Genomic DNA, 115,343 nt, shown 5'->3' with positions numbered 1-115,343 from the left:
GGCCATGCCAATGATCGCCAGGGGCTCGTCGTCGCCGACCGGCACGGCGGTCGTCGTGGGTCGCACGGGGACCGGGGTGCCGGCGATCTCCGTACCCAGGAAGCCCGCCAGGTCGTGCGGGGTCGGGTAGTCGAAGACGAGCGTGGCCGGCAGCCGCATCCCGAAGGCGTTGTTGAGCCGGTTGCGCATCTCGACGGCGGTGAGCGAGTCGAAGCCGAACTCGCTGAACGCCCGGCGCGGCTCGATGGCCGCCGGGTCGGGGTAGCCGAGCACGGCGGCGGCCTGGCCCCGGACGATCTCGACCAGCGCGGCGGCCCGCTCGGCGTCGCCGAGCCCGGCGAGCTGCTGCACGAGCGAAGCGCCGGTGGTGGCCGCGGCGGCGCGGGCGGGCATGCGGATCAGCGCCCGGTACAGCGGCGGGATGCTCCCGCCGGCGAACTGCACCTTCATCGCGGCGAGGTCCAGCCGGGCCGGGACGAGCGCGGCGTCGGTGGTGCGGCAGGCCGCGTCGAAGAGGGCGAGCCCCTCCTCGGCCTCCATGGCGGCGACGCCGGAGCGGGAGATCCGGTTGAGGTGGACGTCGTCCAGCTCGGTGGTCATGCCGCTGCGGTCGGCCCAGAGGCCCCAGGCGAGGGTGAGGGCGGCGAGGCCGCGCGCCTTGCGGTGCTGGGCCAGCCCGTCGAGGAACGCGTTGGCGGCGGCGTAGTTGCCCTGGCCCGGGCCGCCGGCGGTGGCGGCGAGCGAGGAGTACGAGACGAACGCCTTCAGGTCGAGGTCAGCGGTCAGCTCGTGCAGGTGCCAGGCGGCGTCGACCTTGGGCCGCAGCACGCCGTCCATCCGCTCCGGGGTGAGCGAGGAGATGACGCCGTCGTCGCGGACGCCGGCGGCGTGGATGACGGCGGTGAGCGGGTGCTCCGCCGGGATGCCGGCCAGCAGTTCGGCCACGGCGCTACGGTCGGCGACGTCGCAGGCGGCAACGGTGACGCTCACGCCGAGCGCCTCCAACTCGGCGCAGAGCTCCGCGACGCCCCCGGCGGCGCGGCCGCGCCGGCTGGTGAGGATCAGGTGCCGGACGCCGTATGTGCCCACCAGGTGCCGGCTCATCAGCTGGCCGAGGGTGCCGGTGGCGCCGGTGATCAGGACGGTGCCGTCCCCGTCGAACGGGGCGGCCGGCGGCTCGGTCGGGGCGGGGACCCGGGTGAGCCGGGCGCCGGCGGCGACGCCCGCGCGGATCACGACCTGCGGCTCGTCGGTGGCGACGGCCGGGACGAGCGCGGCGGCGCAGCCGGCGATGTCGTCGACGTCGACCAGCACGAACCGGTCGGGGTTCTCCGACTGGGCGGAGCGGAGCAGGCCGATCACGGCGGCGCCGGCCAGGTCGGTCAGGTCGGTGTCCCATTCGGTGGCGACCGCGCCCGAGGTCAGCACCACCAGCCGGGAGTCCGCGTAGCGCTCCTCGGCGAGGAACTGCTGGAGCACGGCGAGCGCCCGGTGGGTCACCTCGGCGACGGCCCCGGGCACGTCCGCCGACGCGGGCGGGTCGAGGAACGGCACGAGCAGCACGCCGGGTGCGCCCGTCCCGTCGTCCATCGCCGTGGCCAGGGCGGACAGGTCGGCGTACGCCGCCACGGTCGTGCCGGTGGCGGCGACCGCGTCGGTGAGCGCCGCCGCGTCGCCGATGACCGCCCAGTCGACGGTGGACGGGCCGGCGGGCAGCGCGAGCGGGGCCCACTCCACCCGGAACAGCGACTCGGCGCCACCGCCCCCGGCGGTGCGGAGCTGGTCGGCGGAGACCGGCCGCAGGACCAGGGAGCCGACGGAGATGACGGGCGCCCCGGTGACGTCGGTGAGCAGCAGCGAGATGCTGTCGGGGCCGGTGTGCGAGACCCGGACGCGGGCCGCCGCGGCCCCGGCGCCGTGCAGGGCGACGTCGTTCCAGGAGAACGGCAGCCGGCCGTACCCCGGCGGCATGTCCGCCCCGGACGGCTCCCCGGCCGGCGTGGTCAGGCCGAGGGTGTGCAGCGCCGCGTCGAGCAGGGCCGGGTGCAGGCCGTACCCGCCGGCCTCCGCCGCGGGGGCCTCGGGCAGCGCCAGCTCGGCGAAGAGCTCGTCGCCGCGCCGCCAGGCGGAGCGCAGGGCGATGAACGACGGGCCGTAGTCGTAGCCCTGGGCGGCGAGGTTCAGGTAGAGGTCGTCGGTGCCGACCTCGGTCGCGCCCGGCGGGGGCCAGGTGGTCAGGTCGGACCAGCCGGCGGGGCCGCTCGGCACGGCCGGGCCGCTGGCCAGCACGCCGCTGGCGTTGCGGGTCCAGGCCCGCTCGCCCTCGTCCGGCTCGCCGTCCTGGGCGGAGTGCAGCGACACGGACCGGCAGCCGGTCTCGTCCGCCGGGCCGATCCAGAGCTGGATGTCGACGCCCCCGGTCTCCGGCAGGATCAGCGGCGACTCCAGGGTGAGCTCGCGGACGTGGTCGGCGCCGACGTGCGCGCCGGCCTGGAGGGCGAGTTCGACGAAGCCGGTGCCGGGCAGCAGCACGGTGTCGAAGACGACGTGGTCGGAGATCCACGGGTGGGTACGCCGGGCCAGCCGCCCGGTGAACAGGAAGCCCTCGGCGTGCGCGACGCCGACGGCGGCCCCGAGCAGGGGGTGTTGCGCGGGCCGCAGGCCGAACGCGGTGACGTCGCCGGTCCACCCGGCACCCGCCTCAGGCCAGTAGCGCTGGTGCTGGAACGCGTACGTGGGCAGGTCCACCCGCCGGGCGCCGGTGTCGGCGAACCACGGCTGCCAGTCGACGGCCACCCCGTGCGCGTGCAGCTCGGCCAGCCCGGCCAGCAGCCCGTGCACGGCGGGCCGGTCCTTGCGCTGCACGGCGACGGCCAGCACGCCGTCGTCGCCGGGCAGGATGTCCGCCGCCATCGCGGTCAGTACGCTCTGCGGCCCGACCTCCAGGAACGTGTCCGCCCCGGCGGCGCGCAGCGCGGTGACCCCGTCGGCGAAGCGGACGGCCTGCCGGACGTGGCGCACCCAGTAGTCGGCGGTGCGGATCTCGTCGGCGTCGGCGAGCGCGCCGGTCACGTTCGACACGATCGGCAACGCCGGCGCGGAGAACTCCAGCCCGTCGAGGACGGCCCGGAACCCGTCGAGCATCGGCTCCATCAGCGGACTGTGGAACGCGTGGCTGACCGTGAGCCGGCGCGTGCGCGCCCCCCGGTCCTTCCAGAGCCGCTCCACCTCGTCGAGAGCCTCGACGGCGCCGGAGACGACCACCGACGTCGGCCCGTTCACGGCCGCGATCCCCACGTCGGCGAGCCCGTCGAGCGTGGCGAGCACATCGGCCTCGGCCGCCGCGACGGCCAGCATCCCGCCGCCGGCCGGCAGCGCCTGCATCAACCGGCCCCGCGCCGCCACCAGCGCCGCCGCGTCCGCCAGGGACAGCACCCCGGCCACGTGCGCGGCCGCGACCTCGCCGATCGAGTGGCCGCCCACGAAGTCCGGTGTGATCCCGAACGAGCCGACGAGCCGGAACAGCGCCACCTCGACCGCGAACAGGCCGGCCTGGGTGAACACGGTCTGGTCCAGCAGCTCCGCCTCGGCGGAACCCTCCGGAGCGAACAGCACGTCCTTCAGCGGGCGCGGCAGCAGCGGGTCGAGCTGCACGCACACCTCGTCCAGCGCGGTCGCGAAGACCGGGAACTCGGCGTACAACTCCCGACCCATGCCGGCGCGCTGCGCGCCCTGGCCGGAGAAGAGCACCGCCAACGTTCCCCGGCCGCCGGCCTGGCCCGTGACGACGGCGCCCGACGGCTCCCCGGCGGCGAGGGCGCGCAGCCCGGCCAGCAGGTCGTCGCGGCCGGTCGCGGAGACCACGGCCCGGTGGTCCAGGGTGGAGCGGGAGGTGACCGACGAGAACGCCACGTCCAGGGGCCGCAGGATCTCGTCGGCGGCGATCCGGGCCGCCCAGCGGCCCGCCTGCGCGGCGAGGCCGGCCGCGTCCCGGGCCGACACCGGCACCGGCACGACCGGCCGCTCGACCACAGGCGCGGCGGCGGCCGACGGGGACTGCTGGGGCGCCGGGGCCTGCTCCAGGATGGTGTGCGCGTTGGTGCCGGACACCCCGAACGAGGAGACCGCCGAGCGGCGCGGGCGGCCCACCGCCGGCCACGGCGTCGCCTCGGTCACCAGCGACACCTCGCCGGCCGACCAGTCGACCTCGGGCGTCGGCTCGTCCACGTGCAGGGTGGGCGGCACGACGCCGTGCCGCATCGCCATGACCATCTTGATCACACCGGCGACCCCGGCGGCGGCCTGGGCGTGACCGATGTTCGACTTGACCGACCCGAGCAGCAGCGGCGCCGAGTCCCCCCGGTCCTGCCCGTACGTGGCGAGCAGCGCCTGCGCCTCGATGGGGTCGCCGAGCCGGGTGCCGGTGCCGTGCGCCTCCACCACGTCCACGCCGCCGGCGGCGAGACCGGCGTTGGCCAGGGCCTGCTGGATCACCCGCTGCTGCGACGGCCCGTTCGGGGCACTCAGGCCGTTGGAGGCGCCGTCCTGGTTCACCGCGCTGCCCCGCACCACGGCGAGGATCGGGTGGCCGTTGCGCTGCGCGTCCGACAGCCGCTCCAGCACCAGGACGCCGACGCCCTCGGACCAGCCGGTCCCGTCGGCGGCGGCGGCGAACGCCTTGCACCGGCCGTCGGCGGCGAGACCGCGCTGCCGGGAGAACTCGACGAAGGCGGCCGGGGTGCACATGGCGGTGACCCCGGCGACGATGGCCAGGGTGCACTCCCGCTGCCGCAGCGCCTGCCCCGCCAGGTGCAGGGCGACCAGGGACGACGAGCAGGCGGTGTCGATGGTGACCGCCGGCCCCTCCAGCCCGAAGGTGTAGGCGATCCGGCCGGAGACCACGCTGCCGGCGTTGCCGGTCATCAGGTGCCCTTCGAGGCCCTGCGCGGCACCCATCAGCACGGTGCCGTAGTCCTGGCCGGTGCTGCCGGCGAAGACACCGGTGCGGCTGCCGCGCAGCGAGTGCGGGTCGATGCCGGCCCGCTCCAGGGCCTCCCACGAGGTCTCCAGCAGCCAGCGCTGCTGCGGGTCCATCGCCAGCGCCTCCCGGGGGGAGATCGCGAAGAAGCCCGGGTCGAAGTCGGCCAGGTCGTGGACGAAGCCGCCCTGCCGCGTGTACGAGGTGCCGCTCTGCTCGGGGTCGCTGTCGTAGAGCGACCCGAGGTCCCAGCCGCGGTCCTCCGGGAAGTCGGAGACCACGTCCCGGCCGGACGCGACGACCTCCCACAGGTCCTCGGGCGACCGCACCCCGCCGGGGAAGCGGCAGCTCATGGAGACGATGGCGACCGGTTCCTGTTCACCGGCCTCCACCTCGCGCAGGCGCTGGCGCACCTGGTGCAGGTCAGCGGTGACCCGCTTGAGGTAGTCGAGAAGCTTCGCCTCGTCAGCCATGGACCGCGCACTCCTTGTGTTGACCCGTCGTCGCAGCAGCGATCACGTCAGGACATCCCCAGCTCGCGGTCGATGAAGTCGAAGACCTCGTCCGGCGTCGCGTCCTGGAGCTTCTCGGCGACGGTGTCGCCGTCCGCCGGCGCGTCGGCCTCGTTGAGGGAGGCCAGCAGCGCCCGCAGCCGCTCGGTGATCCGAATTCTGGCGCTGCGGTCCGGCGCCGAGCCGGAGAGCGCCGCTTCCAACCTGTCCAGCTCACCGAAGACCGGTGCGACCCCGACCACGCCGCCGTCGACGATCGCGGCCCGCACGTACTCGGCCAGCCCGGCGGCGGTCGGGTAGTCGAAGACGACCGTGGCGGGCAGCCGGACGCCGGTCGCCGCGGTGAGCCGGTTGCGCAGCTCCACGGCGGTCAGCGAGTCGAAGCCGAGTTCCCGGAACGCCCGGTCCGGCTCGACGGCGTCCATCGAGGCGTGGCCGAGCACCGCGGCGGCCTGCCCGCGTACCAGCTCCAGCAGGGTCTTGCGTCGTTCGGCGTCGGTCTGCCCGGCGAGCAGGGCGGCCAGGGACTCCGCGGAGACGCCGGTGTCCTCGGCCCGCTCGGCGACGGCCCGGCGCGCCTCGGCCACGCCCGCGATGAGCGGGCTGGGCCGCACGGCCACGAACCCGGGCACGTAGCGGGCCCAGTCGATGCCGGCCACCATCGTCGCCGGCTCGCCCCGCGCGACGCACTGCGCGAGCGCCGTGAGCGCGGCTTCCGTGTCGAGGCGGGCCACGCCGGTGCGGCGGCGGCGCTCCTCCACGGCCTGATCGGTGGCGGCCATCCCGCCGGCCGCCCAGGGGCCCCAGGCGACCGACGTGGCCGGCAGGCCCTGCCGGTGCCGCTGCTCGGCGAGGGCGTCGAGGTAGGCGTTGGCCGCGGCGTAGCTGCCCTGACCGGCGGCGCCGAGCTGACCGGCCAGCGCGGAGAACAGCACGAACGCGCGCAGTTCCCGCCCGACGGTCAGCTCGTGCAGGTGCAGGGCGCCGAGCACCTTGGGCCGCAGGACGGTGGCGAGGCGGTCGGCGGTGAGCCCGTCGAGCACCCCGTCCTCCAGGACGCCGGCCGCGTGCACCACGCTGGTCAGCGGCGCGTCGGCGGGTACCTCGTCGAGCAGCTTCGCCAGCGCCGCCCGGTCGGCCACGTCGCAGGCCGCGACGGTCACCCGGGTGCCCGCCCCGGTCAGCTCGCGGACGAGTTCGGCGACGCCGGGGGCGTCCGCGCCGCGGCGGCTCACCAGCATCAGGTGCTCGGCGCCCCGGGCGGCCAGCCAGCGGGCCACCTCCGCGCCGAGCGCGCCGGTGCCGCCGGTGACCAGGGTCGTGCCCGGGTAGCCGGCCTCGTCGGTGGCCGCCTCACCGCCGGGCGCCCGCACCAGCCGGCGGACGAGGATGGTGGCGCCGTCGACCGCGAGCTGGTCCTCGCCGTCGAGGCCGGCGAGCGCGGCGCAGAGCAGGTCCCAGCCGTGGTCGTCCAGGGTGGCCGGCACGTCGACCAGGCCGCCCCACCGCTCGGGGTGTTCGAGGGCCACGACCCGGCCGAGGCCCCAGAGCAGCGACTGCTCCGGCCGGCCGGGCGCGCCGCTGCGGGTGGTGCCGGCGGCGCCCCGGGTGACGCACCACAGCGGCGCGGCGACGTCGAGGTCCCCGAGCGTCTGGATCAGCGCCAGCGAGCGGGCGAGGAAGGGCGGCACCGGCTGGGTGTCGTCGACCGCGCCGTCGGCGAGGGCGAGCAGCGACAGCACCCCGTCCACCGGAGCCGGTACGCCGTCGGGGGTGCGGACGGCACCGCTCAGGTGCGCGGTGAGGGCGGCCCGGTCGGTCAGGTTCTCCGGCACCAGCACCAGTCGGACGTCGGCGCCCCGGCGGGTCAGCTCGACCACCGCGGCCTCGCCCTCCTCCGGGTGCCGCTCGTCGGCGACGACCCACCAGGCGCCGGGCAGGAAGCTGACCGGCGTCCCGGTGTACGGCTGCCAGACGCTGCGGTACCGCAGGTCGTCGAGGCTGGACCGGTTGCGCTGCTGCCGCCGCCAGGAGGCGAGCACCGGCAGGGCGGCGCCCAGCCGTTCCAGGGACTCCGCCGCCTCCTGCTCGGTGAGTTCCGCGAGCGCGGCCAGGTCCTCGCGTTCCACGGCCGCCCAGAACGCGGAGTCGACGCCGCTCGGGGTCTCCTCGGTGTCGCCCTGCCCGGTCACCGCGGTCGGCCAGAAGCGGCTGCGGTCGAAGGCGTACGTGGGCAGCGCCACGACGTCGGTCCCGGCGAGGACCGTGCCCAGGTCGACCGGCAGGCCGATCGTGTGGGCGGTGGCGAGGTTCGTCAGCAGCCGCGTCGCGTCGTCGTCACCGCGACGCAGGCTGCCCAGCGTGTGCCCGCTCGCGCCAGCGTCGTCGAGAATGGCCGTGACCGGCATCGTCAGCACCGGATGCGGGCTGATCTCCACGAACGTCGTGTGACCCGCCTCGACGGCCACCCGCACGGCGGCCTCGAACTGGACGGTCTGCCGCAGGTTGTCGTACCAGTAGTCCGCGGTCATCGACGCCGGGTCCACCCAGTCCCCCGTCAGCGTCGACACCAGCCGGGTGTGGCCGGCCTGCGGGGTCACGTCGGCGAGGTCTGCGCGCAGTTGCTCGGCGACCGCCTGCACCGCCGCCGAATGCGACGCGTAGTCCACCGGGATCAACCGGGCCCGCACACCTTCGGCCTGGCAGGACTCGACCAGGTCGGCAACCGGCTGCGGCGGACCCGACACCACGACCGTGGACGGACCGTTCACCGCCGCCACACCCACACCCGGGAACGCCGGCAGCCGCTCGGCCACCGCCTCGGCGGAGAGGTCGACCGAGGCCATGGTGCCGGTGCCCCGCAGGACCGTCAGCGCCCGGGAGCGCAGCGCCACGGCCTTCGCCGCGTCCTCCAGGGAGAGAATCCCGGCCACGCACGCGGCACCGATCTCGCCCTGCGAGTGACCGACCACCGCAGCCGGAACCACACCGGCGTGCTGCCACACGGCGGCGAGGGCCATACCCACGGCCCACAGCACCGGCTGCACGACCTCGACCCGCGCCAGCCACGACTCGTCGTCACCGGTGAGCACCGACACGAGATCGACATCGAGATACGGGGCGAGGGCCCGCTGGCACTCGGCCAACTTCGCGTCGAACACCGGCGTACGACCCACCAGACCGGCCGCCATCCGCGCCGACTGCGCACCCTGACCCGGGAACACGAACACCGCACCGGTTCCGGAGGCCGTACCCGTGACGAGGTTCCCCGCCGGCGCGCCGGTGGACAGGGCGTCGAGCCCCGCCAGCAGCTCGGCCACGGTGGCCCCGACGACGGCGGCCCGCTGGTCGAACGTAGACCGGGTGGCGGCGAGGGACCAGCCCACCGCCGCCGCGTCGAGGTCGGCGTGCGCGCGGACGTGCTGGGCCAGGCGGGCGGCCTGACCGGCCAGCGCGCCCTTCGACCGCCCCGACACCGTCCAGACGACGACGTCGGAGGCCACGAGCCCCGGGCTGCGACCCTCGGCGGCCTCGCCGTCGGGCTCCGCGCTCTCGGCGGGGAGGTCCTCCGGCAGTTCGATGATGACGTGGGCGTTCGTGCCGGAGATGCCGAACGAGGACACCGCCGACCGACGAGGCCGGTCCACGGCCGGCCACGGCCGCGACTCGATCGCCAACTCGACGGCGCCGGAGTTCCAGTCGATGTGCGGGGACGGCTCGTCCACGTGCAGCGTTGCGGGGACCACGCCCTCGCGCATCGCCAGCACCATCTTGATCACGCCGGCGACGCCGGCGGCGGCCTGGGTGTGGCCGATGTTCGACTTGACCGACCCCAGCAGCAGCGGCGCGTCGCGCTCCTGCCCGTACGTCGCCAACAACGCCTGCGCCTCGATCGGGTCGCCCAGCGTCGTGCCCGTGCCGTGCGCCTCGACCACGTCCACGTCGGCCGTGGAGAGCCGCGCCGACGCGAGGGCCTGCCGGATCACCCGCTGCTGGGAGGGGCCGTTCGGGGCGGTCAGACCGTTGGAGGCACCGTCCTGGTTGACGGCACTGCCCCGCACGATCGCCAGCACCTCGTGGCCGTTGCGCCGGGCGTCCGACAGCCGCTCCACGAGCAGCATGCCCACGCCCTCGCCCCAGCCGGTGCCGTCGGCGCCCGCGGCGAACGCCTTGCACCGGCCGTCGGCGGCCAGGCCACGCTGCCGGGAGAACTCCACGAACAGCCCGGGGGTCGACATCACGGTCACGCCGCCGGCGAGGGCGAGGTCGCACTCGCCGCGCCGCAGCGACTGCACCGCCAGGTGCAACGCCACCAACGACGACGAACACGCCGTGTCCACCGACACCGCCGGCCCCTCCAACCCCAACGCGTACGCCACCCGACCCGACACCACACTCGCGGCGTTGCCCGTGCCCGCGAAGCCCTCCACCTCGTCCCCCGCCACCATCAGCAGGGCCCCATAGTCCTGACCATTCGTGCCCACGAACACCCCTGTTCGCGAACCCCGAAGGACCCCAGGCTCAACCCCTGCCCGCTCGACCGCCTCCCACGAAACCTCCAGCAGCAACCGCTGCTGCGGATCCATCGCCAACGCCTCGCGGGGGGAAATCCCGAAGAAACCGGCATCAAACTCCGCCGCCTCGTAGAGGAAGGCGCCGCTGCGGACGTAGGAGGTGCCGGTGGAATAGGGGTCGGGGTCGTAGAGCCGCTCGACGTCCCAACCCCGATCGCCGGGTAGGTCGGACACGGCGTCACGGCCGGCGTGCAGCATCTGCCAGAACCGCTCCGGGTCGTGCGCCCCGCCGGGGAAGCGGCAGGACATGGCGACGATGGCCACCGGCTCGTCGTCGCCGAGCGTCACCGGGGCGGCCTCGACGGCCACGGCGGCCTCGCCGCCCAACTCCTCGTGCAGGTGCCGGGCGAGCGCGGTCGGCGACGGGTAGTCGAAGACCAGGGTCACCGGCAGCCGCAGCGAGGTGGCGGTGGCGAGCCGGTTCCGCAGCTCCACCGCCGTCACCGAGTCGAAGCCGAGGTCCCGGAACGCGTGGTGCGGGTCGACGGCCTGGCCGTCGGCGTACTTGAGGACCATGGCCGCCTGGTCGCGGACCAGGTCGAGCAGCGCCTGCTGGCGCTCGGCGGCGCTCATCCGGGTGAACGCGCCGGCGGGGCCGGCCTCGTCGGTCTCCTTCGCCTCGGCGAGGCCCTTGGTGGCCTGCAACCGCTGCGCCTCGGGGATCTCCGAGATCAGCGGACCGGGCCGGGTGGCGGTGAACGCGACGAAGAACCGGTCCCAGGCGATGTTCGAGATGGTCAGGAAGGTCTCGTCGTGCTCCACGGCCTGGTGCAGGGCCGCGACGGCGAGGCGCGGGGGCATCTCGGGTGCGCCGTGGCGGTGCAGCATCTGGCCGAACTCGCCGTCGGCCATGCCGCCGCCGCCCCAGGCGCCCCAGCCGATGGAGGTGGCGGGCAGGCCGAGGGCCCGCCGGTGCTCGGCGAGGGCGTTGAGGAACGCGTTGCCGGGGGCGTAGTTGCCCACGCCGGAGCTGCCGACGGTGCCGGCCATCGAGGAGAACAGGATGAACGCGTCGAGGTCCAGCTCGCGGGTCAGCTCGTGCAGGTTCAGCGCGGTGGTGACCTTCGCGCTGAGCGCGTAGTCGACCTGCTCCAGGGTCAGCGAGTTGATCACCGAGTCGTCGAGCACGGCGGCGGTGTGCACGACGGTGGTCAGCGGGTGCTCGGGCGGCAGGTCGGCGAGGACGGCGGCGAGCGCCGACCGGTCGGCGGCGTCGCAGGCGGCGACGGTGACCCGGGCGCCCAGTCCGACCAGCTCGGCCTCGAGGTCGGCGATGCCCTCGGCCTGCCGGCCGCGCCGGCTGACCAGCACCAGGTGCGCCGCGCCGTTGGCGGCGAGCCAGCGGGCCATGTGTCCGCCGAGCGCGCCGGTGCCGCCGGTGACCAGGGCGGTGCCGGAGGGCCGCCAGGTGCGCGGGGCGGGGGCGTCGCCGAGCGGGGCGTGCAGCAGTCGCCGGCCGAAGGCGCCGGCCCACCGCAGCGCGACCTGGTCCTCCCCGTCGGTGCCGGCGAGGACGCGGACCAGCCGGCGGCCGGCCGCGTCGTCGAGCTCGTCGGGAAGGTCGACGAGGCCGCCCCAGCGGTCCGGGTGCTCGAGTGCGGCGACCCGGCCGAAGCCCCAGGTGAGCTGCTGGAGCGGGTGCGGCAGCGGGTCGGCCGGGCCGGTGGCGACGGCACCCCGGGTGAGGCACCACAGCGGCGCGCGGACGCCGGCGTCGCCGAGCGCCTGCACCAGGGTCACGGTGCCGGCGAAGCCGACCGGCACCGACGGGTGCGCCGGGGCGGGTGTCTCGTCGAGCGGCAGCAGCGACAGGATCCCGGCGGGCGTGCCGCCGTCGGCGAGGTCGCGCAGCCGGGCGGCGAGCGCCGCGCGGTCCGTGCGGTCGGCGTCCAGCGCCAGCGGTACGACGGTGCCGCCGTGCCGCCGCAACGCCTCGGCGCAGAAGGCGGCCTCGGCAGCGCCGGTGTCGTCGGGGCCGGTGAGCAGCCACCAGGTGCCGGTGACGGCGGGCGCGCCGGCGGCGTCGCCGGCGACGGGTGTCCAGCTGTCCCGGTACCGCCAGGAGTCCACGGTGGCCTGGTCGCGGTGCCGGCGACGCCAGGCGGCGAGGACCGGCAGCACGTCCGCGAACGCGGCGTCCGGCACGGGCTCCGACTCGGTCGCGGCGGCGAGTTCGGCGGTGAGCGCGGTCAGGTCCTCCGCCTCGACGGCCGCCCAGAACCGGGCGTCGACCTCGTCGTCCTGCACCGGGCCGGCGACGCCGGCGGCCGGGGCGGGCGCGGCGGACGGCTGCGGCCAGTAGAGCTGCCGCTGGAACGGGTACGTGGGCAGGTCGAGGCGGCGGCCGGCGAGGCCGGTGAAGGCGGGCCGCCAGTCCACCGCCGTACCCCCGGCCCAGACCTCGGCCAGGGCGCGCAGGAAGCGGCCGAGGCCGCCCTCGCCCCGGCGCAGGCTGCCGGTGACGGTGACCGCGTCCGGGTCGGCGGCGGCCAGCTCGACGCTCTCCTGCACGGCCATGGTCAGCACCGGGTGGGCGCTGACCTCGACGAAGGTCTGGTAGCCGGCGGCGACGAGGCTGCGCACCGCGTCGTCGAAGCGGACGGTCTGCCGCAGGTTGCGGTACCAGTAGTCGGCGTCGAGGGCGGCGGTGTCGAGCCAGTCCCCCTCGACGGTGGAGCGGAACCGGACCTCGCCGGTGCGGGGCCGCAGCCCGGCGAGCAGTTCCAGGAGCTGCTCGCGCAGCTGCTCGACGTGGGCGGAGTGGGAGGCGTAGTCCACGGGGACGCGGCGCACCCGCACCTCGCGGGACTCGTAGTGGGCGACCAGCTCGTCGAGGGCGGCGCTGTCGCCGGAGACCACGACGGAGGTGGGTCCGTTGACGGCGGCCAGGGCGACCCGGCCGGCCCAGCGGGTGATCGTCGCGGTGGCCTCGTCGGCGGTGGTGGCGACCGAGACCATGCCGCCGTCCCCGGCGATGCCGGCGATGATCCGGCTGCGCAGGGCCACCACGGCCGCCGCGTCGTCCAGGGTGAGGCCGCCGGCGACGTGCGCGGCGGCGATCTCGCCCTGCGAGTGGCCGACGACGGCGGAGGGGCGCACCCCGTACGACTCCCAGAGCGCGGCGAGCGAGACGCTGACCGCGAACAGGGTGGGCTGCACGACGTCGACGCGCTCCAGCGACGGGGCGTCGGGCGCGCCACGCACCACGTCGGTCGGCGACCAGTCGACGTACGGGCGCAGCGCCTCGGCGCAGGCGGCGAACTTCTCCGCGAAGACCGGGGCGGTGTCGAGCAGTTCGGCGGCCATGCCGACCCACTGGGAGCCCTGGCCCGGGAAGACGAAGGCGACCTCGCCCGGCGTGCCGGGGGCGCGGGTGACGGTCTGCGGGGTGGGCCGGCCGGCGGCGAGCGCGTCGAGGGACGCGGCCAGTTCGTCGCGGTCGGCGGCGAAGACGACGGCCCGGTGGTCGTGGGACGCGCGGGTGGCGGCCAGCGACCAGCCGACGTCGGCGAGCACGTCGTCGTCGACGGTGTCGAGGTGGTCGAGCAGGTCCCGGGTGCGGGCGGTGAGGGCGTCGACGGTGCGCCCGGAGAGCACCCAGGGCAGCTCCCCGGTCGGCGCGTCGGCCGCCGGCTCGGGCTCCGGCTCGTCGGCGGGGGCCTGTTCGAGGATGGTGTGCACGTTGGTGCCGCTGATGCCGAACGAGGAGACGGCGGCGCGGCGTACGCCGTCGGCCGGCTCCCACGGGCGGGCGGAGGTGAGCAGCTCGACGCTGCCGGCGCTCCAGTCGACGTGCGGGGTGGGCTCGTCCACGTGCAGGGTGGGCGGCAGCACCCCGTGCCGCATCGCCAGGACCATCTTCATCACCCCGGCCACACCGGCGGCGGCCTGGGTGTGCCCGATGTTCGACTTGATCGAGCCGAGCCAGAGCGGCCGGTCGGCGGGACGGTCCTGCCCGTAGGTGGCGATGAGCGCCTGCGCCTCGATCGGGTCGCCGAGGGTGGTGCCGGTGCCGTGCGCCTCGACGGCGTCCACCTGGTCGGCGGTGAGTCCGGCGTTGGCGAGGGCCTGGCGGATCACCCGCTGCTGGGCGGGGCCGTTGGGGGCGGTGAGGCCGTTGGAGGCACCGTCCTGGTTGACGGCGCTGCCGCGCAGCACGGCGAGGACCGGGTTGCCGTCGCGGCGGGCGTCGGAGAGGCGCTGGAGCACCAGCAGGCCGACGCCCTCGCCCCAGCCGGTGCCGTCGGCGGCCCCGGCGAACGGCTTGCACCGGCCGTCGGCGGCGAGGCCGCGCTGGCGGGAGAAGCCGACGAAGATGCCGGGGGTGGCCATCACGGTGGCGCCGCCGGCCAGGGCGAGGTCGCACTCGCCCGTGCGGAGGGCCTGCGCGGCCAGGTGCATCGCGACCAGCGACGACGAGCAGGCGGTGTCGACGGTGACCGCCGGGCCGTGCAGCCCGAAGGTGTACGCCAGCCGGCCGGAGATGACGCTGGCGGAGGTGCCGGTGGCGAGGTAGTTCTCGTCGACGTCCCCGGCGGCCATCAGCAGCGAGCCGTAGTCCTGGCCGTTGGTGCCGACGTACACGCCGGTGCGGCTGCCGCGCAGGGCGGTCGGGTCGATCCGGGCCCGCTCGAACGCCTCCCAGGTGGCCTCCAGCAGCAGCCGCTGCTGCGGGTCCATGGCGAGGGCCTCGCGGGGGCTGATGCCGAAGAACGCCGGGTCGAACTCGCCGGCCCCGGCGACGAAGCCGCCCTCGCGGACGTAGCTGGTGCCGAGGTGCTCGGGGTCGGGGTGGTACAGCTCGGCGAGGTTCCAGCCGCGTTCGCCGGGCATCAGGCTCAGCGCGTCGGTGCCGGTGGCCAGCAGGTCCCAGAGCTGCTCGGGCGAGGTGACGCCGCCGGGGAAGCGGCAGCTCATCGCGACGATGGCGATCGGCTCGCGGTCGCGGCCGGTGCCGTCGGCGACCACCTCGCCGGTGGTGTGCCCGGCGGTGAGGCCGTGCAGGTGCGCGGCGAGTTCGGCGACCGTGGGGTGGTCGAAGACCAGCGTGGCGGGCAGGGTCATGCCGGTCTCGGCGGTGAGCCGGTTGCGCAGCTCGACGGCGGTGAGCGAGTCGAAGCCGAGGTCGCGGAAGGTGCGCTCGGGCAGCGGCTGGCCGGCCGGGTAGCCGAGCACGACGGCGGCCTGGGTGCGCACGAGGTCGGCGAGCTGCGGCAGGGACCGGCCGACCACCACGGCGCGGGCGGGGCCGGTGGGCACGGCGGGCACGCCGGGCAGGGCGGCGATCAGTGGCGTCGGCCGGCCCCAGGAGGCGGCGAGGCGTCCCCAGTCGACGTCGGCGACGGTGACGGCCGGCTCGGCGGTGTTGACCAGCCGGCCGAGGGCGGTGACGGCCTCGGCGGCGGGGAGCGCGTCGACGCCGCCCCGGGCGAGCCGGGCGGTCAGCGCCGCGGCCATGCCGTCCTCGGCCCAGGCGCCCCAGGCGATGGCGGTGGCGGGCAGGCCCTGGTCGCGGCGCCAGGCCGCGAACGCGTCGAGGTAGGCGTTGGCCGCCGCGTAGTTGCCCTGTCCGGCGCTGCCGATGACCCCGGCGAGGGAGGAGAAGAGCACGAACGCGTCGAGGTTCCGGTCGGCGGTGGCCTCGTGCAGCACGCGGGCGGCGCGGACCTTGCCGTCGAGGACGGCCTGCATCCGGCCCAGGTCGAGCCCGTCGAGGACGCCGTCGTCGACCACGCCGGCGGTGTGCACGACGGCGGTCAGCCCGGGCAGGTCCGCCACGAGGGCGTCGACCGCCGCCCGGTCGGTGACGTCGCACGCCACCACCCGCACCGCACCCAACTCGGCCACCAGCTCGGCCGCGCCCGGCGCCGCCGGACCCCGCCGCGAGGCCAGCACCACCTCGGCGGCCCCGTTGGCCAGCAACCAGCGCGCCACGTGCCGACCCAGGGCACCCGTACCACCGGTCACCAGCACCGTCCCGGCGGGCCGCCAACCCGCACCGGCGGGCGGCGCGGCCGGCACCAGCCGCCGGCCGAGGATGCCCTGCGGGCGGATCGCCACCTGGTCGTGCCCGGCGTCGGCGAGGACGGCGAGCAGCGCGTCGGCGGCGGTCCGGTCGACACGGGCGGGCAGGTCGACCAGGCCGCCCCAGCGGTCCGGCTGTTCGAGGGCGACGACCCGGCCCAGGCCCCAGGCCAGGGCGGGCCACGGGTCGGCGACGGTCTCGCCGCCGACGCGGACGGCGCCCCGGGTGAGGCACCAGAGCCGGCCGGGCAGGCCGGCGTCGGCGAGCGCCTGGGTGAGGGTGAGCAGCAGCGCGGCGCCGACGGAGACGGCCGGGGCGTCCGGCAGCGCCCGGTCGGTCGCGGGCAGCACGCAGAGCACCCCGGCCCAGCCCTGGTCGCCGTGGCCGCGCAGCAGCCCGGTCAGCTCGGCGCGGTCGGCGCCCGGGGCGACGGTGAGGGTGTCGACGTGGGCGCCGGCGCCGGTCAACGTGCCGGCCACCCCGGCGTCGTCGGCGTCGGCGGTGACGACCAGCCAGCGGCCGGTCAGCGCCGGCGCGGCGGCGGGGCGGACGGGCTCCCACTCGACCCGGTACGCCCAGCCGTCCACCACGGCGTCGCGCTGCCGGGCCCGTCGCCACGACGAGAGCACCGGTACGGCCGGGGCGAGGGCCTCGACCGCCGCGGGGTCGTCCTGCACGGCCAGGTGGGCGGCGACCCCGGTCAGGTCGCCGCGCTCCACGGCCGCCCAGAAGTCCCCCTCGGCCGTGTCGGTCGGCGCGGTCGCTCCGGCGGTGCCGCCGATCTCGGGCCAGTAGCGCTGGTGCTGGAACGCGTACGTGGGCAGGTCCACCCGCCGCGCGCCGGTGTCGGCGAACCACGGCTGCCAGTCCACGGCCACCCCGCGCACGTGCAGCTCGGCCAGCCCGGCCAGCAGCCCGTGGGCCTCGGGCCGGTCCCCGCGCTGCGCCGGCACGGCGAGCACGCCGTCCCCGTCCGGCAGGGCGTCGCCGACCATCGCGGTCAGTACGCTGCGCGGCCCGACCTCCAGGAACGTGTCCGCCCCGGCGGCGCGCAGCGCGGTGATTCCGTCGGCGAAGCGGACGGCCTCCCGCACGTGGCGCACCCAGTAGTCGGCGGTGCGGATCTCGTCGGCGTCGGCGAGCGCCCCGGTCACGTTCGACACCACCGGCAGCGCCGGCGCGGCGAAGGTGAGCTTGTCGAGCACCGCGCGGAACCTGGCGAGCATCGGCTCCATCAGCGGGCTGTGGAACGCGTGGCTGACCGTGAGCCGGCGCGTGCGTACGCCCCGGTCCTTCCAGAGCCGCTCCACCTCGTCCAGGGCCTCGACGGCACCGGAGACCACGACCGACGTCGGCCCGTTGACCGCCGCGATCCCCACGTCGGCCAGGCCGTCGAGCGTGGCGAGGACGTCGGCCTCGGTGGCCGCGACGGCGAGCATCCCGCCGCCGGTGGGCAGCGCCTGCATCAGTCGGCCCCGCGCCGCCACCAGCGCGCAGGCGTGCTCCAGCGACAGCACCCCGGCCACGTGCGCGGCCGTGACCTCGCCGATCGAGTGGCCGGCGACCAGGTCGGGGGCGATGCCGAACGACTCGACGAGGCGGAACAGCGCCACCTCGACGGCGAACAGGCCGGCCTGCGTGAACACGGTCCGGTCCAGCAGCTCGGCGTCGGCCGAGCCCTCGGCGGCGAAGAGCACCTCGCGCAGCGGGCGCGGCAGGGCCCGGTCCAGGTACCCGCACACCTCGTCGAGGGCGGCGGCGAAGACGGGGAACTCGGCGTACAGCTCCCGGCCCATGCCGGCGCGCTGCGCGCCCTGGCCGGAGAAGAGCACCGCGAGCTGGCCGCGCGGCGACCCGGCGCCGAGCACGACGGTGCCGGCCGGTTCCCCGGCGGCGAGGGCGCGCAGCCCGGCCAGGAGGTCGTCGCGGTCGGTCGCCGACAGCACGGCGCGCCGGTCCAGGGTGGAGCGGGAGGTGACCGACGAGAAGGCCACGTCGAGCGGGCGCAGGGTGTCGTCGGCGGCGAAGCGGGCGGCCCAGCGGCCGGCCTGCGCGGCGAGCGCGGCGTCGGAGCGGGCGGAGAGCAGCACGGGGGCCACCGCGCGGGCCTGCGGCGCGGTCGGCTCGGCCTCGACCTCGACCTCGGCCTCGACCGGGGCCTGCTCGATGATGGTGTGCGCGTTGGTGCCGGAGACGCCGAACGACGACACGGCGGCCCGGCGCGGCCGGTCCACGGCCGGCCACGGCGTGGCGGCGGTGGTGAGGGTGACCGCCCCGGCGGTCCAGTCGATGTGCGGGGACGGCTCGTCGACGTGCAGGGTCGGCGGCACGACGCCGTGCCGCATCGCCATCACCATCTTGATCACGCCGGCGACACCGGCGGCGGCCTGGGTGTGCCCGATGTTCGACTTGACCGACCCGAGCAGCAGCGGCGCGGCCTCGTCCCGGTCCTGCCCGTACGTGCTGAGCAGGGCCTGCGCCTCGATCGGGTCGCCGAGCCGGGTGCCGGTGCCGTGCGCCTCGACCACGTCCACCTGCTCGGGCGTGAGCCGGGCGTTGGCGAGGGCCTGGCGGATCACGCGGACCTGGGACGGGCCGTGCGGGGCGCTGAGCCCGTTGGACGCGCCGTCCTGGTTGACGGCGCTGCCCCGCACCACGGCGAGCACCGGGTAGCCGTGCCGCTGCGCGTCGGAGAGCCGGGTGAGCAGCAGCATGCCGATGCCCTCGGACCAGGAGGTGCCGTCCGCGCCGGCGGCGAACGCCTTGCACCGGCCGTCGGCGGCGAGGCCGCGCTGCCGGCTGAAGCCGACGAAGACCGCCGGCGTGGGCATCACCGTCACGCCGCCGGCCAGGGCCAGCTCGCAGTCGCCGTTGCGCAGTGCCTGGGCGGCCAGGTGGACGGCGACCAGCGAGGACGAGCAGGCGGTGTCGACGGTGACCGCCGGCCCCTCCAGCCCGAGGGTGTACGCGACGCGGCCGGAGATGACGCTTGTGGCGTTGCCGGTGAGCAGGTGCCCCTCGCCGTTCTCGGCCTGCGCCATCATGCCGTCGTAGCCGTGCGAGGACGCCCCGACGAAGACGCCGGTACGGCTGCCCCGTACGGCCGGCAGCGGCAGCCCGGCCCGCTCGAACGCCTCCCAGGAGGTCTCCAGCAGCAGCCGCTGCTGCGGGTCCATGGCGACTGCCTCGCGGGGCGAGATGCCGAACAGGTCGGCGTCGAAGTCGGCGGCGGCGTAGACGAAGCCGCCCTCGCGCACGTAGCTGGTGCCCGGGTGGTCGGGGTCGGGGTGGAAGAGGTTCTCCAGGTCCCAGCCCCGGTCGGCGGGGAACGGCCCGATCCCGTCGCCGCCGTCGTGCACGAGCTGCCACAGCGCCTCGGGACTGTCGACCCCGCCCGGGTAGCGGCAGCTCATCGCGACGATGGCGATGGGCTCGGAGTCCCGGGTCTCCAGCTCGCGCAGCCGCCGCCGGGTACGCCGCAGCTCCGAGGTCGTACGCTTCAGGTACTCGACGTACTTCTCGTCCTCGTTGCTCACCGTGGACCTACCTCACTCGGCATGCCGATGTCGTTGCGGCTGATGTCGTTGCGGCTGGTGGTCACGACGTCTCCAGCTCGCGGTCGATCAGGTCGAAGATGTTCTCGGCGGTGGCCGACTCCAGGTCGTCGTCGCCGTCCGCGTCCGCCTGTCGCTCGGTCAGCCGGCCCAGCAGGCCGTGCAGCCGGTCGGTGATCCGGCGGAACTCGTCGTCGGTCGGGTCGAGCCCGACGAGCGTCGCCTCCAGCCGGTCCAGTTCCCGGCCGGCCGTCGACGCCTCGCCCGCCGGGGCGAACTGACCGGCCAGGTGGGTGGCGAGCGCCTCGGGCGTCGGGTTGTCGAAGACCAGCGTCGCCGGCAGCCGCAGCCCGGTGGCCGCGCCGAGCCGGTTGCGCAGCTCGACGGCGGTGAGCGAGTCGAAGCCGAGTTCCCGGAACGCCCGGGTCGGCTCGATGCCGGCCGGGTCGCCGTGGCCGAGGACGACCGCCACGTGCGCCAGCACCAGGTCGCGCAGGGCGCGTACGCGCTTGTCGGCGGGCAGGGCGCGCAGCGTCTCGGCGTACGCCTGTCCGTCGGCGGCCTCACCGGCCGCAGCCCGGCGGCCGGCGGCGCGGACCAGGTTCGCCAGCAGCGGGTGCACGGGCGCACCGGGCGCGGCCACCCCAGTGATGATCTTCGCGGGCATCAGCGTCGCCCGCTCGGAGCGCCAGGCCGCGTCGAACAGGGCGAGGCCCTCCTCGTTGGACAGCGCCGCCATGCCGCCCCGGTCGAGCCGGCGGATGTCGGCCGAGTCGAGGTGCCCGGTCATGCCGCTGGCCTGCGCCCAGCGGCCCCAGGCCAGCGCGACCGCCGGCAGGCCGAGGGCCCGCCGGTGCTCGGCGAGGGCGTCGAGGAACGCGTTGCCGGCGGCGTAGTTGCCCTGGCCGGGGCCGCCGAACACGCCGGCGGCGGCGGAGAAGAGCACGAACGCGCTCAGCTCGTGGCCGAGGGTCGCCCGGTGCAGGTTCCAGGCCACGTCGACCTTGGGCCGCAGCACCGCGTCGAGGCGGTCCGGGGTGAGCGACTCGACGGTGGCGTCGTCGAGGACGCCGGCGGCGTGCACGACGGCGCGCAGCGGGTGCCGCCGGTCCACCATGGAGAGCACGTCCGCCACGGCGTCCGGGTCGGCCAGGTCGGCGGCGACGATCGACACGTCCGCGCCGAGCGCCTTGAGGTCGGCGAGCAGCTCGTCGGCGCCCTCGGCGTCCGGGCCGCGCCGGCTGACCAGGAGCAGTTGCCGGGCGTCGTGCGCGGTGACCAGGTGCCGGCAGAGCAGCGCCCCGAGGGTGCCGGTCGCCCCGGAGACCAGGACCGTGCCGTCGAGCCGGGGCGCCTGCGGGACGCTCAGGGCGAGCTTGCCGACGTGCCGGGCCTGGCTGAGGAAGCGGAACGCCTCGGGGGCACGCCGGACGTCCCAGGTGCGCCGGGGCAGGGGCCGCAGCGCACCGGCGGCGAAGAGCGCCATCAGCTCGGCCAGCATCGCGCCGATCTTCGCCGGGCCGGCCTCGATGAGGTCGAAGACCTGGTAGCTGACCCCCGGGTGGTCGGCGGCGACCCGCTGCGGGTCCCGCTTGTCGGTCTTGCCCATCTCGACGAACCGGCCGCCGTCGGCGAGCAGCCGCAGTGACGCGTCGACGTACTCGCCGCTGAGCGCGTTGAGCACCACGTCGACGCCCCGCCCGCCGGTGCGGTCGCGGAACTCCCCGGCGAAGTCGAGGCTGCGGGAGGAGGCGAGGTGCGCGTCGTCGAAGCCGGTGGCGCGCAGCGCCGGCCACTTGCCGGGGCTGGCCGTGCCGTAGACCTCCGCGCCGAGGTGGCGGGCGATCTGCACGGCGGCCATGCCGACGCCGCCGGCCGCCGCGTGGACGAGCACGGACTCCCCGGCGCGCAGCCGGGCCAGCTCCACCAGGCCGTACCAGGCGGTCAGGAAGACCACGGGCACGGCGGCGGCGTCGGTGTAGGACCAGCCGTCGGGGATGCGGGTGAGCAGCCGGCGGTCGGTGACCGCCGCCGAGGAGAACGAGCCGGAGAAGATGCCCATCACCCGGTCGCCAGGGGCGAGGTCGGTGACGCCCGGTCCGACGCCGAGCACCACGCCGGCGCCCTCGTTGCCCAGCACCTCCTGGTCGGGGACCATGCCGAGGGCCAGCACCACGTCGCGGAAGTTCAGCCCGGAGGCGCGCATCCCCACCAGGACGTGGCCCGCCGGCAGTTCCCCGGAAACCTCGGGGCCGGGCAGCAGGGCCAGGTTCTCCAGCGTGCCCTTCTCGGTGACGTCGAGGCGCCACGGCACCTCGTCGGCGGGCAGCGGCAGCACCCCGGCGTCGCGGGCCCGGGCCAGCCGGGGCACCAGCGGCACGCCGTCGCGCAGCGCGAGCTGCGGCTCGCCGGAGGCGACGGCCGCCGGGACGGCCGCCAGGGAGGCGGCGGCATCGTCGGTGTCGAGCAGCGTGAACCGGCCGGGGTGCTCGGACTGCGCGGAGCGCACCAACCCCCACAGGCTCGCCCGGGCCAGGTCGCGGGGGGCCTCGCCCGGGGCCGCGCCGACCGCGCCCCGGGTGTGCAGCACCAGCCGGGACCGCTCCAGCCGGGGCTCGCCCAACCACTGCTGCACCAGCGCGAGCGCGTCGCGGGCCGCGTCGTGCGCGGCCGCGCCGGCCCGCTGCGGGTCCGTCTCCGCGCCGGAGCGCAGATCCAGCACCACATCGGGTACGTCCCCGGACTCCTCGACCGCCGCGACCAGCGTTGCCAGGTCGGCGTGGGTCCGCACCGGGTGCCCGGCGGTGGCGAGCGCCCCGGCGAGGCCGAGGGTGTCGTCGCCGAGCAGCGCCCAACGGGCCTCCCCGGCCGCCGCGTCGGTGCCCGTCAGCGGCGTCCAGTCCAGGTGGAACACCGAGGTGCGGCGCAGGGCGGCGGCCTCGTCGGACCGGCCCGCGGCGACCGGGCGGAACGTCAGCGACTCGACGGTGGCGACCGGCTGGCCGGCGGTGTCGGCGAGGGTGACCGCGACGGTGTCCGGGCCGAGCGACCGCAGCCGCGCCCGCAGCCGGGTGGCGCCGTGGGCGTGCAGGGCGACCGAGCGGAAGGCGAACGGCATCCAGCCCGCCCCGGAGGTGTCCGCCGCGTCGCCGAGCAGGGCGGTGACCCCGCTGGCCTGGAGGGCCGCGTCGAACAGGGCCGGGTGCAGGCCGAAGCGGGACGCGTCGGCGGTCGCCTCCTCGGGCAGGGCCACCTCGGCGTAGACCTCGCCGTCGCCGCGCCACACCCGGCGCAGGCCACGGAAGGCGGGGCCGTAGCCGAGGCCGCCCTCGGCCATCTGCGCGTACCAGGCGTCCAGGTCGGCGTCGACCTCGACGGCGTCGGCCGGCGGCCACTGCCCCGGTACGGCGATCGGGGCGGGCAGGTGCGGCAGCAGCAGGCCCTCGGCGTGCCGGGTCCACTCGGCGTCGGCGTCCTCCCCGGGGCGGGAGTGCACGGTGACGCTCCGCTCGCCGGCGTCGCCGGGCGGGCCCACGCGTACCTGCACCTGCACCGCGCCGGCCGGCGGGAGCACCAGCGGGTTGATCAGCGTCAGGTCGCCCACCTGGCCGGCGTCGACCTCGTCGCCGGCCCGGACCACCATGTCGACCACGCCGGTGCCGGGGACGATGACCGCCCCGCCGACGGCGTGGTCGGCGAGCCACGGGTGGGTACGCACCGACAGCCGCCCGGTCAGCACCACCGTCTGGTCGTCGGCGACGGGTACGGCCGCGCTGAGCAGCGGGTGGTCGGTGTCCTGGAGGCCGGCGGAGCCGACGTCGCGTACCCGGTGCGCGGGGGCGTCCAGCCAGAAGCGTCCGTGCGCGAAGGCGTACGTGGGCAGCGCGACGGCGTCGGTGCGGGCCAGCACGGCCGTCAGGTCGACGGGCAGGCCAATCGTGTGCGCGGTGGCGAGGTTCGTCAGCAGCCGCGTCGCGTCGTCGTCACCCCGACGCAGGCTGCCCAGCGTGTGCCCGCTCGCGCCAGCGTCATCGAGGATCGCCGTGACCGGCATCGTCAGCACCGGATGCGGGGAGATCTCGACGAACGTGGTGTGCCCGGCGGCGACGGCCACCCGCACGGCGGCGTCGAACTGGACGGTCTGCCGCAGGTTGTCGTACCAGTAGTCCGCGGTCATCGACGTCGGGTCGACCCAGTCCCCCGTCAGCGTCGACACCAGCCGGGTGTGGCCCGGCTGCGGGGTCACGTCGGCCAGGTCGGCGCGCAACCGCTCGGCCACCTCCTGCACGGCGGCCGAGTGCGACGCGTAGTCCACGGGGATCAACCGGGCGCGCACACCTTCGGCCTGGCAGGACTCGACCAGGTCGGCAACCGGCTGCGGCGGACCCGACACCACGACCGTGGACGGGCCGTTCACCGCCGCGACACCCACGCCGGGGAACTCCCCGAGCCGCTCGGCGACCGCCTCGGCGGAGAGGTCGACCGAGGCCATGGTGCCGGTGCCCCGCAGCACGGTCAGCGCCCGCGACCGCAGCGCCACGGCCTTCGCCGCGTCCTCCAGGGACAGGATCCCGGCCACGCAGGCCGCGCCGATCTCGCCCTGCGAGTGACCGACCACCGCCGCCGGGGTGACCCCGGCGTGCTGCCACACGGCGGCGAGCGCCATGCCGACAGCCCACAGCACCGGCTGCACGACCTCGACCCGCGCCAACCACGACTCGTCCTCATCGGTGAGCACCGACACGAGGTCCACGTCCAGGTACGGCGCAAGGGCCCGCTGACACTCCGCCAGCCGCGCATCGAACACCGGCGTACGACCCACCAGACCGGCCGCCATCCGCGCCGACTGCGCACCCTGACCCGGGAACACGAACACCGGACCCGCCCCGTGGGGCGTGGCGGCGCCAGCGACGACGTTGCCAGCCGGCGCCCCCGACACCAGCGCGTCCAGCCCCGCCAGCAGCTCCTCCAGGCTCGACCCGACGACGGCGGCCCGCTGGTCGAACACCGACCGGGTGGCGGCGAGGGACCAGCCCACCGCCGCCGCATCGACCTCGCCGCGCTCACGCACGTACTGCGCCAGGCGGGCCGCCTGGCCCGCCAGTGCGGCCTTCGACCGCGCCGACACCGGCCACGCCACGACGCCCGACGCCACCAGTCCGGGGCCGGCCACGGCGGGGGCGACGGCCTGCGGCTCGTCGGCCTGCTCGATGATCACGTGGGCGTTCGTGCCGGACATGCCGAACGACGACACCGCCGCCCGGCGCGGCCGCTCCACCGCCGGCCACGGCCGCGACTCGATCGCCAACTCGACGGCGCCGGAGTTCCAGTCGATGTGCGGGGACGGCTCGTCCACGTGCAGCGTCGCGGGGACCACGCCCTCGCGCATCGCCAGCACCATCTTGATCACACCCGCCACGCCCGAGGCGGCCTGGGTGTGGCCGAGGTTCGACTTGATCGAGCCGAGCAGCAGCGGCTCGTGCCCCTCGCGGCCCTGCCCGTACGTGGCCAGCAGCGCCTGCGCCTCGATCGGGTCGCCGAGCGTCGTGCCCGTGCCGTGCGCCTCGACCACGTCCACGTCGGCGGTGCCCAGCCGGGCACCCGCGAGGGCCTGCCGGATCACCCGCTGCTGCGACGGGCCGTTCGGCGCCGTCAACCCGTTGGAGGCACCGTCCTGGTTGACGGCACTGCCCCGCACGATCGCCAGGACGCGGTGGCCGTTGCGCCGGGCGTCCGACAGCCGCTCGACCAGCAGCATGCCGACGCCCTCGCCCCAGCCGGTGCCGTCCGCAGCCGCCGCGAACGCCTTGCACCGGCCGTCGGCGGCCAGCCCACGCTGCCGGGAGAACTCGAAGAAGGTGCCGGGGGTGGCCATGACCGTGACGCCGCCGGCGAGGGCCATGTCGCACTCGCCGCGCCGCAGCGACTGCACCGCCAGGTGCAACGCCACCAACGACGACGAACACGCCGTGTCCACCGACACCGCCGGCCCCTCCAACCCCAACGCGTACGCCACCCGACCCGACACCACACTGGCGGCGTTGCCCGTGGCCCCGAACCCTTCGGCCTGCTCCCCCGCAGCCATGAGCAGGGCCCCATAGTCCTGACCATTCGTGCCCACGAACACCCCTGTTCGCGAACCCCGTAGGACCCCAGGCTCAACCCCTGCCCGCTCGACCGCCTCCCACGAGACCTCCAGCAGCAACCGCTGCTGCGGGTCCATCGCCGCCGCCTCGCGCGGCGAGATCCCGAAGAAGCCCGGGTCGAACTCCGCCGCCCCGTCGAGGAAGCCGCCCTTGTCGGTGTAGGTGGTGCCGGGGTTGGCCGGGTCGGGGTCGTAGAGCCGGTCGAGGTCCCAGCCCCGGTTGGTCGGGAAGTCGCCGATGGCGTCCACGCCGTCCGCGACGAGGCGCCACAGCCGCTCGGGGTCGTCGACGCCCCCGGGGTAGCGGCAGGCCATGGCGACGATGGCCACCGGTTCGTCGTCGTCGACGGCGGCCGGGGCGGCGACGGGGGCCGGCCCGGCGTCGGCGTCGGCGCCGAAGAGGCCGGTGAGCAGGAGCCGGGCCAGCACGACCGGGGTGGGGTGGTCGAAGACCAGGGTGGTGGGCAGCGCCTGCCCGGTGGCGGCGACGAGCCGGTTGCGCAGCTCCACCGCGGTCAGCGAGTCGAAGCCGAGGTCCCGGAACGCGGTGGTCGCCGGGATGGCCGCCGCCCCGCCGTCGTGGCCGAGCACGTCGGCGGCGAGTTCCCGGACCAGGTCGGCGACGGCCTCCTCGCGGCGGGCCGGGGCCAGCCCGGCGAGCCGCCGGCGCAGGGTCGCCGCCGGGCCCTCGTCGCCGTCGTCGACCGCGACGCCGCCGTCGAGGGCGGCCCGCGCCTCCGGTACGCCCTCCAGCAGTGGCCGGCGGCGGGCGGAGGCGTACGCGGGGGCGAACCGGGCCCAGTCCACGTCGGCCACCGTCACGGTGACGTCGTCGTGGTCGAGGGCCTGTTGCAACGCGCCCATGGCGACGGTCGGGTCCATGGCGGGCAGGCCCCGGCGGCGCAGGTTGCGCTCGGCGTCCGCCGCGTGCATGCCGCCGTCGGACCACGGTCCCCAGGCGATGGCGGTGCCGGCCCGGCCCTCGGCCCGCCGCCGCTGCACCAGCGCGTCGAGGTAGGCGTTGCCTGCCGCGTACCCGGCCTGCCCGCCGCTGCCCCAGGTGGCGGCGATGGACGAGTAGACGACGAAGGCGTCCAGTTCCCGGTCGGCGAGGAGGTCGGCGAGGTGGGCGGCGCCGGCGGTCTTGCCGACGGTCACCTCGGCCAGCTCGGCGGGGGTGACCTCCGCCAGCGGGGTGGCCTGCGCGATGCCGGCGGTGTGCAGGACGGTGCGCACGGGCGGGCCCTCGGCCTCGACCCGGTCGAGCAGGTCGGCAAGGGCGGCCCGGTCGGCGATGTCGCAGGCGGCGACGGTGACCCGGGCCCCGAGGCCGGTCAGCTCGGCCTCCAGCTCGGCGGCGCCGGGGGCGTCGGGTCCGCGCCGGCTGACCAGCACGACGCGCTCGGCTCCGGCGGCGGCGAGCCAGCGGGCGGCGCGGGCGCCGAGTCCGCCGGTGCCGCCGGTGATCAGGGCGGTGCCGGTGGGCGTGAACCGGCGCGCCGGCGGGCGGTCGCCGAGGGCGGCGCGCACGAGGCGGCGGGCGAAGACGCCGGGGCCGCGTACCGCGAGCTGGTCCTCGCCGGTCGATCCCGTGAGGATCGCGGCGAGCCGGGTGGCGGCCCGGTCGTCGGGCTCCGGCGGCAGGTCGACCAGGCCGCCCCAGCGGTGCGGGGCCTCGACGCCGACCACCCGGCCGAGGCCCCAGACGGCGGCCTGCGCCGGGTCGGTGAGCCGGTCGTACGAGGCGGCGGCGACCGCGCCCCGGGTGACCAGCCACAGCGGCGCGGCCAGGTCGGCGTCGCCGAGCGCCTGCACGAGCGCGAGGGTGGCCGCCAGGCCGGGCAGGGCGGTGCTGTCGGCGGCGGGCGGCTCGGCGGCGAGCAGGGAGACGACGCCGGCGGGGTCGGTGCCGGCGAGGGACGCCGCGAGGCCGGCCCGGTCGGCGTCCGGCTCCACGGTCAGCGGCAGCACGTCGGCGCCGGCGCCGGTCAGCGCGGCCCGGACGGTCTGCACCGCCGGGTCGTCGGCGCCGCCGGCGGGCAGCGCCAGCAGCCAGGTGCCGGCCAGCCGGGCGGGGGCGGGTTCTCCGGTCACCTGCCAGTCGGCCCGGTACCGCCAGCCGTCGAGCACCGAGTGTTCCTGCCGCTGCCGCCGCCAGTCGGCGAGGACGGGCAGCAGGGTACGCAGCGACTCGGCGGCGGCGGTGTCGGTGACGGCGAGGGTGTCGCGCAGCGCGTCGAGGTCGGCGCGTTCGACGGCTGCCCAGAACCGCCGGTCGAGCGCGCCGGCTCCGCCGGCGGTGGCCTCGTCGGCGGGCGCCTCGGCCGGCACCCAGTAGTGCTGCCGCTCGAACGGGTAGGTGGGCAGGCCGACGAGCCGGCCGGGCCGGTCGGCGAGCAGATCCGCCCAGCGCACCGGGGTGCCGGCGACGTGGAGCTGGGCGAGGGCGGCGAGCAGGGCGCGACGGTCCGGGCGGTCCCGGCGCAGCACCGGCACCACCACGGCGGGGGCGGCGTCGCCGGCTTCGGCCTCGGCGAGGGTCTCCTGGATGCCGGCGGTGAGGACGGCGTCGGGGCCGACCTCCACGAAGGTGCCGACGCCGTGGGCGCGCAGGGTGCGTACGCCGTCGGCGAAGCGGACCGCCTCCCGGACGTGGCGCACCCAGTAGTTCGGGTCGGTGAGCTGCGCCGGGTCGGCCAGCTCGCCGGTCAGGTTGGACACCACCGGCAGGGTGGGGGCGCGCAGGTCGAGGCCGGCGGCGACGGCGGCGAACTCGGCGAGCATCGGCTCCATCAGCGGGCTGTGGAAGGCGTGGCTGACCCGCAGCCGCCGCACCTTCACCCCCCGGCCGGTCCAGAGGTCGGCCAGCTCGTCGATGGCCGCGCCGTCGCCGGAGACGACGACGGCGCCGGGGGCGTTGACGGCCGCGACGGCGACCCGGTCGGTCAGCGCGGCGATCGACTCGGCGACCCGGGCCTCGTCGGCGGCGACGGCGAGCATCGCGCCGCCGGCGGGCAGGGCCTGCATGAGCCGGCCCCGGGCGGCGACGAGGGCGCAGGCGTCGTCGAGGGTGAGCACGCCGGCGACGTGGGCGGCGGTCAGCTCGCCGACGGAGTGCCCGGCGACCATGTCCGGGGCCAGCCCCCAGGAGCCGAGCAGCCGGTGCAGCGCCACCTCGACGGCGAAGAGCGCGGCCTGGGTGAAGACGGTCTGGTCGAGCAGCGCCGCCTCGTCGGTGCCGGGCTCGGCGTGCAGCAGCGGCTTCAGCGGCCGGGGCAGCCGGTGGTCGAGGTGGGCGCAGACCTCGTCGAGCGCCTCCGCGAAGACGGGGTACGTCTCGTACAGCTCCCGGCCGGCGCCGGCGCGCTGGGCGCCCTGGCCGGAGAAGAGGAACGCGACCCCGCCGCGTTCGGCGGCGGCACCGGTGACCAGGCCGGGGGCGGGCCGGTCGTCGGCGAGGGCGTGCAGGGCGGCGAGCAGGCCGTCGCGGTCGTCGGCGAGGACGACCGCCCGGTGTTCCAGGGGCGAGCGGGAGACCACCGAGGTCCAGGCGACGTCGGCCGGGCGCGCGTCCGGGTCGTCGGCGACGTACCGCGACCAGCGCTCGGCCTGGTGGCGCAGCGCGGCGCGGGTGCGGCCGGTGAGCAGCACCGGCGCGGGCGCGGGCGGCTCCGGCCGGTCGGCCTCGGCGCGGGCCGGCTCGGGCTGTTCGAGGATGAGGTGGGTGTTGGTGCCGCTCATGCCGAAGGAGGAGACGGCGGCGCGGCGCGGCCGGTCCACGGCGGGCCACGGCGTGGCCTCGGTGACCAGGGTGACCGCGCCGGTGGCCCAGTCCACGTGCGGGGTGGGCTCGTCGACGTGCAGGGTGGCCGGCACGATGCCGTGCCGCATCGCCTCCACCATCTTGATCACCCCGGCGATGCCGGCGGCGGCCTGGGTGTGGCCGATGTTGGACTTGATGGAGCCGAGCAGCAGCGGCGCGGCGTCGCCGCGCTCCCGGCCGTACGTGGCGAGCAGGGCCTGGGCCTCGATCGGGTCGCCGAGGGTGGTGCCGGTGCCGTGCGCCTCGACCACGTCGACCAGGTCGGGGGTGAGCTTCGCGCCGGCCAGGGCCTGCCGGATGACCCGCTGCTGGGACGGGCCGTTGGGGGCGGTCAGGCCGTTGGACGCGCCGTCGGAGTTGACCGCCGAGCTGCGGATGATGCCGAGCACCGGGTGGCCGTTGCGGCGGGCGTCGCTGAGCCGTTCCAGCAGCAGCATGCCGACGCCCTCGGACCAGCCGGTGCCGTCGGCGGACGCGGCGAAGGACTTGCACCGGCCGTCGGCGGCGAGGCCGCGCTGCCGGGAGAACTCGACGAACGGGCCGGGGGTGGCCAGCACGGTCGCGCCGCCGGCCAGGGCGAGGCCGCACTCCCGCTGACGCAGCGCCTGGCAGGCGAGGTGGATGGCGACCGACGCCGACGAGCAGGCGGTGTCCACGGTGACCGACGGGCCTTCGAGCCCGAACGTGTACGCCAGCCGGCCGGAGACCACGCTGGCGGCGGTGCCGGTCAGTACGTACCCCTCGACGCCGGGGGCCCGGTGCAGCACGGCGGCGTAGTCCTGCCCGGAGGTGCCGACGAAGACGCCGGAGCGGCTGCCGCGCAGCGACAGCGGGGCGATGCCGGCCCGCTCGAACAGCTCCCAGGTGGTCTCCAGCAGCAGCCGCTGCTGCGGGTCCATGGCGACCGCCTCGCGCGGCGAGATGCCGAACAGGGCGGCGTCGAAGCGCCCCGCGTCGTGCAGGAACCCGCCGGAGGTGGTGTACGAGGTGCCGGCGTTGTCCGGGTCGGCGTGGTAGAGCCGCTCCAGGTCCCAGCCCCGGTCGGTGGGGAAGTCGCCGATGGCGTCCCCGCCGGACGAGACGAACTCCCACAGCTGTTCGGGCGAGCTGATGCCGCCCGGGTAGCGGCAGCTCATCGCCACGATCGCCACCGGCTCGGACTCCTCGGCGGTGACCTCGCGCAGCCGTTGGCGGGTCTGCTGAAGTTCGGCGACGACCCGCGTCAGGTATTCGCGCAGCCGCTCTTCGTCCGCCATGACATCTCGCTTTCTCGTGACACCACAGGTCCCCGGGCGGCTCAGGAGAGCCCGAGGTCCTGGTCGATGAGGTCGAACAGCTCCTGGTTGCTGGCCACCCGCAGCCGGTCGGCGACCTCGGCGGTCTCCTCCCGGCGTTCCTCGGCGGTGCCGAGCCGTTCGAGCAGGCTGTGCAGCCGCATCGTGATCCGCACCCGGCCGATGTCGTCCGGGTCGCGCAGCGCGAGGGCGCTCTCCAACTGGTCCAGCTCCGCCAGCGTCGGCAGGGCCTCCACCGAGGCCTCGCTGAGCAGTTCGGCCCGCAGGTGCTCGGCCAGCGCCTGCGGCGTCGGGTAGTCGAACACCACCGAGCTGGGCAGGCTCAGCCCCGTCGAGCGGGCCAGCCGGCCCCGCAGCTCCACGGCGGTGAGCGAGTCGAAGCCGAGGTCCCGGAAGGGCCGGCCGGCCTCGACGGCGTACGGGCTGTCGTGGCCGATGACCTCGCCGGCGGCGGTGCGGATGAGGTCCACCAGCAGCCGTGCCTGTTCGGCCTGCGACAGCTCGCCGAGCCGCTTGCGCAGTTCGCCGGCGACCTGGTCGCCGTCCTCGGCGTCGGCCCGCGCCGCCGCGGCCTGGGCGGCCACCTCGGCGATCTCGCTGATCAGCGGCCGGGGCCGGGCGGAGGCGAACACCGGCGCGAAGCGGTCCCAGTCGATGTCGGCGACGGTGAGGGCGGTGTCGTCGCCGTCGAGGCCGGCGCGCAGGGCGGCCATCGCCGGTTCCCGGTCCAGCAGGGACACCCCGCGCCGGCTCATGGCCGCCGCGTGCGCGTCGGTCACCATGCCGCCGCCGGCCCACGGCCCCCAGTTCACCGAGAGGTGCCGGGGACCCCCGGCCGGCCGGGACTGCGCCCAGGCGTCCAGGAAGGCGTTGCCGGCGGCGTACGCGCCGTGGTCGCCGACGCCCCAGACGGCCGCGATGGAGGAGAAGTGCACGACCAGGTCGAGCGGCTCCGGGTCGAGGAACTCGTCGAGGTGCCGGGCGCCGGCGATCTTGCCGGAGACGACGTCGGCGAGTTCCGCCCCGGTCACCGCGGCGACCGGGTTGAGCCGGCCCACCCCGGCGGCGTGCACCACCGCGTGCACGGTCTCGCCGTCGGTGCGCAGGCCACGGACCAGCTCGGCGACCGCGTCCCGGTCGGCCAGGTCGCAGGCCAGCACCCGGGCCTCGGCGCCGAGGGCGGCCAGTTCCGCCACCGCCTCGTCCGCGCCGGGGGCCGCCGCGCCGCGCCGGCTGACCAGCAGCAGTCGCCGCGCGCCGTGCCGGGCGAACCAGGCGGCGGCGTACCGGCCGACGGCGCCCGTGCCGCCGGTGACCAGGACGGTGCCCGGCGCCTGCCAGTCGGCCGCCGCCTCGGCGCGGGGCGCGCGGGTCAGCCGGCGCAGGTACGTCCCGGAGTCGCGCACCGCGAGCTGGTCCTCGTGCCCGGCGGCGGTGAGCGCCGCCAGGACGTGCTCGGCGGCGGCCGGGGTCAGGGTCTCGGGCAGGTCCAGCAGGCCACCCCAGTGCCGGGGGTGTTCCAGCGCGGTCACCAGGCCGAGGCCCCACGTGGTGGCCTGGGCGGGGCGGACGACGGGGTCGCCGTCGGCGGTGGCGACGGCCTGCCGGGTGAGCAGCCAGAGTGGCACCGGGGGCAGGGCGTCCGTGACCGCCTGCACCAGGGCGAGGTTCGCGGTCAGGCCCAGCGGCACGGCGGGCCGGTCGGGCTGCGGTCGCTCGTCGAGGGCGAGCAGCGACACGATCCGGGTCGGCGCGGCGCCGGCCAGCTGCGCGGCGAGCGCCGTGCGGTCGGTCGTGGCCGGGTCGACGGCGAGCTGCCGCACGGTGCCGCCCCGGGCGGTGACGAGCTCGGCGAGCCGGTCGACGACCGGCTGGTCCGTGCCGCTGTGGACCAGGGTCCACGTGCCGTCGACGGCACCCGGGGCGAGGGCCTGCGGGCGCCAGGTGACCCGGTAGCGCCAGCCGCCGGCGAGGGTGTCCTCCTGCTGCTGGCGCCGCCACCGGTCCAGGTCCGGCAGCAGTTCGCGCAGCGGCCGGTCCGCGTCGAGGCCGAGCCGGCCGGCGAGCGCGTCGCCGTCGCCCGACGCCACGGCCCGCCAGAACGCCGAGTCGACGTCGTCGGGCGCGGCGGCGGGGGTGTGCGCCGGCGCCGCGTCGAGGGTCGGCCAGAACCGCTGGTGGTCGAACGCGTACGTGGGCAGGTCCACGGGACCGGCGCCGGGCAGCAGCCGCGACCAGCGGACGGCCACGCCGTGGCAGTGCAGTCGGGCCACCGCGCCGAGCAGGGTGGCCACCTCGTCCTGGCCGGGCCGCTGCACGCCGGTCACCATGACCGGAGCGTCCGCCGGCAGCGCGTCGGCGGTCAGGGCGGTCAGCACGGTGTCCGGCCCGATCTCCAGGAACCGGGTCACCCCGTGGGCGTGCAGGTGGGTGACGGTGTCGGCGAAGCGGACCGCCTCGCGGACGTGCCGGACCCAGTAGTCGGGGGTGCAGAGCTGCTCGGCGTCGATGACCGCGCCGGTCAGGTTCGACACCAGCGGCACCGTCGGCGGGGCGTACGACAGGCTCGCCGCCACGGCCGCGAAGTCGGCGAGCATCGGCTCCATCAGCGGGCTGTGGAAGGCGTGGCTGACCCGCAGCCGCTTCGTACGCACGCCGAGGCCGGCGAAGTGGTCCGCCAGCTCGGTCAACGCGTCCTGCGCCCCGGCGACGACGACGGCGGCCGGCCCGTTCACGGCGGCGACGGCGACCTGTCCCGACGTGCCGTCCAGCGCCCGCAGCACGTCGACCTCGGGCGCGGCGACGGCGAGCATCCCGCCGCCGGCGGGCAGGGCCTGCATCAGCCGGCCCCGGTTGCCGACGAGCGCGCAGGCGTCGGGCAGGTCGAGCACCCCGGCCACGTGGGCCGCGCTGATCTCCCCGACGGAGTGCCCGGCCACGAAGTCGGGCCGGATCCCCCAGTGTTCGAGCAGCCGGAACAGCGCCACCTCGACGGCGAAGAGCCCGGCCTGGGTGAAGGCCGTCTGGTCGAGCAGGTCGGCCTCGGCGGTGCCGGGCTCGGCGAAGAGCACCGTGCGCAGCGGCTGCGGCAGGTACGCGTCCAGGTGCTGGCACGCCTCGTCGACCGTCGCGGCGAAGACCGGGAACGTCTCGTACAGGCGACGGCCCATCCCGGCGTGCTGGGCGCCCTGGCCGGAGAAGAGCGCCGCCAGCGCGCCGCCGGGCTCGGCGACGCCCCGGGTGAGTCCGGGGTGCTCCTCGCCGGCGGCGAGTGCCCGCAGGCCGGCGAGGGCGGCGTCGGCGTCCGCGGCGAGCAGCACCGCGCGGTGCCGCAGCGGGGAGCGTCCGGTGGCCAGTCCCCGGGCCACGTCGGCGGCGGGCGTCGCGGTGCCCGGCAGCCAGTCGGCCAGCCGGGCCGCCTGGGCCCGCAGGCTGCCGGCGGCGTCGGCCGAGACGACCCAGGGCAGCACCGGCGGTCCGTCGGCCCGCCGGGGCGTCCCGGTGTCGGCCGGCGCGGCGGCGGGCGCCTGTTCGAGGATGACGTGCACGTTGGTGCCGCTGACCCCGAACGACGACACGCCGGCCCGGCGCGGCCGGTCCGCCTCCGGCCACGGCTGCGCCTCGGTCAGCAGCGCGACCGCGCCCGCCGACCAGTCCACGTGCGGCGAGGGCTCGTCCACGTGCAGGGTGGGCGGCAGCAGGTCGTGCTGGAGCGCCATCACCATCTTGATCACGCCGGAGACGCCGGCGGCGGCCTGGGTGTGACCGATGTTCGACTTGACCGAGCCGAGCAGCAGCGGCCGGTCGGCGGGCCGGTCCCGCCCGTACGTGGCCAGCAGCGCCTGCGCCTCGATGGGGTCGCCGAGGCGGGTGCCGGTGCCGTGCCCGTCGACGGCGTCCACGTCGGCGGCGGTCAGCCGCGCGTTGGCCAGCGCCTGGCTGATCACCCGCTCCTGCGCCGGCCCGTTGGGGGCGGTCAGCCCGTTGCTGGCGCCGTCCTGGTTCATCGCCGAGCCGCGCACGACGGCCAGGATCCGGCGGCCGTCGCGCTGGGCGTCGGAGAGCCGCTGCAACATCACCAGGCCGACGCCCTCGCCCCAGCCGGTGCCGTCGGCGGCCCCGGCGAACGACTTGCACCGGCCGTCGAGGGCCAGCCCCCGCTGCCGGGCGAACTCCAGGAACGGGCCGGGGGTGGCCATCACCGTCACGCCGCCGGCGACGGCGACGTCGCACTCGCCCTGCCGCAGGGACTGGCAGGCCAGGTGCAGCGCCACCAGCGACGACGAGCAGGCGGTGTCGACGCTGACGGCGGGGCCCTGCAACCCGAAGTGGTACGCCAGCCGACCGCTGATGACGGCGGCGACGTTGCCGGTGGCCTGGTAGCCCTCGGTCTCGACCCGGGCGGCCATCAGCAGCGTCGCGTAGTCCTGGCCGTTGGTGCCGACGAAGACGCCGGTGTTGGTCTCCCGCATGTCGGCCGGCGCGGTGCCGGACCGCTCGAACAGCTCCCAGGCGCTCTCCAGCAGCACCCGCTGCTGCGGGTCCATCACCATCGCCTCGCGCGGAGAGATGCCGAACAGGGCGGCGTCGAAGCCGGCGGCGTCGGTGAGGAAGCCGCCCTCCCGCACGTACGAGGTGCCGGGCCGGTCGGGATCGGGGTCGTAGATGGCCGCCAGGTCCCAGCCCCGGTCGGTCGGGAACTCCGCGATGCCGTCGCGCCCCTCGGCGACGAGTCGCCACAGGTCCTCGGGGCCGGCGACGCCGCCGGGGTAGCGGCAGCTCATCGAGACGATGGCGATCGGCTCGTCCAGCGCGGTGGCGGCCCGCACGGGCTCGGCCGCCGGGGTGTCGTCGCCGGTGAGCCGGGTCGCCAGGTGCTCGGCGAGGGCGTCGGGCGTCGGGCGGTCGAAGACCAGGGTCGCCGGCAGGTTCAGCCCCACCGCCTCGGCGAGCCGGTTGCGCATCTCGACGGCGCTGAGCGAGTCGAAGCCGATCTCCCGGAACGACCGGTCCGCCGCGAGCGCCTGCGGCGAGGACAGGCGCAGCACCGCCGCCGCGTGGACCCGGACGAGGTCGAGCAGGACGCGGCGCCGTTCCGGTGCGGCGAGTCCGGCCAGCCGGCCGCGCAGCGGCGAGGCCGCGTCGGGCCCGTCGCCGTCGCGCTGCCCGGCGGCGAGCAGCCGCGCCACCTCCGGGACGTCGGCGATCAGCGGCCGGGGGCGGGCCAGCGTGTAGGTCTGGAGGAACCGGTCCCAGGCGATGTCCGCCACGGTGAGCGTGGTGTCGCCGTGGTCCAGCGCCTCGGCCAGTACGGAGACCGCGAGGTCGGGGCGCATGGCCCGCACGCCCGAGCGGAACATCTGGTCGGCGGCGCCCTCGGCGTCGACCATGCCGCCGCCGTCCCAGGCGCCCCAGGCGATGGCGGTGGCGGCCCGGCCGCGCCGTCGCCGGTCCTCGGCGAGCGCGTCGAGGAAGGCGTTGGCCGCAGCGTAGCCGCCCTGGTGCCCGCCGCCCCAGACGCCCGCGCCGGAGGAGAAGAGCACGAACGCCGACAGCTCGTCGCCGCACACCTCGTCGAGGTTGACCGCGCCGGCCACCTTGGCCCGCAGGGCGTCGGCGAGGTCGGCCACGTCAGTGGCCGCGACCGGTGCGGCGTGGGCGACGCCGGCGGTGTGGAACACGGCCCCGATGCGGGTGCCCTGCCCGGCGAGCCGCTCGACGAGGGCCCGCACGGCGGCGGGGTCGGCGACGTCGCAGGCTGCCACGGTGACGGTGGCGCCGGCGGCGCGCAGTTCGTCCGCCAGCTCGTCGGCGCCGGGCGTGGCGGGGCCCTGGCGGCCGGTCAGCACCAGCTCGCCCACACCCTCGCGGGCCAGCCAGCGCGCCACCTGGGCCCCGATCGACCCGAGGCCGCCGGTGACCAGGACGGCGCCGCTCGCGGGACGCCAGTCCCCCGTCGCGGTGCGCTCGGCGCGGGCCCGGACCAGTCGCCGGGCGAACACCCCGGAGGGTCGCAGCGCCAGCTGGTCCTCGGCGTCGACGCCGGCCAGCACCGCCACGAGGCGGCCCCGGTCCCGGGTGTCCAGCTCGGTGGGCAGGTCGACGAGGCCGCCCCAGCGGTCCGGGTGTTCGAGGGCGACCACCCGGCCGAGGCCCCAGAGCATCGCCTGGCGGGGGCGGTCGAGCGGGTCGGCCCGGCCGGTGGAGACCGCGCCTGTGGTGGCGCACCACAGGGGGGCGGTGATCCCGGCGTCGCCGAGGGCCTGGACCAGGGCGTACGTGCCGGCGAGGCCCGCCGGCACCACCGGGTGGGTCGGGTGCGCGACGTCGTCCAGGCCGAGCAGGGAGAGCACGCCGGCGACGGCGCCGGTGCGCGCCAGCGGCTCGGCCAGCGCCTGCCGGTCCGTCTCCGGCACGTCGATTCGGACGACCTCGGCCCCGCCCTCGGTGAGGGCCCGGGCGACGCCGTCGACCAGGGGGCGCGCGGCGCCGTCCGCCGGCACCAGCAGCAGCCAGGCGCCGGACAGGGTGGCCTCCGGCGCGACGGTCACCGGCTTCCAGGTCACCCGGTAGCGCCACGAGTCCACCGTGGACTCGTCGCGGCGGCGTCGGCGCCACGAGGAGAGCAGCGGCAGCGCGGGGTCGAGGGACCGGGCCGCCGTCTCGTCGATCCGCATGGCGGCGGCCAAGGCCTGCGGGTCGGCGCGTTCCACGGCCTCCCAGAAGTGCCGGTCCGCCTCGTCCTGGCCGGCGAGGGCGGGGCCGGTCGTGACCTGCGCCTGCGGCCAGTACCGCTGGCGCTGGAAGGCGTACGTGGGCAGCTCCACCGGCGGGCCGGTGCGGGCGCCGAGGACGGCCGTCCAGTCCACGGGCACGCCGTGCACGTGCAGCCCGGCGAGGACGGTCAGCATCCGGGGCCAACCGCCGGCGTCGGTGTCGTCGGCGGCCACCACGACGGCGTCGGCGGCCTGCGTGGTCTCCCGCATCCGGGCGGCGAGCACAGGCCCGGTGGCGGCCTCGACGAGGACCTGGTGGCCCTCGTCGAGCAGGGCGCGTACGACCGGGTCGACGTCGACGCCGTCGGCCAGTCCCCGGTACCAGCGGGCGACGTCGAGGCCGTCGGTGTCGACCCGCCCGCCGGTCGCCGCCGAGTACAGCGGCAGCTCGGCCGCCCGGAGGGTGACCCCGGTCAGCGCGTCGGGGTCGGCCTCGGCCCGGCTGCCGAGGGCGATCGTCCTCGCCGCGTCCGCCAGCGACAGCGCGCCGGCCACGCAGGCGGCCGCGACCTCGCCGTGGGCGTGCCCGAGCACGGCGGCGGGCCGGACGCCGAGCGAGCGCCACCAGCGGGCCAGCGAGACCGCCACGGCCCACCGGACGGGGTGCGTCACCCGGGGGTCCGTCGCGGGCGGGACGCCGTCCGCGCCGCGCAGCACGGCGGTGAGCGACCAGTCCACGTGGGGTGCGAGGGCCGCCTCGCAGGCGGCGATCGAGGCGGCGAACTCCGGCGACCGGTCCAGCAGCTCGACCGCCGTGGCGGGCCGCGGGTCGCCGTGGCCGGGGAAGACGAGGACCGGGTCGCCGCCGCGCAGCGCGGTGCCGGTGACCGTGGCGGGGGTGGCCTCGCCGAGGCGGAGCGACTCCAGGGCCCGCGTCAGGCCGACGGTGTCGCGGCCGAGGACGACGGCGCGGTGCCCGAACACTGCCCGGGTGGTCGCCAGGGCGTGCGCGACGTCGGCCGGTTCCAGCTCCGGGTGCGCCGCGAGGTGCGCGCCCAGCCGGGCCGCCTGGTCGCGCAGCGCCGGGGCGTCCACGGCGGAGAGCACCAGGGGTACGACGCCGGCGCGCGGGCGGTCGGCGGCGCGTGCGTCGACCGCCTCGGCGGGCGGCTGCTCGATGATCACGTGCGCGTTCGTGCCGGAGATCCCGAACGACGACACCGCCGCCCGACGCGGCCGACCCACCTGCGGCCACGGAGTGGGCTCCGTCGCGAGGGCCACCGCCCCGGCCGTCCAGTCCACGTGCGGCGACGCCTCGTCCACGTGCAGGGTCGCCGGCACCAGGCCGTGGCGCATCGCCATGACCATCTTGATCACACCAGCCACACCGGCAGCCGCCTGCGTGTGCCCGATGTTCGACTTCACCGACCCCAACAACAGCGGCCGGTCCTGCGGACGCTCCTGCCCGTACGTCGCCAGCAACGCCTGCGCCTCGATCGGGTCACCCAGCGTCGTGCCCGTACCGTGCGCCTCCACGGCGTCCACGTCGGCCGGGGTGAGGCGGGCGTTCGCGAGGGCCTGGTGGATCACGCGCTGCTGCGAGGGACCGTTCGGGGCGGTCAGCCCGTTCGAGGCGCCGTCCTGGTTCACGGCCGTGCCGCGCAGGACGGCGTGGATGCGCCGGCCTTCCCGCTGGGCGTCGGAGAGCCGCTGCACAAGCAGGACACCCACGCCCTCGGACCAGCCGGTGCCGTCGGCCGAAGCGGCGAACGACTTGCAGCGGCCGTCCTGCGACAGGCCCCGCTGCCGGGAGAACTCGATGAACGTCCCGGGCGTCGCCATCACCGTCACGCCGCCGGCCAACGCCAGATCACACTCACCGGAGCGCAACGCCTGCGCCGCGAGGTGCAGCGCCACGAGGCTGGAGGAACAGGCGGTGTCGACCGTGACGGCCGGGCCTTCCAGGCCGAACGTGTACGCCACCCGGCCGGACAGCACGCTGCCCGAGTTGCCGGTGCCGACGTAGCCCTCCACCTCGTCGGCCAGCTCCATGAGCTGGGAGGCGTAGTCGTGGTACATCACGCCGGCGAAGACGCCCGTCCGGCTGCCCCGCAGCCGCTGCGGATCGAGACCGGCGGACTCGAACGACTCCCACGACGCCTCCAGCAGCAGCCGCTGCTGCGGATCCATCGCCAGGGCCTCGCGCGGCGAGATGCCGAAGAAGCCGGGATCGAACTCGCCGGCGCCGTAGAGGAAACCGCCGTGGCGCGTGTACGACGTGCCGGGGTGGTCGGGGTCGGGGTCGAACAGGCTCTCCAGGTCCCAGCCGCGATCGGTGGGGAACTCCCCGATGCCCTCGCCGCCGCCGGCCAGCAGCGCCCACAGCTGATCGGGCGTCTCGACGCCTCCCGGATAGCGGCAGGCCATGCCCACGATGGCGATCGGCTCGTCGAATGCGGCCGTGGCCCGCGCCCCGGACGCGGCGGGACCGGCGGCGGCGCCGGCCAGTTCGGCGTGCACGTGGGCGGCGAGCGCCTGGGGCGTCGGGTAGTCGAACACCAGCGTCGAGGGCAGCCGGAGGCCGGTGGCCGCGTTGACGCGGTTACGCAGGTCGACGGCGGTCAGCGAGTCGAAGCCCAGCTCCCGGAACGCCCGGTCGGCCGGCACGGCCTCCGCGCCGCCGTGTCCGAGCACCTGCGCGACGAGGCCGCGTACCAGCACGTCGATCTGGGCCCGCGCCTCGTCGGCGGCGAGGCCGCTGACGCGGGTCGCCCAGGTGGTGCCCTGTCCCGCCTGGCGGCGCGTCGTGGTCGTACCGACCAGGTTGCGGAGCATCGGCGGCACCAGGCCGGCGCCAGCCGCGGCCCGGAGGGCGGCCAGGTCGATCACGGCCGGTACCAGGGCCGGCCGGTCGGCGGTCAGGGCGGCGTCGAACAGCCGCAGCCCGGTCTCGGCGCTCATCGCGGTGACGCCGCCCCGGGTCGATCGCGCCCGGTCCGCCTCGTCGAGGGACGCGCCCATGCCGGGGGTGTCCCACATGCCCCACGCGAGGCTGACGGCCGGCAACCCGAGCTGCCGCCGGTGGACCGCCAACCCGTCGAGGAACGCGTTGCCCGCCGCGTACGCCGACTGGCCCGGCGAGCCGAGCACACCCGCCACCGACGAGAACACCACGAACAAGTCGAGATCCAGCGACGCCGTCGCCTCGTGCAGGAACCAACCCGCCGACACCTTCGGCGCCAACACTCCGGCGAGGCGCTCCGCCGTCAGCCCCTCCACGATCCCGTCGTCGAGGACACCAGCGGTGTGCACCACGCCCGCCAGCCGACCCCCGGCGGTGACCTCGGCGACCAGCGCACCGACCTGGTCCCGGTCCGTCACGTCGCAGGCGGCGATCCGCACCGACGCGCCCAGCGCCGTCAGCCGCTCCGACAGCTCACCCGCGCCCGCAGCCTCCGGGCCACGCCGCGACACCAGCACCAGCGACCGCACCCCGTGCACCGACACCAGGCGCTCCGCCACCAGCGCACCCAACGCACCCGTACCACCGGTCACCAGCACCGCACCGCCACCCACAACCGGCGCCTCCACCGACGCCGAGGCCACCGCGCGCACCAGACGCGGCACGAACACCCCACCCGCACGCACCGCGACCTGACCACCGAACGCCACCGGCTCGTCAGCCACCGAGGCCAGCACACCCAACAGCCCCGCGTCCACGTCCCCGTCGACGTCCGCCAACACGATACGACCCGGATGCTCCGACTGCGCCGAACGCAGCAGACCCCACACCGCCGCACCGCCCAGGTCGGACACCCGGTCCTCAGCACCCACCGACACCGCGCCCCGAGTCACCACCACCAGCCGCGACTCCGCCAGCACGCCGGCCGCCAGCCAGGACCGGACGGTCGCCAGCACGGCCGTGGTCGCCGCGCGTACCGCGTCGGGGTCGTTGTCGGCGGCGTCCGCCAACAGGTCGGCGCCCCCGTCGTGGACCGGGAGGGTCTCCGTCCCGGCGTGGTCGGGTCGGCGCAGGCTGCCCGCCGGCACCAGCAGCAGGCGCGGCGCCACGCCCGACGGCCCGGCGGCCGCCGCGGTCACCGCCTCGACGTCGGCGAACGCCGGCAGGTCGGCGGCGGCGGGCGAGCCCACCAGCGCCCACCCGGAGACGTCCCCGGCCGGGGTGACCTCCTGGGCCTGCCAGGCGACCTCGAACAGCGACCGGGCCGACGCGTCCGGGGACGACGACACCCCGGTCAGTTCCCGCAGCGCCAGGGAGTCCACCGACACCACGGCCGCACCCGACTCGTCGCACGCCACCAGCCGCACCGCCGAGCCCGCGCGCGACAGCCGCACCCGCAGCACCCGCGCGCCCGAGGCGTGCACCTGCACGCCCTCGAACGCGAACGGCACCCGCGGCCCGCCCGAACCCTCCGCACCGGGCAGCAGCCCGATCGGGTGCAGGGCGGCGTCCAGCAGCGCCGGGTGCACCCCGAAGCCCGCCGCGTCGCCCGCCACCTCGTCCGGCAACGCCACCTCGGCGAACACCTCGTCGCCGCCGGTCGTCCACACCCGGCGCAGCCCCCGGAACACCGGCCCGTACGCCAGGCCGCGCTCGGCCAGCGCCGGGTACCAGCCCGCCACGTCCACCTCGGCCGCGCCGGCCGGCGGCCACTCCCCCACGCCCGGCTCGTCGGCCGTCGCCGGCTCCAGCACGCCCTCCGCGTGCCGGACCCACTCCGGGTCGACGGTCTCCTCCGGCTGGGAGTGCACGGTCACCGACCGGGTGCCCGCCTCGTCGGCCGCGCCGACGCGCACCTGCACCCGCACCGCACCCGCCGACGGCAGCACCAGCGGCGCGGCCACGGTCAACTCCCGCACCCGCGACGCGCCCACCTCGTCGCCCGCCCGCACCGCCAACTCCACCAGGGCGGCGCCCGGCACGATCACCACGCCGGAGACCGAGTGGTCGGCGAGCCACGCGTGCGTCGACGTGGACAGGCGGCCGGTCAGCACCACCATGTCCTCGCCGGCCACGGAGACGGCCGCGCCGAGCAGCGGGTGCCCGGCCGCCCCGAGGCCCGCCCCGGAGACGTCCGTCCACCGGCCCGCCGGCTCCAGCCAGTACCGCTGGTGCTGGAAGGCGTACGTCGGCAGGTCCAGGTGCCGACCGCCGGCCCGGTCGAGCAGGTCGGCCCACCCGACGGTCACGCCGTGCACGTGCAGCAGCGCGAGGGCCTCCAGGAGGGCCTGCGGCTCGGGCCGGTCGTGGCGCGACACCGGGGCCAGCAGGGGCGCGGTGTCGTCCTCCGCCCGCTCGGCGAGGCAGTTCTGCGCCATGGCGGTCAGGACGCCGTTCGGCCCCACCTCGAGGTAGGTGTCGACCTCCTCGGCGCGCAGGCAGTCGACGGCGTCGGCGAAGCGCACGGTGCCGCGTACGTGGCGCACCCAGTAGCCCGGGTCGCAGAGCTGGTCGGCGTCGGCGACGCGACCGGTCAGGTTCGACACCACCGGGATCGTCGGCGGCCGGAACGTCAGGCCCTCGGCGACGGCCGCGAACTCGGCCAGCATCGGGTCCATCCGCGCGCTGTGGAAGGCGTGGCTGACCCGCAGCCGGCGGGTCTGCACGCCCCGCTCGGACCACACCCGCTGCACCTCGTCGAGGGCCTCGACGTCGCCCGCCACCACCACGGCGGCGGGGCCGTTCACGGCGGCCACGTCCAGCCGGCCGGTCAGCCCCGCCAGGGAGGCGGCCACCGCGGCCTCGTCGGCCGCCACGGCCAGCATGCCGCCGCCCGCCGGCAGGGCCTGCATGAGCCTGCCCCGCGCGGCGACCAGCGCGCACGCGTCGGCCAGGGAGAGCACGCCCGCCACGTGTGCCGCCGCGATCTCGCCGATGGAGTGCCCGGCCACCAGGTCCGGCGCGACCCCGAACGACTCGACGAGCCGGAACAGCGCCACCTCGACGGCGAACAGGCCCGCCTGGGTGAAGACCGTCTGGTCCAGCAGCTCCGCCTCGGGCGTGCCCGCCCCGGCGAACAGCACCTCGCGCAGCGCGCGCGGCAGCAGCGGGTCGAGGTGCCCGCACGCCTCGTCGAGGGCGGCGGCGAAGACCGGGAAGGCCGCGTACAGCTCGCGACCCATGCCGGCGCGCTGCGCGCCCTGACCCGAGAAGAGGAAGGCCACCCGGCCGCGCGGGGCCGACGCGCCGGTGGTGACGGCGCCGGTCGGCTCGCCGGCGGCGAGGGCCCGCAGCCCGGCGAGCAGGTCGTCCGCGTCGCCCGCCAGGACGACCGCGCGGTGTTCGAGCCCCGCGCGGTTGACCGAGGAGGCCGCGACGTCCAGCGGGCGCGGGGAGTCGACGCGGGCGAGGTGGTCGGCCCAGCGGCCGGCCTGCCCGGCGAGCGCCTCGGGCGTACGGGCGGAGAGGAACACCGGGGCGAGCGGGAGCGCCACCGGCGCGTCGGCGGCGGGCGGGGCCTCGTCCGTGGACGGGGCGTCGTCGACGGGCGCCTCCTCCAGGATGACGTGCGCGTTCGTACCGCTGATGCCGAACGACGACACGGCGGCCCGGCGCGGCCGGTCGGTGCCCGACCACGGGCGTGCCTCGGTCAGCAGCGACACCTGCCCGGCGGACCAGTCGATGTGCGGGGACGGCTCGTCGACGTGCAGGGTGGCGGGCATGGTGCGGTGCCGGATCGCCTCGATCATCTTGATCAGTCCGGCGGCGCCCGCGGCGGCCTGGGTGTGGCCCAGGTTCGACTTGACCGAGCCCAGCCAGAGCGGCCCGCCCTCGCCCCGGTCCTGCCCGTACGTGGCCAGCAGCGCCTGCGCCTCGATGGGATCGCCGAGGGTGGTGCCGGTGCCGTGCGCCTCGACCACGTCGACGTCGGCCGGGGACAGTCGGGCGTTCGCGAGGGCCTGCCGGATCACCCGCTCCTGCGACGGGCCGTTCGGGGCGGTGAGCCCGCTGCTGGCGCCGTCCTGGTTGACGGCGCTGCCCCGGACCACGGCGAGGATGCGCCGGCCGTCGCGGCGGGCGTCGGAGAGCCGCTGCAACAGCAGCACGCCGACGCCCTCGGACCAGCCGGTGCCGTCGGCGGCGGCGGCGAACGACTTGCACCGGCCGTCCGATGCCAGGCCCCGCTGGCGGGAGAAGTCGGCGAAGGTGCCCGGGGTGGACATGACCGTCACGCCGCCGGCGAGCGCGAAGTCGCAGTCGCGCTGGCGCAGCGCCTGCGTCGCGAGGTGCACGGCGACCAGCGACGACGAGCAGGCCGTGTCCACCGTGACCGCCGGGCCCTCGAGCCCGAAGGTGTACGCCACCCGCCCGGACACCACGCTGCCGGAGTTGCCGGTGCCGATGTAGCCCTCGACGCCGTCGGGCAGGTCCAGCACCCGCGACGCGTAGTCGTGGTACATCACCCCGGCGAAGACGCCGGTCCGGCTGCCGCGCAGCCGCTGCGGGTCGATGCCGGCGTGCTCGAACGCCTCCCAGGAGGTCTCCAGCAGCAGCCGCTGGTGGGGGTCCATCGCCAGGGCCTCGCGGGGGCTGATGCCGAAGAAGCCCGGGTCGAACTGCGGCGCGTCGTAGAGGAAGCCGCCCTGGCTGCTGGTCGACGTGCCCGGGTTGTCCGGGTCGACGTTGAAGAGCCGCTCCAGGTCCCAGCCCCGGTCGGCCGGGAAGTCGCCCACCCCGTCGCCGCCCCGGTCGACGAGGTCCCACAGCTCGGCCGGGCTGGACACGCCGCCCGGGAACCGGCACGCCATCCCGATGACGGCCATCGGCTCGCGGTCCTTGGCCTCCACCTCGCGCACCCGCCGACGCGCGTCGCGCAGGTCGGCAGTCGCACGCCGGAGGTAGTCGAGGAACTCTGCCTCAGTGGGCATCGGGCCACTCCGTATCGGGGTTCGAGGTGTGCGACATGCCGGATCAGGCCGAGCCGAACTCTTCGTCCAGCAGGCTGAAGATCTCCTCGGCGGAGGCCGACTCGAGGCTGGCGCCCTCGTCGGCGGCGGAGTCCGCACCGGACTCGGTGTAGGTCCACAGGGAGAGCAGTTCACGCAGCCGGGCGCCGACGGCGGCCCGGTCGGTGTCGGCCGAGGCCACCGCCCGCATGGCGTGCTCCAGCTTGTTCAGCTCGCCGAGCACCGTCAGCGCGGAGGTGCTCCGCTCCGCCAGCAGCGCGCCCCGCAGGTACTCGACCAGCGCGGCCGTGGTCGGCCGGTCGTAGATCAGCGTGGACGGCAGCCGCAGCCCGGTGGCCGCGTTGAGCCGGTTGCGGAACTCGACGGCGGTCAGCGAGTCGAAGCCCAGCTCGACGAAGCCGCGCTCGACGTCGATCGAGCGGATCGACGCGTAGCCGAGGACCGCCGCGGCGTGGGTGCGGACCAGGTCGGAGAGCACCTGGTCGCGGTCGGCCTCCGCCGTGGCGGCGAGGGTCTCCCGCAGCGCCTCGGCCGGATCGCGTTCGGCGGCCCGGGCCGCGCCGGTCGTCGCCGGCCGCACCAGCGACCGCAGCACCGGCGGCACCGCCGCCGGACCGTGCCGGCCGATCAGGGCGAGGTCCAGGTTGACCGGTACGACCACCGGCTCGGCGAAGCGCAGCGCCTCGCTGAACAGGTCCATGCCCTCGTCGGCGCCGAGCGGGACGAAGCCGCCCCGGTTCATCCGGGCCTCGTCGACGTGCCCGGTCTGGCCGTCGCCGGTGTCGTTGACCCACGGCCCCCAGGCCAGCGAGAGCGCCGGGAGTCCCCGGTCGCGCCGGTGCTGGGCGAGGGCGTCGAGGAAGCAGTTCGCCGCCGCGTGGTTGGCCTGCCCGGGGCCGCCGAAGAGGCCGGCCGCCGAGGAGAAGAGCACGAACGCGGCCAGGTCCAGCTTCTCGGTCAGCTCGTGCAGGTGCCAGGCCGCGTCGACCTTGGGGCGCAGCACGGTGTCGAAGCGGTCCGGGGTGAGCGCGGGCAGGACGCCGTCGTCGAGCACCCCGGCCGCGTGCACCACGCCGGTCAGCGGCAGGTCGGCGGGGATCTGGTCGACCAGCAGGGCGAGCGCGTCGCGGTCGGTGACGTCGCAGCCGACCACCCGGGCGGTGGCGCCCAGTCCGGCCAGCTCGTCGACCAGCGCGGCGACGCCCGGGGCGTCCGCCCCGCTGCGGCTGACCAGCAGCAGGTGCCGTACGTCGTGCCGGGTCACGAGCCGTCGCGCCACGAGCCGCCCGAGCAGGCCGGTCGCCCCGGTCACCAGGACGGTGCCGGCGGCCAGGTCGGGGCCGGACGCCTCGGCCGGGGGCGGGCCGAGCCGGGTCAGCCGGGGCACCCGGAGCTGGCCGGCGCGTACCGCGAGCTGGGGTTCGCCCGTGGCCAGGGCCGCCGGCAGCAGCGCGGCGGCCGGGGCGTCGTCGTCGACGTCGAGGAGCACGATCCGGTCGGGGTTCTCCGACTGGGCGGAACGCAGCAGGCCCCAGGCGGTGGCGGCCGGCACGTCGGCGATCCGCTCGTCCGGATCGACCCGGACCGCGCCGCGGGTGACCACCACCAGCCGGGCGGCGGTGAGGGACTCCTCGGCGAGCCACTGCTGGGCCAGCGCGAGCATGCGGTGGGCGACGCGGTGCGCCTGGCGGGCCGGGTGCGGCTCGTCGGCGGCGGGTCCGACGCAGGTCACCACCACCGCGTCGGGCACCGGAGCGCCCGCGCGCACCTCGGCGACCAGCGCGGAGAGGTCCGGGTGCCGGTCGGCGCCGGGCCAGTCGTCGCCGAGGGCGACGAGCCGGGACGTGCCGTCGGCGCGGCCGGTGGCGGGCGCGACCCAGTCGAGGCGGTGCAGGGACCGGCTGGCCGACCGGCGGGCGGCGCTGAGCTGCTCGCCGGAGATGGGCCGCAGGACCAGACCGTCGACGGAGGCGACCGGGGTGGCGCCGGTGTCGGTGATGGTCAGGGCCACGGATGAGGCGTCGGTGGCGCGCAGCCGGATCCGCAGCTCGCGGGCGCGGGTGGGCCGGATGGTCACGCCCGACCAGGTGAACGGCAGGCCCGGGCGGATGTCGGGGCCGCCCTCGGCGCCCGACGCGCCGCCGGCGGGGTCGCCGGCCGTGGCGTCGGTGGCGCCCGCCGTGGCGCTGGCGCCGATGGCGTGCAGCGCCGCGTCTATCAGGGCCGGGTGCACCGAGAAGGCCGTGGTGTCGGTGGACGCGTCGGCGTCCAGGGCGACCTCGGCGAGGATGTCCGGGCCCGACCGCCAGGCGGCGCGCAGCGCCCGGAAGGCCGGGCCGTAGTGGTAGCCCTGGGCGGCGAGCCGGGCGTAGAGCCCGTCGAGGGCGATCGGCTCGGCGTCGGCGGGCGGCCACACGGCGGCCGGCGCGGGCTCCGGGTCGACGGTGTCGGCGAGCTGGCCGGAGGCGTGCCGCTGCCAGGCGCGGGAACCGTCGGGTCCGGTGTCGTCGTCGCGCCGGGTGTGGATGGCGACGGGCCGGTGCCCGGTCTCGTCCGGCGGGCCGACGCGGACCCGCAGGTCGATCCCTCCCTCGGTGGGGATCGCCAGCGGCGCCTCCAGGTTCAGCTCGGCGACGGTCGCCGCGCCGGCCTGCCGGCCGGTCCAGGACGCCAGCTCCACCAGCGCCGTCCCGGGCAGCAGCACCGTGCCCAGCACGGCGTGGTCGGCCAGCCAGGGGTGGGTGGCGAGGGTGATCCGGCCGGTGAACAGCAGCCCCTCGTCGCCGGGCAGGTCGGCCACCGCGCTGAGCAGCGGGTGGTCGACCACGTCGAGGCCCACGGCGGGCAGGACCGAGCGGTGCGCGCCGGTGCGCTCCAGCCAGTAGCGGTTCCGGTCGAAGGCGTACGTGGGCAGGTCGACCGGCTCGGCCTCGGGCAGCAGCCGGCGGTGGTCCACCGCCAGACCCAGGGTGTACGCGGTGGCGAGGCCGGTCAGCAGCCGGGTGGCGGCGTCGGCCGACCCGGCGAGGGTGTCCAGGACGTGGCCGGTGACGCCGGTCGCGTCGAGGACGGCGGCGACCCGGTCGGTCAGCGCCGGCTCCGGCGAGATCTCCACGAAGGTCACGTGTCCGGCGTCGACGGCGGCGCGCAGGGCGGCATCCAGCTGCTCCGGCCCCCCGGCGACATCGGCCGGGCGGTCGGCGCCGGGGGCGCTCGGTGCCGCTCCGAGGCCGGTCGGGTCGGCACCGGGGCCGGCCCGGTCGACACCAAGGCCGGTCGGGTCTGCCCAGTGGTCGACACCGAGGCGGGCCGAATCGGCCCAGTCGCCGGTGAGCGTGGAGGCCAGCCGGGCGGTCCCGGGCTGCGGGGCGAGCCCCGCCAGGGCGACGCGGAGGCCGTCGGGGTCCAGCTCGCCGGCGGCGGCCCGGGCCCGCAGCGCCACCGTCCGGGCGGCGTCGGGCAGGGACAGCAGGCCCGCCACGTGGGCGGCCACGACCTCGCCGTCGCCGTCGCCGACGACCGCGGCCGGGGTGAGGCCGGCGTGCCGCCAGACGGCGGCGAGCGCCACCCCGACGGCGAACAGCACGGGCCGGGCCAGCTCCGGCCGCTCGCCCCAGGAGGCGTCCGCGCCGGTCAGCAGGGCGGCCGGGTCGACGTCGACCCACGGGGCGAGGGCCTGCCGGCACTCGGCGAGGGCGTCGTCGAAGACCGGGCAGCGGCCCACGAGTCCGGCCGCCGCGCCCGCCGGGGCGGTGCCCGGGAAGACGAACACCGGGCCGGCGCCGTGGTTGGCGACGGTGCCGGTCAGCACGGTGCCGGCCGGGGTGCCGGCGGCGAGCGCGTCCAGGCCGGCCAGCAGCTCGCCGGGGGTCGCGCCGAGCACCGCGGCACGCCTGTCGAACGCCGAGCGGGTCGCGGCGAGGGACCAGCCGACCGCCGCCGGGGCGAGGCCGGGGTGGGCCCGCAGGTGCCGGGCCAGCCGGGACGCCTGCGCGGCCAGCGCGGAGGTCGAGCGGGCCGAGACCGGCCACACCACCACGTCGGCGGCGACCAGCCCGGCGGCGCGTTCCCGCACCTCCGCGCCGACGGCCAGCGGCGTCGGGGCGTCGGCCGCCTCGGCGTCGGCGGGCGCGTCGATGGGCAGCTCGACGACCACGTGGGCGTTGGTGCCGGAGATGCCGAACGAGGAGACCGCCGCGCGGCGGGGCCGGTCGACCGCCGGCCACGGCCGGGACCGGGTCACCAGCTCCACGTCGCCGGCCGACCAGTCGATGTGCGGCGACGGCTCGTCCACGTGCAGCGTCGCCGGGACGGTGCCCTCCCGCATCGCCAGGATCATCTTGATCACGCCGGCCACGCCGGCGGCGGCCTGCGCGTGGCCCATGTTCGACTTCACCGAGCCCAGCAGCAGCGGGCCCGCGTCGCCCCGGTCCTGCCCGTACGTCGCGAGCAGCGCCTGCGCCTCGATCGGGTCGCCGAGGACGGTGCCGGTGCCGTGGGCCTCGACGACGTCCACGTCGGTGACCGCCAGCCGGGCGCTGGCGAGCGCCTGCCGGATCACCCGCTGCTGGGAGGGGCCGTTGGGGGCGGTCAGGCCGTTCGACGCGCCGTCGGAGTTCACGGCGGAGCCGCGTACGACGGCGAGGATGCGCCGGCCCTGCCGGCGGGCGTCGGAGAGCCGCTGCACGAGCAGCATGCCGACGCCCTCGGACCAGCCGGTGCCGTCCGCCGTGGCGGCGAAGGACTTGCACCGCCCGTCGGAGGCGAGGCCGCCCTGGCGGGAGAACTCCTGGAACGCCGTGGGGGTGGCCATCACGGCCACGCCGCCGGCCAGCGCTAGGTCGCACTCGCCGCGCCGCAGCGCCGCCCCGGCGAGGTGCAGCGCCACCAGCGACGAGGAGCAGGCGGTGTCGACGGTGACGGCGGGTCCCTCCAGCCCGAGGGCGTACGCGACCCGGCCGGAGATCACGCTGTGCGCGGCGCCGGTCATCAGGTAGCCCTCGACGCCCTCGGGGACCTCGGTCAGCCCGGTGCCGTAGCCGGAGGTGGAGGCGCCCACGAAGACGCCCGTGCGGGTGCCGCGCAGCGTCGCCGGGTCCACCCCGGCCCGCTCCAGCGCCTCCCAGGACGTCTCCAGGGCGAGCCGCTGCTGCGGGTCCATGGCGAGGGCCTCGCGGGGCGAGATCTCGAAGAAGGCGGGGTCGAAGTCCGCCACGTCGTAGAGGAAGCCGCCCGCCGGGGGGTGCGTCCCCTCCGCCGGCTCAGGGATCTCCCAGCCCCGGTCGGTGGGGAACGGCGAGATGGCGTCCACCCCGTCGGCGACCAGCCGCCAGAACGCCTCCGGCCCGTCGACGCCGCCGGGGTAGCGGCAGGCCATCCCGACGATCGCGACGGGCTCGTCGGCGTCGACGACGACGGTCTGCGGGGCGTCGGCCGGGGTGGCGCCGGAGACCAGCTCACGCAGGTGCGCGGCCAGCTCGGCGGGGGTGGGGTAGTCGAAGACCAGCGTGGTGGGCAGCCGCAGGCCGGTGGCCGCGTTCAGCCGTCCCCGGAAGTCCACGGCGGTCAGCGAGTCGAAGCCGAGGTCCTTGAACGGGCGTCCGCGCAGCTCGTCGGGGGTGGCGTGGCCCAGCACCGCGGCGGTCTGCTCGTTGACCAGCCGCAGCAGCTCCCGCTCCTGCTCCGCCGCCGGCAGCGCCGCGAGGTGGCGCAGCGGCGCGGCGACCCCGCCCGTGGGCGCGGCGGCCTCCTCCTCCTGCGCGACGAGCGCCCGCACCTGCGGCACGCCGCCCAGGAACGGGCTGGGCCGGGCCACGGTGAACGCGGGGTGGAACCGGCTCCAGTCGACGTCGGCGACGGTCACGCAGGGCGTCGGGCGGCGCAGCGCCCGGTCGAGGGCGACGAGCGCCTTCTCCGGGTCGATCGGCGGCAGGCCCATCCGGTTGAGCTGTTCGGTGGCCACGTTCTCGGCGGCCATGCCGTGTTCGCCGCCCCAGGCCGTCCAGGAGACGGCGGTGGCCGGCAGGCCCCGGTCGCGCCGGTTGACGGCCAGGGCGTCCAGCAGGGAGTTGCCGGCGCCGTAGGCGCACTGCCCGGCGCTGCCCCACACGCCGGAGATGGAGGAGAACATGACGAACGCGCCGAGGTCGCGCTCGGCGAGGCAGGCGTCGAGGTGCAGGGCGCCGAGCACCTTGCCCGCGACGACGTGGGAGAACTCGTCGAGGGTGGTGTCGGTCAGCGGGGTGAGCTGGTCGGTGCCGGCGGCGTGCACGACCGCCGTCAGGTCGGGCAGCGCGTCCACCAGGTCCGCCACGGAGCGCCGGTCGGTGACGTCGCAGGTGGCGACGGTGACCCGCCCGTCGGCGCCGTACCGGTCGACCAGGTCCGCCACGCCCGGGGCGGCGGTGCCCCGGCGGCTGGCCAGGACCACCCGCCCGGCGCCGCGGCCGAGCAGCCAGCGGGTGACGTGGCCGCCGAGGGCGCCGGTGCCGCCGGTGACCAGGACGGTGCCGGAGCACCAGTCGCCGGCGGGGGGCTCGTCCGCCGCCGGCGGGGCCGGGGTGAGCCGGCGGGCCCAGGTCCCGCCGGGCCGGACGGCCACCTGGTCCTCGCCGACGTGACCGGCCAGCACGGCGGCGAGCCGCCGGGTGGTGGCGTCGTCGACGGTGGCTGGCAGGTCGACCAGGCCGCCCCAGCGGTGCGGCTGCTCGACGGCCGCCGCGCGGCCGAGGCCCCAGACCTCGGTCTGCAACGGGTGCGCGACCCGGTCGCCTGGGGCCGCCGCGACCGCGCCGCTGGTGACGCACCACAGCGGCGCCACCAGGTCCAGGTCGGTCATCGCCTGGACCAGGGCGAGGGTGCTGGCTGCGGCGAGGGTCACGCCGGGGTGCTCGGCCAGCAGCCGGTCCTGGCCGGCGACCACGGCGAGCACGCCGTCGACCGGCCGGCCGTCGACGAGGTCCCGCAGCCGGGCGGTGAGCGCCGCGCGGTCGAGGTCCGCCGCGCCGACGCGCAGCACCAGCGGCTCGTCGTCGCCGAAGAGCCCGGCCAGGCCGTCGGCCCACGCCGGCGCGTCGTCGGCCGGCAGCACGACCAGCCAGCGGCCCGCCGGGCCGTCGCCGTCCTCGACCGGCACGGGCTGCCAGGTCACCTGGTACGACCAGCCGTCCACGAGGGAGCGTTCCCGCCGGGAGCGGCGCCAGGAGGTGAGTACGGGCAGGGCCGGCAGCAGCGCCTGGACCTGCTCGTCGTCGTCGCCCAGTTCGCCGCGCAGCGTGTCGACGTCCGCCTGCTCCAGGGCGGTCCAGAACTCGTCGTCGCCGTCCGCCGACACGGTGTCGGGGGCGGCGGGCGGCGGCTCGGGCCAGAAGCGCTGCCGGCGGAAGGCGTACGCGGGCAGGGGCACCCGCGCGGTGTCGGCGCCGGCGAACAGCTCCGCCCAGCCGATCTCGACCCCACCGACGTGCAGCTCGGCGAGGGCGGTGAGGGCGGAGGCGGGCTCGGGGCGGTCGCGGCGCAGCAGCGCCACGGCGGCGGTGTCGTCGTCGGCGCCGGCGGCGGTCAGGACGTCGCGGGCCAGCGCGGTGAGCACGCCGCTGGGGCCGACCTCCAGGAACGTACGCACGCCCAGGGCGCGCAGCTGGTCGACGCCGTCGGCGAACCGGACGGCCTCCCGCACGTGCCGCACCCAGTACTCGGCGGTGCGGATCTCGTCGGGGTCGGCGACCGTGCCGGTCAGGTTCGACACGATCGGCAGCGTCGGCGGGTGCAGTTCCAGCCCGCGCACCACGGCGGCGAACTCGGCGAGCATGGGTTCCATCAGCGGGCTGTGGAAGGCGTGGCTGACCCGCAGCGGCCTGGTGCGTACGCCCTGGTCGGCCCAGCGGCGTTCGAGTTCCTCGACGGCGTCGGCCGCGCCGGAGACGACCACGGCGGTGGGCCCGTTGACGGCGGCCACGGCGACCCGGTCCTCGACGCCGGCCAGGGCGGCCCGGACGGCGTCGGCGGGGAGCTGGACGGCCAGCATCGCGCCGCCGGCCGGCAGGGCCTGCATCAGCCGGCCCCGGGCGGCGACGAGGGTGGCGGCGTCGGGCAGCGACAGCACGCCGGCCGCGTGCGCGGCGGAGAGCTCGCCGATCGAGTGGCCGAGCAGGACGTCCGGGACGATCCCCCAGCTCTCCAGGAGCCGGAACAGCGCGACCTCGACGGCGAACAGGCCGGCCTGGGTGTAGAGGGTCTGGTTGAGCAGCCCGGCGGCCTCGTCGCCCTCGGGCGCGAAGAGCACCGGGGTGAGCGGGCGGGGCAGGTGCCGGTCCAGCTCGGCGCAGACCTCGGCGAGCGCCCGGCCGAAGACGGGGAACGCGGCGGCCAGCTCGCGGCCCATGCCGCTGCGCTGCGCGCCCTGGCCGGAGAAGAGGAACGCGAGCTTGCCGCCGCGCGGGCCGGCGCCGGTGACCAGGCCCGGGGCGTCGCCGCCGGTGGCGAGCGCGCGCAGGCCGTCGGCCAGGCCGGCGCGGTCGGCGGCGAGCAGCACGGCCCGGTGCTCGAGGCTGGCCCGGGTACGCGCCGACGACCAGCCGACGTCGGTCAGCCGCAGCTCGGGGCGGTCGTCGAGCCAGTCGGCCCAGCGGGTCGCCTGCGCGGCCAGGGACTCGGCGTCGCGGGCGGAGACCAGCACCGGCACGAGGCCGGCCCCGTCGACCGGGGCGGTGTCGGCGGCGGCCGGCACGGCGACCGGGTCGGTCGCGGCGGCGGCGCCGTCCGGGGCGTCCACGGGGGCCGGGTCGGCGGCGGGCGCCTCCTCGATGATCACGTGGGCGTTGGTGCCGCTCATGCCGAAGGAGGAGATGCCCGCGCGGCGGGGCTGCTCCCCGGCGGGCCACGGCTGCGGCTCGGTCACCAGCGACACCGCGCCGGCCGTCCAGTCCACGTTGGGGGTGGGCTCGTCGACGTGCAGCGTCGCCGGCACGGTCTCGTGCCGCAGCGCCATCACCATCTTGATCACCCCGGCCACGCCGGCGGCGGCCTGGGTGTGCCCGATGTTCGACTTGACCGAGCCGAGCCAGAGCGGCCGGTCCGGCTGCCGGCCCTGCCCGTACGTCGACAGCAGCGCCTGCGCCTCGATGGGGTCGCCGAGGGTGGTGCCGGTGCCGTGCGCCTCCACGACGTCGACCTGCTCGGGCGCGAGCCGGGCGCTGGCCAGCGCCTGGAGCACGACCCGCTGCTGGGACGGGCCGTTGGGGGCGGTCAGCCCGTTGCTCGCGCCGTCCTGGTTGACCGCGCTGCCGCGCACCACCGCGAGGACGGGGTGGCCGTTGCGCCGCGCGTCGGAGAGCCGCTCGACGAGCAGCAGGCCGACCCCCTCGCCCCAGGCGGTGCCGTCGGCGGCGGCGGCGAACGACTTGACCCGGCCGTCCATGGCCAGGCCCCGCTGGCGGCTGAAGCCGATGAAGGCGGACGGGGTGGACATGACGGTGGCACCGCCGGCGAGGGCCAGGGTGCACTCCCCCTGCCGCAGCGCCTGGCAGGCCAGGTGCAGGGCGACCAGCGACGACGAACAGGCGGTGTCGACGGTGACGGCGGGGCCCTCGATGCCGAGCGCGTACGAGATCCGGCCGGACACGACGCTGGCCGCGGTGCCGGTGAGGATGTAGCCCTCGGTGCCGGGCGGCGGCTGCTGGAGCAGGCCCACGTAGTCCTGGCCGGTGGTGCTGGCGAACACTCCCACCTGGTGGCCGCGCAGCGCCGAGGGGTCGAGCCCGGCGTGCTCGAACGCCTCCCAGGCGGCCTCCAGCAGCAGCCGCTGCTGCGGGTCCATGGCGAGCGCCTCGCGCGGCGAGATGCCGAAGAACGCGGCGTCGAACTCGGTGGCGGAGTCGATGAAGCCGCCCTCGGCGACGTACGACGTGCCGGGGTGGTCGGGGTCCGGGTGGAACAGCCGCGCCAGGTCCCAGCCGCGGTCGGCGGGGAACGCGGAGAAGGCGTCGCGGCGGGAGTCGACGAGCTCCCACAGCTCCTCGGGCGAGCTCACCCCGCCCGGGAACCGGCAGGCCATGCCGACGATGGCGATCGGCTCCCGGTTGGCCGCCTCAAGCTCGCCGAGCTTCCTCCTGGTCTGGTGAAGGTCCGCCGTCACCCATTTCAGGTACTCCCGGAGCGTATCTTCAGTCGCCATTGACGCCACCTCTTCGGGCCGGAAAGAAACAGGCGGCCCAATACCGTCCACAGACGCCACAAGCCGCGAAGATCTAAGCCCATTCAGCCGACCACGAATTGCCAGACAAAAAGCGTTTCAGCCCCCACCAGGTCTTACGCGCCGGACGAAAGGTAATTGTCGCCGGACTGCGGTCACAACCCCTAGCGTGCCCCTACGGGTGCCCCTAGCCCGTGTTTCGTTAGGGACTGCCGGGCGGGGAGGTGGGCCCAGCGTGGCGGTGATCGATAAGAGCGGCGCTCCGGCAGATCGGTTAGCGGCCGAGGGAATCGACGACCGACCGGAGACCTGGCGCCAGGGTAGCGGCTGCGAGGCGGCCTGGCGTGCACGACGCCCGGTGGGCGAGGCTGCGGCTCGTCCGGCCTGCGGGTGCCGGGCCGAGGGCATCCGCCATATCGGACGAAACGGCAGATCGTCGACGGGGTCCGGTGGGCCGTCCCCGCCGTCGTCCGGCTCGCCGACCACCTCGATGCCGGCCATCCGACGGTCCGGACCGGGCCCGGGGCGGGATGAGCCCGAGGTGTACGCGCCGTGGCGGACCTCGTACCGCTGGTTCGGCGCCGGTGTGGCGTGGCCACCGGGGCACGGGCTGGCCCGCGGCCCCGGGACGGTCGACCGCCGGGACACGCCTCGCCTGCGAGCAGGGCCGCAAGCATCCCGGGCAGGGCGGCCAGGACACCCACCGGAAGGCCGAGAAATCCAGCGGTGGGCGGCCGCCCCGCGTGAACCGCCGTCGACTACCGCCTGCGACGCGCCGCGGAATGGGCCGTCACACGTGCTGCGAAGCCACCGGCACTGTCGTCGTCACCAGACCAATGGCCCGAGCCGCAGCAGCGGGATTGTCACGGAAACCCACTAGTACTGCATCACGCAATAGACGACAGTCGGATGCGTGAACCGGTACCAGCGGTTCCACCGGTAGTCCCGTGTGCAGTTTCTGTCGTTGGCCGCCCCTGGGACGATGTCGACGATGTGCACCGTGCCCTTTGCCTTGCACTTCGACGCGCCGACGATCCAGCCATTGCCCTTCGGGAATTTGTAGCAGTAGTTGCGCACCAGATGGCGCTCGAGACACAGGCGGTAGCCGTCTTCCCCGATGTACGCGGACTTGGGATCAGCGCACGCGCCCTGGTCGTAGTCCACCGACACCACCCGATAGGTGCCCCGCGTGCCGTTGCAGTTGCCGACACCCAGGAAGTCGCCGTCCTCGCTGACGACGATGCACTGCCCGATCTTCGCGGGCGGCGGTGGTGGTGGGGCCGCTTCGGTCGTGGGCGGCGGCTCCGGCGGAGCGTACGTCTCCCGCGTGGACGGTGGTGGGGGTGTCGTCGGCGACGGCACGGGAGGGGTTCCGTCCGCGACGGCCACCGGCCGGCCGTCGTCGCCCCTGTTGGCGACGACCAGCGCACCGGCCGCGACCACGCAGGTCCCGAGCAGGCACAGCGCCAGCACCCCGGCGATGACACCGATGATGAGAGGTCCGTTGTTCTTCGGCGGCGGCGCCGGTGGCAGCGGTGGCGGTGGCGGTGGTGGCGATGCCGGTGGCGGTGGCGGTGGCGGTGGCGCCGCGTTGCCGGGTCCCGGTGGGGTAGCACCCTGGTCGTCAGGCACGTCGGACGTCGGAGGCAGCGTCACCCGGGCAGTGTGGCACAGCTCCACTAGGGACGGCCAAATCTCCTGCCCGGGCCTGAGTTACCGCTGGCCGGCGGCCGGCGGAACCGGAGGGGCTTCCGTCCTCAGATCGCGAATCCGCTGCCGCAGCGTGTCTTCGGTCCCCGGCGGCGGCGGGTCGCCCCGGTGGCGGCGCCATCTGGCGAATGCCAGGTCCAGTTGCGCGGAGTGCAGACGCTTCATCCGCGTGTAGGCCGGACGGTCACCACGCAGGAGTGCCTGTAGCCGCATCCGGAGACGCAGCGACGGATTCACCAGTACGGGCACCTCGGCCCGGGTGATCGCGCCGCGCGGGTCGCACGCCTCACCCCGGAGCTGCCGATGCAGTGACCTGGTTTCCTGGCGCAGAGCGATGACGACGAGAAACAGCAGGATGGCGAACGCCGGCCCCTTGAGCACGATGAGGTTCAGCGGCTGCACAACGAACAACTGGAGCGTGGAATTGTCGGACTCCCAGTACAGGCGGCCCATTGCAAAGATGTCCCAGATCAGGTGGGCCGCGATGGCGACGGCGAAGCCGCTGCCAACGCAGACCGCCCGCCGTCGCCAGTCGCGGAACTGCATGGCGAGTCCGATGCCGGCGCCGATGATCCCCGTGTAGGTGGCATGGCTGACCAGAAGCCCGGTGACCTGCCGGTACCAGTGCTGGTAGAGCACGGCGCCGAAGTCCCCGGTCATGTAGGACGTCGACTCGGCGAACTGGAAGCCGATTCCGACGCAGGCGCCGATGACGATGCCACCGAGCATGCCGTCGACGCGCCGCCAGGCGAGCAGTACGACCACGAGGACCCCGGCGCCCTTGCCCAGTTCCTCGGGGACCGCGGCGGCGGCCGCGTGACTGACGATCGCCGCGGTGCCCGGCATGAGCTCTGCCGTGATGACGACGTGCAGGATGCCCTCGACCATCTGGGCGAAGTAGGCGGCGACGAACAGGCCCCAGGCGAAGGCGGCCACGACCAGTCGCCACGGTGGCTTGCGGTTGCGCTGCATCCGGCGGAACGTCCACAGCGCGAAGAGGGTCGTCGGGATGCTCAGCAGCGCGCCCCGCCAGGCGATTCCCACCTGTAGGAGGGTGAGAAGCACGATCAGGAGGGCCGGCGCGGCGAACGCCAGCGCACCGCCGAAGGCCCAGGTCTTGAAGCGGCCACGCGGCGAGGCACCCGTGGCGGAGGTCATGGCGACGACGACGGCGGCGATGCAGGCGACGAAGAGCGAGACGCCGGCGGCCCCGAGGCTGACCATGCCAAGGACGCGTACCCCGGCGCCGTCGTCCCGGATGACGGCGACCAGCGACGCCACGGCGATCATCACCAGCAACGCCTCGCCGGTGGTGAGCGCGGCGCCGAGCCGGTCGAGCCGGTACGCAGCCGGCGCCGTCGGGTCCGGTGCCACCGGGTCCGGTGCCACCGGGTCCGGTGCCACCGACCGGGGCGGCGGGGCGCCGCTCGGCTGCGTGGTCGTCTCCGTCACCGCTCGATCTCCACGTGCACCCAGACGAGCACCTCCTCCGCCCGGTTCCCCCGGACGGTGGCCAACACGAACTGGTAGGTCCCCGCGGGTACGGCGGAGGTGGCGCTCAACGGCACCGGCCTGGCCCGCAGGTCGTCGAGATCCGGCAGGTCCACGCTGTTGGTCCGGTGGCCGAAGACGTCGTACCAGCTCGCCCGCGCGGGTCGCGTGGCTGCTGCCCCGGCCACACCCTCGTCGATCGTGGCGGCCGGAATCTGCCCCTCTCGGAACCTCTTCTGCGGTCGATCGACGATGCGCGCGGTCGCCAGGTCGTACGCGTGCAGCCGGATCGCCAAGGCGGGAGAACGCTGTGGGGTGCTCGGCCAGGACACGGCCAGGACGCCGGCCGAGGCGAGGAGGACGATCACCGCGATCAGGCCGAGGACCGTCATCACGCGCACCGGAAGGTCGTCTTCCGTGGGCGCGGCCCCGTCTGACACGGCTTCCTCCGTCCACGGTGGTGGGTTAACCTAGCCTAACCCGAAGCGACGGTCCCCCAGGTGCACGCGCTCACGCCTTCACGTGGCTCGATTCCGACGCTCGGATGGGGAGGCCATGTCTGCGGCGGTGTCGGTCGAGGTGCTGGCCGAGGGCGTACCCATCGACTGTGGCGGGATGGCCGACGGCCTCGCCGGCTGCTACGGAGCGGTCCCCGCCGTCGGCATCGCCGCGGCTGCGGTGCTCGGTGCTGCCGCCCTCGCCGGCTACACGGCGTTCGCCGTGTTCTTCCCACAGGTGCTCAACGCCCTCATGGGAATACCGGCGACGACGGATCCGATGGGCCGCAGGTCGGACTGGGCCGATGCCCGCACGCACCCGCAGTCGCCGACCCGGCCGCCGGACTCGCACCTCGCCGGCGGCGACCCGGTCTACCACCGCCCCGGCGCCACGGCGATCGGCTACGACGAGTCGACCCTGCGGAACTTCGATGCCGTCGCGCCCGAGCCCGGCTACCACGACGTCGTGGTGCATGGTGAGCGCAACGGGCTCTTCCGCCCGGGCGTCGTCGGGGCGGACGGTGCCGGCCATCCCTCGAACTACACCCACCCGGCGCAGATCGCCGAGGCGATCCGCGGCAATCCGCACTACGGCGGCGGCCCGGTGCGCCTGGTGTCCTGCCACTCGGGCACCGTGGCGCCCGACGCGGGGGTCGCGCCGCCGGCCCAGCAGGTGGCGGACGCGTTGGGGGTGACGGTCATGGCACCCACCGACGCGGTCGGTGTGAACCGGTATGGTCCAGCGGGGCAGGTTCCTCGGATCAGGAACGGCGGCCAGTGGGTGACCTTCTATCCCGGCGGGAGGACCGATGGGTGAGCCGGCGTTGCGGTTCGCCGGGATGTTCCGCGAGCTGGGACCCGTCGGCCTGGACCTGGTCCAGGAGAGCATCTTCGACAACGTCTCCGCCGAGGAGCTGCCGGATGTCGACGAGGTCGTCCGCTACCTCAAGGGCGGATACGTCCTCATCGACATGATGGACCTGGCCGACGACCCGTTCGACTCGACGCGACAGATCATGAACGGGTCGACGATCCGCACCGACGGTGACTGGCTGTGGCGCGACGATCTGGCGTACCACGTCCACCGGCACCGGGTGGCCCTCCCCGACGAGTTCCTGGCGCTGATCCGCGAACGCCGCTACGCCGTGCCGCACCGGGACGAGGAGCTGCTCCGCGAGAGGTCACTGGTGGCCGAGGAACTCGTGTTCTGACCACAACGCCCTGGTCGAGGTCCGAAGCGTCAGCGCCGGCGGCCTGCTGAACGCTCCGGCGCACCGTCCTTGCGGGCCGTGGCCGGGCGGGTGCGGCACCCCCGCCCGACCACGGGCGGCGCGACCGCCGACGACGGTCGCGCCAACCCGTTCCTACAGCCCCGGCAGGCTGCCCCCGGGGCCACCCAGCTCGCGGTGGATGAAATCGAAGATCTCGGCGTCGGTGGCGTCGTCGAGGGTGTGCGTGGCCGGCTTCTCCTCGACGGGACCACGCTCGTCGCCCCACCGGGCGACGAACGCCTGCAACTGCACCAGCAGCTTCTGCCGGGTCAGCCGGTCCGGCGCGTCGGCCGCGAAGACGCCGTCGAGCCGCTCCAGCTCGGCTAGCAGCGGGGCCGCTGCGGCGGCGCCGTCCTCGACCAGCTGGTCGCGCAGGTGCCGGGCGAGCGCCGCCGGCGTCGGGTAGTCGAACACCACGCCCGCGGGCAGCTGGACGCCGGTGGCGGCACGGAGCCGGTTGCGCAGCTCCACGGCCGTCATCGAGTCGAAGCCGACCTCGCGGAACGCCCGGTCGGGCTCCAGCCCCCCGCCCCCGGGGTGGCCGAGCACGGCCGCCGCCAGGTTGCCCACGAGTTCGACGAGGACGCCCTCCCGTTCGCCGGGGCTCAGCGGCCGAAGCCGCTCCCGCAGCGCGGTCGCCGCCTCGTCGTCCGCCGGCTGGCGGTCGTCGTCGGCGGGCATCGCCGCGTCCGCCTCGGGGACCCCGGTCAGCAGCGGGCACGGCCGCATCGACGCGAACGTCGGCACGAACCGGTCCCAGCGCACGTCGGCGACGATCAGCCCCGCCTCCGCGCGCAGCGCCTGCCCGAACGCCTCGACGGCCAGCTCCGGGGGCAGGCCCGGCAGGCCCCGCCGGCGCAGCTGCGCCTGCTCGGCCGACTCGGGATCGTCGCTCCACGGGCCCCACGCCACGGCGGTGGCCGCCAGTCCGCCGTGCCGCCGGTTCGCCGCGAGCGCGTGCAGCAGCGCGTCGCCGGCGGACTGGCCGGCCCGGCCGCCCGCGCCCCACACCCCCGTGGTGGAGGTGCACAGCACGAACGCGTCGAGCGGCCGGTGCGCCAGCTCGTCGGCGTACCTCGGGACGTCGCCGACGGTGGCGGCCAGGTCGGCGGCGAGGCCGGCGAGGGTCAGCTCGGCCAGCGGCACCGATCCGGTCTCCGCCGGCACGTGCACGAGCGCCGTGACCGGCCGGCTCTCGGCGGCGAGCTGCTCCATCAGGTCACCGAGCTTGCCCGTCGCCGGCTCCGCCAGCGGGAGCACCTCCGCGCCCTGGCGGCCCAGCCAGTCCGTGGTGTGCCGGGCAAGGGCGCCGGTCCCGCCGGTGAGCAGGACCGTGCCGTTCGGGCGGTACCCGCCGCCCGTCGCCGGCCGCCCGGTGTCGCGGACCAGGCGTCGGGCGTGCACGCCGGCCTCCCGGACGGCGAGCTGGTCCTCCCCGTCGACGTTGACCAGGGCTGCGGCCAGGGCCGCGTACGCCGCCTCGGCCGGGCCCGCCGGCAGGTCGACGACTCCGCCGACGTGCCGGGGGTGTTCCAGCGCGGCGACGAGGCCGAGGCCCCACGTGGTGGCCTGCGTCGGGTGCACGACCGGTTCGTCGTCCACGGCGACGGCGCCGGTGGTGGCCAGCCACAGCGGCACGGGCGGGCCGGAACGGCGGGTGTGCGCCTGCACGAGCAGCAGGTTCGCGGCCAGGCCGGTCGGCAGCGCGGTCTGTTCCGGGTGCGGCGCCTCGTCCAGCGCCAGCAGGGAGAGCAGCGCCGTCGGCTGGTGCGCGGCGGCGAGCCGGTCGAGGTCGGCGGCCAGCCCGTCGCGGGTGGCCGTGGCCGGGTCGACGGTCAGCAGGTGCACCGTGGCGGCGCCGGCCGTGAGGGCGGCGAGCACCCGGTCGGTGACCTGGTGCGGCGGGGCCACCACCAGCCACGTGCCGGGGTCGGCGCCGGTCAGCGCCCGGCGCTCCCAGGTGACCCGGTACCGCCAGCCGGCCAGGGTGCCGTCGAGGTGCTGGCGGCGCCGCCACGACTCCAGTTCCGGCAGCAGCTCGCGCATCGGCTGGTCCGGGTCGAGTCCGAGGCGGCCCAGGTCGCCGTCGGTGACGGCCCGCCAGAACGCGTCGTCGACCGGGTCGGCGGCCGGCGTCGGCGCCGCATCGAGGGTCGGCCAGTAGCGCTGCGGCCGGAACGCGTACGTGGGCAGCTCGGGCAGCCGGCGGGCATCCGGACGGGGGCCGGCCAGCACGGCGAGCACCGCCGCCCAGTCGACGTCCCGCCCGGTGCCGTCCACGACGGCCAGCGCGGCGAGCAGGGCGGCCGGCTCGTCGACGCCGGCGCGCAGCGCCGCCACGGCCGTCCCGTCGTCGTCGCCGGGCAGCAGGCCGGCGGTCATCGCGGTCAGCACCGCCTGCGGGCCGAGCTCCAGGAAGGTGTCGACGCCCGCGTCGCGCAGCGCGGCGATCCCGTCGGCGTACCGGACGGCCTCCCGGACGTGGCGCACCCAGTAGTCGGGCGTACGGATCTCGTCGGGCCCGGCGAGCCGCCCGGTCAGGTTCGACACGATCGGCAGCAGCGGCGCGGCGAACGTCAGCCCGTCGAGGACGGCGCGGAACTCGGCCAGCATCGGCTCCATCAGCGGGCTGTGGAACGCGTGGCTGACCCGCAGCCGCCGGGTGCGCACCCCCCGCTCCCGCCAGGTCCGCTCCAGCCCGTCGAGGGCGTCGAGGGCCCCGGCGAGCACCACGGCGGTGGGACCGTTGACGGCGGCGACGCCGACCCGGTCGGTCAGCCCCGCGAGGGACTCGACCACCGCCGACTCGTCGGCGGCGACGGCGAGCATCCCGCCCCCGGCGGGCAGGGCCTGCATGAGCCGGCCCCGGGCGGCCACCAGCGTGGCGGCGTCCGCGAGGGACAGCACCCCGGCGACGTGCGCGGCGGTGATCTCGCCGATGGAGTGCCCGGCGACGTGCCCGGGCACCACCCCGAACGACTCGACCAGCCGGAACAGGGCCACCTCCAGCGCGAAGAGCCCCGCCTGGGTGAACACCGTCTCGTCGAGCAGCGCGGCCTCGGCGCTGCCCTCGGCCGCGAACAGCACCGGCTTCAGCGGCTGCGGCAGCTGGTGGTCCAGCGCCGCGCAGACCTCGTCGAGGGCCGCCGCGAAGACGGGGAACGTGTCGTACAGCTGCCGGCCGGCGCCGGGGCGCTGGGCGCCCTGGCCGGAGAACTGGACGGCGAGGCCGCCGCCGTGCCGTCGGGCGGTGACCAGCGCGGGGTGGTCCTCCCCGCCGGCCAGCGCCCGCAGCGCGGCCAGCCGGGTCTCCCGGTCGGCGGCGACCACGGTGGCCCGCCGGCCGAGGTGGGCCCGGCCGTCGGCGAGCGCCCAGGCGACCAGGTCGGCGGGGTCGTCGTCCGTCGCCACCCGGTCGGCCAGCCGGCCGGCCTGCTCGCGCAGCGCGGGCAGGTCGGCGGCGGAGACCGGCCACGGCAGGGCCACGGCGCGGTGGTCGCGTCGCGCGTCGCCGTGCCCGACGGTCGCTTCGGGCCCTTCCCCGTCGGCGGCGACCGGTGCCGGCCGCTGCGGGGCCTCTTCGATGATCACGTGCGCGTTGGTGCCGCTGATCCCGAACGAGGAGACGCCGGCCCGGCGCGGCCCGTCCGTGGTGGTCCACGGCCGCGCCTCGGTGAGCAGCGCCAGCGTGCCGGAGGACCAGTCGACGTGCGGGGTCGGCGCGTCCACGTGCAGGGTCGCCGGCAGCACCTCGTGTTGCAGGGCCAGCACCATCTTGATCAGGCTGGCGGCGCCCGCCGCGGCCTGGGTGTGGCCGATGTTCGACTTCACCGACCCGAGCCACAGCGGTCGCTCGGCGGAGTGGTCCCTGCCGTACGTCGCCAGCAGCGCCTGCGCCTCGATCGGGTCGCCGAGGGTGGTGCCGGTGCCGTGCGCCTCGACGACGTCCACGTCGCCCGGGGTGAGGCCGGCGTTGTCCAGCGCGTGCCGGATGACCCGCTGCTGCGCGGGCCCGTTCGGCGCGGTGAGGCCGTTGCTCGCGCCGTCCTGGTTGACGGCGCTGCCCCGTACCACGGCGAGGATCCGGTTGCCGTCGCGCTGGGCGTCGGAGAGCCGCTGGAGCAGCAGGACGCCGACGCCCTCGCCCCAGCCGGTGCCGTCGGCGGCCTCGGCGAACGCCTTGACCCGCCCGTCGGCGGCGAGGCCGCGCTGCCGGGAGAACTCCAGGAACGCGCCGGGGGTCGACATCACCGTCACGCCGCCGGCGAGGGCGAGGTCGCACTCGCCGCTGCGCAGGGCCTGCGCGGCCAGGTGCAGCGCCACCAGCGACGACGAGCAGGCCGTGTCGACGGTGACCGCCGGGCCGTGCAGCCCGAACGAGTACGCCAGGCGGCCGGAGACCACCGACGCGCCGTTGCCGGTCGCCTGGTAGCCCTCCACCTGGGAGCGGGCGCCCAGCAGCAGCGTGGCGTAGTCCTGCCCGTTGGTGCCCATGAAGACGCCGGTGGCGGAGCCACGCACCCGGTGGGGGTCGATGCCGGCGCGTTCGAAGACCTCCCAGGTGGTGTGCAGCAGCAGCCGCTGCTGCGGGTCCATGGCGAGGGCCTCGCGCGGGTTGATCCCGAAGAATGCGGCGTCGAAGCCGGCCACGTCCCGCAGGAAGCCGCCGCTGCGCGTGTAGCTGGTGCCGACCCGCTCCGGGTCGCTGTCGAACAGGGCGTCGAGGTCCCAGCCCCGGTCGGTGGGCATCGGCGTCACCGCGTCCACGCCGTCGGCCAGCAACCGCCACAATTCCTGCGGCGAGGACACCCCGCCGGGGAAGCGGCAGGCCATGGAGACGATCGCGATCGGCTCGTCCGCCGGCGGCCGGGCCGAGGCCACGGCGCCGGTGGCCGGTCCGCCCTCCGCGCCGATGACGATTTCGGTACGCAGGAAGCGGGCCAGTTCCGCCGCCGACGGGTGGTCGAAGACCACTGTCGACGGCAGGGTCAGGCCGGTGACCCGGCCCAGCCGGTCGCGCAGCTGCACGGCGGCGAGGGAGTCGAAGCCCAGCTCCCGGAACGCCCGGCCGGCCGGCACCTGGTCGGTGGTGGGGTGGCCGAGGACGGCCGCCGCCTCCGCGCGGACGAGGTCGACCAGCAGCGCCTCCTGGCCGGTCGCCGGCAGCGTGGCGAGCCTGGCCCGCAGCCCGTCGGTGGCGGCGGCGCTCTCCGGCCGCTCCGGCTCCTCGGTGACGGCGGGGGCGACCCGGTCGAAGAGGTGGCTCGGCCGCGCGGCGGTGAACGCCGTGACGAACCGGGCCCAGTCGACGTCCACGATCACCGGGGCCGCCTCGGGGGCGTTCACCCAGCGGCCGAGCGCCGCGACGGCGGCGTCGGGCGCGAGCGGGCTGAACCCGCGGCGGCGCAGGCCGTCGGCCGTCTCGCCGGAGGCCATGCCGTCCTCCGCCCACGGGCCGTAGGCCAGGGCGGTGGCGGGCAGGCCGGCCGCCCGGCGGGCGGCGACGAGCGCGTCGAGCAGGGCGTTGCCGGCCGCGTAGCCGGCCTGCCCGCCGCCGCCCCAGACGCCGGCGACGGAGGAGAAGACCACGAACGCGTCGAGGTCCCGGCCCCGGCAGGCGGCGTCGAGGTGCACGGCGCCGAGCACCTTGCCGGCCAGGGTCTCCGACAGCTCGCCGTCGGTCACCTCGTACGCCGGGGTGGTGCCGCCGGACGCCCCGGCGGTGTGCACGACGGCGGCCAGCGCCGGCAGGTCCGCCACGAGGGCGTCGACCGCCGCCCGGTCGGTGACGTCGCACGCCACCACCCGCACCGCGCCCAACTCGGCCACCAGCTCGGCCGCGCCCGGCGCCGCCGGACCCCGCCGCGAGGCCAGCACCACCTCGGCGGCCCCGTTGGCCAGCAACCAGCGCGCCACGTGCCGACCCAGGGCACCCGTACCACCGGTCACCAGCACCGTCCCGGCGGGCCGCCAACCCGCACCCGCGGGCGGCGCGGCCGGCACCAGCCGCCGGCCGAAGAGGCCGTTGCGGCGGACGGCCACCTGGTCCAGGGTGCCGTCGGCGAGGATCGCGACGAGCCCGGCGCGGGCGCCGCGGTCGGCGCGGTCGGGCAGGTCGACCAGGCCGCCCCAGCGGTCCGGCTGTTCGAGGGCGACGACCCGGCCCAGGCCCCAGGCCAGGGCCGCCCAGACGTCGCCGGCCCGCTCTCCGGCCGTGACCGGCATCGCGGTACGGCTCAGCGCCCACACCCGTCCCGGCAGGCCGGTGTCGGTGAGCGCCCGGGTGAGGGTGAGCAGGGCGGCCGCGCCGGCGGGCACCGCCGGGGTGTGCGCCAGGGGCCGGTCCTGCCGGGGCAGCACGCAGAGCACCCCGGCCCAGCCGTCCCCGCTGATCCGGCCCAGCCGCTTGCCCAGTTCGGCGCGGGCGAGGGTGGACGACACGGTGAGCGTGTCCACCCGCGCGCCCGCCTGGGTGAGGGTCTTCGCCACGCCCGCGTCGGCGCCGCTGTCGACGGTGACGACCAGCCACCGCCCGGACAACCGGGTCGCCGGGGCCGGCCGCACCGGCTCCCACCCGACCCGGTACGACCACCCGTCGAGGGCGGTGTCCCGCGACCGGTGCTGACGCCAGCGCGCCAGGAGCGGCAGGGCCGGGGCGAGCGCGTCCAGGTCCTCGGTGTCGTCGCCGAGTTCGGCGGCGAGGGCGGCCAGGTCGCCCCGCTCGACGGCGGCCCAGAACTCGGTGTCGCCGCCCTCCGGGGCGGCCTGCTTCGCGGGCGTGCCCTCCGGCCAGTAGCGCTGGTGCTGGAAGGCGTACGTGGGCAGGTCCACGCGGCGCGCGCCAGCGTCGGCGAACCACTGCGTCCAGGTCACCGGCACGCCGTGCACGTGCAACTCCGCCAGAGCGTGCAGCAGCGCCTGCGCCTCCGCCCGGTCCCGCCGCTGCACCGCGACGGCCAGCACACCGTCGTCGCCGGGCAGCACGTCGGCAGCCATCGCGGTCAGCACACTCTGCGGACCGACCTCCAGGAACGTGTCGACACCCGCCTCGCGCAGGGCGGTGACCCCGTCGGCGAAGCGCACCGCCTCCCGCACGTGCCGCACCCAGTACTCCGGGGTGCGGATCTCGTCGCCGGCCAGGGCACCGGTCACGTTCGACACGACCGGCAGCAGCGGCGCGGCAAAGGTGAGGCCGTCCAGGACCGCGCGGAACTCGTCGAGCATCGGCTCCATCAACGGGCTGTGGAACGCGTGGCTCACCGTCAGACGGCGCGTGCGCACGCCCCGATCCCGCCAGACCCGCTCCACCTCGTCCAGGGCCTCGACGGCGCCGGAAACCACCACTGCGGTGGGGCCGTTGACAGCGGCGATGCCGACGCGGTCGGTCAGCCCAGCGAGAGACTCCGCCACCGCAGTCTCGTCGGCGGCCACGGCCAGCATGCCGCCACCCGTGGGCAGCGCCTGCATCAACCGACCCCGCGCGGCCACGAGCTGGCACGCGTCGGCCAGGGACAACACCCCGGCCACGTACGCCGCCGTCACCTCACCGATCGAGTGACCGGCCAGCATGTCCGGCACGACCCCGAACGACTCCACCAACCGGAACAGCGCCACCTCGACCGCGAACAACCCGGCCTGCGTGAACACCGTCTGATCCAGCAACCCCGCCTCGGGGCTGCCCGCCTCAGCGAACAACACCTCCCGCAACGGACGCGGCAACAACGGATCGAGATGCGCACACACCTCGTCCAGCGCGGTCGCGAACACCGGGAACAGGGCGGACAACTCCCGGCCCATCCCGGCACGCTGCGCACCCTGACCCGAGAACAACAGCGCGAGCTGGCCGCGTACGGCGGTGGAGCCGGTCACGACGGCCCCGGAGGGCTCGCCAGCGTCGAGGGCGCGCAGCGCGGCGAGCAGGTCGTCCCGGTCGGCCACCACGGCGACGGCGCGCTGCTCCAGCGCGGGCCGGGTGGTGACGGAGGACCAGGCCACATCCAGCGGACGCGGGGCCTCGTCGGCAGCGAGCCAGCGCGCCCACCGGCCCGCCTGGCCGGCCAGGGCCGCATCGGAGCGCGCGGAGAGCAGCACCGGCACGACCGGCGGCACGTCCCGGGCGACGATCTCGCCCTCGATCGCCTCGGCCGGCGGCTGCTCGATGATCACGTGCGCGTTGGTGCCGGAGATGCCGAACGACGACACCGCCGCCCGACGCGGCCGGTCCACGGCCGGCCACGGGGTGGGCTCGGTCGCGAGGGTCACCGCCCCGGCCGTCCAGTCGATGTGCGGGGACGGCTCGTCCACGTGCAGGGTCGGCGGGACGAGCCCGTGGCGCATCGCCATGACCATCTTGATCACACCGGCGACACCGGCGGCGGCCTGCGTGTGCCCGATGTTCGACTTCACCGACCCCAACAGCAGCGGCCGGTCCCCCGGACGCTCCTGCCCGTACGTCGCTAGCAGGGCCTGCGCCTCGATCGGGTCACCGAGGGTGGTGCCGGTGCCGTGCGCCTCGACGGCGTCCACGTCGGCGGTGGTGAGCCGCGCGTTCGCGAGGGCCTGGCGGATCACCCGCTGCTGCGAGGGACCGTTCGGGGCCGTCAGCCCGTTCGACGCGCCGTCCTGGTTCACGGCGGTGCCGCGCACCACGGCGTAGATCTTCCGGCCCTCGCGCTGGGCGTCGGAGAGGCGCTGCACCAGCAGCACGCCGACGCCCTCGGACCAGCCGGTGCCGTCGGCCGACGCGGCGAACGACTTGCAGCGGCCGTCCTGCGACAACCCGCGCTGCCGGGAGAACTCGATGAACGTCCCCGGCGTCGCCATCACCGTCACGCCACCGGCCAACGCCAGATCACACTCGCCGGAGCGCAACGCCTGCGCCGCGAGGTGCAGCGCCACCAGCGACGACGAGCACGCCGTGTCGACGGTGACCGCCGGGCCTTCCAGGCCGAACGTGTAGGCGACCCGACCCGACAGCACGCTGCCGGAGGTGCCGGTCCCGACGTAGCCCTCCACCTCGGTCGGCAGGTCCATGAGCCGGGAGGCGTAGTCGTGGTACATGACGCCGGCGAAGACACCCGTCCGGCTGCCCCGCAACCGCTGTGGGTCCAGCCCGGCGGACTCGAACGACTCCCACGACGCCTCCAGCAGCAGCCGCTGCTGCGGGTCCATCGCCAGGGCCTCGCGCGGCGAGATCCCGAAGAAGCCCGGGTCGAACTCGCCGGCGCCGTACAGGAAGCCACCGTGGCGCGTGTACGACGTACCGCTGCGGTTCGGGTCCGGGTCGAACAGCGACTCCAGGTCCCAGCCGCGGTCCGCCGGGAACTCGGAGATCCCGTCGCCGCCGCCGGCCAGCAGCTCCCACAGTTCGTCGGGGGATTCCACCCCGCCCGGGTAGCGGCAGGCCATGCCCACGATCGCGATCGGCTCGTCGGTGCCGACGACCGGGCCGGCGACCGGGCCGGCGGTCGACTGGCGTACCCCGGCCAACTCCGACCACAGGTGGTCGGCGAGCGCGGCCGGGGTCGGGTAGTCGAAGACCAGCGTCGAGGCCAGCCGCAGCCCGGTGGCCGCGTTCAACCGGTTACGCAGGTCCACGGCCGTCAGCGAGTCGAAGCCCAGCTCCCGGAACGCCCGGTCCGCGGGCACCGCCTCCGCACCGCCGTGCCCCAACACCTGGGCGACCAGGCCCCGCACCAGCACGTCGACCTGGGCGCGGCCCTCGTCCTCGGTCAGCCCGGCGAGCCGGTCGGCCCAGCCGCCACCGCCCTGCCCCGCCTGGCGGCGGGTGCCGGTCACGCCGATCAGGGTGCGCAGCACGGCCGGCACGGGGCCGCCGGAGGTCGCCGCCCGCAGCGCGGGCACGTCGATCACGGCCGGTACGAGGGCCGCCCGGTCGGCGCCCAGGGCGGCGTCGAACAGCTCCAACCCGGTCTCGGCGCTCATCGGGGTCAGGCCAGCCCGCGCGGAACGCGCCCGGTCCGCCTCCTCGATCGAGGCGGCCATGCCGGGGGTGTCCCACATGCCCCACGCCAGGCTGACGGCCGGCAACCCGAGCTGCCGCCGGTACGCCGCCAGGGCGTCGAGGAAGGCGTTGCCCGCCGCGTACGCCGACTGGCCCGGCGAGCCGAGCACCCCCGCCACCGACGAGAACACCACGAACAGATCCAGATCCAGACCCGCCGTCGCCTCGTGCAGGAACCAACCCGCCGACACCTTCGGCGCCAACACCCCCGCCAGACGCTCCGCGGTCAGCCCCTCCACGACACCGTCGTCCAGGACACCGGCGGTGTGCACCACACCCGCCAGCCGGCCCTCGGCGCCGATCTCCGCCACCAGCCCGAACACCTGGTCCCGGTCCGTCACGTCACAGGCGACGACCCGCACCGACGCACCCAGCGCGGACAGCCGCTCCGACAGCTCGCCCGCACCGGCGGCCTCCGGACCACGCCGCGACACCAGCACCAGCGAGCGCACGCCGTGCACCGACACCAGGTGCTCCGCGACCAGCGCACCGAGCGCACCCGTACCGCCGGTCACCAGCACCGCACCGTCACCCAGGCTGCGCGTCTGCGCGGCCGTGATGCCGGCCCGGACCAGGCGCGGCGAGTACACCGCGCCCTCGCGGACGGCGAGCTGGCCGCCGGTCGACGCCGGCTCCCGCAGGACGCCGTCCAGCAGGGCCACCAGCCCGGCATCCGGGTCACCGTCGACGTCCGCGAGGACGATGCGGCCCGGGTGCTCCGACTGCGCCGACCGCAGCAGACCCCACACCGCCGCACCGGCCAGGTCGGTCACCCGGTCCTCGTCCCCGACGGACACCGCGCCCCGGGTCACCACCACGAGCCGCGAGTCCGCCAGGGCGTCCGCCGCGAGCCAGGACTGCACCGTCGCCAGCACGTCCGAAGCCACCGCCCGGACCGACTCCGGCGTCGCCGCCGCCGAACCGGACGCGGGGAACACCGGCAGCAGCAGCGTCCGGGGGACGGACTCCTCCCCCGCGACCGTCGCCACGTCGGGGTACGTGGGCACTCCGGCGGGTGCCACCAGCTCCCGGCCGCCGGTCACCAGCGCCCATCCGGAAAGCTCCCCGGCGGGCGCGGCCTCCACGGCCGGCCACCGCAGCTCGAACAGCGAACGCGCGGCCACGCCCGGCGCGGCCACACCGGTCAGCTCCCGCAGGACGAGGGAGTCCACCGACACGACCGGCGCGCCCACCTCGTCGTACGCGGCCAGCCGCAACCCGGAGCCGTCGCGGGTCAGGCGTACCCGCAGCGCCCCCGCCCCCGAGGCGTGCACCTGCACGCCCTCGAACGCGAACGGCACCCGTGGACCGCCCGACTCCTCGCCACCGAGCAGCAGCCCGATCGGGTGCAGGGCGGCGTCCAGCAGCGCCGGGTGCACGCCGAACCCGGCGGCCTCCGTCGCGGCGTCGTCCGGCAGGACCACCTCGGCGTACACCTCGGCGCCGCTGGTCCAGGCGCGCCGGAGTCCCTGGAAGGCCGGCCCGTACGTCAGGCCGTGTTCCGCCAGCGTCGGGTACCAGCTCGCCAGGTCCACCTCGGCCCCGCCGGCGGGGGGCCAGGTGACCGGGTCCGGCTCGTCGGCGGTGGAGGGCTCCAGCACGCCCTCCGCGTGCCGGGTCCAGCCCGCCTCGGGGTCGTCGTCGGGGCGGGAGTAGACGGCGACGGGACGCTGCGGCGACTCCGACGTGGACACCCGCACCTGGATCCGCACGCCTCCCGTTCCGGGGAGGGCCAGCGGGGCGGCCATGGTCAGCTCCCGCAGCCGGGAGAGGCCCACCTCGTCGCCGGCCCGCACGGCCAGCTCGACCAGGGCGGTGCCCGGCACCAGCGTCAGCCCGGAGACCGTGTGGTCGGCCAGCCACGGGTGCGTGGCCAGGGAGAGCCGGCCCGTCAGCACCATCTCGTCGTCGCCGGCCAGGTCCACGGTCGCGCCGAGCAGCGGGTGCTCGGTGCGGCCGAGCCCGGCCCCGGACACGTCGCCCGTACGCGCCCGGTTGGCGGCGGGCCAGTAGCGCTGGTGCTGGAAGGCGTACGTGGGCAGGTCGACGCGGCGCGCGCCGGTGTCGGCGAACCACGACTGCCAGGTCACCGGCATCCCGTGCACGTGCAGCTCGGCGAGGGCGTGCAGGAGCGCCTGCGCCTCCGGCCGGTCCCGGCGCTGCACGGCCACGGCCAGCACGGCGTCGTCGTCGGGCAGCACGTCGGCGGCCATCGCGGTCAGGATGCTCTGCGGGCCGACCTCCAGGAACGTGTCCACACCCGCCTCGCGCAGGGCGGTGACCCCGTCGGCGAAGCGGACGGCCTCGCGCACGTGCCGCACCCAGTAGTCGGCCGTGCGGATCTCGTCGCCGGCCAGGGCGCCGGTCACGTTCGACACGACCGGCAGCAACGGCGCGGCAAAGGTGAGGCCGTCCAGGACCGCCCGGAACTCGTCGAGCATCGGCTCCATCAACGGGCTGTGGAACGCGTGGCTCACCGTCAGACGGCGCGTGCGCACGCCCCGCTCCCGCCAGACCCGCTCCACCTCGTCCAGGGCCTCGGCGGCACCGGAAACCACCACGGCGGTGGGTCCGTTGACGGCCGCGACGCCCACCCGGTCGGCGAGCCCGGCGATCGACTCCGCCACGGCGGCCTCGTCGGCGGCCACAGCCAGCATCCCGCCGCCCGTGGGCAGCGCCTGCATCAACCGGCCCCGCGCGGCCACGAGAGCACACGCGTCGGCCAGCGACAACACCCCGGCCACGTACGCGGCCGTCACCTCGCCAATCGAGTGACCGGCCAGCATGTCCGGCACGACCCCGAACGACTCCACGAGGCGGAACAGCGCCACCTCGACCGCGAACAGACCGGCCTGCGTGAAGACGGTCTGGTCCAGCAGCTCCGCCTCGGGGCTGCCCGCCTCGGCGAACAGCACCTCCCGCAACGGACGCGGCAGCAGCGGGTCGAGGTGTCCGCACACCTCGTCCAGCGCGGTCGCGAACACCGGGAACAGGGCGGACAACTCCCGGCCCATCCCGGCGCGCTGCGCACCCTGGCCGGAGAAGAGCAGGGCGAGCTGGCCCCGCTGGCCGGTGGCGCCGGAGACGACCGTACCGGTGGGGTCGCCGTCGGCGAGGGCGGTCAACGCCGCGACCAGGTCGTCCCGGTCGGCGGCGGTGACGACCGCCCGGTGCTCCAGCGCGGGCCGGGTGGTGACGGAGGACCAGGCCACGTCCAGCGGACGCGGGGCCTCCTCAGCGGTCAGCCAGCGCGCCCACCGGCCCGCCTGCGCCGACAGCGCGGCAGCGTCGCGGGCCGACAGCAGCACCGGTACGACCGGCGGCACGTCCCGGGCGACGATCTCGCCCTCGATCGCCTCGGCCGGCGGCTGCTCGATGATCACGTGCGCGTTCGTGCCGGAGATCCCGAACGACGACACCGCCGCCCGACGCGGCCGATCCACCGCCGGCCACGGCGTCGCCTCCGCAGCCAGGGCCACCGCCCCGGCCGTCCAGTCCACGTGCGGCGACGCCTCGTCCACGTGCAGGGTCGCCGGCACGAGGCCGTGCCGCATCGCCATGACCATCTTGATCACACCAGCCACACCAGCGGCGGCCTGCGTGTGCCCGATGTTCGACTTCACCGACCCCAACAGCAACGGCCGATCCCCCGGACGCTCCTGCCCGTACGTCGCCAACAACGCCTGCGCCTCGATCGGGTCACCCAGCGTCGTGCCCGTGCCGTGCGCCTCCACGGCGTCCACGTCAGCGGTGGTCAGGCGCGCGTTCGCCAGCGCCTGCCGGATCACCCGCTGCTGCGACGGGCCGTTCGGGGCGGTCAGGCCGTTGGACGCGCCGTCCTGGTTCACGGCCGTGCCGCGCACCACCGCCAGCACGCGGTGCCCGTTGCGCCGCGCGTCCGACAGCCGCTCCACGAGCAGCACGCCGACGCCCTCGGACCAGCCGGTGCCGTCGGCCGACGCGGCGAACGACTTGCAGCGGCCGTCCTGCGACAACCCGCGCTGCCGGGAGAACTCGATGAACGTGCCGGGCGTCGCCATCACCGTCACACCACCCGCCAACGCCAGATCGCACTCACCGGAGCGCAACGCCTGCGCCGCGAGGTGCAGCGCCACCAGCGACGACGAGCACGCCGTGTCGACGGTGACGGCCGGGCCCTCCAGGCCGAACGTGTAGGCGACCCGGCCGGAGAGCACGCTGCCCGACGTGCCCGTGCCGACGAAGCCCTCGGCGTCCGGCGGCAGGTCCATCAGGCGGGAGGCGTAGTCGTGGTACATCACGCCGGCGAAGACACCCGTCCGGCTGCCCCGCAGCCGCTGCGGGTCCAGCCCGGCCGACTCGAACGACTCCCACGACGCCTCCAGCAGCAGCCGCTGCTGCGGGTCCATCGCCAGGGCCTCGCGCGGCGAGATGCCGAAGAAGCCCGGGTCGAAGTCGGCGGCCCCGTAGAGGAAACCACCGTGGCGCGTGTACGACGTACCACTGTGCTCCGGGTCCGGGTCGAACAGCGACTCCAGGTCCCAGCCGCGATCGGTGGGGAACTCCGAGATCCCGTCGCCGCCGCCGGCCAGCAACGCCCACAGCTGGTCCGGGCTCTCGACGCCACCGGGGTAGCGGCAGGCCATGCCCACGATCGCGATCGGCTCGTCGGTGCTGGTGGTGAGCACCGCCGTCTGGCGGGCGGTGATCTGCCCGGAGACCTGCTCGTGCAGGTGGTCGACGAGCACGGCCGGGGTCGGGTAGTCGAAGACCAGCGTCGAGGCCAGCCGCAGCCCGGTGGCCGCGTTCAACCGGTTACGCAGGTCCACGGCCGTCAGCGAGTCGAAGCCCAGCTCCCGGAACGCCCGGTCCGCGGGCACCGCCTCCGCGCCACCGTGCCCCAGCACCTGCGCGACCAGGCCCCGCACCAGCACGTCGATCTGGGCGCGCGCCTCGTCGGGCGCCAGGCCCGCGAGTTGGTTGGCCCAGTCGCCGCCCCGCGCGGCCCGTCGCCGGGCCGCCGTCGACCCGATCAGGGTACGCAGCACGGCCGGCACCGGGCCGGCGCCGAGCGCTGCGCGCATCGCCGGTACGTCGATCACGGCCGGCACCAACGTCGGCCGCTCCGCCACCAGGGCGGCATCGAACAGCTCCAGCCCGACCTCGGCGCTCATCGGCGTCAGGCCAGCCCGCGCCGACCGCGCCCGATCCGCCTCGTCGATCGACGCCGCCATGCCGGCGGTGTCCCACATGCCCCACGCCAGGCTCACCGCCGGCAGACCCAACTGCCGCCGGTACACCGCCAACCCGTCCAGGAACGCGTTGCCCGCCGCGTACGCCGACTGACCCGGCGAACCGAGCACACCCGCCACCGACGAGAACACCACGAACAGATCCAGATCCAGACCCGCCGTCGCCTCGTGCAGGAACCAACCCGCCGACACCTTCGGCGCCAACACCCCCGCCAGACGCTCCTCGGTGACCCGCTCGATCACCCCGTCGTCCAGGACGCCGGCCGTGTGCACCACGCCCGCCAGCCGACCCCCGGCGGAAACCTCGGCCACCAGACCGAACACCTGATCCCGGTCCGTCACGTCACAGGCGACCACCCGCACCGACGCACCCAGCGCCGACAACCGCTCCGACAGCTCACCCGCGCCCGCAGCCTCCAGGCCACGCCGCGACACCAGCACCAGCGACCGCACCCCGTGCACCGACACCAGGTGCTCCGCCACCAGCGCACCCAACGCACCCGTACCACCGGTGACCAGCACCGCACCGTCACCGACCGCCGGCGTCTGCGCCGACGCCGGGGCGACCGCGCGCACCAGACGCGGCACAAACACCCCACCCGCACGCACCGCGACCTGACCACCGAACGCCACCGGCTCGTCGGCCACCGTGGCCAGCACACCCAGCAACCCGGTGTCCACGTCACCGTCGACGTCCGCCAGCACGATGCGACCCGGATGCTCCGACTGCGCCGAACGCAGCAGACCCCACACCGCCGCACCGCCCAGGTCCGACACCCGGTCCTCGGCACCCACCGACACCGCGCCCCGGGTCACCACCACCAGCCGCGACTCCGCCAGCGCGTCCGCCGCCAGCCAGGACCGGACGGTCGCCAGCACGGCCGTGGTCGCCGCGCGTACCGCGTCGGGGCCGGCGCTCTCCGGCGCGTCGAGCGGCAGCAGCAGCGCCTTCGGTGCGACCGTCCGGCCGGCGTCGACCGCCTCGACGAGCGCCTCGACGTCGCCGTACGCCGGCAGGTCGGCGGTTGCCGGCGAGCCGACCAGCGCCCACCCGGAGAGGTCCCCGGCGGCGGCGATCTCCTCGGCCTGCCAGGTGAGTTCGAACATCGAGCGGGCCGCCGCGCCCGCCGCAGCCACGCCGGTCAGCTCGCGCAGGGCGAGGGAGTCGACCGAGACCACGGCCGCGCCCGACTCGTCGCACGCGACCAGGCGCACCGCCGAGCCCGTACGCGACAGCCGCACCCGCAGCACCCGCGCACCCGAGGCGTGCACCTGCACACCCTCGAACGCGAACGGCACCCGCGGCCCACCCGAACCCTCCGCACCGGCCAGCAGCCCGATCGGGTGCAGGGCGGCGTCCAGCAGCGCCGGGTGCACGCCGAAGCGCGCCGCCTCCGTCGCCGCCTCGTCCGGCAGCGCCACCTCGGCGTACACGTCATCGCCGGCGGTCCACACCCGGCGCAGCCCCTGGAACACCGGCCCGTACGTCAGGCCGTGCTCCGCAAGCGTCGGGTACCAGCCCGTGACGTCCAGCTCGGACGCGCCGGTCGGGGGCCACTCCCCCAGGCTCGGCTCGTCGGCCGTCGCCGGCTCCAGCACGCCCTCCGCGTGGTGGACCCAGTCGGCCTCCGGGTCGCCCTCGGCCTGCGAGTGCACCGCCACGACCCGGGTGCCGGCCTCGTCGGCCGCGCCGACGCGCACCTGCACCCGTACGGCGCCGGCCTCCGGCAGCACCAGCGGCGCGGCGACGGTCAGCTCCCGCACCCGCGACGCGCCCACCTCGTCGCCGGCCCGGACGGCCAACTCCACCAGGGCGGTGCCGGGCACGATGACCGCGCCGGAGACGACGTGGTCGGCGAGCCACGCGTGGGTGGCGAGGGACAGCCGGCCGGTCAGCACCACCATGTCCGCGCCGGCGACGGTGACCGCCGCGCCGAGCAGCGGGTGCCCGGCCACGCCGAGGCCCGCGCCGGACACGTCGGCGGTACGCGCCTGGCCCGCGCCGAGCCAGTACCGCTGGTGCTGGAAGGCGTACGTCGGCAGGTCGACCCGGGCGGCGCCGGCGTCGGTGAACCACTGCGTCCAGGTCACCGGGACGCCGTGGACGTGCAGGTCGGCGAGGGCGTGCAGCAGTGCCTGCGGGGCGGGACGGTCCCGGCGCTGGACGGCCACCGCGAGCGCGTCCTCGGCGAGCAGGTCGGCGTTCATCGCGGTCAGGACGCTCTGCGGGCCGATCTCCAGGAAGGTGTCGACCCCGGTGGCCCGCAGGGCGGCGATGCCGTCGGCGTAGCGGACGGCCTCCCGCACGTGCCGCACCCAGTACTCGGCGCGGGTGATCTCCTGCGGGTCGGCGAGCGCGCCGGTCAGGTTCGACACCACCGGCAGCAGCGGCGCCCGGAACGTCAGCCCCGCCAGTACGGCGCGGAACTCGTCGAGCATCGGCGCCATCAGCGGGCTGTGGAACGCGTGGCTGACGGTGAGCCGGCGGGTACGCACGCCCCGGTCCCGCCAGGCCTGCTCCACCTCGTCCAGGGCCTCGACCGCACCAGACACCACCACGGCGGTGGGCCCGTTGACGGCCGCGATGCCGACGCGGTCGGTCAGCCCGGCGATCGACTCCGCCACGGCGTCCTCGGCGGCGGCCACGGCCAGCATGCCGCCGCCCGTGGGCAGCGCCTGCATCAACCGGCCCCGCGCGGCAACGAGAGCGCACGCGTCGGCCAGGGACAGCACCCCGGCCACGTACGCGGCCGTCACCTCGCCGATCGAGTGACCGGCCACCACGTCCGGCACGATCCCGAACGACTCCACCAGGCGGAACAGCGCCACCTCGACCGCGAACAGACCGGCCTGCGTGAAGACGGTCTGGTCCAGCAGCTCCGCCTCTTCCGTACCCGCCTCGGCGAACAGCACCTCCCGCAGCGGACGCGGCAGCAACGGGTCGAGGTGTCCGCACACCTCGTCCAGCGCGGTCGCGAACACCGGGAACAGGGCGGACAGCTCCCGGCCCATCCCGGCGCGCTGCGCGCCCTGGCCGGAGAAGAGCACAGCCAGCTGCGTACGCGTCGCGCCCATGCCGGTGACCACGGTGGCGGCCGACTCGCCGGCGGCGAGGGCGCGCAGCCCGGACAGCAGTTCGTCCCGGTCCGTCGCGGTGACCACCGCGCGGTGCTCCAGCACGGCCCGGCTGACCGTCGACGACCAGCCGACGTCGACGGGGCGCAGCGCCTCGTCGCCGGCGATCCAGCGGGCCCAGCGCTCCGCCTGGGCCGCGACGGCGGCCTCGGAGCGGGCCGACAGCAGCACCGGGGCCGGCAGCCGCTCGGCGGCGGGCGTCGGCGCGCCCTCGCCCCGGGTCGGCTCCGCCTCTGCGGGGGGCTGCTCGATGATGACGTGCGCGTTGGTGCCGCTGACTCCGAACGACGAGACCGCCGCGCGGCGCGGCCGGCCCGCCACGGGCCAGTCGCGTGCCTCGGTGAGCAGGGAGACCGCCCCGGCGCTCCACTCGATGTGCGGGGACGGCTCGTCGACGTGCAGCGTGGACGGCAGCAGCCCGTGGCGCATCGCCATGATCATCTTGATGATGCCGGCCACCCCGGCGGCGGCCTGGGTGTGGCCGATGTTCGACTTGATCGAGCCCAGCCACAGCGGCCGGTCCTCCGGACGGTCCTGCCCGTACGTCGCCAGCAGGGCCTGCGCCTCGATGGGGTCGCCGAGGGTGGTGCCGGTGCCGTGCGCCTCGACGGCGTCCACGTCGGCGGTGGTGAGCCGCGCGTTCGCCAGCGCCTGCCGGATGACCCGCTGCTGAGAGGGACCGTTCGGGGCGGTCAGCCCGTTGGACGCGCCGTCCTGGTTGATCGCCGATCCGCGTACCACCGCCAGGACCCGCCGGCCCTCGCGCCGGGCGTCGGAGAGGCGCTGCACGAGCAGCACGCCGACGCCCTCGGACCAGCCGGTGCCGTCGGCCGACGCCGCGAACGACTTGCAGCGGCCGTCGGCCGACAGACCCCGCTGCCGGGAGAACTCGATGAACGTGCCGGGGGTGGCCATCACCGTCACGCCACCGGCCAGCGCCAGATCACACTCGCCGCTGCGCAACGCCTGCACCGCGAGGTGCAGCGCCACCAGCGACGACGAGCACGCCGTGTCGACGGTGACCGCCGGCCCCTCCAGGCCGAACGTGTACGCCACCCGACCGGACAGCACGCTGCCGGAGGTGCCGGTGCCGAGGTAACCGCCCACGCCCTCGGGCAGGTCCTGCACGCCGGAGGCGTAGTCGTGGTACATCAGGCCGGCGAACACGCCGGTCCGGCTGCCGCGCAACCGCTGCGGGTCGAGACCGGCCGACTCGAACGTCTCCCACGAGGTCTCCAGCAGCAGCCGCTGCTGCGGGTCCATCGCGATCGCCTCACGCGGCGAGATGCCGAAGAAGCCCGGGTCGAACTCGGCGGCCCCGTACAGGAAGCCACCGTGCCGGGTGTACGACGTGCCGGGGTTGTCCGGGTCGGGGTGGAAGAGCCGGTCGAGTTCCCAGCCCCGGTCGGTGGGGAACTCGCCGATGCCGTCGGCCCCGGCGGCGACCAGGTCCCACAGCTGCTGCGGGTTCGTCACGCCACCCGGGTAGCGGCAGGCCATGCCCACGATCGCGATCGGCTCGTCGACGGTGGTCGCCCGCACGGCCTGCTGCTGGTCCGCGACCTGGCCGGACAGCTGCTCGTACAGGTGCTCCGACAGGGCGCCGGGGGTCGGGTAGTCGAAGACGAGCGTCGACGTGAGCCGCAGCCCGGTCGCGCCGTTGATCCGGTTGCGCAGCTCGACGGCGGTCAGCGAGTCGAAGCCCAGTTCCCGGAACGCCCGGTCCGCCGGCACCGCCTCGGCGCCGCCGTGACCGAGGACCTGCGCGATCATTCCCCGGACCAGCAGGGCCACCTGCGTGCGCGCCTCCTGCGGGTCGAGCCCGGCCAGCCGGTCGACCCAGGCGCCGGAGCCGGAGCGGCGGCGCTTGGTGCCCGGTCCCACCAGGGCCCGCAGCATCACCGGCACCCGGCCGGCGGCGGTCTGCGCCCGCATGGCGGGCAGGTCGACCACCGCCGGTACCAGCGCCGCGCCGCCGTGGGCCAGGGCGGCGTCCCACAGCCCGAGCCCGACCGGTGCGGTCATCGGAACCAGACCGGCCCGGGTCACCCGCGCCCGGTCGGTGTCGTTGATCGACGCGGCCATGCCGTCCGTGTCCCACATGCCCCACGCGAGGCTGACCGCGGGCAGCCCGCGCTGCGCCCGCAGCACGGCGAGGGCGTCCAGGAAGGCGTTGCCGGCCGCGTAGGCGGCCTGGCCGGGAGAGCCGAGCACCCCGGCGACGGAGGAGAAGAGCACGAACAGGTCGAGGTCCAGCTCGGCGGTCGCCTCGTGCAGCCACCAGCCGGCCGTGACCTTCGGGGCCAGCACGTCCGCCAGCCGCTCGGCGGTGATCCCGCTGACGACGCCGTCGTCGAGGACGCCGGCGGTGTGCACCACCCCGGCCAGGCGGTCCTCGGCGGTGATCGCCCGGACCAGCTCGCCGACGCGCTCGCGGTCGGTCACGTCCGTGGCGACCACCCGGGCGGTCGCGCCCAGCTCGGCCAGCCGCTGCACCAGGTCGTCGGCGCCGGGGGCCGCCGGGCCCTGCCGGGACGCCAGCACCAGCGAGCGCACGCCGTACGCCGTGACGAGGTGTTCGGACACCAGGGCGCCGAGCGAGCCGGTGCCGCCGGTGACGAGGACGGTCCCCCGGCCCAGGGTCGCCGGGGTGCGCGCGTCGCCGGTGGCGCGGACCAGCCGCGGCAGGTACACCGTGCCCGCCCGCACCGCGAGCTGCCCGCCGAGGGCGGGGTCGTCGGCGGCTGCGGCGAGCAGGGCCAGCAGGTCGGCGTCCAGGTCGACGCCCGGTTCGAGGTCGGCCAGCACGATCCGGCCGGGGTGTTCCGACTGGGCCGAGCGCAGCAGGCCCCAGACCGCGGCGCCCGCCAGGTCGGTGACGCGGTCGGTCGTGCCGGTGGCCACCGCGCCACGGGTCACCACGACCAGCCGCGAGTCCGCCAGGGAATCGGCGGCCAGCCAGGCCTGCACCGCGCCGAGGACGTCCGCCGTGACCGACCGCGCCGCGTCGGGCAGGTCCGCCCCGGGCGCCGCCGGAGAGACGGGCAGCAGCAGCGCCGCGGGAGCGGGGGCCGTTCCGTCCGTCACCGCCGTGGCCACCGCCGCGACCTCGGCGTACGCCGGAAGCTGCGGCGCGCCGTCGAGCGGCCGGTCACCGAGCAGGGCCCAGCCGTACGCGCCGTCGGGCGCGGTGATCTGCTCGGGCTGCCAGGACACCTCGAACAGGGATCGGTGCGCCTCGTCGGACGGTGCCGCCATGCCGGTCAGCTCGCGCAGCGTCAGCGAGTCCACCGACACCACCGGCACACCGGTCTCGTCGACGGCGACCAGCCGCACGGAGTTGCCGGTGGCGGTGAGGCGGACCCGGAGCGTCCGGGCCCCGACCGCGTGGACCTGCACCCCTTCGAACGCGAACGGCACCCGGGCGCCGCCGGCCTCGTCGGCGGGCAGCAGCCCGACGGGGTGCAGGGCGGCGTCCAGCAGCGCCGGGTGCACGCCGAATCCCGCCGGGTCCCCGAGCACCTCGTCGGGGAGGGCGACCTCGGCGAACACCTCGCCCTCGGCGGTCCACGCCCGCCGCAGGCCCCGGAAGACCGGCCCGTAGGAGAGCCCGTGCTCGGCCACGGCCGGGTACCAGCCGGTGACGTCCACCTCGGACGCGCCGGGCGGCGGCCACGCGCCCACCGTGGGCTCGTCGGCCGTGGGGGCGTTGACGAGGCCGTCGGCGTGCCGGGTCCAGCCCGACTCGGGGTCGTCCTCGGGCTGGGAGTGCACAGTCACCGAGCGGCTGCCGGTCCCGTCGACGGGACCGACCCGGACCTGTACCCGTACCCCGCCGCCGGTGGCGGGCAGCACGAGCGGGGCGAGCACGGTCAGTTCGCGGACACGGGAGGCACCGACCTCGTCGCCCGCCCGGACGACGAGGTCCACCAGGGCGGTGCCGGGCACGATCACGGCGCCGGAGATGACGTGGTCGGCGAGCCACGGGTGGGTCGACACCGACAGCCGGCCGGTCAGCACGACCATGTCCTCGCCGGCGACCGACACCGCCGCGCCGAGCAGCGGATGCCGCGCCACGCCGAGGCCGGCCCCGGAGACGTCGGCCGACTGGCCGGCCGGCGGCAGCCAGTACCGCTCGCGGTGGAAGGCGTACGTGGGCAGGTCGACGCGGCGCGCACCGGTGTCGGCGAACCACTGCGTCCAGGTCACCGGCACGCCGTGCACGTGCAACTCCGCCAGAGCGTGCAGCAGCGCCTGCGCCTCCGCCCGGTCCCGCCGCTGCACCGCGACGGCCAGCACACCGTCGTCGCCGGGCAGCACGTCGGCAGCCATCGCGGTCAGCACACTCTGCGGACCGACCTCCAGGAACGTGTCCACACCCGCCTCGCGCAGGGCGGTGACCCCGTCGGCGAAGCGCACCGCCTCCCGCACGTGCCGCACCCAGTACTCCGGGGTGCGGATCTCGTCGCCGGCCAGGGCGCCGGTCACGTTCGACACGACCGGCAGCAACGGCGCGGAGAACGTCAACCCGTCCAGGACCGCCCGGAACTCGTCGAGCATCGGCTCCATCAACGGGCTGTGGAACGCGTGGCTCACCGTCAACCGGCGGGTACGCGCACCCCGGTCGCGCCAGATCCGCTCCACCTCGTCGAGGGCCTCGACGGCACCCGACACCACCACGGCGGTCGGCCCGTTGACCGCCGCGATACCGACCCGGTCGCCCAGGCCCGCGATGGACTCCGCCACCGCGGCCTCGTCGGCAGCCACGGCCAGCATCCCGCCACCGGTGGGCAGCGCCTGCATCAACCGACCCCGCGCGGCCACAAGAGCACACGCGTCCGCCAGGGACAACACCCCCGCGACATGCGCGGCGGTCACCTCACCGATCGAGTGACCGGCCAGCATGTCCGGCACGACCCCGAACGACTCCACCAACCGGAACAGCGCCACCTCGACCGCGAACAACCCGGCCTGCGTGAACACCGTCTGATCCAGCAACCCCGCCTCGGGGCTGCCCGCCTCAGCGAACAACACCTCCCGCAACGGACGCGGCAACAACGGATCCAGGTGCGCACACACCTCGGCCAACGCGGCGGCGAACACCGGGAACTCCGCCGACAACTCCCGGCCCATCCCGGCACGCTGCGCGCCCTGACCCGAGAACAGCAACGCGAGTTGGCCGCGCTGAGTGCCCGGGCCGGTGAGCACGCCGGCCGAGGGCTCGCCCGCCGCCACGGCTTCGAGGCCCGCCAGCAGCTCGTCGCGGGTCGCACCGGACACGGCCGCCCGGTGCTCCAGCACGGACCGCGACGCCACCGACGACCAGGCCACGTCGAGCGGGCGCGAGGTCCGGGTGCCGCTGAGCCACTGCGCCCAACGGTCGGCCTGCGCCGACAGTCCGGCCGCGTCCCGGGCCGAGAGCAGCACCGGCAGCACCGACGGCGTCCGCGACGGCTCGCCCTCGACCTCCGGCTCGTCCCCGCCGGTCGGCGCGGACGGCTGCTCCAGGATCAGGTGGACGTTCGTACCGCTGATGCCGAACGACGACACGGCGGCCCGGCGCGGCCGGTCCACCGCCGGCCAGGGGCGCGCCTCGGCCAGCAGGGACACCGCGCCCGCGGTCCAGTCCACGTGGGGGGTCGGCTCGTCGAGGTGCAGGGTCTGCGGGAGCAGGCCGTACCGCATCGCCTGCACCATCTTGATCATGCCGGCGACACCGGCGGCGGCCTGGCTGTGGCCGATGTTCGACTTGATCGAGCCGAGCAGCAGCGGCCGGTCGGCGGGGCGGCCCTGGCCGTAGGTCGCCAGCAGGGCCTGCGCCTCGATGGGGTCACCCAGGGTCGTACCCGTGCCGTGCGCCTCGACGGCGTCCACGTCGGCCGTGGTCAGCCGGGCGTTCGCGAGGGCCTGCCGGATCACCCGCTGCTGGGCGGGCCCGTTGGGGGCGGTGAGGCCGTTGGACGCGCCGTCCTGGTTGACGGCGCTGCCGGCGATCACGGCGAGCACCTGGCGGCCCTGCCGCCGGGCGTCGGAGAGCCGCTGGACCAGCAGCACGCCGACGCCCTCCGACCAGCCGGTGCCGTCGGCGTCGGCGGCAAAGGACTTGCAGCGCCCGTCCGGGGCGAGGCCGCCCTGGCGGGAGAACTCGACGAAGGCGCCCGGGGTCACCATCACGGTGACGCCGCCGGCCAGCGCCATGTCGCACTCGCCGCCGCGCAGCGCCTGGGCGGCCAGGTGCACCGCCACCAGGGACGACGAGCAGGCGGTGTCGACCGTCACCGCCGGGCCCTCCAGCCCGAAGGTGTACGACACCCGGCCGGAGATGACGCTGTGCGCGCCGCCCGTGAGCTGGTATCCGGCCAGCTCCGCCGGGGTGTCGGTCGTGCCGTAGCCCGACGGGGAGGCGCCGACGAAGACGCCGGTACGGCTGCCGCGCAGTTCGTCCGGGTCGATGCCGGCCTGCTCGACGGCCTCCCAGGACGCCTCCAGCAGCAGGCGCTGCTGCGGGTCCATGGCGACCGCCTCGCGCGGCGAGATGCCGAAGAAGCCGGGGTCGAACGTGGTGGCGCCGTCGACGAAGCCGCCCTCGCGGGTGTGCGACACGGGTCGCCCCTCGGCGTCGACGGCCAGCAGCCGGCCCATGTCCCAGTTCCGGTCGTCGGGGAAGCCGCTGATCCCGTCGCGCCCGGTGGCGACCAGGTCCCACAGGTCGTCCGGGTTGGCAACGCCGCCCGGGTACCGGCAGCTCATGCCGACGATGACGATCGGGTCGTCGTCCACCGGCCCGGCGGGGCCCCAGGTGGTGACGGTGTCGACCTCGTGCAGGCGCAGCGTCGCCGACAGGTGGTCGGCGAGGGCGGCCGGGTTCGGGTAGTCGAAGACCAGGGTGGTGGGCAGGGTGAGCCCGGTGGCGGCGCCGAGCCGGTTGCGCAGCTCGACAGCGGTCAGCGAGTCGAAGCCCAGCTCCTTGAACGCCCGGTTCGCCTTGACCAGCTCGGTGCCGGAGTGGCCGAGCACGGCGGCGGTGTGCGTGCGTACGAGGTCGGTCAGGTGGCGGTCCTGCTCGGCGCGGGGCAGCGTCAGCAGGTGCTGCCGCAGCCCGCCGCCGGCGGTGTCCTCCGGTTCGGCGTCGACCACGCGCAGGGCGTCGCGCGCCTCGGCGATGTCGTCGAGCAGGGGGCGGGCGCGGGCGGCGGCGAACGCCGGGGTGAACAGGGACCAGTCGACGTCCGCCACGGTCACCGACGGCACGGCCCGGCCGACGGCGCTGCGCAGCGCGTACACGGCCTGGGCCGGCGACATGGGGCTGAGGCCGCGCCGGGCCAGCAGTTCCTGGCCCTCGCCGCTGGCCATGCCGCCCTCGGCCCAGGGTCCCCAGGCCACGGCGGTGACGGCCAGGCCACGGGCGCGGCGCCGCTCGGCGAGCGCGTCGAGGAAGGCGTTGCCGGCGGCGTACGCGGCCTGTCCGCCGCTGCCCCAGATGCCGGCGATGGAGGAGAAGAGCACGAACGCGTCGAGCGGCCGGTCGCCCAGCAGCTCGTCCAGGTGCACGGCACCGGCGATCTTGCCGTCGAGTACCCCGGCCAGCCCGGCGAGGTCGGTGTCGGCAAGCATGTTCAGCTGGCCCACCCCGGCGGCGTGCACCACCGCGGTCAGCGGCGCCGGATCGGCGTCGACGTCGCGCAGCAGCGCCTCGACGCGGGCGCGGTCGGCCATGTCGGCGGCGACCAGGGTCACCCGGGCGCCGAGCCCGGTCAGCTCGTCGCGCAGCTCGGCCGCCCCGGGAGCGTGCTCGCCCCGGCGGCTGGTCAGCACGACGTGCGCCGCGCCGTTGGCCGCCGCCCAGCGGGCCACGTGGGCGCCGAGCGCCCCGGTGCCGCCGGTGATCAGGACGGTGCCGGACGGCTGCCAGCGCTCGACGGCGCCTACGGCGGCCGGCGTGGCGCGCACCAGTCGGCGCACGAAGACGCCCGAGGGCCGTACGGCGACCTGGTCCTCGGGGCCGCCGCCGGTCAGGACGCCCACCAGGTGGTCCCAGTCGCTCCGGTCGGGGCCGTCCGGCAGGTCGACGAGGCCGCCCCAGAGCTGCGGGTGTTCCAGCCCGGCGACCCGGGCCAGGCCCCACAGGCCGCCCTGGGCGACGCTGCGGACCGGGTCGGCGTCGCCGGTGCCGACCGCGCCCCGGGTCACCGTCCACAGTGGCGCGGCGACGTCGGCGGCGTGCAGGGCCTGCACCAGCGTCATCGTGGCGGCCGTGCCGAGCGGCACCGCCGGCTGGCCGGGGTGCGGTCGGTCCAGCAGGCCCAGCAGGGAGACGATCCCGGTGAACGGGGTGTCCCCCACGGCCTCGGCCACCCGCGCCGTCACCTGGTCGCGCTCCGCCGTCGGGTCCACCGCCAGCCGGGACACCTCGCCGCCGGCGGCGGTCAGCGCCCCCGCGAGCGCCTCGGCCCATTCCGTCGTGGGGGCGTCGCCCGCCGGTTCGACGAGCAGCCAGCGGCCGGACGGGGTGACCGGCGCGGGGGCGGCGGTCCGCTTCCACACCACCCGGTACGACCAGCCGTCGACGACCGCGTCCCGCAGCCGCGCCTTGCGCCAGGACGACAGGACCGGCAGGGCCGGGGCCAGGACGTCCGCCCCGTCGTCGCCGAACTGCGCGGCGAGGGCCGCCACGTCGGAACGTTCCACCGCCGACCAGAACTCGACGTCCACCACGTCCGGGCTGACCGGGCCGGTGACCGAGACCGGCATCTGCTCGGGCCAGTAGCGCTGCCGCTGGAACGCGTACGTGGGCAGGGCGACCGGGGTCGCGCCTGCGCCGGCGTAGAGGGCCGGCCAGTCGACGGGCGCCCCGTTGACGTGCAGCTCGGAGAGGGCGGCGAGCAGGGCCCGCGCCTCGGGGCGGTTGGCGCGCAGGACGGGCACGGCGATGACCGGGGTGTCGTCGTCGGCGTCCGCCGGCTCCTGCCCGCTCAGCACGTCCCGGGTCATCGCGGTCAGTACGCTGCGCGGGCCGATCTCCAGGAACGCGTCCACGCCGGCGGCGCGCAGGGCGGTGACCCCGTCGGCGTAGCGGACGGCCTGCCGGACGTGGCGCACCCAGTAGTCGGCCGTGCGGATCTCGTCGGCGTCGGCCAGCGCCCCGGTCACGTTCGACACGATCGGCAACGCCGGCGCGGCGAAGGTCAGCCCGGCCAGGACGGCCCGGAACCCGTCGAGCATCGGCTCCATCAGCGGACTGTGGAACGCGTGGCTGACCGTGAGCCGGCGCGTGCGTGCCCCCCGGTCCCGCCAGAGCCGCTCCACCTCGTCGAGAGCCTCGACGGCGCCGGAGACGACCACCGAGGTCGGCCCGTTCACGGCCGCGATCCCCACGTCGGCCAGGCCGTCGAGCGTGGCGAGCACATCGGCCTCGGCCGCCGCGACGGCCAGCATCCCGCCGCCCGTGGGCAGCGCCTGCATCAGCCGGCCCCGCGCCGCCACCAGCGCCGCCGCATCCGCCAGGGACAGCACCCCGGCCACGTGCGCGGCCGCGACCTCGCCGATCGAGTGCCCGCCCACGAAGTCCGGTGTGATCCCGAACGACTCCACCAGGCGGAACAGCGCCACCTCGACCGCGAACAGCCCGGCCTGGGTGAACACGGTCTGGTCCAGCAGCTCCGCCTCGGCGGAACCCTCCGGAGCGAACAGCACGTCCTTCAGCGGGCGCGGCAGCAGCGGGTCGAGCTGCGCGCACACCTCGTCCAGCGCGGTCGCGAAGACCGGGAACTCGGCGTACAACTCCCGGCCCATGCCGGCGCGCTGCGCGCCCTGGCCGGAGAAGAGCACCGCGAGCGGGCCCCGGTCGGCGGCCTGAGCGGCGACCACCGCGCCGGACGGCTGGCCGGCGGCGAGGGCGCGCAGCCCGGCCAGCAGGTCCTCGCGGTCGGTGGCGGTGAGGACCGCGCGGTGCTCCAGCGCGGAGCGCGACACCACCGACGACCAGCCGACGTCCACCGGCCGGAGGGTCTCGCCGTCCTCCAGCCACCGGGCCCAGCGGCCCGCCTGCGCCCTCAGCGCGGCCTCCGACCGGGCGGACAGCAGCACGGGCACCGCCGGCAGGGCGGGGGCCGGGCCGGCGTCGGCGGAGGCCGCGGCGTCGGCGGCGGGCGGCTCCTCCAGGATGGTGTGCGCGTTCGTGCCGGAGATGCCGAACGACGAGACGGCCGCCCGGCGGGGACGGTCGGTCACCGGCCACGGCGTCGCCTCGGTCACCAGCGACACCTCGCCGGCCGACCAGTCCACCTTCGGCGTCGGCTCGTCGACGTGCAGGGTGGACGGCACGAGCCCGTGCCGCATCGCCATCACCATCTTGATCACGCCGGCCACGCCCGCGGCGGACTGGCTGTGACCGATGTTCGACTTGATCGAGCCGAGCAGCAGCGGCCGGTCGGCGGGCCGGTCCCGCCCGTACGTGGCCAGCAGCGCCTGCGCCTCGATCGGGTCGCCGAGCACGGTGCCGGTGCCGTGCGCCTCGACGGCGTCCACGTCGGCCGTGGTCAGCCGGGCGTTCGCGAGGGCCTGCCGGATCACCCGCTGCTGGGCCGGCCCGTTGGGGGCGGTGAGGCCGTTGGACGCGCCATCCTGGTTGACGGCGCTGCCGGCGATCACGGCGAGGACGGGGTGCCCCTTGCGCTGGGCGTCCGACAGCCGCTCCACCAGCAGGATGCCGACGCCCTCGGACCAGCCGGTGCCGTCGGCGGCGGCGGCGAACGACTTGCACCGGCCGTCGGGGGCGAGCCCCCGCTGCCGGGAGAAGCCCACGAACGGGGCGGGGGTGGCCATCACGCAGACGCCGCCGGCCAGGGCCAGGTCGAAGTCGCCCTGCCGCAGCGCCTGGCAGGCCAGGTGCAGGGCGACCAGCGACGACGAGCAGGCGGTGTCGACCGTGACGGCGGGGCCCTCCAGGCCGAGGGCGTACGCGATCCGTCCCGAGACGATGCTGGTGGCCGTGCCGGTCAGCAGGTAGCCCTCGTCGGTGCCCTCGACCTCGGTCTGCGGGCCCACGCCGTAGCCGTTGGCGGCGGTACCGACGAAGACGCCGACCTTCTGCCCGCGCATGGACGCGGGTGCGATCCGGGCCTGCTCGAACGCCTCCCACGACGTCTCCAGCAGCAGCCGCTGCTGCGGGTCCATCGCCACGGCCTCGCGGGGCGAGATGCCGAAGAACTCGGCGTCGAAGTCGGCCGCGTCGTAGAGGAAGCCGCCCTCCCGCGTGGTGGAGTGGCCGGCCCGGTCGGCGTCCGGGTCGTACAGGTTGTCCAGGTCCCAGCCCCGGTCGGTCGGGAAACCGCCGATGGCGTCGCTGCCGGAGGCCACCAGGTCCCAGAGCTGCTCGGGGCTGGCCACGCCGCCCGGGTAGCGGCAGGACATCGCGACGATCGCGATGGGCTCCCGGGCGGCAGCGGTCAGCTGCTGGTTGAGCTGACGGAGGCGGCCCGTCTCCTTGAGCGAGGCGCGAAGCGCCTCGACGACCTTGTCTGCGGACGTAGACATCATGAGCTCCGTACTGGGGACAACGGTCAGGAATCGGTTCCGTCAAGCGCCAGCCTGACGAGGGCGTCGGTGTCGAGGTCGTCGAGGTCCAGGTCCTCGTCGGTGGACTCGTCACCGTCGCCGCCGTCGGCGTCGGCGAGGTTGAGCAGCAGGTCCAGCAGCCCGGCCTCCCGCAGGCGGGTCAGCGGGATCGCCGCGAGCGCCTGCCGGACGGCCGCCTCCGCCGGGTCGCCGCCGTCCGCCTGTGCCCCCTCGGGCAGCAGGCCGTCGAGCAGGTTCTCGGCGAGCACGGCCGGGTTCGGGTAGTCGAAGACGAGGGTCGCTGGCAGCGACAGGCCGGTGGCCCCGGTCAACCGGTTGCGCAGCTCGACCGCCGTCAGCGAGTCGAACCCGAGCTCCTTGAAGGCGCGCTGCGGCTTGACCCGGTCCGTGCCCGAGTGGCCGAGCACGGCGGAGGCGTGGGTGCGGACGAGATCGACCAGGTGCCGGACCCGCTCGGGCCGGGGCAGCGTGAGCAGGTGCTCCCGCAGGGCGTCGACGGCCCCGCCGGGCTGCTGCTCCCCGGCCTGGGCGTGCAGCGCCTCGCGGGCCTCGGCGATGTCGTCGAGCAGCGGCCGGGGGCGGGCCGAGGCGTACGCCGGGGCGAAGACCGCCCAGTCGACGTCCACCACGGTCAGCGCCGCCCGGGGCAGGCCCACGGCGTACCGCATGGCGTGCACGGCCTTGGCCGGTGCCATGGCGGTCAGGCCGCGCCGGGCCAGCAGCTGCTGGGCCTCGCCGGTGGCCATGCCGCCGTCGGCCCACGGCCCCCAGGCCACGGACGTCGCCGGCAGGCCCCGCCCGCGACGCTGCTCCGCGAGCGCGTCCAGGAAGGCGTTCCCGGCGGCGTACGCGGACTGCCCGCCGCTGCCCCACACCCCGGCGATGGAGGCGAACAGCACGAAGGCGTCCAACGGCCGGTCGGCGAGCAGCGCGTCCAGGTGCACCGCGCCGGCGACCTTGCCGTCGAGCACCCCGGCGAACGCGGCCAGGTCGGTGTCGGCGATCAGGCCGGGCTCGCCGGCACCCGCCGCGTGGACCACGGCCGTCAACGGCGCGGGGTCCTCGTCCAGCCGGGCCAGCAGTGCCGCCACCTGGTCGCGGTCGGCCACGTCGCAGGCCACGACCGACGCCCGTACGCCCTGCGCGGTCAGCTCATCGCGCAGCTCCACCGCCCCGGGGGCACGCTCGCCCCGGCGGCTGGTCAGCACGACGTGCGCGGCGCCGTTGGCCGCCGCCCACCGGGCGACGTGGGCGCCCAGGGCGCCGGTGCCGCCGGTAACCAGCACCGTGCCGGACGGCCGCCACCGCTCCGCCGTGTCGGGGGCGGCGGGTGCCGCCCGGACCAGGCGGCGGACGAACACCCCGGAGGGGCGTACGGCCAGCTGGTCCTCGTCGCCGGCGCCGGTCACCACCCGCGCCAGCCGGTCCCACGCCGTCGCGTCGACCTGCTCGGGCAGGTCCACCAGTCCACCCCAGAGCTGGGGGTGTTCCAGGCCCGCCACGAGCCCCAGGCCCCACAGCCCGCTCTGGGCGACGCCGTGCACCGCGTCCCCGTCGCCGGTGCTGACCGCGCCCTGGGTCAGGCACCACAGCCGGGTCGTCGCCCCGGCGTCGTGCAGGGCCTGGAGCAGCAGCAGCGTGGCGGCCGTCCCGACCGGTACGGCCGGGTGGGCGGGGTGCGGCTGGTCGCGGAGGCCGAGCAGGGAGAGCACGCCGGTGACGGGCCCGTCGGCCAGCGCGTCGGCCAGCCGGCGGGCGAGTTCCGCCCGGTCGGTGCCGACCGGGTCGACGGTCAGCCGGACCACGTCGGCGCCGACCTCGGCGAGGGCCTTGGTGACCGCCTCCGCGCGGGTGCCGTCCGTCAGGTCGTCCTCCGCCGTCACGAGCAGCCACACGCCGGGCCGCGCCGGCTCGGCGGTGATGTCGGTCCGCTTCCATCCGACCCGGTACGACCAGGCGTCCACGACCGCCCGCCGCGTCCGCGCCCGGTGCCAGGTCGACAGGACCGGCAGGGCCGGGGTGAGGGCGTCCAGGGCGGCGCCGTCGTCGCCGAACTGCGTGGCGAGGGCGCTCAGGTCGCCCTGCTCGACGGCGGCCCAGAAGTCGGCGTCGACGCTGTCGGCCGTCCTCGTACGCGGCCGGCTCGCCGGCTCCGGCCAGTAGCGCTGGTGCTGGAAGGTGTACGTCGGCAGGTCGACCCGCCGCGGCCCGCTGTCGGTGAACCACTCCTGCCAGGTCACCGGCACGCCGTGCACGTGCAGTTCCGCCAGCGCGCCGAGCAGCGCCTGGGCCTGCGACCGGTCCCGACGCTGGGTGGCGACCGACAGGACGTCGTCGTCGTCCGGCAGGATGTCCGCCGCCATCGCGGTCAGCACGCTCTGCGGCCCGATCTCCAGGAACGTGTCCACCCCGGCGGCCCGCAGGGCGGTGACCCCGTCGGCGTAGCGGACGGCCTCACGGACGTGGCGCACCCAGTAGTCGGCCGTACGGATCTCGTCGGCGTCGGCGAGCGCGCCGGTCACGTTCGACACGATCGGCAGCGCCGGCGCGGCGAACGTCAACCCGTCCAGGACCGTCCGGAACTCGGCGAGCATCGGCTCCATCAGCGGGCTGTGGAACGCGTGGCTGACGGCGAGCCGTCGGGTACGCGCGCCCCGGTCCCGCCAGTCGCGCTCGATCTCGTCGAGGGCCTCCACCGCGCCGGACACGACGATCGACGTCGGCCCGTTCACCGCCGCGACACCGACCTTGTCGGCCAGACCGACGATCGACTCCGTCACCGCGTCCTCGGCGGCGGCCACGGCCAGCATCCCGCCACCGGCCGGCAGCGCCTGCATCAGCCGGCCCCGCGCGGCAACGAGAGCGCACGCGTCGGCCAGGGACAGCACCCCGGCCACGTACGCGGCCGTCACCTCGCCGATCGAGTGGCCGGCGACCATGTCGGGCACGATGCCGAACGACTCCACCAGCCGGAACAGCGCCACCTCGACCGCGAACAGACCGGCCTGCGTGAAGACGGTCTGGTCCAGCAGCTCCGCCTCGGGGCTGCCCGCCTCGGCGAACAGCACCTCCCGCAGCGCACCCGGCAGCAACGGGTCGAGGTGTCCGCACACCTCGTCCAGGGCTGCCGCGAACACCGGGAACGCCTCGGACAGCTCCCGGCCCATGCCGGCGCGCTGCGCGCCCTGGCCCGAGAACACCAGCGCCAGCTGGCCCCGGGGCCCACCCGGGCCCGCGAAGACCCCGCCGGAGGGCTCACCCGCCGCCAGCGCCTCCAGGCCCGCCAGCAGCTCGTCGCGGCCCGTCCCGGCCACCACCGCGCGATGTTCCAGCACCGACCGGGACACCACGCTCGACCACGCCGCGTCCAGCGGGCGTACGCCGCCGTCGGCGGCCAGCCAGCTCGCCCAGCGGCCCGCCTGCGCGACCAGCGACGCGCCGTCGCGGGCCGACAGCAGCACCGGCACCAGCGGCGGTACGTTCCCGGCGACGATCTCGCCCTCGACCAGCTCGGCCGGCGGCTGCTCGATGATCACGTGCGCGTTCGTGCCGGAGATGCCGAACGACGACACCGCCGCCCGACGCGGCCGGTCCACAGCCGGCCACGGCGTCGCCTCGGTGGTGAGAGCGACCGCCCCGGCCGACCAGTCCACGTGCGGCGACGGCTCGTCCACGTGCAGCGTCGACGGCACCACACCGTGGCGCATCGCCATGACCATCTTGATCACACCAGCCACACCGGCAGCAGCCTGCGTGTGCCCGATGTTCGACTTCACCGACCCCAACAACAGCGGCCGATCCCCCGGACGCTCCTGCCCGTACGTCGCCAACAACGCCTGCGCCTCGATCGGGTCACCCAGCGTCGTGCCCGTGCCGTGCGCCTCCACGGCGTCCACGTCGGCGGTGGTCAACCGCGCGTTCGCCAGCGCCTGCCGGATCACCCGCTGCTGCGACGGGCCGTTCGGCGCGGTCAGCCCGTTCGACGCGCCGTCCTGGTTCACCGCCGTGCCCCGCACGACCGCGTAGATGCGCCGACCCTCCCGCTGGGCGTCGGAGAGGCGCTGCACCAGCAGCACGCCCACGCCCTCGGACCAGCCCGTGCCGTCGGCCGACGCCGCGAACGACCTGCACCGGCCGTCGGCCGACAGGCCCCGCTGCCGGGAGAACTCGATGAACGTCCCCGGCGTCGCCATCACCGTCACGCCGCCGGCCAGCGCCAGATCGCACTCGCCGGAGCGCAACGCCTGCACCGCCAGGTGCAGCGCCACGAGGCTCGACGAGCACGCCGTGTCGACGCTGACCGCCGGGCCCTCCAGCCCGAACGTGTACGCCACCCGACCCGACAGCACGCTGCCCGAGTTGCCGGTGCCGACGTAGCCCTCGACCTCGCCGGCCAGCTCCATGAGCCGGTTCGCGTAGTCGTGGTACATGACGCCGGCGAACACGCCCGTCCGGCTGCCCCGCAGCCGCGACGGGTCCAGCCCCGCCGACTCGAACGTCTCCCACGACGCCTCCAGCAGCAACCGCTGCTGCGGGTCCATGGCGAGGGCCTCGCGCGGCGAGATGCCGAAGAACGCGGGATCGAACGCGCCAGCGTCGTACAGGAAACCGCCGTGCCGGGTGTACGACGTCCCGGGGTGGTCCGGATCGGGGTGGAAGAGCGTGTCGAGGTCCCAGCCGCGGTCGGCCGGGAACTCGCCGACGCCCTCCCCGCCGGTGCTGACCAGCTTCCACAGCTGGTCGGGTGACTGGACGCCGCCGGGGTAGCGGCAGGCCATGCCCACGATCGCGATCGGCTCGTCGGCGTCGCCGCCGGCCGGCTCGTCGGAGACGACGGCGGCGAGCCGTTCGCCGACCAGTTCCGCGTACACGTGGGCGGTCAGGGCCTGCGGGGTCGGGTAGTCGAACACCAGGGTCGAGGCCAGCCGCAGGCCGGTCGCGCCGTTGACCCGGTTGCGCAGCTCGACGGCGGTCAGCGAGTCGAAGCCCAGCTCCCGGAACGCCCGGTCCGCCGGCACCGCCTCGGCGCCGCCGTGCCCCAGCACCTGCGCGACGAGACCCCGCACCAGCTGGTCCACCTCGGTGAGGCCGTTCTCCTCACTGAGCCTGGCCAGCCGGTCGGCCCAGCCGTCACCGCCCTTGCCCGCCTGGCGGCGGGTGTTCGCCGTGCCGATGAGGACCCGCAGCATCGGCGGCACCATCCCGCCGGAGGCCGCCGCGCGCAGCGCGGGCACGTCGATCACGGCCGGCACCAGGGCCGGCCGGCCGGCGCCCAGGGCGGCGTCGAACAGCTCCAGACCGGTCCGGGCGTTCATGCCCCGCAGGCCGGCGCGCGCCGAGCGGGCCCGCTCGACGCCACCGATCGACGCGGCCATGCCGGCGGTGTCCCACATGCCCCACGCCAGGCTGACCGCGGGCAGGCCCGACTTGCGCCGCCACACCGCCAGCCCGTCCAGGAACGCGTTGGCCGCCGCGTACGCCGACTGCCCCGGCGAACCCAGCACCCCCGCCACCGACGAGAACACCACGAACACGTCCAGATCCGGCGCGAGGGACGCCGTCGCCTCGTGCAGGAACCACCCGGCCGACACCTTCGGCGCCAACACCCCGGCCAGCCGCTCCGCCGTCAGCCCCTCCACGACACCGTCGTCCAGGACACCGGCCGTGTGCACCACACCCGCCAGGCGACCCTCGGCGCCGATCTCCGCCACCAGGCCGAACACCTGGTCCCGGTCCGTCACGTCACAGGCGACGATCCGTACGTCGGCGCCCAGCGCGGTCAACCGCCCGGTCAGCTCGCCGGCGCCCTCGGCCTCCGGGCCGCGCCGCGACACGAGCACCAGCGAGCGCACGCCGTGCACCGACACCAGGTGCTCCGCGACCAGCGCACCGAGCGCGCCCGTACCGCCGGTCACCAGCACCACGCCGTCACCGACGGCCGGCGCCTGCGCCGACGCCGGCACCACCGCACGGACCAGGCGCGGCACGAAGACCTCGCCGCCACGGACGGCCACCTGGCCGCCGGTCGGGTCCGCCGCATAGCGGGTCAGGGTGCCCAGCACGCCGGGGTTCACGCCACGGTCCACGTCGGCCAGGACGATGCGGCCCGGGTGCTCGGACTGCGCCGAACGCAGCAGACCCCACACCGCCGCGGCGGCCGGATCCGTCACCTGGTCCTCGTCGCCGACGGACACGGCGCGTCGGGTGGCCACCACCAGTTTCGAATCCGCCAGGACGTCCGCGGCCAGCCACGCCTGCACGAGGCCCAGCACGTCCGCCGTCATGGCCCGGGCCCGCTGCGCCGCGTCGACGTCGCCGGCGTCCGGCCCGGTCGGCGTGAACAGCAGTCGGCGCGGCGGCGCGGTGCCGGTGTCGATCGCGGCCAGCAGCTGCCTGATCGTCTCGGCGGAGGGACCGCCGGGAACGCCCGGCAGGGCCGGACCGCCCAGCACCGCCCAACCCGACACGTCGTCGACCGGTTCGGTCTCCTCCGCCTGCCAGACCACCTCGAACATCGACCGGGACGCCACACCCGCCGTGGCCGTGCCAGCCAGCTCACGCAGGACGAGGGAGTCCACCGACACCACCGGCGCGCCCACCTCGTCGCACGCCACCAGCCGCACGCCGGCGCCGCTGCGGGACAACCGGACCCGCAGCACCGTGGCACCCGAGGCGTGCACCTGCACGCCCTCGAACGCGAACGGAACCCGTGGCCCGCCCGGCTCCTCGCCCAGCAGCAGGGCGACCGGGTGCAGGGCCGCGTCCAGCAGCGCCGGGTGCACCCCGAACCTGTCGATGCCCGCCGCCGCGTCGTCCGGCAGGACCACCTCGGCGAACACCTCGCCGTCGCCCACCCACGCGCGTCGCAGACCCTGGAACACCGGCCCGTACGCCAGGCCGCGCGCGACGAGCGCCGGGTACCAGCCCGCCAGGTCGACCTCGGTCGCGCCGGCCGGCGGCCAGGTGCCCGTCCTCGGCTCGTCCGCCGTCGCCGGTTCCAGCACACCCTCGGCGTGCTGGAGCCAGCCCGCCTCGGGGTCGTCGTCGGGGCGCGAGTAGACGGCGACGGGACGCTGCGACGAGTCGCCCGCCGACACCCGGACCTGGATCCGCACGGCGCCCGCGTCGGGGAGCACCAGCGGCGTCAGCACCGCCAGGTCACGCAGCCGGGACACGCCCGCCTCGTCGCCCGCGCGCACGGCCAGTTCCACCAGCGCCGTGCCGGGGACCAGCGGCACGCCCGAGACCACGTGGTCGGCCAGCCAGGGGTGGGTGGCCAGCGACAGCCGGCCGGTCAGCACCACCTCGTCGTCGCCGGCGAGGTCGACCGCCGCGCCGAGCAGGCCGTGCCCCGCCACACCGAGGCCCGCGCCGCTGACGTCACCGGCCCGCAGCCGCCCCACCGCCGGCCAGAACCGCTGCCGCTGGAACGGGTACGTCGGCAGGTCCACCGGGCGGGTCGCGGTGCCCGGCAGGAGGTCGGTCCAGGTGACCGGCACGCCGTGCACGTGCAGCTCCGCCAGCGCGTTCATCAGCGACACCGGTTCCGGGCGGCCCGGGCGCAGGCTCGCCACGACGGCCGCCGGGAGGGTTTCGCCGTCGTCGGGCAGGCAGCCGCGCACCATGCCGGCGAGCACCGCGTCGGGGCCCAGTTCGAGGAAGACCCGGACGTTGCGCGTACGCAGGCTGGCGACCCCGTCGGCGAACCGGACGGTCTCGCGCACGTGCCGGACCCAGTAGTCGGGGGTGCCGATCTCGTCGGGGTCGGCGACCTCGCCCGTCAGGTTCGACACGATCGGCAGGGCCGGCCAGTGGAACGTCAGGGTGTCGAGCACCTGCCGGAACTCGCGCAGCATCGGCTCCATCAGCGGGCTGTGGAAGGCGTGGCTGACGTTCAGCCGGCGGGTGCGTACGCCCCGGTCCTGCCAGGTCCGCTCCACCTCGTCGAGGGCCCCGACCTCGCCGGAGACCACCACGGCGGTCGGGGCGTTCACCGCCGCGACGCCGAGCCGGTCGGTGAGCCCTGCCAACGACTCCACGACGGCCTGCTCGTCGGTGCCGACCGCGAGCATCCCGCCGCCCTGCGGCAGGGCCTGCATGAGCCGGCCACGGGCCCCGACCAGCGCGCAGGCGTCGGCGAGGCTGAACAGCCCGGCGACGTGGGCGGCGGCCACCTCGCCGATCGAGTGCCCGGCCACCAGGTCCGCCCGGACGCCGAACGACTCGACCAGCCGGAACAGGGCCACCTCGACGGCGAACAGCCCGGCCTGGGTGAAGACGGTCTGGTCCAGCAGCTCCGCCTCCGGCGTGCCCGCCTCGGCGAACAGCACCTCGCGCAGCGGACGGGGCAGGTGCTGGTCCAGGTGCCCGCACACCTCGTCGAGGGCGGCGGCGAAGACCGGGTGGGCGTCGTACAGCTCGCGCCCCATGCCGGGGCGCTGGGCGCCCTGGCCGGAGAAGAGGATCGCGGTGCGTCCGCCGCGGGCCACGCCGTGGACGACGGCGGCCGAGGGCTGGTCGGCGGCCACCGCGTCGAGGGCGGTGAGCAGGTCGTCGCGGTCCCGGGCCAGCAGCACCACGCGGTGTTCGAAGGCCGTGCGGCGGGTGGCGAGCGCGTGGGCGACGTCGGCGAGCGTCAGGTCCGGCTCGTCGTCCAGCAGGCCCCGCAGCCGGCGTGCCTGCTCGCGCAGGGCGGCGTCGTCACGGGCCGAGAGGACGCCCGCGACCAGGTCGACGGGGGACGCCGCGGGCGGCCCGGCGGGCGGCGGGACGAACTCCGGCGCCTGTTCGATGATCGTGTGCGCGTTGGTGCCGCTGATGCCGAACGACGACACCGCGGCCCGGCGCGGCCGGTCGACGGCCGGCCACGACCGGGCGCCGGTGAGCAGGGCCACCGCGCCGGCGGTCCAGTCGATGTGCGGCGACGGCTCGTCCGCGTGCAGGGTCGGCGGCAGCACACCGTGCCGCATCGCCAGCACCATCTTGATCACCCCGGCGACGCCCGCCGCCGCCTGGGCGTGACCGATGTTCGACTTGATCGAACCGAGCCACAGCGGCCGGTCCTGCGGCCGGTCCTGCCCGTACGTGGCCAGGAGGGCCTGTGCCTCGATGGGGTCGCCCAGCGCGGTGCCCGTGCCGTGCGCCTCGACGGCGTCGACGTCGCCCGGGGTCAGCCGGGCGTTCGCCAGCGCCTGCCGGATGACCCGCTGCTGGGCGGGGCCGTTCGGCGCGGTCAGGCCGCTGCTGGCGCCGTCCTGGTTCACCGCGCTGCCCCGCACGACGGCGAGGACGCGGTGGCCGTTGCGCTGCGCGTCGGAGAGGCGCTCCAGCAGGAGCATGCCGACGCCCTCGGCGAAGCCGGTGCCGTCGGCGCCCGCGCCGAAGGCCTTGCACCGACCGTCGGGCGACAGGCCGCGCTGCCGGGAGAACTCGGTCAGCATGCCGGGGGTGGACATCACGCTCACCCCGCCGGCGAGCGCGAGCCGGCACTCGTCCTGCCGCAGCGCCTGGGTGGCCAGGTGCAGGGCGACCAGCGACGACGAGCAGGCGGTGTCGACGGTGACCGCGGGGCCTTCGAGGCCGAACAGGTACGAGATGCGTCCCGAGGCGACGCTTCCCGCGCTGCCGTTGCCGACGTAGCCGTCCACCTCGTCGGTCGTTCCGGCGGCCTGGGAGGCGTAGTCGTGGTAGATGAGACCGACGTAGACGCCGGTGCTGCTGCCCCGCGCCGAGTGCGGGTCGATCCCCGCCCGTTCGAAGGCCTCCCAGGACGTCTCCAGCAGCAACCGCTGCTGCGGGTCCATGGCCAGCGCCTCCCGGGGCGAGATCCCGAAGAAGGCGGCGTCGAACTGGGCGGCGTCGTGCAGGAAGCCGCCCTGGCGGGGTACGGACGTGTCGTCCCCGCCGCTGGCCCTCAGGTCGTCCAGGTCCCAGCCCCGGTCGGTGGGGAACGGCGAGATGACGTCGGCGCCGGCGGTGACCACCTGCCAGAGCTGCTCGGGGGTCTGCACCTCGCCGGGGAAGCGGCAGGCCATGCCGATGATGGCGATCGGCTCGTCGAGCGCGGCGGCCGTACCGACCGCGGCCGGGCGGGCGGCGTCCGAACCGCCGCCCAGTTCCCGGTCGAGGAAGTCGGCGAGCACCGCGGGGGCCGGGTGGTCGAACGCCACGGTCGCGGGCAGCCGCAGCCCGGTCGCGGCGGAGAGCCGGTTGCGCAGTTCGACGGAGGTGAGCGAGTCGAAGCCCAACTCCTTGAAGGCGCGGTGAGGGTCGACGTTCTCCGCGGAGCGGTGCCCGAGCACGCTGGCGACGTTCGCGGCCACCAGGTCGAGCAGGTGGTTGCGCCGCTCGGCCGGGCTGAGCATCGCCAGGCGGTCCCGCACCGACGCGGTGTCGGCCGTGCCCCGACCCACCGCGCGGCGGGCCGGAGCGGAGGTGCGGACCAGGTCACGCAGCAGGCTGGGCACGGTGCCGCCGGCCGGGCGTGCGCTTGCCGGCGGCAGGTTCATGAGTACGAGGTGGGCGCTGCCGCGCTGCCGTGCCGCCTCGAAGAGCGCGACGCCCTGCTGGTCGGTCAGCGGGGCGCTGGTGGCGCGGATCGCCTTGCGGTGGTCGTTGCCGTGCAGGTGCGCGGTCATCGCGCTGCTGGTGGCCCACAGTCCCCAGGCGAGGCTGGTGGCGGGCAGCCCCTGCTGCCGGCGGTGCTGCGCGAGGGCGTCGAGGAACGCGTTCGCCGCCGCGTAGTTACCCTGCCCCGGCGAGCCGAGGGTGGCCGCCACCGACGAGAACAGCACGAACGCCGACAGGTCCAGGTGCGCGGTCGCCTCGTGCAACGCCCAGCCGGCGTCCACCTTCGGCGCCAGCACCGTACGCAGGGCGGACTCGTCCAACGAACCGATGGTCGCGTCGGCGATCACGCCGGCGGTGTGCACCACCGCAGTCAGCGGGTGCGCCGGGTCCACCAGTTCCAGCAGCCGGGTCACCTGCCGGGGGTCGGTCACGTCGGCGGTGCCGGCGGTGACCCGGGCACCGGCCCGGGTGAGCTCCTCGACCAGGTCCTGGTACTGCTCGGGGCCACGGCGCGAGGCCAGCAGCAGGTGCCGCGCCTGACCGGTGGCGACCAGGTGCCGGGCGAACACCCGGGCGAGGGCGCCTCCCGCGCCGGTGAGCAGCACGGTGCCGTCGGGGTCGGCGGGCGCGGGCACCCGCAGGACGACCTTGCCGATGTGGCGGGCCTGGCTGATGTGCCGCAGCGCCTGCCGGGCCTGGCGCACGTCCCACGCCCGTACGGGCAGCGGACGCAGCGCGCCCTGCGCGAACAGGTCGAGAATCTCGGTCAGCATCTCGCCGATCCGCGGGTGTCCGGCCTCGTTGAGGTCGAACGCGCGGTAGCTGACGCCGGGGTGGTCGGTGGCGACCGTCTCCGGGTCGCGCACGTCGGCCTTGCCCATCTCCACGAACCGGCCACCGCGCGGCAGCAGCCGCAGCGACGCGTCGACGAACTCACCGGCCAACGCGTCGAGCACCACGTCCACCCCGGCACCACCGCTGGCCGCGCCGAAGACCTGCTCGAACTCCGTGGTCCGCGACGACGCGATCCGCTCCCCGGCCACCCCGAGGCCACGCAGCACGCCCCACTTGCCGGGGCTGGCGGTGGCGTACACCGTCGCGCCCCAGTGCCGGGCCAGCTGGATGGCGGCCATGCCGACGCCACCGGCGCCGTTGTGGATCAGCACCGACTCGCCGGACCGCAGCCCGGCCAGGTCGCGCAGCGCGTAGTACGCGGTCAGGAACACCACCGGCACCGACGCGGCCTGCGTGAAGGACCAGCCGTCGGGGATCTTCGCGACGAGGTCGCGGGCGGCGACCACCTCGGGGGCGAAGGCCGGCTCGAACATGCCGAGCACCCGGTCGCCGGGCGCCAGGTCGGTCACGCCGGGGCCGACCTCGACCACGACGCCCGCACCCTCGCTGCCCATCACGGCCGCCGGATCCGGGTACATGCCCAGGCCGATCAGCACGTCGCGGAAGTTCACGCCGGCCGCGCGCACGGCGACGCGCACCTGGCCTGCGTCCAGGGCGACGGGCGTGGCGGGCACCATGCCGATCCCGTCGAGGGTGCCGGGGCTCACCGCGCCGACCTGCCACAGCCCGGCCGGCGCGACGAGTTCCTCGGCGGCCGGACCAACGGGCCGGCCCAGGCGCGGGGTGCGCACCTCGTCGCCGCGTACGGCCACCTGGCCGCCGGTGGCCGACGGGTCATCGGCCACCGCGGCCAGCACCGCGAGGGTCGCCGGGGTGAGCGCGCCGTCGACGTCGGCGAGGACGATCCGTCCCGGGTGCTCCGACTGCGCCGAGCGCAGCAGGCCCCAGACCGTCGCGCCGGCCAGGTCCCGCAGCGCGTCGGCCGGTGCGGCGAGCACCGCGCCGCGGGTCAGGACCACCAGCTTCGTGTCGGCCAGGGCCTCGGCGGCCAGCCAGGACCGCAGCACGTCCAGCACCTGGGCGGTGACCGTGCCCACCAGGTCGGGCAGTCCGGCGTCCGGCGTGTCCGCTCGGACCGGAAGCAGCAGCGCGCGGGGCGCCTCGACCACGCCGCCGGAGATCGCCGTGACCAGGTCGTCGACGGTCGGGAACGCCGGCGTGGACAGGTCTGCCGGCACCTCGGTGTCGCCGAGCAGCATCCAGCCGGTGACGTCGCGCGCCGGCGTGACCCGCTCGGGCTGCCACGTCACCTCGAACAGGGCCCGCTCGGTGGGGTCCTGGCCGGCGGACGCGGTCATCTCCCGCAACGCGAGCGCGTCCACCGACACCACGGGCGCGCCCGACTCGTCGCCGGCCACCAGCCGCACGCGGGAACCCGTCCGGGTCAACCGCACCCGCAGCACCCGGGCGCCGGAGGCGTGCACCTGCACGCCCTCGAAGGCGAAGGGCACCCGCGGCCCGCCGGAGCGGTCCGCCAGCAGCAGCCCCACGGGGTGCAGCGCGGCGTCCAGCAGCGCCGGGTGCACGGCGAACCGGTCGGTGTCGGCGGTCGCCTCGTCCGGCAACGCGACCTCGGCGTACGCGTGGTCGCCGGCGGCCCACAGCCGGCGCAGCCCCTGGAACGACGGGCCGTAGGTCAGGCCCCGCTCCGCCAGCGCCGGATACCAGCCGGCGAGGTCCACCTCGGGCACCCCGGCGGGCGGCCAGGCGCCCACCTCCGGCTCGTCGGCGGCAGGCTCCAGCACACCGTCGGCGTGCCGCGTCCAGTCGGCCTCCGGGTCGCCGTCGGGCTGCGAGTGGACCGCCACCGACCGGACGCCGGAGCTGTCGGCCGCGCCGACGCGTACCTGCACGCGGACGGCGCCGGAGGCGGGCAGCACCAGCGGCGCCGCCACCGTAAGCTCGCGTACCCGCGACGCGCCCACCTCGTCGCCGGCGCGCACCACCAGCTCCACCAGCGCGGTGCCCGGCGCCAGCACCGCACCGCCGACCACGTGGTCGGCCAGCCACGGGTGCGTCGACACCGACAGCCGGCCGGTCAGCACGACCTCGTCGTCACCGGCGAGGCGTACCGCCGCGCCGAGCAGCGGATGTCCCGCCGCCCCGAGGCCCGCGCCGGACACGTCGCCGCCGGCGGAGTGGTCCACCGCCGGCCAGAACCGCTCCCGCTGGAAGGCGTACGTCGGCAGGTCGACGCCGGTGGCGCCGGAGCCGGCGAACACCGCCGCCCAGTCGACGGGCACCCCGGCGACGTGCAGGTCACCGAGGCCGGTCAGGAGCTGGTGCGGCCCGTTCTCGTCGCGGCGCAGCGAACCGACCACGACGCCCGCGTCGACGGCGCCGGTGGCCTTCTCCAGCGCGTCCTGGACCACCACCTTCAGCACGGGGTGCGGGCTGACCTCGACGAAGACCCGGAAGCCCTGGTCGATCAGCTGGTCCAGCACCGGCGCGAGCCGGACCGGTTCCCGCAGGTTGCGGTACCAGTAGCCCGCGTCGAGCTCCGCGGTGTCGATCGGCTCGCCGGTGACCGTCGAGTGGAAGGCCACCCCGGTCGAACGGGAGTCGACCGTGCCGAGCGCGGCCACCAGGTCGTCGCGTACGGCGTCGACGTGGTCGCAGTGTGAGGCGTAGTCGACGGCGATCGCGCGGGCCCGGATGTCCCGCTCGGCGCAGTGCGCGAGCAGTTCGGCGACCGACGCCGCGTCACCGGAGACCACGGTCGCGGCGGCGCCGTTGAGGGCGGCCACGGAGAGGGTGCCCGGCCACTGCGCGATGAGCTGCTCGGTGTCGGCGGCCGGCAGCGGGACGGAGACCATGCCGCCCCGGCCCGAGATGGCCAGCAGGCCACGGCTGCGGGCCACGACGAGCCGTACCGCGTCGGCGAGGGTCAGCGCGCCGGCCGCGCAGGCCGCGGCGATCTCACCCTGCGAGTGCCCGACGACGGCGGCCGGCACGACGCCGCACGAGCGCCAGAGCTGGGCGAGGGACACCATGACGGAGAAGAGCACCGGCTGGACCACGTCCACCCGGTCCAGGGGCGGGGCACCGGGCGCCTCCCGGAGCACGTCGGTGAGGGACCAGTCCACCAGTCGGGACAGCTCCTCGGCGCACTCCCCCATCCGCTGCCGGAAGACCGGCGAGGTCTCCAGCAGGTCCAGGGCCATCCCCTTCCACTGGGAGCCCTGGCCGGGGAAGACGAAGACGACCTTCGACGCCGTGTCCGCGCCGGCCGGCGTGCCGTCGGCGGAGGCGAGGGCGGCCAGTCGGGCGGCCGCGTCGTCCCGGTCGGCGGCCACGACGACCGCCCGGTACGGGTGGTGCGCCCGCTGCGCGGCCAGGGAGAACCCGAGGTGCCGCAGGTCCAGGTCGGCGTCGCCGGACAGCCGTTCGCCGATCCGGGCGGCCTGCGCCCCGAGCGCGCGGGGGCTGCGGCCCGAGACCAGCAGGGGTACGGCGGCGGGGCCGACCAGGCCGGGGAGGTCCCCCGCCGGCGGGGTCGTCGCCGGGGCCGGCTCGTCGGGCGCCTGCTCGATGATGGTGTGCGCGTTGGTGCCGCTGATGCCGAACGACGACACGGCGGCCCGGCGCGGCCGCTGCACCGCCGGCCACGGACGGGCCTCGGTGAGCAGGGCGACCGCCCCGGCGCTCCAGTCGACGTGGGGCGACGGCTCGTCCACGTGCAGGGTGGGCGGCAGCACGCCGTGCCGCATCGCCAGCACCATCTTGATCACGCCGGCCACCCCGGCCGCGGCCTGGGAGTGGCCGATGTTCGACTTGATCGAGCCGAGCCAGAGCGGCTCGGCGGCGGCACGGTCCTGCCCGTAGGTGGCCAGCACCGCCTGCGCCTCGATCGGGTCGCCGAGGACGGTGCCGGTGCCGTGCGCCTCGACGGCGTCCACGTCGGCCGGGTTCAGCCGCGCGTTCTCCAGGGCCTGCCGGATCACCCGCTGCTGCGACGGGCCGTTCGGGGCGGTCAGCCCGTTGGACGCGCCGTCCTGGTTGATCGCGGAGCCGCGCAGTACGGCAAGCACCCGGTGCCCGTTGCGCCGGGCGTCGGAGAGGCGCTCCACGAGCAGCATGCCCACGCCCTCGGACCAGCCGGTGCCGTCGGCCCCGGCGGCGAACGCCTTGCACCGCCCGTCCGGGGCGAGGCCGCCCTGCCGGGAGAACTCGGAGAACATGCCGGGCTGCGCCATCAGCGCCACCCCGCCGGCCAGGGCCATGTCGCACTCGCCGCCGCGCAGCGCCTGGGCGGCGAGGTGCAACGCCACCAGCGACGAGGAGCAGGCGGTGTCGACGGTGACCGCCGGGCCTTCGAGGCCGAACATGTAGGCGACCCGCCCGGAGGCGACGCTGCCGGCCGTCCCGGTGAGCAGGTGCCCCTCGAGGCCGTCCAGGTCGTCACGGCCGCTGGTGGCGTAGCCGGAGGAGGCGGCCCCGATGAAGACACCGGTGGCGGTGCCGCCGAGCGCGGCGGGGTCGATGCGGGCGTACTCGAAGCTCTCCCAGGCGGTCTCCAGCAGCAGCCGCTGCTGCGGGTCCATGGCGAGGGCCTCGCGGGGGCTGATGTTGAAGAAGCCGGCGTCGAAGTCGGCCGCGTCGTAGAGGAAGCCGCCCTGGTCGGTGACGGTGCCGCCGGCCTGGTCGCCGTCGGTGCCGTACAGCCGGTCGAGGTCCCAGCCGCGGTCGGTGGGGAAGCCGCCGATGGCGTCGGACCCGGAGGTGACGAGCTGCCACAGCTGCTCGGGGGTGGCGACGCCGCCCGGGTAGCGGCAGGCCATGCCGATGATGGCGATCGGCTCGTCGGCGTCGGCGGTGACGACGGTACGGACGGTGGTTCCGGCGCCGGTGGCCCGGCCGAGCTGCGCGAACAGGTGCTCGGCGAGCCGGGCCGGGGTGGGGTGGTCGAAGGCCAGCGTGGCGGTCAGCCGCAGCCCGGTGGCGGCGCCCAGCCGGTTGCGCAGCTCCACCGAGGTCAGCGAGTCGAAGCCCAGGTCCTTGAAGGCGCGGGCGGCGGGGACCGCCTGTGCCGAGGGGTGCCCCAGCACCGTGGCGGCCTGGCCGCAGACGAGGTCGACAAGCGCCTGGCGGGCGTCCGCCTCGGACAGGCCGTCGAGCCGCTCCCGCCACGACGCCCCGGCGCTCGGCCGGTCGGTGGCGGTGCGGCGTCGGCCGCCGCCGCGCAGCAGGTGCCGCATCAGCGGCGGTACAGCGCTCGCCTCGCCCGTGACGTGGAGGCGGGCCGCGACGACGACCGGTTGGACCGCCGGCAGGGCGGCGTCGAAGAGTTCGGCGCCCTCGGCCGGGGAGAGCCGGCTCATCCCGACCCGCCGCAGCCGCTGCTGGTCGTCGCCGTCGAGGTGCGCGGTCATCGTGCTGTCGGTGGCCCACATGCCCCAGGCGAGGCTGGTGGCGGGCAGGCCCTGCTGGCGGCGGTGCTGCGCGAGGGCGTCGAGGAACGCGTTCGCGGCGGCGTAGTTGCCCTGCCCCGGGGAGCCGAGGGTGGCCGCCACCGACGAGAACAACACGAACGCCGACAGGTCCAGGTGCGCGGTCGCCTCGTGCAACGCCCAGCCGGCGTCCACCTTCGGCGCCAGCACCGTACGCAGGGCGGACTCGTCCAACGAACCGATGGTCGCGTCGGCGATCACGCCGGCGGTGTGCACCACCGCGGTCAGCGGGTGCGCCGGGTCGATCCCGGCGACCAGCTCGGTGACCTGCGCGGGGTCGCTGACGTCGACGGCCACGGCGGTGACGTCGGCGCCCGCGTCGGTCAGCTCCCGGACCAGGGTGGCGTACCCGTCGTCCCGGCCGGGTGCGCGGCGGGAGGCCAGCAGCAGGCGGCGGGCCTGGCCGGTGGCGACGAGGTGCCGCGCGAGTACGCCGGCCAGGGTCCCGGCCGCGCCGGTGAGCAGCACGGTGCCGTCGGGGTCCACGGGCGCGGGGATGCGCAGCACCACCTTGCCGACGTGGCGGGCCTGGCTGACGTGCCGCAGCGCCTGCCGGGCCTGACGCACGTCCCACGCCCGTACGGGCAGCGGGCGCAGCGCGCCCTGCGCGAAGAGGTCGAGGATCTCGGTGAGCATCTCGCCGATGCGGGTGCTGCCCGCCTCGTTGAGGTCGAACGCGCGGTACGTCACGCCCGGGTGGTCGGCGGCGACCGTCTCCGGGTCGCGCACGTCGGCCTTGCCCATCTCCACGAACCGGCCACCGCGCGGCAGCAGCCGCAACGACGCGTCGACGAACTCACCGGCCAACGCGTCGAGCACCACGTCCACCCCGGCGCCGCCCGTGGCCGCGCCGAAGACCTGCTCGAACTCCGTGGTCCGCGACGACGCGATCCGCTCCCCCGCCACCCCGAGTCCCCGCAGCACACCCCACTTGCCGGGGCTGGCGGTCGCGTGGACGGTGGCACCGAGGTGGTGGGCGAGCTGGATGGCGGCCATGCCGACGCCACCGGCGCCGTTGTGGATCAGCACCGACTCGCCCGCCCGCAGCCCGGCCAGGTCGCGCAGCGCGTAGTACGCGGTCAGGAAGACCAGGGGGACGGATGCCGCCTGGGTGAAGGACCAGCCGGCGGGCATCTTGGCGATGCGCTGGCGGTGGGCGACCGCCTGCGGGCTGAACCCGAGTTCGAACATGCCCATCACCCGGTCGCCGGGCGCCAGGTCGGTCACGCCGGGGCCGACCTCGACCACGACGCCCGCACCCTCGCTGCCCATCACGGCCGCCGGATCCGGATACATCCCCAGGCCGATCAGCACGTCCCGGAAGTTCACGCCGGCCGCGCGCACGGCGACGCGCACCTGGCCCGCGTCCAGCTCCCCGGGCGTGGCCCGGACCGGCCCGATCCCGTCCAGGGTGCCGGGAGTGACGGGGGCGAGGTGCCACGGTCCGGACGGCGGGGTCAGCTCGTCGCCCACGGGCCGCGCCAGCCTCGGCACGAGGGTGCGCTCGCCGCGCACCGCGAGTTGGCCGCCGGAGACCGACGGGTCGACGGCGGCGCCGGCCAGCACGGCGAGGGTCGCGGGGGTCAACTCGCCCTCGACGTCGGCGAGGACGATCCGCCCCGGGTGCTCCGACTGCGCCGAGCGCAGCAGGCCCCAGACGGCGGCGGCGGCCAGGTCGGTGACCTGGTCGTCGTCCCCGGCGGCCACCGCGCCCCGGGTCACCACCACGAGCTTCGTGTCCGCCAGCGGCTCGGCGGCGAGCCAGGACCGCAGCACGTCCAGCACACCGCCGGTGACCGTCCGCACGGCCTCCGGCACGGCGACGCCGGGTTCGCCGGCGGGCACCGTCAGCAGCACCTGCCGGGCGGTGGCCCCGCCCGCCGCCAGGGCCGCCACGTCCGCGTAGACCGGCACCTCCGGCAGCGCGTCCGATGCCGGCCGGCCCAGCGCCGCCCACCCCGGAAGGTCGTCGACGCCGTCGATCTGCTCGGCCTGCCAGGACACCTCGTACAGCGACCGGGCGGCGCCGCTCCGGGTCGCCGTCGCGGTCATCTCCCGCAGCACCAGGGAGTCCACCGACACCACCGGCGCGCCCGAGCCGTCGCAGGCGACCAGCCGCACCCCGGAGCCGTCCCGGGTCAGCCGCACCCGCAGCGTCCTGGCGCCCGAGGCGTGCACCTGCACGCCCTCGAACGCGAACGGCACGCGGGGCCCGCCCGCCGGCTCCGCCGCCAGCAGCAGGGCCACCGGGTGCAGGGCGGCGTCCAGCAGCGCCGGGTGCACCCCGAACGCGCTCGCGTCGCCAGCCGCGCCGTCCGGCAACGCCACCTCGGCGTACGCCGCACCGTCGGCCGTCCAGGCCCGCCGCACGCCCTGGAACACCGGCCCGTACGACAGGCCGTGCTCCGCCAGCGCCGGATACCACCCGGTCAGGTCCACCTCGGTCGCGCCCGCCGGCGGCCACGCGCCGACGCCCGGCTCGTCGGCCGACACCGGTTCGAGCACACCGTCGGCGTGCCGCGTCCACTCGGAGTCGTCGTCCTCCGGCTGGGAGTACACGGACACCGACCGGACGGCGGAGTCGTCGGCCGCGCCGACGCGCACCTGCACGCGTACCGCCCCGGACTCCGGCAGCACCAGCGGCGCCGCCACGGTCAGCTCCCGTACGCGCGACGCGCCCACCTCGTCGCCGGCGCGCACCGCCAGCTCGACCAGGGCGGTGCCCGGCACCACCACGGCACCGCCGACCACGTGGTCGGCCAGCCACGGGTGCGTCGACGCCGACAGCCGGCCGGTCAGCACGACCTCGTCGTCACCGGCGAGGCGCACCGCGGCGCCGAGCAGCGGGTGCCCCGCCACGCCCAGGCCGGCACCCGACACGTCGCCGACGCGCCACGGCACCACCTCGGGCCAGAACCGCTCCCGCTGGAAGGCGTACGTGGGCAGGTCCACGCGGCGCGCGCCGGTGTCGGCGAACCACTCCTGCCAGGCGACCGGGACGCCGTGCACGTGCAGCTCGGCCAGCGCCGCCAGCAGTGCCTGCGCCTGCGGCCGGTCCCGGCGCTGGGCGGCGACGGTCAGCACGTCGTCGTCGGGCAGGGCGTCCGCCGTCATCGCGGTCAGCACGCTCTGCGGGCCGACCTCCAGGAACGTGTCGACCCCCGCGTCCCGCAGGGCCCCGATCCCGTCGGCGTAGCGCACCGCCTCACGCACGTGCCGTACCCAGTAGTCGGCGGTGCGGATCTCGTCGGCGTCGGCGAGCGCCCCGGTCAGGTTCGACACGATCGGCAGCGCGGGCGCGGCGAAGTCCAGCCGCTCGACGATGCCGCGGAAGCGCTCCAGCACCGGCTCCATCAGCGGGCTGTGGAACGCGTGGCTGACGGTCAACCGGCGCGTACGCACACCCCGGTCCCGCCAGGCCCGCTCCACCTCGTCCAGCGCGTCGACGGCGCCGGAGACCACGACCGAGGTCGGGCCGTTCACCGCCGCGACGCCGACCCGGTCGGTCAGCCCGGCGATCGACTCGACCACCGCCGCCTCGTCGGCGGCCACGGCGAGCATGCCGCCGCCCTCCGGCAGCGCCTGCATCAACCGGCCCCGCGCCGCCACCAGCAGGCAGGCGTCCTGGAGGGACAGCACCCCGGCCACGTGCGCCGCGGCGACCTCGCCGATCGAGTGCCCGCCCACGAAGTCCGGCACCACGCCGAACGACTCCACCAGGCGGAACAGCGCCACCTCGACTGCGAAGAGCCCGGCCTGGGTGAACGCGGTCTGGTCCAGCAGCTCCGCCTCGGCGGAACCCTCGGCTGCGAACAGCACCTCCTTCAGCGGGGCCGGCAGCACCCGGTCCAGGTGCCCGCACGCCTCGTCCAACGCGGCGGCGAAGACGGGGAATTCGGCGTACAGCTCCCGGCCCATGCCGGCGCGCTGCGCGCCCTGGCCGGAGAAGAGCACCGCCAGCGGACCCCGGTCCCCGGCCTGGCCCGCGACCACCGTGCCCGACGGCGCTCCCGCCGCCAGGGACTCCAGGCCCGCCAGCAGGCCCGCACGGTCCTCGGCGAGCACCACCGCACGCCGGTCGAGCGCCGAGCGGGACACCACCGACGACCAGGCCACGTCGAGCGGGCGCGGCTCCTCGTCGTCGCCCAGCCAACGGGCCAGCCGGCCGGCCTGCGCGGACAGCGCGGCCGGCTGCGCGGCGGAGAGCAGCACCGGCGCGACGACGGGACGGCGCGACGGCGTGGCCTCGTCGGCAGCCGGGTCGGGCGCCGGGGCCTGCTCCAGGATCAGGTGGGCGTTCGTGCCGCTCATGCCGAAGGACGACACGGCGGCCCGGCGGACGTGGTCGCCGCCCGCCCAGGGGCGCGCCTCGTCCAGCAGGGACACGGCCCCCGTCGACCAGTCGACGTGCGGGGACGGCCGGTCCACGTGCAGGGTGGGCGGCAGCACGCCGTGCCGCATCGCCATCACCATCTTGATGACGCCGCCGGCGCCGGCCGCGGCCTGCGGGTGGCCGATGTTCGACTTCAGCGACCCCAGCCACAGCGGCCGGTCGGCGGACCGTCCCTGCCCGTACGTGGCAAGCAGCGCCTGTGCCTCGATCGGGTCGCCCAGCCGGGTGCCCGTGCCGTGCGCCTCGACCACGTCCACGTCGGACGGGCTGAGCCGGGCGTTCTCCAGCGCCTGCCGGATGACCCGCTGCTGGGAGGGACCGTTGGGGGCCGTCAGGCCGCTACTGGCGCCGTCCTGGTTCACGGCGCTGCCCCGGATCACCGCCAGGACGGGGTGACCGTTGCGCCGGGCGTCGGAGAGCTTCTCGACGAGCAGCATGGCGACGCCCTCGGACCAGCCGGTCCCGTCGGCGTCGGCGGAGAAGGCCTTGCACCGGCCGTCGGAGGCGAGCCCCCGCTGGCGGGAGAACTCGACGAAGGCGCCGGGCGTGGCGAGCACGGTGACGCCGCCGGCCACGGCGAGGGAGCACTCGCCGTCGCGCAGGGCCTGACCGGCGAGGTGCAGGGCGACCAGCGACGAGGAGCAGGCGGTGTCGATCGTGACGGCCGGGCCCTCCAGCCCGAAGGAGTACGCCAGCCGGCCGGACATGACGCTCGCGGCCGTGCCGGTGAGGACGTAGCCCTCCGTGCCCTCGGGCAGTTGCCGCAGCACCGACGTGTAGTCCTGCCCGGCGGTGCCGACGAACACCCCGGTACGGCTGCCCCGCACCGACGCGGCGTCGATGCCGGCCCGCTCGAAGACCTCCCAGGTCACCTCGAGCAGGAGCCGCTGCTGCGGGTCCATGGCCAGCGCCTCGCGCGGCGAGATGCCGAACAGGGTCGGATCGAACAGGCCGGCGTCGCGCAGGAAGCCGCCCCGGTTGCTGTAGGTGGTGCCGGGGTGGTCCGGGTCGGGGTCGTAGAGCCCGTCGAGGTCCCAGCCCCGGTCGTCGGGGAACGTGCCGGTGGCGTCCACCCCGCCCGCGACCAGCTCCCAGAGGTCCTCCGGCGAGGCGACCCCGCCGGGGAACCGGCAGGCCATGCCGACGATCGCGATCGGCTCGGCGTCCTCGTTCTCCAGCTCGGTCAGGCGCCGGCGCGCCAGGCGGAGCTCGGAGGTCACCCACTTCAGGTGTTCGAGGAGCTTGTCTTCGTCCGCCATGACCCACCCGCCCAGAGCTTGCTATCGATCGGAATCTGCCGATTCGTTGACCACACCACCGCCGACGGACCGGCTTCGTGCACAGGTGGGTGGAGACATGGCCGTTCGGCCAACGATCCCGACACCTGCTCCTGATTCCGGTTGTCGTGCCTGCTCAGGCGCCCGCCACGCCGGGCCGTCCCGCCGACACATGCCCGCCACCGTGACTGGACGGTACTGAGCGCCCATCACGCGCCCAACCCCTAGAGAACCCCTGATCGACCGGCCCGTGAGGGCCGTCGCGGCGGGTCCCGGACAAAGCGGTGACCAGCATCGCGACGGCGCTCAGGCGGGCTGTCCGGCAACCGCCGGCAGGATGCGGCGCAGCCGCCCCGGCGGCGTCGAGCGGCGACGCCACTCCCGTGGGTAGCCCACCGAGACCTCTTCGAAGCGGACCCCGTCGTACCAGGTGGTGCGCGGGATGTGCAGGTGGCCGTAGACGGCGACGCGGGCGTCGAACCGGACGTGCCAGTCGGCGGTGGCCTCGGTGCCGCACCACTGCGCGAACTCCGGGTACCGCAGGATCCGGGTGGGTTCGCGGACGAGCGGGAAGTGGTTGACCAGGACGGTGGGCAGCCCGTTGCGCTCGGCGGTGAGCCGGCGCTCGGTCAGGGCCAGCCGCGCCCGGCACCAGGCGTCGCGCGTCGGGTACGGGTCCGGATGCAGCAGGATCTCGTCGGTGCAGACCACGCCGACCTCGTGGGCCCGCGCCAGGGCCTGCTCCTTCGTGTACGTCCCGGCCGGCCGGAAGCTGTAGTCGTAGAGCAGGAACAGCGGCGCGATCAGGACCGGGTCGTCGCCCTGCGGGTCCCAGACGGGGTACGGGTCCTCCGGAGTCACCACCCCGAGCCCGCGGCACAGCTCCACCAGGTGCTGGTAGCGCGCGTCTCCCCGCAGCTGGATCGGGTCCTCGCGGGGGGTCCAGAGCTCGTGGTTGCCGGGGGCCCAGATCACCTTGGCGAACCGGTTGCTGAGCAGTCCCAGCGCCCACTCGATGTCGGCGACGAACTCCCCGACGTCGCCGGCGACGATGAGCCAGTCGCCGTCGCGCTCCGGCCGCAGCCGCTCGACGATCGCCTTGTTCTCCGCGTGGACCACGTGCAGGTCACTGATGGCGAGCAACTGAGGCAGGCCGGATCCGGCCATGCGGACCTCCCGTCCATCCGGGGTACCGCACGCACCCACATCCGTACCGCTCGGCTGCCGGTGGGCAGGGCGAGACGGCCTGACGGGCTCCGACCCTACGGAGCCGGGCCCGCACCGGCACACCCCTAGACGGGATCCGTGCACCCCTAGGCAGCCGCACCTGCCCGACGGCGCCGGTCAGGCGTCCGGCGCCGCCAGGTGTCCCTTTCCCCGGCCCGTCCTGCCCGGGGTCGGGCAGTGTCCGCTCAGGACTTGCCGAACTCCCGCTGGATGATGTCGAAGAGCTCGTCCCGGCTCGCCGACTCCAACTCCTCCGGGGCGGCCGGCGCGGATGCGGTGGCGGCGGGTCGTCCCCGCCACCTGGCCAGCAGGTCCTCCAGCCGACCGACGACCGCGTCGTCGACCTGGTCGCCCGGCAGCCCGCCGAGGAGCTTGTCGAGGCGTTCGATCTCGGCCACGATCGGCAACGCCGGCTGCTCGGGCGCCAACTCGGCCCGCAGGTGACCGGCGAGCGCGTTCGGGGTGGGATGGTCGAAGACGAGGGTGGCGGGCAGCCCGATGCCCGTTGCGGCGGTCAGCCGGTTGCGCAGCTCGACGGCGGTGAGTGAGTCGAAGCCCAGTTCGAGGAAGCCGCGGGCGGGCCTGATCCCGCTCGGCGTGGCGTGTCCCAGCACCGCCGCGGCGGTGCTGCGGACCAGGTCGAGCAGGATGCGGTCGCGCTCCGGCCCGGAGGCGGCGGCGAGCCGCTCGCGCAGCGCCGACGCCGCGCCGCGGTCCTCGCCCTTCGGCGTCTCCTCGGCCTGTGCGGGCTGTGCTTCGGGGATGTCGGTGAACAGACGCGACGGACGCAACGCCGTGAACGACGGCACAAACCGATCCCACCGCACATCCGC

At 76.1% G+C, this 115,343-nt stretch carries 14 protein-coding genes (1 of these 14 running past the window's edge); 2 read left to right on the top strand and 12 right to left on the bottom strand.

Annotation, left to right across the window (positions count from 1 at the left end; translation table 11 throughout):
* The 8 genes from ACLQ20_RS08500 to ACLQ20_RS08465 form a co-directional block, all read right to left on the bottom strand.
* Positions 1-5,451: the start of an SDR family NAD(P)-dependent oxidoreductase gene (locus ACLQ20_RS08500; RefSeq protein WP_425854874.1), read on the bottom strand. Its footprint begins 5,496 nt before the window's first position; only the first 5,451 of its 10,947 coding nucleotides appear in the window; its start codon is at positions 5,449-5,451; its stop codon lies beyond the left edge, outside the window.
* A 47-nt stretch (positions 5,452-5,498) separates the two neighbouring features.
* Complete coding sequence (locus ACLQ20_RS08495; protein WP_425854871.1) at positions 5,499-19,625, bottom strand: type I polyketide synthase; 14,127 nt, start codon at positions 19,623-19,625, stop codon at positions 5,499-5,501.
* Between the two features lie 61 nt (positions 19,626-19,686).
* Positions 19,687-30,912, bottom strand: a complete 11,226-nt coding sequence (locus ACLQ20_RS08490; RefSeq protein ID WP_425855353.1) for a type I polyketide synthase — start codon at positions 30,910-30,912, stop codon at positions 19,687-19,689.
* Entirely contained in the window at positions 30,909-45,512 is a 14,604-nt protein-coding gene (locus ACLQ20_RS08485) for a type I polyketide synthase (protein WP_425854869.1), read from the bottom strand. The genes ACLQ20_RS08490 and ACLQ20_RS08485 overlap by 4 nt, the downstream gene beginning before the upstream one ends.
* 43 nt (positions 45,513-45,555) lie before the next feature.
* Positions 45,556-55,725 carry a type I polyketide synthase gene (locus ACLQ20_RS08480; protein ID WP_425854867.1) on the bottom strand — a complete coding sequence of 3,390 codons (10,170 nt, stop codon included), beginning with the start codon at positions 55,723-55,725 and terminating at the stop codon, positions 45,556-45,558.
* An 894-nt stretch (positions 55,726-56,619) separates the two neighbouring features.
* Positions 56,620-57,399 (bottom strand): hypothetical protein, encoded by a 780-nt coding sequence (locus tag ACLQ20_RS08475; protein ID WP_192581215.1) that lies wholly within the window; start codon positions 57,397-57,399, stop codon positions 56,620-56,622.
* Positions 57,400-57,456: 57 nt separating this feature from the next.
* Positions 57,457-58,905: a PrsW family intramembrane metalloprotease gene (locus tag ACLQ20_RS08470; RefSeq protein WP_425854866.1), complete on the bottom strand. Its 1,449-nt coding sequence runs from the start codon at positions 58,903-58,905 to the stop codon at positions 57,457-57,459.
* Positions 58,902-59,336, bottom strand: coding sequence for a hypothetical protein (locus tag ACLQ20_RS08465; RefSeq protein WP_151452415.1), 435 nt, complete (start codon positions 59,334-59,336; stop codon positions 58,902-58,904). The genes ACLQ20_RS08470 and ACLQ20_RS08465 overlap by 4 nt, the downstream gene beginning before the upstream one ends.
* Before the next feature lie 163 nt (positions 59,337-59,499).
* Between ACLQ20_RS08465 and ACLQ20_RS08460 the strand changes: the two genes are divergently transcribed.
* Together ACLQ20_RS08460 and ACLQ20_RS08455 are read left to right on the top strand one after the other, a co-directional pair.
* A complete protein-coding gene (locus ACLQ20_RS08460) occupies positions 59,500-60,258 on the top strand; it encodes a hypothetical protein (protein WP_225851877.1) in 759 nt (252 codons plus the stop codon).
* On the top strand, positions 60,251-60,652 hold the full coding sequence (locus ACLQ20_RS08455; RefSeq protein ID WP_425854864.1) for a hypothetical protein: 402 nt from the start codon (positions 60,251-60,253) through the stop codon (positions 60,650-60,652). Before ACLQ20_RS08460 ends, ACLQ20_RS08455 begins: the two co-directional genes overlap by 8 nt.
* A gap of 153 nt (positions 60,653-60,805) precedes the next feature.
* On the opposite strand, the gene ACLQ20_RS08450 is transcribed toward ACLQ20_RS08455, so the two are convergent.
* The 4 genes from ACLQ20_RS08450 to ACLQ20_RS08435 all read right to left on the bottom strand — a co-directional run bounded on the left by ACLQ20_RS08450 (position 60,806) and on the right by ACLQ20_RS08435 (position 115,319).
* On the bottom strand, positions 60,806-90,637 hold the full coding sequence (locus tag ACLQ20_RS08450; RefSeq protein WP_425854862.1) for a type I polyketide synthase: 29,832 nt from the start codon (positions 90,635-90,637) through the stop codon (positions 60,806-60,808).
* 26 nt (positions 90,638-90,663) lie between these two features.
* Positions 90,664-113,265: a type I polyketide synthase gene (locus tag ACLQ20_RS08445; protein ID WP_425854860.1), complete on the bottom strand. Its 22,602-nt coding sequence runs from the start codon at positions 113,263-113,265 to the stop codon at positions 90,664-90,666.
* 324 nt (positions 113,266-113,589) lie between these two features.
* The gene (locus ACLQ20_RS08440; protein ID WP_327028040.1) at positions 113,590-114,450 is read right to left on the bottom strand and encodes a metallophosphoesterase family protein; all 861 of its coding nucleotides are present in this window, start codon (positions 114,448-114,450) and stop codon (positions 113,590-113,592) included.
* 245 nt (positions 114,451-114,695) lie between these two features.
* The gene (locus ACLQ20_RS08435; protein ID WP_425854858.1) at positions 114,696-115,319 is read right to left on the bottom strand and encodes a phosphopantetheine-binding protein; all 624 of its coding nucleotides are present in this window, start codon (positions 115,317-115,319) and stop codon (positions 114,696-114,698) included.
* Positions 115,320-115,343 lie beyond the last annotated feature (24 nt).

Origin of the sequence: Micromonospora sp. DT46, from assembly GCF_049841735.1 — a bacterium.
Lineage (GTDB): Bacteria > Actinomycetota > Actinomycetes > Mycobacteriales > Micromonosporaceae > Micromonospora > Micromonospora reichwaldensis.
Note: the sequence above shows the minus strand (reverse complement) of the source record. Positions and strands in the feature narration are given on the sequence as shown.

Bases quoted from the DNA above. Each gene is read 5' to 3' on its own strand.
- ACLQ20_RS08465 (WP_151452415.1), bottom strand. From the start codon at position 59,336: ATGACGGTCCTCGGCCTGATCGCGGTGATCGTCCTCCTCGCCTCGGCC.
- ACLQ20_RS08450 (WP_425854862.1), bottom strand. From the start codon at position 90,637: ATGTCTACGTCCGCAGACAAGGTCGTCGAGGCGCTTCGCGCCTCGCTC.
- ACLQ20_RS08480 (WP_425854867.1), bottom strand. From the start codon at position 55,725: ATGGCGACTGAAGATACGCTCCGGGAGTACCTGAAATGGGTGACGGCG.
- ACLQ20_RS08485 (WP_425854869.1), bottom strand. From the start codon at position 45,512: ATGCCCACTGAGGCAGAGTTCCTCGACTACCTCCGGCGTGCGACTGCC.
- ACLQ20_RS08455 (WP_425854864.1), top strand. From the start codon at position 60,251: ATGGGTGAGCCGGCGTTGCGGTTCGCCGGGATGTTCCGCGAGCTGGGA.
- ACLQ20_RS08440 (WP_327028040.1), bottom strand. From the start codon at position 114,450: ATGGCCGGATCCGGCCTGCCTCAGTTGCTCGCCATCAGTGACCTGCAC.
- ACLQ20_RS08460 (WP_225851877.1), top strand. From the start codon at position 59,500: ATGTCTGCGGCGGTGTCGGTCGAGGTGCTGGCCGAGGGCGTACCCATC.
- ACLQ20_RS08445 (WP_425854860.1), bottom strand. From the start codon at position 113,265: ATGGCGGACGAAGACAAGCTCCTCGAACACCTGAAGTGGGTGACCTCC.